77 protein-coding genes and 2 pseudogenes are annotated in these 88,728 nt (G+C 67.0%); 27 read left to right on the plus strand and 52 right to left on the minus strand.

From position 1 onward, the window contains the following. Window positions 1-630: 630 nt before the first annotated feature. The 13 genes from WT97_RS19045 to WT97_RS19105 form a co-directional block, all read right to left on the minus strand. A complete protein-coding gene (locus tag WT97_RS19045) occupies window positions 631-3,348 on the minus strand; it encodes a TonB-dependent siderophore receptor (protein ID WP_060354113.1) in 2,718 nt (905 codons plus the stop codon). 845 nt (window positions 3,349-4,193) lie between these two features. Beyond that, on the minus strand, window positions 4,194-7,355 hold the full coding sequence (locus WT97_RS19050) for a multidrug efflux RND transporter permease subunit (protein ID WP_060354114.1): 3,162 nt from the start codon (window positions 7,353-7,355) through the stop codon (window positions 4,194-4,196). A 46-nt stretch (window positions 7,356-7,401) separates the two neighbouring features. Then, window positions 7,402-9,045 (minus strand): ABC transporter ATP-binding protein, encoded by a 1,644-nt coding sequence (locus WT97_RS19055; protein ID WP_060354115.1) that lies wholly within the window; start codon window positions 9,043-9,045, stop codon window positions 7,402-7,404. After that, a complete protein-coding gene (locus WT97_RS19060) occupies window positions 9,042-10,157 on the minus strand; it encodes an ABC transporter permease (RefSeq protein WP_060036857.1) in 1,116 nt (371 codons plus the stop codon). The genes WT97_RS19055 and WT97_RS19060 overlap by 4 nt, the downstream gene beginning before the upstream one ends. Further along, on the minus strand, window positions 10,111-11,163 hold the full coding sequence (locus tag WT97_RS19065; protein ID WP_060354116.1) for a microcin C ABC transporter permease YejB: 1,053 nt from the start codon (window positions 11,161-11,163) through the stop codon (window positions 10,111-10,113). The genes WT97_RS19060 and WT97_RS19065 overlap by 47 nt, the downstream gene beginning before the upstream one ends. Before the next feature lie 12 nt (window positions 11,164-11,175). Further along, on the minus strand, window positions 11,176-13,044 hold the full coding sequence (locus WT97_RS19070; RefSeq protein WP_060354117.1) for an extracellular solute-binding protein: 1,869 nt from the start codon (window positions 13,042-13,044) through the stop codon (window positions 11,176-11,178). A 352-nt stretch (window positions 13,045-13,396) separates the two neighbouring features. Then, the gene (locus WT97_RS19075; RefSeq protein ID WP_059498880.1) at window positions 13,397-13,972 is read right to left on the minus strand and encodes a helix-turn-helix domain-containing protein; all 576 of its coding nucleotides are present in this window, start codon (window positions 13,970-13,972) and stop codon (window positions 13,397-13,399) included. Between the two features lie 310 nt (window positions 13,973-14,282). After that, complete coding sequence (locus WT97_RS19080; RefSeq protein WP_060354118.1) at window positions 14,283-15,473, minus strand: lipopolysaccharide assembly protein LapB; 1,191 nt, start codon at window positions 15,471-15,473, stop codon at window positions 14,283-14,285. Window positions 15,474-15,489: 16 nt separating this feature from the next. Further along, window positions 15,490-15,921, minus strand: coding sequence for a biopolymer transporter ExbD (locus WT97_RS19085; protein ID WP_059498878.1), 432 nt, complete (start codon window positions 15,919-15,921; stop codon window positions 15,490-15,492). 81 nt (window positions 15,922-16,002) lie between these two features. Then, window positions 16,003-16,425 carry a biopolymer transporter ExbD gene (locus tag WT97_RS19090; RefSeq protein ID WP_034207364.1) on the minus strand — a complete coding sequence of 141 codons (423 nt, stop codon included), beginning with the start codon at window positions 16,423-16,425 and terminating at the stop codon, window positions 16,003-16,005. A gap of 20 nt (window positions 16,426-16,445) precedes the next feature. Continuing rightward, window positions 16,446-17,351, minus strand: coding sequence for a MotA/TolQ/ExbB proton channel family protein (locus WT97_RS19095; protein WP_060354119.1), 906 nt, complete (start codon window positions 17,349-17,351; stop codon window positions 16,446-16,448). An 86-nt stretch (window positions 17,352-17,437) separates the two neighbouring features. Continuing rightward, window positions 17,438-18,142, minus strand: coding sequence for an energy transducer TonB (locus WT97_RS19100; RefSeq protein ID WP_059498876.1), 705 nt, complete (start codon window positions 18,140-18,142; stop codon window positions 17,438-17,440). An 851-nt stretch (window positions 18,143-18,993) separates the two neighbouring features. Then, a complete protein-coding gene (locus WT97_RS19105; protein WP_059498875.1) occupies window positions 18,994-19,482 on the minus strand; it encodes an aminoacyl-tRNA deacylase in 489 nt (162 codons plus the stop codon). 459 nt (window positions 19,483-19,941) lie between these two features. Between WT97_RS19105 and WT97_RS19110 the strand changes: the two genes are divergently transcribed. Beyond that, window positions 19,942-20,235, plus strand: coding sequence for a YciI-like protein (locus WT97_RS19110; RefSeq protein ID WP_059498874.1), 294 nt, complete (start codon window positions 19,942-19,944; stop codon window positions 20,233-20,235). A 7-nt stretch (window positions 20,236-20,242) separates the two neighbouring features. Here the strand turns inward: WT97_RS19110 and corA are convergent, their stop codons facing one another. Beyond that, window positions 20,243-21,220 carry a magnesium/cobalt transporter CorA gene (gene corA, locus WT97_RS19115; protein ID WP_059795567.1) on the minus strand — a complete coding sequence of 326 codons (978 nt, stop codon included), beginning with the start codon at window positions 21,218-21,220 and terminating at the stop codon, window positions 20,243-20,245. Window positions 21,221-21,421: 201 nt separating this feature from the next. Here corA and cydX point away from each other — a divergent pair, with 201 nt between their 5' ends. Then, window positions 21,422-21,568: a cytochrome bd-I oxidase subunit CydX gene (gene cydX / locus WT97_RS33120; protein WP_082742323.1), complete on the plus strand. Its 147-nt coding sequence runs from the start codon at window positions 21,422-21,424 to the stop codon at window positions 21,566-21,568. Then, window positions 21,565-22,182, plus strand: coding sequence for an ATP-binding protein (locus WT97_RS19120; protein ID WP_060354120.1), 618 nt, complete (start codon window positions 21,565-21,567; stop codon window positions 22,180-22,182). The genes cydX and WT97_RS19120 overlap by 4 nt, the downstream gene beginning before the upstream one ends. A 116-nt stretch (window positions 22,183-22,298) precedes the next feature. Here the strand turns inward: WT97_RS19120 and WT97_RS19125 are convergent, their stop codons facing one another. Both WT97_RS19125 and WT97_RS19130 read right to left on the minus strand, forming a co-directional pair. Continuing rightward, window positions 22,299-23,399 carry a saccharopine dehydrogenase family protein gene (locus tag WT97_RS19125; protein ID WP_006481527.1) on the minus strand — a complete coding sequence of 367 codons (1,101 nt, stop codon included), beginning with the start codon at window positions 23,397-23,399 and terminating at the stop codon, window positions 22,299-22,301. Between the two features lie 501 nt (window positions 23,400-23,900). After that, the gene (locus tag WT97_RS19130) at window positions 23,901-24,365 is read right to left on the minus strand and encodes an Lrp/AsnC family transcriptional regulator (protein WP_006481526.1); all 465 of its coding nucleotides are present in this window, start codon (window positions 24,363-24,365) and stop codon (window positions 23,901-23,903) included. A 249-nt stretch (window positions 24,366-24,614) separates the two neighbouring features. On the opposite strand from WT97_RS19130, the gene WT97_RS19135 reads away from it, so the two are divergent. Both WT97_RS19135 and WT97_RS19140 read left to right on the plus strand, forming a co-directional pair. Next, on the plus strand, window positions 24,615-25,166 hold the full coding sequence (locus WT97_RS19135) for a Spy/CpxP family protein refolding chaperone (RefSeq protein ID WP_060354121.1): 552 nt from the start codon (window positions 24,615-24,617) through the stop codon (window positions 25,164-25,166). A 135-nt stretch (window positions 25,167-25,301) separates the two neighbouring features. Continuing rightward, window positions 25,302-25,733, plus strand: coding sequence for a PGDYG domain-containing protein (locus WT97_RS19140; RefSeq protein ID WP_060354122.1), 432 nt, complete (start codon window positions 25,302-25,304; stop codon window positions 25,731-25,733). A 46-nt stretch (window positions 25,734-25,779) separates the two neighbouring features. Here the strand turns inward: WT97_RS19140 and WT97_RS19145 are convergent, their stop codons facing one another. From WT97_RS19145 to WT97_RS19180, 8 genes are all read right to left on the minus strand, one after another. Continuing rightward, window positions 25,780-26,142, minus strand: a complete 363-nt coding sequence (locus tag WT97_RS19145; RefSeq protein WP_059498869.1) for a DUF3022 domain-containing protein — start codon at window positions 26,140-26,142, stop codon at window positions 25,780-25,782. A 13-nt stretch (window positions 26,143-26,155) separates the two neighbouring features. After that, on the minus strand, window positions 26,156-26,944 hold the full coding sequence (locus WT97_RS19150; RefSeq protein ID WP_059498868.1) for a YhfC family intramembrane metalloprotease: 789 nt from the start codon (window positions 26,942-26,944) through the stop codon (window positions 26,156-26,158). Between the two features lie 55 nt (window positions 26,945-26,999). Then, window positions 27,000-28,043 carry a LacI family DNA-binding transcriptional regulator gene (locus tag WT97_RS19155; protein WP_059795573.1) on the minus strand — a complete coding sequence of 348 codons (1,044 nt, stop codon included), beginning with the start codon at window positions 28,041-28,043 and terminating at the stop codon, window positions 27,000-27,002. 332 nt (window positions 28,044-28,375) lie between these two features. Continuing rightward, entirely contained in the window at window positions 28,376-29,341 is a 966-nt protein-coding gene (locus tag WT97_RS19160) for a D-glycerate dehydrogenase (protein WP_060354148.1), read from the minus strand. 4 nt (window positions 29,342-29,345) lie between these two features. Beyond that, complete coding sequence (locus tag WT97_RS19165) at window positions 29,346-30,626, minus strand: MFS transporter (RefSeq protein ID WP_059795575.1); 1,281 nt, start codon at window positions 30,624-30,626, stop codon at window positions 29,346-29,348. Window positions 30,627-30,739: 113 nt separating this feature from the next. Next, a complete protein-coding gene (locus WT97_RS19170) occupies window positions 30,740-31,732 on the minus strand; it encodes a sugar kinase (RefSeq protein WP_059795576.1) in 993 nt (330 codons plus the stop codon). Between the two features lie 28 nt (window positions 31,733-31,760). After that, on the minus strand, window positions 31,761-32,525 hold the full coding sequence (locus tag WT97_RS19175) for a sugar phosphate isomerase/epimerase (protein WP_060354123.1): 765 nt from the start codon (window positions 32,523-32,525) through the stop codon (window positions 31,761-31,763). A gap of 162 nt (window positions 32,526-32,687) precedes the next feature. Continuing rightward, window positions 32,688-33,581 (minus strand): LysR family transcriptional regulator, encoded by an 894-nt coding sequence (locus tag WT97_RS19180; protein WP_060354124.1) that lies wholly within the window; start codon window positions 33,579-33,581, stop codon window positions 32,688-32,690. A gap of 112 nt (window positions 33,582-33,693) precedes the next feature. Between WT97_RS19180 and WT97_RS19185 the strand changes: the two genes are divergently transcribed. From WT97_RS19185 to WT97_RS19200, 4 genes are all read left to right on the plus strand, one after another. After that, window positions 33,694-34,770 carry a YeiH family protein gene (locus WT97_RS19185; protein ID WP_060354125.1) on the plus strand — a complete coding sequence of 359 codons (1,077 nt, stop codon included), beginning with the start codon at window positions 33,694-33,696 and terminating at the stop codon, window positions 34,768-34,770. A gap of 103 nt (window positions 34,771-34,873) precedes the next feature. Beyond that, entirely contained in the window at window positions 34,874-36,607 is a 1,734-nt protein-coding gene (locus WT97_RS19190; RefSeq protein WP_218919449.1) for a ClcB-like voltage-gated chloride channel protein, read from the plus strand. Window positions 36,608-36,864: 257 nt separating this feature from the next. Next, window positions 36,865-37,935, plus strand: a complete 1,071-nt coding sequence (locus WT97_RS19195; RefSeq protein WP_156440286.1) for an ACP S-malonyltransferase — start codon at window positions 36,865-36,867, stop codon at window positions 37,933-37,935. After that, window positions 37,932-39,851 carry an acyl-CoA dehydrogenase gene (locus tag WT97_RS19200; protein WP_082751438.1) on the plus strand — a complete coding sequence of 640 codons (1,920 nt, stop codon included), beginning with the start codon at window positions 37,932-37,934 and terminating at the stop codon, window positions 39,849-39,851. Before WT97_RS19195 ends, WT97_RS19200 begins: the two co-directional genes overlap by 4 nt. Window positions 39,852-39,884: 33 nt before the next feature. Here WT97_RS19200 and WT97_RS19205 read toward each other — a convergent pair whose 3' ends face one another. Then, window positions 39,885-40,505: a TetR/AcrR family transcriptional regulator gene (locus WT97_RS19205; protein ID WP_059498858.1), complete on the minus strand. Its 621-nt coding sequence runs from the start codon at window positions 40,503-40,505 to the stop codon at window positions 39,885-39,887. A 188-nt stretch (window positions 40,506-40,693) separates the two neighbouring features. Here WT97_RS19205 and WT97_RS19210 point away from each other — a divergent pair, with 188 nt between their 5' ends. From WT97_RS19210 to WT97_RS19225, 4 genes are all read left to right on the plus strand, one after another. Further along, a complete protein-coding gene (locus WT97_RS19210; RefSeq protein WP_059498857.1) occupies window positions 40,694-41,803 on the plus strand; it encodes an efflux RND transporter periplasmic adaptor subunit in 1,110 nt (369 codons plus the stop codon). After that, window positions 41,800-44,949, plus strand: coding sequence for an efflux RND transporter permease subunit (locus WT97_RS19215; protein ID WP_060354127.1), 3,150 nt, complete (start codon window positions 41,800-41,802; stop codon window positions 44,947-44,949). The genes WT97_RS19210 and WT97_RS19215 overlap by 4 nt, the downstream gene beginning before the upstream one ends. A gap of 2 nt (window positions 44,950-44,951) precedes the next feature. Further along, complete coding sequence (locus tag WT97_RS19220; RefSeq protein ID WP_060354128.1) at window positions 44,952-46,505, plus strand: efflux transporter outer membrane subunit; 1,554 nt, start codon at window positions 44,952-44,954, stop codon at window positions 46,503-46,505. 122 nt (window positions 46,506-46,627) lie between these two features. After that, window positions 46,628-47,656 carry a MerR family transcriptional regulator gene (locus WT97_RS19225; RefSeq protein WP_060354129.1) on the plus strand — a complete coding sequence of 343 codons (1,029 nt, stop codon included), beginning with the start codon at window positions 46,628-46,630 and terminating at the stop codon, window positions 47,654-47,656. Between the two features lie 153 nt (window positions 47,657-47,809). Here the strand turns inward: WT97_RS19225 and WT97_RS19230 are convergent, their stop codons facing one another. Continuing rightward, window positions 47,810-49,207, minus strand: a complete 1,398-nt coding sequence (locus WT97_RS19230; RefSeq protein WP_060354130.1) for a sigma-54-dependent Fis family transcriptional regulator — start codon at window positions 49,205-49,207, stop codon at window positions 47,810-47,812. A 253-nt stretch (window positions 49,208-49,460) separates the two neighbouring features. On the opposite strand from WT97_RS19230, the gene WT97_RS19235 reads away from it, so the two are divergent. The 3 genes and pseudogenes from WT97_RS19235 (at window position 49,461) to WT97_RS19245 (ending at window position 52,542) form a co-directional block, all read left to right on the plus strand. Next, window positions 49,461-50,345, plus strand: a complete 885-nt coding sequence (locus WT97_RS19235) for an MBL fold metallo-hydrolase (RefSeq protein WP_060354131.1) — start codon at window positions 49,461-49,463, stop codon at window positions 50,343-50,345. Between the two features lie 139 nt (window positions 50,346-50,484). Next, window positions 50,485-51,717, plus strand: a pseudogene (locus tag WT97_RS19240) (FAD/NAD(P)-binding oxidoreductase); the annotation flags it as partial. A gap of 18 nt (window positions 51,718-51,735) precedes the next feature. Then, window positions 51,736-52,542, plus strand: coding sequence for a sulfite exporter TauE/SafE family protein (locus WT97_RS19245; protein ID WP_060354132.1), 807 nt, complete (start codon window positions 51,736-51,738; stop codon window positions 52,540-52,542). Between the two features lie 103 nt (window positions 52,543-52,645). On the opposite strand, the gene WT97_RS19250 is transcribed toward WT97_RS19245, so the two are convergent. The 4 genes from WT97_RS19250 to WT97_RS19265 all read right to left on the minus strand — a co-directional run bounded on the left by WT97_RS19250 (window position 52,646) and on the right by WT97_RS19265 (window position 56,728). Then, window positions 52,646-53,467 carry an ABC transporter permease subunit gene (locus WT97_RS19250; RefSeq protein ID WP_059498849.1) on the minus strand — a complete coding sequence of 274 codons (822 nt, stop codon included), beginning with the start codon at window positions 53,465-53,467 and terminating at the stop codon, window positions 52,646-52,648. Continuing rightward, a complete protein-coding gene (locus tag WT97_RS19255; RefSeq protein ID WP_059498848.1) occupies window positions 53,464-54,390 on the minus strand; it encodes an ABC transporter permease subunit in 927 nt (308 codons plus the stop codon). The genes WT97_RS19250 and WT97_RS19255 overlap by 4 nt, the downstream gene beginning before the upstream one ends. Next, window positions 54,387-55,547, minus strand: a complete 1,161-nt coding sequence (locus WT97_RS19260; protein ID WP_059498847.1) for an ABC transporter ATP-binding protein — start codon at window positions 55,545-55,547, stop codon at window positions 54,387-54,389. Before WT97_RS19260 ends, WT97_RS19255 begins: the two co-directional genes overlap by 4 nt. An 86-nt stretch (window positions 55,548-55,633) precedes the next feature. After that, window positions 55,634-56,728 (minus strand): polyamine ABC transporter substrate-binding protein, encoded by a 1,095-nt coding sequence (locus WT97_RS19265; protein WP_059498846.1) that lies wholly within the window; start codon window positions 56,726-56,728, stop codon window positions 55,634-55,636. Between the two features lie 418 nt (window positions 56,729-57,146). Between WT97_RS19265 and WT97_RS19270 the strand changes: the two genes are divergently transcribed. Continuing rightward, window positions 57,147-57,350 carry a DUF1289 domain-containing protein gene (locus tag WT97_RS19270; protein ID WP_059498845.1) on the plus strand — a complete coding sequence of 68 codons (204 nt, stop codon included), beginning with the start codon at window positions 57,147-57,149 and terminating at the stop codon, window positions 57,348-57,350. Between the two features lie 73 nt (window positions 57,351-57,423). Here the strand turns inward: WT97_RS19270 and WT97_RS19275 are convergent, their stop codons facing one another. From WT97_RS19275 to WT97_RS19285, 3 genes are all read right to left on the minus strand, one after another. Continuing rightward, on the minus strand, window positions 57,424-58,065 hold the full coding sequence (locus WT97_RS19275; RefSeq protein WP_060354133.1) for an OmpW family protein: 642 nt from the start codon (window positions 58,063-58,065) through the stop codon (window positions 57,424-57,426). A gap of 65 nt (window positions 58,066-58,130) precedes the next feature. Further along, on the minus strand, window positions 58,131-59,321 hold the full coding sequence (locus WT97_RS19280; RefSeq protein WP_060354134.1) for a nitronate monooxygenase family protein: 1,191 nt from the start codon (window positions 59,319-59,321) through the stop codon (window positions 58,131-58,133). 122 nt (window positions 59,322-59,443) lie between these two features. Beyond that, window positions 59,444-60,880, minus strand: a complete 1,437-nt coding sequence (locus WT97_RS19285) for an aldehyde dehydrogenase family protein (protein WP_060354135.1) — start codon at window positions 60,878-60,880, stop codon at window positions 59,444-59,446. Window positions 60,881-61,184: 304 nt separating this feature from the next. Between WT97_RS19285 and WT97_RS19290 the strand changes: the two genes are divergently transcribed. Further along, on the plus strand, window positions 61,185-61,550 hold the full coding sequence (locus WT97_RS19290) for a hypothetical protein (protein WP_027784520.1): 366 nt from the start codon (window positions 61,185-61,187) through the stop codon (window positions 61,548-61,550). Window positions 61,551-61,701: 151 nt separating this feature from the next. Here WT97_RS19290 and WT97_RS19295 read toward each other — a convergent pair whose 3' ends face one another. Further along, on the minus strand, window positions 61,702-62,181 hold the full coding sequence (locus tag WT97_RS19295; protein ID WP_060036899.1) for a DUF2501 domain-containing protein: 480 nt from the start codon (window positions 62,179-62,181) through the stop codon (window positions 61,702-61,704). A gap of 284 nt (window positions 62,182-62,465) precedes the next feature. On the opposite strand from WT97_RS19295, the gene WT97_RS19300 reads away from it, so the two are divergent. Further along, the gene (locus WT97_RS19300) at window positions 62,466-63,011 is read left to right on the plus strand and encodes a hypothetical protein (RefSeq protein WP_179949792.1); all 546 of its coding nucleotides are present in this window, start codon (window positions 62,466-62,468) and stop codon (window positions 63,009-63,011) included. A 16-nt stretch (window positions 63,012-63,027) separates the two neighbouring features. Beyond that, complete coding sequence (locus WT97_RS19305; protein ID WP_060354136.1) at window positions 63,028-63,606, plus strand: polysaccharide deacetylase family protein; 579 nt, start codon at window positions 63,028-63,030, stop codon at window positions 63,604-63,606. Between the two features lie 12 nt (window positions 63,607-63,618). On the opposite strand, the gene WT97_RS19310 is transcribed toward WT97_RS19305, so the two are convergent. After that, complete coding sequence (locus WT97_RS19310; RefSeq protein ID WP_060354137.1) at window positions 63,619-64,584, minus strand: phosphotransferase enzyme family protein; 966 nt, start codon at window positions 64,582-64,584, stop codon at window positions 63,619-63,621. Window positions 64,585-64,609: 25 nt separating this feature from the next. Here WT97_RS19310 and WT97_RS19315 point away from each other — a divergent pair, with 25 nt between their 5' ends. Next, the gene (locus WT97_RS19315; protein WP_060354138.1) at window positions 64,610-65,299 is read left to right on the plus strand and encodes a cephalosporin hydroxylase family protein; all 690 of its coding nucleotides are present in this window, start codon (window positions 64,610-64,612) and stop codon (window positions 65,297-65,299) included. Here the strand turns inward: WT97_RS19315 and WT97_RS19320 are convergent. The 6 genes from WT97_RS19320 to WT97_RS19345 all read right to left on the minus strand — a co-directional run bounded on the left by WT97_RS19320 (window position 65,256) and on the right by WT97_RS19345 (window position 71,991). Next, entirely contained in the window at window positions 65,256-66,464 is a 1,209-nt protein-coding gene (locus WT97_RS19320; RefSeq protein ID WP_059795608.1) for a glycosyltransferase, read from the minus strand. The two genes, WT97_RS19315 and WT97_RS19320, sit on opposite strands and share 44 nt — an antisense overlap. A gap of 7 nt (window positions 66,465-66,471) precedes the next feature. Further along, window positions 66,472-67,539: an asparagine synthase-related protein gene (locus WT97_RS19325; RefSeq protein ID WP_060354139.1), complete on the minus strand. Its 1,068-nt coding sequence runs from the start codon at window positions 67,537-67,539 to the stop codon at window positions 66,472-66,474. Then, window positions 67,536-68,414 (minus strand): 4Fe-4S cluster-binding domain-containing protein, encoded by an 879-nt coding sequence (locus WT97_RS19330; RefSeq protein WP_060354140.1) that lies wholly within the window; start codon window positions 68,412-68,414, stop codon window positions 67,536-67,538. The genes WT97_RS19325 and WT97_RS19330 overlap by 4 nt, the downstream gene beginning before the upstream one ends. Before the next feature lies 1 nt (window position 68,415). Further along, a complete protein-coding gene (locus tag WT97_RS19335; protein ID WP_060354141.1) occupies window positions 68,416-69,414 on the minus strand; it encodes a phosphotransferase enzyme family protein in 999 nt (332 codons plus the stop codon). Beyond that, complete coding sequence (locus WT97_RS19340) at window positions 69,415-70,164, minus strand: FkbM family methyltransferase (RefSeq protein ID WP_059498833.1); 750 nt, start codon at window positions 70,162-70,164, stop codon at window positions 69,415-69,417. A 234-nt stretch (window positions 70,165-70,398) separates the two neighbouring features. Continuing rightward, a complete protein-coding gene (locus WT97_RS19345) occupies window positions 70,399-71,991 on the minus strand; it encodes an ABC-F family ATPase (RefSeq protein ID WP_059498832.1) in 1,593 nt (530 codons plus the stop codon). A gap of 170 nt (window positions 71,992-72,161) precedes the next feature. Between WT97_RS19345 and WT97_RS19350 the strand changes: the two genes are divergently transcribed. After that, the gene (locus WT97_RS19350; RefSeq protein ID WP_059498831.1) at window positions 72,162-72,614 is read left to right on the plus strand and encodes a lipocalin-like domain-containing protein; all 453 of its coding nucleotides are present in this window, start codon (window positions 72,162-72,164) and stop codon (window positions 72,612-72,614) included. A 6-nt stretch (window positions 72,615-72,620) separates the two neighbouring features. On the opposite strand, the gene WT97_RS19355 is transcribed toward WT97_RS19350, so the two are convergent. Next, window positions 72,621-74,918 carry an AsmA family protein gene (locus WT97_RS19355; RefSeq protein WP_060354142.1) on the minus strand — a complete coding sequence of 766 codons (2,298 nt, stop codon included), beginning with the start codon at window positions 74,916-74,918 and terminating at the stop codon, window positions 72,621-72,623. Window positions 74,919-75,070: 152 nt separating this feature from the next. Between WT97_RS19355 and WT97_RS19360 the strand changes: the two genes are divergently transcribed. After that, on the plus strand, window positions 75,071-75,772 hold the full coding sequence (locus WT97_RS19360) for an ATP-binding cassette domain-containing protein (RefSeq protein ID WP_059498829.1): 702 nt from the start codon (window positions 75,071-75,073) through the stop codon (window positions 75,770-75,772). Beyond that, window positions 75,769-76,572 (plus strand): iron export ABC transporter permease subunit FetB, encoded by an 804-nt coding sequence (gene fetB, locus WT97_RS19365; RefSeq protein ID WP_027784553.1) that lies wholly within the window; start codon window positions 75,769-75,771, stop codon window positions 76,570-76,572. The genes WT97_RS19360 and fetB overlap by 4 nt, the downstream gene beginning before the upstream one ends. A gap of 256 nt (window positions 76,573-76,828) precedes the next feature. On the opposite strand, the gene WT97_RS19370 is transcribed toward fetB, so the two are convergent. Then, window positions 76,829-77,380, minus strand: a complete 552-nt coding sequence (locus WT97_RS19370; protein WP_060354150.1) for a DUF6013 family protein — start codon at window positions 77,378-77,380, stop codon at window positions 76,829-76,831. Window positions 77,381-77,539: 159 nt separating this feature from the next. Continuing rightward, window positions 77,540-78,556: a zinc-binding alcohol dehydrogenase family protein gene (locus WT97_RS19375; RefSeq protein ID WP_059498828.1), complete on the minus strand. Its 1,017-nt coding sequence runs from the start codon at window positions 78,554-78,556 to the stop codon at window positions 77,540-77,542. Window positions 78,557-78,680: 124 nt separating this feature from the next. Here WT97_RS19375 and WT97_RS19380 point away from each other — a divergent pair, with 124 nt between their 5' ends. Together WT97_RS19380 and serB are read left to right on the plus strand one after the other, a co-directional pair. After that, window positions 78,681-79,622: a LysR family transcriptional regulator gene (locus tag WT97_RS19380; protein ID WP_060354143.1), complete on the plus strand. Its 942-nt coding sequence runs from the start codon at window positions 78,681-78,683 to the stop codon at window positions 79,620-79,622. 200 nt (window positions 79,623-79,822) lie between these two features. Further along, complete coding sequence (gene serB, locus WT97_RS19385; protein ID WP_059498826.1) at window positions 79,823-80,668, plus strand: phosphoserine phosphatase SerB; 846 nt, start codon at window positions 79,823-79,825, stop codon at window positions 80,666-80,668. An 87-nt stretch (window positions 80,669-80,755) separates the two neighbouring features. On the opposite strand, the gene WT97_RS19390 is transcribed toward serB, so the two are convergent. The 4 genes from WT97_RS19390 to rimO form a co-directional block, all read right to left on the minus strand. Beyond that, complete coding sequence (locus WT97_RS19390; RefSeq protein WP_060354144.1) at window positions 80,756-81,937, minus strand: cystathionine beta-lyase; 1,182 nt, start codon at window positions 81,935-81,937, stop codon at window positions 80,756-80,758. Between the two features lie 113 nt (window positions 81,938-82,050). Continuing rightward, the gene (locus tag WT97_RS19395) at window positions 82,051-82,593 is read right to left on the minus strand and encodes a hypothetical protein (RefSeq protein WP_059498824.1); all 543 of its coding nucleotides are present in this window, start codon (window positions 82,591-82,593) and stop codon (window positions 82,051-82,053) included. 122 nt (window positions 82,594-82,715) lie between these two features. Further along, a complete protein-coding gene (locus tag WT97_RS19400; protein ID WP_060354145.1) occupies window positions 82,716-83,642 on the minus strand; it encodes a sugar kinase in 927 nt (308 codons plus the stop codon). A gap of 3 nt (window positions 83,643-83,645) precedes the next feature. After that, window positions 83,646-85,007 carry a 30S ribosomal protein S12 methylthiotransferase RimO gene (gene rimO / locus WT97_RS19405; RefSeq protein ID WP_060354146.1) on the minus strand — a complete coding sequence of 454 codons (1,362 nt, stop codon included), beginning with the start codon at window positions 85,005-85,007 and terminating at the stop codon, window positions 83,646-83,648. Window positions 85,008-85,309: 302 nt separating this feature from the next. Between rimO and WT97_RS19410 the strand changes: the two genes are divergently transcribed. Then, window positions 85,310-85,564: a hypothetical protein gene (locus WT97_RS19410; protein WP_059498821.1), complete on the plus strand. Its 255-nt coding sequence runs from the start codon at window positions 85,310-85,312 to the stop codon at window positions 85,562-85,564. Window positions 85,565-85,686: 122 nt separating this feature from the next. Here WT97_RS19410 and WT97_RS19415 read toward each other — a convergent pair whose 3' ends face one another. From WT97_RS19415 to WT97_RS19430, 4 genes and pseudogenes are all read right to left on the minus strand, one after another. After that, a complete protein-coding gene (locus tag WT97_RS19415; protein WP_257128529.1) occupies window positions 85,687-86,778 on the minus strand; it encodes a lysozyme inhibitor LprI family protein in 1,092 nt (363 codons plus the stop codon). A gap of 163 nt (window positions 86,779-86,941) precedes the next feature. Beyond that, on the minus strand, window positions 86,942-87,508 hold the full coding sequence (gene phaR / locus WT97_RS19420; RefSeq protein ID WP_006485265.1) for a polyhydroxyalkanoate synthesis repressor PhaR: 567 nt from the start codon (window positions 87,506-87,508) through the stop codon (window positions 86,942-86,944). Window positions 87,509-87,626: 118 nt separating this feature from the next. After that, window positions 87,627-88,367, minus strand: coding sequence for a 3-ketoacyl-ACP reductase (locus WT97_RS19425; protein WP_034207422.1), 741 nt, complete (start codon window positions 88,365-88,367; stop codon window positions 87,627-87,629). Window positions 88,368-88,515: 148 nt separating this feature from the next. After that, window positions 88,516-88,728: pseudogene (locus tag WT97_RS19430) on the minus strand (acetyl-CoA C-acetyltransferase); the annotation flags it as partial.

Below are 88,728 nucleotides of genomic sequence, written 5' to 3' on the forward strand. Positions count from 1 at the left end.
GCCAGCATGCGCCGAAACCCTCGAACTACGACATTTCAACTTTGCCCAGATGCGACATTACAACTTTGCTCCTACACACAAACTATCGATAATGTTGATTATGTCAAATTGAAGATGCGGGAGAAGATGCTGCTGGCCACCGGTCTTTCGTGCGGGAATCCAGTATTCCCTGGGAAATGCTTCCGCACAAAATGCGGCTGTGATTCAGGCATGGGCTGCTGGCACAGGCTACACGATTGGCAGCACGCGGGCGTCTGGAATCGACGTCATCGGGAGGTGAAGCCCGCGCGACCGGCATTCGGTCGGCCAACGCCGCATGGTCCGGTCACACGTGCGTCGAATTGCGTTAGAAATACCACACGTTCGCTACCCTTCTCAGTCGCACTTCCGGGATCGCGCGTCCTCGCGTTCAGACCTTACACCACTGCACTTGACCTCGAGTGAGGCTGGTTGCCAATCCAGAAGGAATCTCACGAAGGCGCCTGCAAGGTGCGCCGCAAGAGCGGATCGAACGTGTATCTCTCCATCATACTTCTGCTCGATGCAGCCGATCCGGTCCGCGCGCATCCTTCATCGTCCCGGCGCGCGCCGCGCGCCGGGACCGGTTGCAGCCTGGCGGCCTCCTCGCCGTCAGAACCGGTACGTCGCCCCGACCTGGAAGAAGCGGCCGAGGTCCGTGTAGAGCGACTGGTCATAGCCCGTGATGTCGGGCACGGCTTGCCACTCGACGTCGAACGGCGGCTTCTTGTCGAAGAGGTTCGTGATGCCGCCGTAAATCGTCCAGTGCTTGAAGCCGCGGTAGTTGAACATCAGGTTGAACTGGCTGTACGACGCCACCGAGCCCGTGCCGCCGTCGCCGAATTCCGCGGCCACGGCGTTCGTATAGGGCCCCGTGTATTGCCAGGTCAGCGTGGTGGTCAGTTGCCGGTAGTCCCAGCTCAGGCTCGTATTGCCCTTCCAGCGCGGGTTGCTCGCGCCGAACGGCTGCAGCAGCGCAAGGTTGTTGCCGGCGAAGTCCTGCGGTGCGGTTCCGGGGCTGTGCAGCTTGAAGTGCCACACATAAGCCCAGTCGCCCGAGAGCGTGAACGTGCCGTACTTGGTGCGTAGCGCCTTGCGGAAGTTGAGATCGAAACCGTCGGTGTCGAGCGCGCCGAGGTTCACGAAATGCTGAACAAGGTAACGCACCGACCCGTCGGCGTTGCGCACGACGCGGGAAGGATCGTTGGCGACGAGCACCGCGTTCGGATCGTCGGTGCCGATGACTCCGTCGATGCGAACCTTGTAGAACGCCGCGCCGATATCGGTCATCGCGTCGGGCGAAAGCTGGAAGCCGATGTTGTAGTTCTTCGTGTGCTCGGGCTGAAGATTCGGATTGCCCGCGACTTGCTCCGTCGTGAAGTGCTTCGTCGGCACACCGCTCGGATCGTTCGGATCGACGAGGTTCTGGTGAGAGAGATAGACGGCCTGCGAGTTTTCGACGAGGGTCGGCGCGCGGAAGCCGCGACTATACGATGCATACGTCGTCAGCATTTGCACGGGCTGGAAACGCAGCGCAAAGCTCGGCGAAAACGCCCCGCCGAAGTCGCTGTAGTGATCGTAGCGGCCCGCCTGCGTGAACGTCAGGTTGCGCAGGATCGGAATGTCGACCTGGTAGAACGCGGCGGCGACGTTGCGCGAACCCTCCACCGTCTGCACGTTCGCGGGCGCTGATACGCCTTGCGACGCGAGCGTCTGCGGGTTGATCGTCGACGATTCGTGGCGGAACTCGGTGCCCAGGCCCAGGCCGACGGATCCCCCGGGCAGCGTGAACAGATTCGACGTGGAGGCCTTGGCCGTCACGCTGTCGACCTTCGAGATGGCCTGCTGATCGTCGTCCGTGAAAACACCCTTCAGGCCGTTCGGCGTGGAGGCCGGGTTCGAGAAGTTGTAGGTGCCGTTGGCGAGCATGTTCTCGAGGCCCGCGACGTTGATCCGGTTGCTGTACGTCGTATCGACCGTGCTCTGCGAGTGGCCGTAATCGGCCGACCAGTCCCACGCGCCGAACCTGCCCGCGTCGAACGCGCCTTTGACGCCCGTATTCGCCATCCAGAACGTCGATACCGTATCCGCCCCCACGACGTTGCCCGGGAAGGTCAGGTTGATCGCCGTCGGCACGCCGAACGGGTTATAGGGGTTGCTCACCGGTACCGTGCGCGGCAAAGGCGAAACGGATCCGGTCGAAGGGTTGTAGATGTTCGTCGTGCTCGAGATCGAGGCCGGCCCCTGCGACTGGACGGTTTCATCGCGGCTCACCCAGAAGCCCGCATAGGCCTGCGTGTTGTCGTCGATCTTGAACGTGGCCCGCACCTTCGCGTTCAGGCGTGTCGTGGACGGAACGAGCGATGTCGAGGCGGCCGGGTTGTACGTGCAATTGGTCGCGCTCGTCTTGCTGCCCGGCGGGCACGGCGAAAGCGGCACCTTCGAGCCGTCCGCCAGCGACCAGTACGACTGCTGGTTCGGCCCGAGCGGCGCGGCCAGCCCGCCGGGATATTGCGTGAAGTCTTGCGCCGACGTCATGTCGCGATCGCCGAGCGTCGAGCCCGAATCGCGGTAATAGCTGGCGGCCGCGGTGACGTTGAAGCGATCCGAATTCAGATCGCCGAAGCCGGCCAGTACGCTGAAGTTGCCTTGCCCGTCGCCCGGATGCTGCGCCTTGCCGAGTTGGCCGTCGATCTGCAGGCCCTGAAAGTTCTTCTTCGTAATGATGTTGACGACGCCCGCGATCGCGTCCGACCCGTAGACGGACACCGCGCCGGTCTTGACGATCTCGACGCGCTCCACCATGTTCAGCGGAATCGCGTTGACATCGAAGAACGTGTCGGTGAAGTTCACCGACTGCGCATAGTTCGCGACGCGCTGGCCATCGACGAGCACGAGCGTGTATTTCTCGCTGAGCCCTCGCAACGCCATGCCAGCGCCGCCGGGGGCCGAGCTGTTCATTGTCGTCTGGCCCCAGCTGCTGGCGGAATTGGCCGAGGTCGAACGCAGGAAATCGGCGACCGTCGTGTATCCGCTTTGCTGGATTTCCTTCGCGGTGATGACCTGCACTTCCGTGTGGCCGACCTTGTCGGATGTGCGGATCAGCGAACCCGTCACCTCGAACTTGTCGAGCTTTTTCACGGTCTGCCCGCCCGCGGCAGTGCCCGACGCCGGCGCGGGCGCGGCGGCGGTGCTGCCGGTTTGCTCGGTGGCGACGCCCCCGTCGACAGGCGTTGTCTGCGCGTAAGCGGAGGTACCCAAAGCCGCCGTCAACGCGACTTCAGCCCATGCGATGCTGCGTATTGCCGATCCCAAAGCCGTTGGTTTCATAACACCCCTTTGTCGTCGCAAGGCCTGACCTTTTTGTATGCACGGAGATTCGCCGGCCTTTAAATAGCGTTGCCCCGCATTCCTGATTCGCCATCTGGTGCTCACAACCATTCCGTCCGACCGCTTATTTCTTTCAACTTTATTTATTCTTCTTACAGGAATAACCAAGCTGAAATTCAAGAAATAAAATATCCAAAAAATTAGTAGCTCTAATTACATGGATCGATCTATCCATGTATCGAACGGCCCTGTGCAAGCCGTACTACCAACGGCACTTGGCACATTCGCGCCATGGCGCCTCGTCAACCAGAACGTACGCGCTACCAGGAAAGGCAGTCACCCGTTGAAGAGCTGCTTTACGTATTCACTTTGAAAGTCTTAATGCACGGAATCTTCATTACCGTTCACTACCAGGCTTTACGCTGGACGCGAACATATCAGGACAGAATCGACGCGTCAAAAAATATTTGATAGCACATAACTTTGTTTAGGTGCATTGAATGCACTCGGTTGGTGCCGAATGAAAATCGATATGGTTCATCAATCGCCACCGTTGCCTTTCTTCCTTGTTCGGCTGCTTTTTTCCCCGCTCGTGAATGCGCCGCAATGGAGCACACGGCAGGCATTCGCCGGTCCGAACTGTTTTGTTTAGCCGACACGGGTACCCCCTGGAACGGGATTTTTCGGTCGGGTCCGGATGGTGTTCCTCGAATATCGGATAGGATTCCTGATAGAGCGGCCCCTCGGGCATGTGCATGGCGTCGTGCACCGCCGAATTGACGGCTTTCGTGTGATATTCACACGTCGTCGCCCCTTGATCCCACCGCAACACCTCGTCGCGCACATCAATCGATCTCCAGATTCCCGGCCGTTTCCATGCGCTTCGTCACCGCCGCATGCCGCCCGCGTCGGCCTATGGACACGACTACCCGAAACGCCACCGGCGCGAACACCAGCCCGAACATCGTCGCCGCCAGCACGCCCCCGAACGCGCCGGTCCCGATCGAACGCCGGCTTTCCGCGCCCGCGCCGGTCGCCAGCACCAATGGCACGACGCCGAGCAGAAACGCCATCGACGTCATCACGATCGGCCGAAACCGTGCGGCCGCCGCATCCACCACCGCCTGCCGCAGCGGCACGCCGCGTGCGACGAGTTCGCGCGCGAACTGCACGATCAGAATCGCATTCTTCGCCGACAACCCGATCACCGTAATCATCCCGACCTTGAAGTACACGTCGTTCGGCATCCCGCGCGCGAGCGCCGCCGCCAACGCGCCCACGACGCCGAGCGGCACGATCGTCAGCACCGACAGCGGAATCGTCCAGCTCTCATACAGCGCGGCGAGCGCCATGAATACCGCGAGCACCGACAACCCGACCAGCAGCGGCGTCTGCCGCTCGGCGATCCGCTCCTCGCGCGCCGCGTTGACCCAGTCGTAACCGATCCCGGCCGGCAGCATGGCGGCCAGCCGCTCCATCTCCGCCATCGCCGCGCCCGAACTGGTGTGGGTCGCCGCCCGGCCGCTGACGTCGAGCGACGGGTAGCCGTCGTAGCGATTCAGCATCACGGGTCCGACCGTCCAGTGCGGCGCGGCAATAGCCGACAGCGGCACCATGTCCCCCGTCCGGTTCGGCACCGACAGCGCCATCAGTTGCGCGTCGGTCGCACGCGCGCCCGGATCGGCCTCGATGATCACGCGGCGCATCCGGCCCGACGCCGGAAAATCGTTGATGTAATTCGAGCCGAACGTGCCGCCTAGCAGCCCCGCGATGCGCTCGAACGGCACGCCAAGCGCATACGCCTTCGCGCGATCGACGTCGAGCTCGATGCGCGGCGCATCCGGCAAGTCCTCGAAATGCACGGACGCGAGCGCCGGGTCCGCCTTCGCGCGCACGGCCAGTTGCTCGCGAGCGGCCTTCAGCACGTCGAGCCCGACCCCGCCACGATCCTCGAGACGGAACGTGAAGCCGTCCGCGTGACCGAGGCCGGGCACCGATGGCGGCAGCGTTGCCTGTACGTCGCCGTCGAGAATCGCATCGAAACGCCGGTTGAGCCGATCGCGCAACGTCATCGCATCGACGTCGCGCTGCGACCAGTCCTTCAGCTCGACGAATGCCATCCCGACGTTCTGCCCGCTGCCCGCGAAACTCCAGCCGATCACGCTCGTCACGTTTGCGACGGCCGGCTCCGCCTGCAGGATCGCCTCGACACGCTGGACGACCGCGGCCGTGCGCGCCTGTGTGGCGCCAGCCGGCAACTGGATCATCACCTGCAGTTGCCCCTGGTCCTCGGTCGGCAGAAAACCGCCCGGCATCATCCAGGACAGCAGCCCGCACACGGCCACGAGTGCGACGTAGATGCCCGCGACCGCGCCCGTGCGGCGTACCGCCGTCACGGTCATGCGCCGATAGCCGGCCTCCGCGCGCGAGAATGCAACGCCGAAGCGGTCGGCCAGGCGCGCGCCGAGGCTGCGTCGCGGCACGCGGCCGCCACCGCCTTCGTGACCGCCGCCCGGTTTCAGCAGGTTCGCGCACAACGCCGGCGTGAGCGACAGTGCCATGAACGACGACACGAGCATCGACGCGATCATCGACACCGCGAACTGCCGGTAGATGCCGCCGACGCTGCCCGGGAAGAACGCCATCGGCACGAACACGGCGGTCAGCACCGCAGTCACGCCGACGATCGCCCCGCCGATCCGCTTCATCGCGCGGCGCGTCGCATCGCGCGGCGACACGCCCTCCTCCATCACGCGATGCACGCTCTCGACCACGACGATCGCATCGTCGACGAGGATGCCGATCGCCAGCACGAGGCCGAACATCGTGAACACGTTGATCGACAGCCCGAACGCCCACATCGCGACGAACGCGCCCATCAGCGTGACGGGAATCACCACCGTCGGCACGAGCGTGTAGCGCAGCTCGCGCAGGAACAGCCACATCACGCAGAACACCAGCACGACGGCCTCGGCGAGCGTCAGCACGACTTCGCGGATGGCGATCTTCACGAAATGCGCACCGTCGAACGGAATCTCGACCGCGACGCCCGGCGGCAGCGTCTTCGACAGCTCGGCAAGCCGCGCGCGAATCGCGTCTGACGTTTCGAGCGCGTTGCCGCGCGGGCCGAGCTGGATGCCGACGGTGGCCGCCGGACGGCCGTTCAGCCGCGAATAGAACGAATAGTCGTCGCGGCCGATTTCGACGCGGGCGACGTCGGCGACGCGCACCACCGAACCGTCAAGCTTCGACTTCAGCACGATCCGGCCGAACTCCTCCGGCGACGTCAACTGCCCCTTGACGACGATCGTCGCGGTGAGCTGCTGGCCGTGCACGAACGGCGCATCGCCGATCGCGCCGGCCGTCACCGTCGCGTTCTGCACGCCGATCGCCGCGATCACGTCGTCGGCGCCGAGGTCGTATTCGCGCAACTTGTTCGGATCGAGCCAGACCCGCAGCGCCTCGTCGGCGTCCCACAGCTCGGCCGCGCCGACGCCCGGCGCACGTTTCAGTTCGCGCAGCACGTAGCGGTTCAGATAGTCGCCGAGCTGCGCGGAGTCGCGCGTGCCGTCGGTCGACGTCAGCGTGACGAGCATCAGGAACGTGTTGGCGGCCTTGAACACGCCGATGCCCTGCTGCACGACCTGCTGCGGCAGCCGCGGCTCGACCTGCTTCAGCCGGTTGTTGACGTCGACGAGCGCGATGTCCGGATTGGTGCCGGGCGCGAACGTCACGTCGATCTCGAGGTTGCCGTGACCGTCGCTGCTCGTCTCGTAGTACTGCAGCCCGTCGGCGCCGTCGAGGCTCTCCTCGATGATGCTGCCGACGTCGCCGTCGACCGTCTCGGTCGACGCGCCCGGATAGGTCGCGGTGATCACGACGCGCGGCGGCGCAAGGCGCGGATACTGCGCAATCGGCAATTGCGGAATGGCGAGCACACCCGCGACGACGATCGCCAGCGCGACGATCCACGCAAACACCGGGCGGTCGATGAAGAACGACGGCATCGCGATGGGTCAGCGAACGGCACGGGCGCACCGCGCCCGGTTCACGTCAATCATCCGTGCCCCCTTCCTTCCGCAGCGGGCCCGGTTCCGGCGCGAGCATCGACGACGCGAGCAACGCCTGCGTATACGGGTGGGACGGCGCGTGCAACACGTCGAGCGTATCGCCCTCCTCGACCACGCGCCCCGCCTTCATCACGATGACCCGGTGAGCCATCGCGCGCATCACCGCGAGATCGTGCGTGATGAACAGGTAGCTCAGTGCGTACTTCTTTTGCAGATTCGTCAGCAGATTCAGGACCTGCTTCTGGATCGACACGTCGAGCGCACTCGTCGGCTCGTCCAGCACCAGCAGTTCCGGCTCGACCGCCAGCGCGCGCGCGATCGCGATGCGCTGGCGCTGGCCGCCGGAAAATTCATGCGGATAGCGCATCATAGCTTCGGCCGGCAGGCCGACCTCCTGCAGCAGGGCTGCAATCCGAGCGCGCCGCGCAGCGCCGGCCACCTGCGGCCGGTGCACGGCGAGCCCCTCGCCGACGATCTGCTCGACCGTCATGCGCGGCGACAGCGAGCCGAACGGATCCTGGAACACGACCTGCATGCGGCCGTACAGTGCGCGCCGGCCGCGGGTCGTGCGCAGCAACGCCAGCGGCATGCCGTCGATCTCGATGCCGCCCGACGCCGGCCGCTGCAGGCCGAGCACGGCCGCCGCCAGCGTCGATTTTCCCGATCCCGATTCGCCGACGATGCCGAGCGTCTCGCCGCGCCGCAGGCTCAGCTTCACGTCGTGCACGGCCCGGAACGCCGTCTTGCCGAACACCGCGCGCCAGCCCTTCGCAGCGATGCGGTAATCGACGGCGAGCTGCTGCACGTCGAGGATCGTCTGCGCGCCAGTCGCGACCGGCCGGACGGCGCGTTGCGGCGCGCTGTCCAGCAGCCGGCGCGTGTACGCGTGCTGCGGCGCGGCGAACAGCGCGGCGGTCGCGTTCGTCTCGACGAGCACACCCTGCTCCATCACGGCCACGCGCTGCGCGAAGCGCCGCACGAGATTCAGGTCGTGCGTGATCAGCAGCACGGCCATGCCGCGCGCGGCCGCCTCCTGCTCCTGCAGTTCGATCAGCAGGTCGACGATCTGCTGGCGCACCGTCACGTCGAGCGCCGTCGTCGGCTCGTCGGCGAGCAACAGCCGCGGCCGGCACGCGAGCGCCATCGCGATCATCGCGCGTTGCCGCTGCCCGCCGGACAACTGGTGCGGGAAACTGTCGATGCGCCGTTCCGGCTCGGGAATCCCGGTGCGCCGCAGCAGCGCGATGCCGCGCTCGCGCGCCTCGCCCGCTCGCAGGCCCTCGTGCAACCGCAGACTCTCGGCGATCTGCTTGCCGATCGTATACAGCGGATTGAGCGCCGTCATCGGCTCCTGGAACACCATCGCGATATCGGCGCCGCGGATGCCGCGCATCTGTTGCTCGGTCTTCGCGAGCAGATCCTCGCCGTCGAACAGCATCTGTCCCGACAGCGTCGCCTGCTGTGCGAGCCGCAGGATCGACAGTGCCGTCACGCTCTTGCCCGAGCCCGATTCGCCGACGAGCGCGACGCGCTCGCCGCGTCCGACCGAGAGGCTCAGATCCTGCACGGCGGCTTTCGCGCCGAAGTGCGCGGAGAACCGCCGGATGTCCAGCAAGGGCGTCGTCATCGTTGCTCCCCGCCGAAGGCCGAGCCGCGCGCGCGCATGTCGAGTGCGTTGCGCAGCGCGTCGCCCATGAACGTGAGCAGCAGCAGCGTGACGACCAGCGCCGAGAACGCGGAGATCGAGATCCACCACGCGTCGAGGTAGTTCTTGCCTTCCTGCAGCAGTTCGCCGAGGCTCGGCGTCGGTGGCTGCACGCCGAGGCCGAGGAAGTCGAGGCTCGTCAGCGACAGGATCGCCGCGCTCATCCGGAACGGCAGGAACGTGATCACCGGCGTCAGGCTGTTCGGCAGCACATGTCGCCACATGATCTGCCGGTTCGACAGCCCCATCGTGCGCGCGGCCTTCACGTAGTCGAGCGCACGGTTGCGCAGGAACTCCGCGCGCACGTAGTCGGACAGCACGATCCAGCCGAACATCGACAGCAGCACGAACAGCAGCCACAGCGACGGCTCGAAGATCGACGCGAAGATGATCAGCAGGTACAGGTCGGGCAGCGCGCTCCATACCTCGATCAGGCGCTGCCCGACGAGATCGGTGCGCCCGCCGTAGAAGCCCTGCAGCGCCCCCGTCAGCACGCCGAGCGCGACACCCGACACCGTCAGCGCCAACGCCATCAACACCGACAGCCGAAACCCGTACAGCAATCGCGCGAGCACGTCGCGGCCGAACTGGTCGGTGCCGAGCCAGTTGCTCGCGGACGGCGGCGCCGGATACGGCCGCGACGCGAAGTAGTCGATCGTGTCGTAACGGTAACGGTTCGGCGGATAGATCGCGAAGTTGCCGTGCGACTCGAGTTTCGCGCGGATGTACGGATCGAGATAGTTGGTCTTCGCCGGAAAATCGCCGCCGAACTGCGTCTCCGGATAATCCTTCAGGATCGGGAAATAATAGTGTCCGTCGTAGCGCACGAGCAGCGGCCGGTCGTTCGACAATCCGTCGGCCAGCAGGCTGAGCGCGAACAGCGTGGCAAAGATCACGAGGCTCCAGTAGCCAAGTCGCTGCGCGCGAAACCGCAGCCACGTGCGTCGCCACGGCGACGGCGACGCCGCGCACGCGACGGCGGCCGGATCAGTGGTCCAGGCGGCTGAACTGGATACGGGGGTCGACGAGGACATAGCAGATATCCGCGATAAGCTTGGTCAGCAGACCGATCAGGGTGAACAGGAACAGCGAGCCGAGCACGACCGGATAGTCGCGGCGGATCACCGAGTCGTACGACAGTTGCCCCATCCCGTCGAGCGAGAACAGCGTCTCGATCAACAGGTTGCCGTTCAGGAACGCGCCGACGAACGCGGCCGGCAACCCGGTGAGCAGCGGAATCGCCGCGTTGCGCAGCACGTGCTTCCACAGCACGTCGCGCTCCGGCGCGCCCTTCGCGCGCGCAGTCAGCACGTATTGCCGGCCGATTTCGTCGAGAAACGTGTTCTTCGTGAGGATCGTGACGATCGCGAAATTGCCGACCACCGAGGCCGTCACCGGCAACGCGACATGCCACAGATAGTCGAGGATCTTGCCGACCAGCGTCAGGTCGTCGAAGTTGTCCGACGTGAGCCCGCGCATCGGAAAGACCTGCCAGAACGTGCCGCCGCCGAACAGCATCAGCAGCAGCACGCCGAGCACGAAGCCCGGCACCGCGTAGCCGGTCAGCACCAGCACGCTCGTCACGGTGTCGAACCGCGAGCCGTTGCGCACCGCCTTCGCGATGCCGAGCGGCACCGACACCAGATACGTGAGGATCACCGTCCACAGCCCGAGCGTGATCGACACCGGCAGCTTGGAGCGGATGACCGTCCACACGCTGCGGTGCGCGAAGTAGGACTGGCCGAGGTCGAACGTCGCATAACTTTTCAGCATCAGCAGATAGCGCTCCAGTGGCGGCTTGTCGAAACCGAACTGCTTGCGGATCTGCTCGATCTGCTGCGGATCGACGCCCTGGCTGCCGTGGTAGCCGCCCCCGCCTCCGCCCGCCTCGCCTCCCCGCGTGCTGCCGTGGCGCAACTGCGCGAGCACCTGCTCCACCGGACCACCCGGCACGAACTGCGTGACCGCGAACGTGATCGTCACCACCCCGATCAGCGTCGGAATCATCAGCAGCAGCCGCCTCAATATGTATGCCAGCATCGTTGCTCCCCGTCAGGCCGCCGGAGCGGGTTGTGGCCGTGCGGCCGGCTTCTTCTCGTACCAGTAGTCGATGATCCAGTCCTCGTACTGATAGGAAGCCGGCACGACCGCCGGATGGCCGAGCGTCGTCTTGTACGCGATCCGCGCGTTCGGCATGTAGTACTGCGGGACCAGCACGTACAGGTTGATCAGCACGCGGTCGAGGGCGTGCGTGGCCGTCTCGAGATCCTCGAGCGTATTGGCCGCGAGCGCAGCGCGAATCAGTGCGTCGACGGCCTTCGACTTCACGCCCGGATAGTTCTCCGAGCCGGGCTGCGACGCGGCCGCGCTGCCGAAACGGCGTGTCAGCTCCGCGCCGGGGATCGTCACGGGCGAGTAGATATACGTCGTCATGTCGTACTCGAAATTGTCGAGCCGCTTCTGGTAGAGCGCGCTATCGATCTCGTGCAGGTACGCATGGATGCCGAGCGTCGCGAGCGCCTGCGTGTACGGCAGGATCAGCCGATCCATGCCGGGCTGGTCGTCGATGATCTCGATCGTCATCGGCGTGCCGTTCGCGTCGCGCAATGCGCCGTCGCGGTAGTGCCAGCCGGCCTGCGCGAGCAGGTCGCGCGCTTGCTTGAGGTTCGCGCGCAGCGAGCCCGGCGGCAGCGTCGACGGCTGCTTGCTCATCGGGCCGAACACCTCCGGCGGCAGCGTCGACCGGTACGGTTCGAGCAGCGCGAGCTCCTTCGCGCTCGGCATGCCGGACGCGGCGAACGGGCTCGCGTCCCAGAAGCTGTTGGTGCGGCGGTACTGCCCGTAGAACATCATCCGGCTCATCCAGTCGAAGTCGAATGCCAGCGCGAGCGCATGCCGCACGCGTACGTCCTGGAACATCGGCTTGCGCAGGTTCATCAGGAAACCCTGCATCTGCGCGGGGCCGTCCGGGAATTCGCCTTTCTTCAGCAGTCCGTTGCGAAAGTTCTTGCCGACGTACTTGCGCGCCCACTGCGTCGAGCTGTATTCCATCCGCGCGTCCACGTCGCCGGCCTTGAGCGCCTCGAGCGCCGTGTACTGGTCGAGGTACAGCTTGAACGACACGCGTGCGAAACGGAACATCCCGCGCCGCGACGGCAGGTTCGCGGCCCAGTAGCGCGGGTTGCGCACGTACACGATCTGCTTGTCGTTCCTGCGCTGCTCGATCAGGTACGCGCCGCTCGCGATCGGCGGCACGTTCGCGATCTGGTCGAACGGCGGTCGCGTACCGTCCGCGCGCTGCCCCCACTTCGGCGAGAACACCGGCAGGTCGCCTGCGATCAGCGGGGCGTCGCGCTCCGCATGCTTGAATTCGAAGCGGATCGTGTGACTGTCGACGACCACCGCGCGCCGGATGATCGAGAACTGCGCGTTGTACAGCGGCGACGCCTGCGGGCTCGTCAGCGTATCGAACGAATACTTGACGTCGGCCGCGGTGATCGCGTCGCCGTTCGAGAAGCGCGCGGCCGCGTTGATGTGGAACGTCGCCGACAGCCCGTCGGGCGCCACCTCGACGTCGTCGGCGATCAACGCGTATTCGGATGCGAGCTCGTCCCAACTGCGCTGCATCAGCGTGTCGAACATCAGGTTCTTGATGTCCGGCGCGGGCGAGCCACGCACGAGAAATGGGTTCAGCGAGTCGTAGCTCTGCGCTTCGTCGTAGTTTTCGAAATTGAGCGCGCCGGTGTCCGGCGCCTGCGGATCCGCATAGTCGAAATGCGTGAAGCCCGGCGGATATTTCGGCTGGTCGTATTGCGCGATGGCCGGCACCGCACGCGCGACCAGCGGCATGGCCGTGGCGTATGCAATCAGCGCCACGCATGCGATCAGCGCGGGCATCCGCCGCCATTTCAACAGTCTCATGTTCAGTCAACCCGGTTGCGTGCCGGCCCGATGCCCGCACGCGATCAATGTCTGTCGATTCATACGTCGTCGATGCCGGTCGGATCCGGCTGTACCGTCATCGCGCCTGGTTAAAAAAAAGGCCGCTCCTAATTTGGGGTAGTGGACGTGGAGCGGCCCGTCCAAGCTGGCCAGTCTTGCACGTGTCGCCGTCAGAACGTGTACGTCGCGCCGACTTGCGCGAAGCGGCCGATGTACGAATACACCGACGTGTCGTACCCGCTCTGGCTCAGCGTGCCGGGCACGCCGAAACTGATTACTTGCACTGAGCGCACTGCTTGCTTTCCGTTTCGAATAATGCTGGTCCGACGGGCTAGAACAGCCGCGGCGTACCAACCCAGACGATCACCGCCTCTTCGTCGGCCGTGTTGTGCCACGCATGCGGCATCGTCGACTCGTAGTGCGCGGTGTCGCCGGGGCTCAACACGAACGTGCAATCCTCCAGCGTGAGCGCGACCCTTCCGCGCATCACGTAGAGGAACTCCTCCCCTGCATGCGTCGTCACTTCCGACGGCGACTGGCCCGCCGGTATCCTGACGAGGATCGCGTCGAGCTTGCGACCGTCCACGAGATTCGTCAGCCTGGCAAATGAACTCGCCGAGTTCGTGAACTGGAAATACTGCAGTGCGTCGCCGCGGCACACCGAGCGCGCCTCGGTCGGCGTGTCGATGAAGTACTGCATCGTCACGCCGAGCGCCTTCGCAATCCGGACCAGCGACGTGATCGACGGCGTCGCGCGCCCACGCTCGACCTGCGACAGGAATGGCTTCGAGATCCCTGCCGTCGTGGCCGCTTCGTCGAGCGTGAGTTTCAGCCGCTGCCGAAGCGCGCGGATCTTGTTGCCGAGCGAAACCGCGACGAGCACCGATTCATCGGGAGGCAAGACCATGGAAGAACGGACCCTCTCAATCGCAATCGATTTGATGTCGGCAGGCCTTGCCCGATGCCATGAAGCTGCCGCCACGGTGCGAGGCTCCGCTGCCCGTCGCCGCCGCGCGCACGTCTCGCGCGAAGCGAAACGGGAGTCCCGCTTCGCCATCGCGCGATTCGCGCTCGTTTCATTCGGTTTACTAATTAACACGGCTGCCCCCTTTTTTCCTCGCCCAGTCAGACTTCTCCACCTTCAGGTGGCCGCAATGGCACATGCATGCGGTACGGTGCCCATCCCGCATTCGGCCGCTGCATCCCCCAGCGTCGCCTTACCGCGACGCGACGACCGTCCACAGCTTCGCCAGATCCCCCGATCCGTCGTTACCCTTCACCGTGCGCAGCACCTGGACCGCATGCGCCTTCTGGCCCGCCACGTAGTACGCCTCGCCGAGCCGCAGCCGCGCCGCATCGGGATGCTCGAGCCCGCCCTTCGCGATGACCTGCTCCATCATCGACAGCCCTTGCGCCGCATGGCCCGCGAACACCAGATTCATGCCTGCGTCGATCGGCGCCACCTGATCGGCAGTGTCCGCGCCCGACTGCGCGCGCCTTGCGGCCAGCGCCTGCAGCCGTTTCTCGCGGTCCGCCTGCGCATCCTTGCCGAGCACGCCGGACGCGAAACCCTGGTCGATCACCTGCCGGCCTTCGGCCGGCGTGCCCGCCACCAGCGCGAGCTGCGTCATCTCCATATAGGCGCCGGCCGTCGTCAGCGAGCCCGTCGCTCTGCGCAGCCGGTATATGTCGAGGTCGAGCGACGACAGGTAACCGGGGCTGCCGCGAATCGCCGAGATCATTTCCTCCCAGTACGCGGGGCTCGGATGATAAGCCACCAGCATGCCGAGCGCGCTGCGATACGCACCGGCATCCTTGCTCTTTTGCGCACAGTCCGCCAGCATCTGCAACTGCCCTTCGTCCGGCGCGTGGCCGGCCTTCACCTGTGCGTCCGCGCTTGCCTTCAGCTGGCTCACGACCTGGCCGCAATCGTTCGACAGGTAATACGACTGCGTGAGCAGCGTGCGCATTTCGGGATCCGTGCCCCCCGCCTTCAAGTAGCGCTGCGCGATGCGGATCGCCTGCGGATAGTTCTTCTGCTGGAAGTAGATCCCCGCGAGCGCCGCCGTCGTCCTCTGCTCGTCCTCGCCCGACAGGCGCCCCGAGTTCAGGACGGTTTCGTAGGCCTGCGCGGCCACACCGGTATCGCCGGCCGCCATCGCCGCCGCGCCGCGCGTCGCTTCCACCATGTAGGTTTCATACGGCGTGCGGTTGGGCACGGCGGCCGCCTGCGCGATCTTGCCGAGCGCGTCGCGATACCTGTGCGCGCGATACAGGTCCTGCGCGGCCGCCAGCGGCTTCGCCACATCGGGCCGCAACGCGTCGGCCGTCCACGCCGGCCCGCCGAGCACGCAGGCCGCACCGAGCGCCGTCAGCGCCATCATCCATTTCCATCGTCGCTGGCTCATCGGTTGGCCTGTCCCGTCATTGCATGAACTGCTCGTTGCCGATCAGGCCGATCTTCGTCGCGCCCACACGCTGCGCGGACGCCAGTACGGCCGCCACGTCCTTGTACGGCGCCAGCTTGTTCGCCCGCAGATGGATCTCCGCCTGCACGGGCTCGTGCGCGATCGCCGTCAGTTTCGCCTCGAGTGCCGCGCGATCCGGCACCCGCGCGCCGTTCCACGTCGTCGTACCGTCGAAGTCGATATCGATCTGCACGACCTCCGGCGGTGTGGCGGGCGGCGGTGGGTTGCCCACCGGCAGGTCCATCTTCACCGAATGCATCTGGATCGGGATCGTGATGATCAGCATGATCAACAGCACCAGCATCACGTCGATCAGCGGCGTGGTGTTGATGTCGACCATCACGTCCGGCTCGGCGCCGCCTCCGCCCGAAGGCACGTTCATTCCCATCGTCTGCTCCTGTCGATGCTTGCTCTGATCCCATGCGTCGCCGTCAATCGGAATCGACGCGCGTGCCGTCCCCGTGCAAGGCTAACCACCCCGCGCCGGCGGTTCCGTAATGAACGACACCTTCGCGATGCCTGCCCGCTCGCACATCGTGACGACCCGGCCGATGAACTCGTAGCGCGTGTTCTGGTCACCGCGCACGTGCACGCTCGGCTGCGGCTGCTGCTGCGACACGCCCTTCAGCTTCGCGAGCAACGTCGACGCATCCACCCGTTGTTCACCCCAGAAGAAATCGCCGTCGCGATTCACCGCGATCTCGACGCTCTTCGGCGTGGTCTGCAGCGGCTGCACGACCTCCTTCGGCAGCTGCAGCTGGATCGTGTGCGTGACGACCGGAATCGTGATCAGGAAGATGATCAGCAGCACCAACATCACGTCGACGAGCGGCGTCGTGTTGATGTTCGCGATCACCTCGTCGCTTTCGTCCTGCCCGACGTTCATGCCCATCGCGCGCCTCCGTCAGCCGGTCAGTTCACGAGCGACGCGGCAGGCGACGGCGCGCGAGCGGCACGCTTGCTGCCGGCCAGCAGCACGGTATGCAGCTGGGCGCCGAAGTTGCGGACCCGCTCCATCACCGACTTGTTGCGCCGGACGAGGAAGTTGTAGCCGAGTACGGCAGGCACCGCGACCGCCAGACCGATCGCCGTCATGATCAGTGCCTCGCCCACCGGGCCCGCGACCTTGTCGATCGACGCCTGGCCCGCGATCCCGATCGCCGTCAGCGCGTGATAGATTCCCCACACCGTGCCGAACAGCCCGACGAACGGCGCGGTCGAACCGACCGTCGCCAGGAACGCGAGTCCGTCCTGCATGCGGTTCGACACGTTCGTGATCGAGCGCTCGACGGACACGTCGATCCACGTGTTGCGGTCCACGGCTTCGAGCAATGCCTCGTCGTGATGCTCGCCCGCCTCGATCGCCGTTTCGGCGATGAAGCGGAACGGCGATGCCTCGTCGAGCAGCTTCGCGCCCTCGGCCAGCGACGGCGCGCTCCAGAGTTGCGCGTCCGCAAGCTTCGCGCGGCGGTTCGCCCGCAACTGCTCGACGAACTTCGTGACCATGATGTACCAGCTGCCCATCGACATGATCACGAGCAGGATCAGCACGAAGCGCGCGACGAAGTCGCCGTTCTTCCAGAGTGCCCCCAGCCCGTACGGATTCTCGACTGCTTCGGTCGCGGCCGGCGCCGGCGGCGGGGCCGGCTCGGCGGCGGACGGCGCGGGCGCAGGCGCCGCGGCTTGTGTCGACGCGTCGGGCGCCGCCGTGGATCCGCTCGCCTGCGCGTAAGCGAATTGCGGTGCTACGAGCCCGTCGATTGCAGCGACGGACATCAACAGGCTTGCCGCCAGTGCGGCCAGAGAACGCTTGGTCATACCCCACTCCAATTCTTTCGTTGAACTTACGATTAAGGTTCAAGCCGGTTTTCCCCGGCCCGGCTCTCGCCGGGCCGCCCACTGCATCAATTCAGGTTGAACGAGAACGGCACCTGCACCCTTACCGCCTGGCCTTGCGCCACGCATTTGAACCGCTTCACGGTGTTGTAGGCCGCACGATCGAGCACGGGGTCGGCCGACTGGGCCACGCGTTCGTTCGTGATGTTCCCGTCCGCATCCACGACGAACTCGATCGTCACGTCACCCGTGATGTTGTTTTCCTGCGCTTCCTTCGGATACTGCATCGATGCGCGAATCGTGTCCGAATTCGGGCAGACGACACCCACTTCGTGGCTGACCGGCTTCGCGGGCGCGGGCGCGGGCGGTGCGATGACGGGCGCCTGCACGGCCGGCGCGGACGGCACCGGTGCAGACTGGTGCGTGATCGTCGCCTGCGGCGGCGCCTGCACCGGCACTTCCGGCGGCGGCACGAACGGCGGCGGCGGGGGCGCGAACTTGGGCGGCGGAAGCTTGACGACCGGCATCGGCGGGGGTGGCGGGGGCTTCACCGGCTCGATGATGCGGGTTTCGATCGGATGCTGGATCACCTGCACGACTTTCGTCGCGAGGCCGTTGAGCAATGCGTAGATCAGCACTGCATGCAACAGGAGGACGACTGCGATGCCGCCGAAACGGCGCACCGGATTCTGCTGCTTCTTGCCGAATTCCCGCGGACGCCCTAGCGTGGCCAGTCCGCTGTTCGAAGCAACCAGATGCTCTTCGACTTTCATGCCCACTATCCATCCCCCAAGCGAATCGCCCAGTTTCGCGACGATGGCTGGCCCCGGAACCGGGTCGGTTCCGTCTCCGCCTCACCCCGAAATTTCACTTTCAATGCAATTAGCGATCCAAATCGAAAGAATCGATTTCGGATCCCGATTTACTCAATTTCAAGGAATCGTTTCAACCGCAACGGGATAGCCGCCCTATCCGGCGTCTATTCCGAACCAGCGCATTCAGGCAATTGTCAGCTGCTGCGTCGACACCGGCACTTTTCTCGCGTGACGACTGGATCTTCGTTACACACTGATGTCAGCCGGGCCGTTCGTCTTGGGTGCAGAAGATAGCAAGGAAAAAATTTGGGCGTCAAACTTTATTTGATACTCGAATACAAAGTTTGGAGGCCTTGCTCGAATAACGATTTAGTAAACATTTTCCATCGATTTGGTAATTACTTTGTATGGTTATCGCACCAATCAAGTGCCTCTAAAAAATAATCACCAATTTAGTGCGAAGCACCGAATCGGCGCGTCTGTAATGAGCTCGCCGGATGCGTTTCGCATGTCACATGCACGGATGGAAGCCGATTGGCCGTCGTCATGTGGGCCGGGGCTTGTTCACGCGATGTTCCGACGGGACACCCGTCGCTTATTTATAAGGATTCCAAATAAAAAGAAGGATGCTTTTTCCATCGATCTGATCTACACGATGCTCTGCACACCGAATCTGCTTTCCGATGCCGGAAACCGCTGCATCAGCGTGAATGCGTTGCCCGCCACTTTGCACGCACTGGCACATCCACTTCACCGAGCCCGATGAGACAATGCGCGTGCATGCTTCGTCGATGCACGACCGGCATCGCTCAGGACAGCATCATCCCCTGCATCCGGTGCGAGAAATGCGCCCGCTCGGCAGTCTCCATCAGCATCAGGAATTCGTCCTGCGTCATGTGAATCAGCGCTTCGTGATCGCCGGCCTCGAAATAGACTTCCGGCTGCTGCGCGAGGCGTTCCTCGAGGAACGTCTTCATCCCGTACGCCATGCAGACCGGCGGCAGCGCGCCCATGTCGCAATCCTTGAACAACTCGCGCAATTCGACCTCCCGGGCGAGCACGAGATGGCGTCCCGTCTTCACCCAGAGATCCGACAGGCGCACGGCGTGCGTCGTCGGCAATACGGCGGCGACGTAGCCCTCGGCGTCCTCGAGGAGCACCGTTTTCGCGAGCCGGTCGCCGGGAATATGCGCGGCGGCGGCCGTCTCCATGCTCGTATGACTATAGGGGTGGTACACGATTTCGTACCGCGATGACTTCTGGCGCAGGCAATCCTGCAGGGTGGCTGAGACCGGCATGGCACACCTCGTCTGGGTGAATCGGGCGAACGGCGTTCGCTCCGGATTCGTTCAGCATAGGTCGCATTCGGGCTCAATGGAAACGCCCTCGCGCGACGCCGGTCCCGATGCCCCGGCAACCCGTTCCCCGTCATTTTTCATCTGTGCGCCCGCCCTCGCCGGCATGCGAGATCGAGACCCGAAACGGGCCTGGAAAGCCCCTCGTCTCTGTAGACGAATTTTAGGTAGTGCTACGTACACGCGAACGAGTCGGCAATTTGCCGATGTCGGGAAACCGGACCGTTAGTTGCATTTTTACGAAAAACAACGGGATACCGCCGGGGATGCGCCGTTCAAAAAAGCGAACCCGCGAATGCCCGCCGTCACGCCGGCACGCCATGCCGCCAACAGCTTTCCCGGTGCCCTATACTGAGCCGGCCGCCCCCAATCTCCCGGCGGAAACCGACTCCTGGAGCCATCATGCATTACCAGTTGATCTACGAACTCGTCGACGATTACCTGTCGCGGCGCGACGCGTTCCGTGCGCAGCATCTCGCACTCGCGCAGGCCGCGACCGAGCGCGGCGAACTCGTGCTCGCGGGCGCGCTGGCGGACCCGGCCGACCAGGCCGTGCTCGTGTTCGAAGGCGATTCGCCGGAAGCGGCCGAATCGTTCGCGCGCGCCGATCCGTACGTGCAGAATGGCCTCGTGAAATCGTGGCGCGTGCGGCCGTGGCGCGTCGTGGTCGGCAAGCACGCGCCGCGTCCGGCGTGAAATCGGGCTACAGCCACCCTGCCCGCTTGAAGCGCCACCACAGCGCGAGGTCGGCGACGGCCATCACCGCGATACAGCCGTAGAACCCGTATTTCAGGTGCAGCTCGGGCATGTTCGCAAAGTTCATCCCGTAGATGCCGGCGATCATCGTCGGTATCGCGAACAGCGCGGCGAACGAGCCGAGCCGCTTGGTCACCTCGTTCTCCGCGAGCGAAATCATTCCGAGGTTGACCTGGATCGCGGTCACGACCATCTCGCGGCGCCCTTCGATCGTCTTCACGATCCGCTGCAGATGGTCGTACACGTCGCGGAAGTAGGCCGCCATCCCGCTGCAGACCTCCGGAATGCGCCCGCCGGTGAGCTTCGCGAGCGGCTCCATCAGCGGCGCCGTGTGCTGGTACAGCATCACGAGCCGGCGTTTCAGCGAATAGAGATCCTCGATGATCGCGCGCGAGGACGCGGGCGTCGCCTTCGCGAAGATGCGATCCTCGAGTTCCTCGAGCTCGGTTCCGAGCGTTTCGAGGATCGGGAAATACCGGTCGACGACCTGGTCCATCAACGCGTAGAACACGAACGCCGACCCCTCGCGCAGCAGATGCGGTTCGCGCTCGCAGCGCTTGCGCACGTCGCGAAAATCCTGCTCGGTATGGTTGCGGATCGACAGCACGTAATTCGGGCCGACGAACACGTTCAGCTCGCCGACCTTGAATTCGTCGTCCTCGTCGAGTTCGACCGTATGCAGCACCGCGAACAGCGAATCGCCGTATTCCTCGATCTTCGGCCGCTGATGACCCTTGCGGGCATCCTCCAGCGCCAGCTCGTGCAAGCCGAACTCCTCGCCCATCAGATCGATTTCCTCGGGCGTCGGATCCTTCAGCGCGACCCACACGAAGCATTCGGGCTTCGACACGTAATCGCTGATGGCGGCGATGTCGATATCGGCCAGCTTGCGGCCGTCCTGGTAAGCAGCACAGTTGATCAGCATGTTGTCCCACGATGTTGCAGTTTGCCCATCAGTTTACCGGTTTGCCGCACGGACGGCCCGGCTTGCGCGGCACGCCAATATTGGTCATGATCGTGCTGCGTGCGCCGCAGCACGCGCGTCGGGGCGCGTCGACAGGCCCGCCGGGCCTGCGTTGCGCGATGCACAACGGCCGTGCGGCCGCACCGTCAAGGAGACAGACCTATGTGGTATTTCTCGTGGATACTCGGCATCGGCGTGGCACTCGGCTTCGGCATCATCAACGCGATGTGGCTGGAAGCGGAAGTGTTCTCGCGCGGCGACGCGCGTGGCGACACGTCGCGCCGGAAAGCGGGGGGCCGGTATTCGTGACGCATCTCGTGTTCTTCTGCGGTCACGCCGGCACCGGCAAGACCACGCTCGCGAAGCGGCTCATCGGGCCGCTGATGCGCGCGACCGGCGAGGCATTCTGCCTGCTCGACAAGGACACGCTGTACGGCCGCTACAGCGCGGCCGCGATGGGCGCGCTCACGGACGATCCGAACGACCGCGACAGCCCGCTCTACCTCAAACATCTTCGCGATCCCGAATACCAGGGCCTGCTCGATACGGCCCGTGAAAATCTCGCACTCGGTATCGGCGTGCTCGTCGTCGGCCCGCTGTCGCGTGAAGTGCGCGACCGGCGCATCCTCGATCGCGCGTGGCTCGGCATCGCGCCCGACGTCGCGCTGACGGTCGTATGGGTTCACACGTCGGAAGACGTCGCGCACCAGCGGATCGTCGCGCGCGCCAACCCGAACGATGCGTACAAGCTCGCGCACTGGGACGAATACCGGCAACGCCGCTTCGTGCCGACCGGCCGTGAATGCGACGGCATCGTGATGTTCGACAACACCGCGCCGTCCGATGCGGACATCGACGCGCTGCTGTACCGCATCGTGCCGCCGCCGCAACCCGCGACGATCGTGCCGCCGCTGCCGGCCTGATCGCACGGCCAGGCGCCCTTCCCGATTCCTCAAAAAACAACGCCGGAAGCGCTGCTGCGCTTCCGGCGTCGTACGGCCCTCGTGCCAGAGACTGGCGAATGGTCCCGCAACCTCGGTCAGGCGACCGCGTGCACGCGCTCCATCGTGCCGCCGTCGTACAGCTTGCCGAAGCGGTTCGACAGGAACGCCTTCAGCGACACCTTTTCCTGCGGGATGAAACCGCTCTGCGGCAGCTTCTTTTCGCGGAACAGATCCAGCACCGCGCACATCGCGCCGGCCGTCGTGATCTGGATCGCGCTCATGTGCATCCCGCACACGTCCTTCGCGAAGATCTTGCGCGTGAACACGTCCTGCACCAGCTGGCCGTCCTTCACGCCCGTCACCGTGACGAATACGAGCACGACGTCCTGCTTCGTCGACGGCACCGCGCGACGCATGATCGACTTCAGCGTGTCGCGGTCGGTCGACAGGCGCAGGTCTTCCAGCAGGAACTGGACGAGCTCGCGGTGGCCCGGATAGCGCACCGACTTGTAGTCGAGCGTCTCGACCTTGCCCGACAGCGTTTCGCACAGCGTGCCGAGGCCGCCCGACGTGTTGAACGCTTCGTATTCGGTGCCGTCGAGCGAGAAGTGTTCGAGGCCTTCGAGCGGCTGCACCCATTGCTTGCGGCCGTCGCGGATCGCTTCGCACGGCTGGCAGTATTCGTTGATCAGGCCGTCGACGCTCCACGTGAGGTTGTACTTCAGCGCGTTGGTCGGATATTCGGGCAGCGCGCCGACGCGCATCTTCACGTCGCGCACTTCACTGAAGCCGTTCACGAGCTCGTGCGCGGCGATGCCGATGAAGCCCGGCGCAAGGCCGCACTGCGGCATGAACGCGCGATCGGAGCCGTCGGCCAGTTCGCGGATCGCGTGCGTGGCGCGCACGTCCTCGGTCAGGTCGAAGTAGTGAACGCCGGCAGCCTTCGCGGCGGCGGCCACGTTGACCGCGAGATAGTACGGCAGCGCGTTGACGAGCGCATCGAAACCCTTCACTGCTTCGCGAATCGCATTCGCGTCGGCCGAATCGACCCGCTGCGTCGCGATGCCTTCGCGCGACAGCTTCGCGAGCGCATCCGCGTCGCGGTCGAACGCGACGACTTCGTAGTCCCCCGTTTCACGCAGCATGTGAGCAATGGTGTGGCCGATCAGACCTGCGCCGACGATGGCGATTTTCATGCGCTTATCTCCTGATGATGGGTTTGGTGTTGTGGACGGCGTCGAGCCATGCACACAGTGTAGGGACGCTCAAAATCAGTTCCAAGACGAAGAATGATGCGAAACGACCGATAATTTCGACGTTATGACGATGTATTTCGCCGAAATGACATACTCATTCAAGAAGCGCCTAAAAAAGGCGTAGCGGTGCTGTCGCAAACCGGTCGTTAGCGGTTGCACGTTGCAACGACGAAGACGAGGACGCACGGCGTGGCACCGGACACACGAACAGCCCATGCGTCGGATGCGGCGCGCCGGTCGACGCGGAATGCGAAAGGAGATTCGGGAGAGATGCGCGAAGTGCGCGAAAGGATGATGGCGGAAACCCGTGCCGATCACGACGTACAGCAAAGGTCAAGACGAATGCGTGCGGGCATGCACCCGACGCCAGGCCGGGCGCCCGCGACGCCACCCAATCCGCACCACGCTCGCGCGGTCGTGCGCGGCGCGGCATGCGACCGGTCAGCCGCCGATCGTCCCGCGATCGATCTTGCGCGACAGGATGATCGACGTCGTCGTGCGCTCGACGCCTTCGAGCGTGCCGATCTGGTCGAGCAGATCGTTGAGCCGTTCGGGCGAATCGGCGCGCAGCCACGCGACATAGTCGTACTCGCCGCTCACCGCGCACAGCAGCTGGACTTCCGGCATCCGGTCGAGCTTGCGCAATACGTCCTTGCCGAACTTCGGCGTGAGGATGATGCCGACGTACGCATAGATGCTGGCGTCGAGCACGTCCTGCCCCAGTCGCACGCTGTACCCGGCGATCACGTTGGTGCGTTCGAGACGCGCGATCCGTGCGACGACCGTCGTGCGCGCCACGTCGAGCTGGCGCGCGAGATCCGCGACGCTGGCGCGCGCATCGGCTTGCAGCAGCGCGACGAGTTGCCGGTCGAGATCGTCGAGTTGGTCGAGGCGGGGTGGACGCATGACGCTGGGCCGGTACGCATGTGCCGGCAGAGTGGAAAGTGACGGGATGATAGCGCCGAACGCCGGCGCGCCCAACCGGCATGGCCCGGATTCGAACCTTTCGATTTCGATTCGTATCGGATGTAAGCAAGTGTCGCATTCGCTGCCGCACTGCATGCAACGTGCTACTAATAGCGGGCGACGCGAGATGCGCGCTGGCGGCGATGGCCGCCGCGCCCGCTCGCAAGACACCACCCCGGAGAGCCAACCATGAAGAAAATCTCGCTCACCCTCGCTACGCTCGTCGTTGCAGCCAGCGCGTTCGCGCAAACCCCGGCGCAGCCGCAAGCGCCCGCCCAGGTGCCGGCCATGACGGCCGCCGCGTCGGCCCCGAGCGCCGAACAGCGCGCGGCACGCCACGAAGCGCGCATCGAGCAGCGCATCAAGTACCTGCACGACCAGTTGAAGATCACGTCGGCGCAGGAGCCGCAATGGAAGACGTTCGCCGATACGATGCGCGACAACGGCGCAACGATGGGCCGCCTCTACGGCGAACGGATGGCCAAGCACGACGTGTCCGCGCTCGACGACATGAAGCAGTACGCGGAACTGTCGCAGGCGAACGCCGACGGTGCAAAGAAGCTCGCCGACGCCTTCGCGCCGCTCTACGAGAGCTTCCCGGCCGAACAGAAGGCGCTGGCCGACACGACCTTCCGCAACTGGCTGCACCACGGCGGCGAGCACCGCGGCAAGGGCAAGACGAAGGGCAAGGAAGGCAGCGCAGCCGCCGCGCCGGCCGCGAGCGCACCCGCGCAGCCCTGACGCCCTCCCCGTCGGCGCCGTGCCGGCTCGTCCGGGCCGAACGGCGCCGCGCCCCCGGCGGCATCGGCGCGTCACACGGCGCGCCGAATTCGGGATAAGCTCCCGGCTTTTCCCGCTTTCCCGCCCTTCCCCGCCATGCTCGAACTCAAGCAACTCGATCTGCGTACCGATCCGCAGGCCCGTCGCGTCGTCAAGGACGAAACCGTCGCCGTGTCCTTCGCGGAGGCCGACGGCGAACTGATGAGCCTCGAAGGCCCGAACCGTTATGGTGTGGGCGACGCGCTGATCACCGGCTCGACCGGCGACCGCTGGGTCGTGTCGCGCGCGCGCTTCGACGCCAAATACCTGCCCGCCGATCCGGCGCTCGCGCACGGCGCGCCGGGCGCTTACCGCAATCGGCCGACCGTCGTGCTCGCACGCCGGATGGACGAACCGTTTACGATCGCCCGCTCGGAGAACGGCGACACGCTGCGCGGCGTCGCGGGCGACTGGGTGATGCAATACGCGCCCGGCGACTACGGCGTCGTGCAGGCGCAGCGCTTCGCTCAGGTCTATCGCGACGCGTAATGCACCCGCGTAATGCACCGCACCGGCCCGGGGCCGGCGCCGCCGCTCACGCAAAGTCTTCGTCGAGTTCGAGTTCCGCCTCGCGTTCGACGGCCTCGCCGGCCGCGTGCCGCTCTTCGAGCGATCCGAGCATCGCTTCCGTATATGCATGCAGCACCGCATGGCTGCGCGCGCGCTGCATCGGCTTGAGCGCCAGGTAGCGCGCGAGCGCGGCCGGCACGATCCGGATGTCGAGCGTCATCCGCTTCGGCGTCGCGCCGAAACGCATCGCCAGCCAGTGCACGGACAGGAAGCGCCCGCGCGCGTCGCTGCTTTCGGCGAAGCGCGTCTGCTCCGGAAACAGATCGCAGATCACACGCGCGAGCGCGTCGAATTCCGCGCTCCGGCATTCGATCAGATAGTCGTCCACTCCGTCTCTCCCGTCAGGCCGCCGCACGCGACGGCCGGCACGCCTTCACCAGCACGATCGCCAGGATCGCGGCCAGCACGACATACGCGGCCTCGACCCACGCGGCCGGCAGCACGCGCACCTGGTACAGCAGCGCCGGCGTCGCCGCGAGCGCATGCAGCACGATCGCGAGCGGCAACACGGCCATTCGGCCTGCCCGCACGCCGCGCCATACCAGCACCGACAGCGCCAGTTGCACCGCGAACGCCGCGCAGCGTTCGAGCAGCAACAGCAGGATCGACTGGACCGACAGCGTCGCGAGCATCATGTGCAGCCGCACGACGGTGTCGACCGGCAGGTCGGACAATTGCGCCTCGAGCTGGCCGCGGCTCGCGAGCCACCCGAGATACGACCACTGGCCCCACACGAGCACGCCGACGAACCACGCTTCGGCGCCGCCGTGGCCGATCCCGTAGCCGATGCCGCGCCCATCGCCGTCCGATGCGCCATAGCGGCGGTTCAGGACACGCATCCCGAGATAGCGGCCGACTTCCTCGAACACGGCGGTCGCGAACACGCTGTACGCGACGAACGCGAGCGGCTGCGTGAGCCAGCCGTCCTCGGGCGTGTGGCTCAGCACGAGCCCATGGAACGCGCGCTCGAGGATCATGGCAAACAGCGTGAAGACGGCGACGCCGACGATCGTGTCGCGGCGATTGAGCGCAAGCGGCTTGCGCAGGATGCGGTAGAGGACGAGCGGCAGCAGCGCGATGATCAGCGTGGCGGCGATCAGCGCCGCCAGCGTGACGGGAGCGACAGTCATGTATTTCCTTGGTTCGAGGCAGCGCACCTGATGCGCCGCGTGCCCCGAATGATACTCAGCTTGCGGTCGACGCGCGCGCAATCAGCTCGCCGGGCAGCATCGCGACGCGCACGTCGCCCGCCGCGCCGTCGATCCGCTCGTGCACGAATTCGACGGCCTTGTAGCCGATTTCGTAGGTGGGCTGGCGGATCGTCGTGATGCCGATCAGCTCGGCCCACTCCGGATCGTCGATCGACAGCAGCGCCGCCTGCTGCTGCCACGCGGCGCCGAAGCGCGCGCGCAGGTGGCGCGCGATCGCCAGCGCGACCGGCGCATTCGCGGCGAACAGCGCCGCGCGCACGCCGCGCCGGGCCGCGTGATCGATGCGGGCATCGACGTCGGCGAGCGCCGCCGCAGCCGCGTCGGGGGCGTTCAGGTCGAGCACGACCGTCGACGGCACCGCCAGCCCGCGCGCCGCCAGCGCCGCGCGGAACGCGGCCTCGCGCACGCGCCGCGAGCTGACGCGCTCGAACGGCTGCACGACGAAATGGATCGCGTCGAAACCGCGTTCAACCAGATGCGCGAGCGCCGTCTCGATCGCGTCGTCGTTGTCGAGGCCGATCAGGTCGGCCTCGAAGCCCTCGACCGTGCGATCGACGAGCACGGCCGGAATGCCCGCGCCGCGCAACGGGCGCAGCACGTCTTCGTCGGCGCCGAGCGCGTTGACGATCAGCCCTTCGACGCGGTAGGTCGTGAGCAGTTGCAGGAAGCGGCGCTCCATCTCGACTTCGTTCGCCGCGTGACAGATGAGCGGCATGTAGCCGAGCGCATGGCACGCGGCCTCGACGCCCTGCAGCACTTCGACGGTGTAAGGATTGGTCAGGTCGGCCGCGAGCATGCCGAGCAGCCGGTTGCGGCCGCGCTTGAGCCCGCGCGCCATCTGGTTCGGCCGGTAGTTGAGCCGCGCGATGGCCGCTTCGATCCGCTGGCGCAGATCGACGGACAGCACATGCGTCTCGCCGTTCAGGTAGCGCGAAACGCTGGTCTTGCCCGTGCCGGCCTCGCGCGCGACGTCGCTGATCGTCGCCGGACGCGTCGTGGAAGGTTGCGAATCGGTCACTGTCGTGCCTCGCGACGTACGATCCGCGCCGCTTCGTGAGCAGACGGACCATTGTTGTTGGAAACGTAAGCCAACCGGCGGCCTCCCCTGTCCTGGCGCATCGGCGCCTGCGCCGGCCCGGTGCTTCGCGCTCGCGCAGCGCCCGCCAGTCGCGTGCTACGGCAGTCGGCCGCACCGGAGCCGGCGCGGATGCCCGTCGCCCGACGCCGCCGGCCGCACGGCCGGCCGTCGATGCGACGAGAGCGGGCGATCATAACGCAGCCGGCCCGCCGGCACCAAGACCATCGACTCTAACGGCGCCGGCGCCGCGCCAGCCGGTTGCCGGAGGCAGTTCAGGCGTGCGCCAGCGCATCCGGATTGACGAGATTCGTGCGCAGCGTGCCGGCCAGCGCGCCGACCAGGTTTTCCGCGGCGCAGCGCGCCATCGCATGGCGCGTCTCGTGCGTCGCCGAGCCGATATGCGGCAGCGCGACGACGTTCTTCATCTGCAGCAGCGGCGAATCCGTCGGCAGCGGCTCCTTCTCGAACACGTCGAGCCCCGCGCCGCGGATCGTCCCCGAACGCAGCGCGTCGATCAGCGCGGCTTCGTCGACGACGGACCCGCGCGACGCGTTGATCAGGATCGCACTGCGCTTCATCTTCGCGAATTCGGGCGCGCCGATCAGGTGGCGCGTGTCGGGCGACAGCGGCACCTGCAGACACACGAAATCCGACTGCGCGAGCAGCGCGTCGAGCGTCACGCGCCGGGCGCCGTACTGCGTCTCGGCCTCGGCATGCGCGGACCGGTTCGCGTACAGCACCTGCATCCGGAAGCCGAGCGCCGCGCGCCGCGCGACCGCGCCGCCGATCCGCCCGAGCCCGACGATGCCGAGCGTCTTGCCCTGCACGTCGGTGCCGTACAGGTCCGGGCCGATGCTGCGATGCCAGTGGCCGGCCTTCACCCATTCGGCCAGTTCGACCACGCGCCGTGCGGAGGCCAGGATCAGCGAAAACACCGTATCGGCCGTCGACTCGGTCAGCACGTCCGGCGTATGCGCGAGCACGATGCCTCGCCGCGTGAGATCGGCGACGTCGAAGTTGTCGTAGCCGACCGAGATCGTCGACCACGCCTTCAGCCGCGGCGCGCGGTCGAGCATTTGCGGCGTGACCTTCAGGCTCGCGCCGATCGCGCCGTCCGCGTCGCCGAGCGCAACGGCGAGCGCGTCGGCGCCGTCGGCCTGCACGACCTCCGCATGCTCGCGCAGGTACGCGAGAACGTCATCGGGCAGCGGCTTGTACGCGACGATACGGGGCTTCATCGTTTCATTTTCCTTGCAGCGGCGCGGCGAGCGGATGCGCATCGCGCGCCTGGGGTTTGACGGACAGCGTGAGGATCACCGCGGCGACGAGCGCGGCGCTCATGAACGCGTACGACGCGACGGGCGACCCGGTCGCACCGTTCAGGTAGCCGACGAAATACGAGCCGACGAACGAGCCGAGCGCGCCCATGCTGTTGATCAGCGCCATCGCGCCGCCGGCGACGTTCTTCGGCAGCAGTTCCGGCACGATCGCGAAAAACGGGCCGTACGGCGCATACATCGCGGCGCCCGCGACGACCAGCAGCGCATACGAGATCCAGAAATGCGACGAACCGAGCGCGTACGACGCGGCGAAGGCGGCCGCGCCGACCAGCAGGAACGGCCACACGAAGCCGCGGCGCGAACCGACCTTGTCGGACGCCCACGACGCGGCGAGCATCGCGACCGTCGCGGCCAGGTACGGCAGCGCGGACAGCCAGCCGGTCGCGACCATCCCGAGATCGGAACCGTTCTTCACGATCGACGGCAGCCACAGCACGAAACCGTACACGCCGATGCTCCAGCAGAAATACTGCGCGCACAGCTTGATCACGGCCGGCGAGCGGAACGCCTCGCCATAGTTGCGGACCGGCTTGATCGCGGCCTGCTCGGCTGCGAGCGCGGCGTCGAGGTCGCGCTTTTCCTGCGCGCTGAGCCACGGCGAATCGGCCGGCTTGTCCTGCACGAGGAGCCACCAGCACACGGCCCAGATGACGGCCGGGACGCCTTCGGCGATGAACATGTGGCGCCAGCCGAATTCATGCACGAGATAACCGGACACGATCGACATCCACAGCACGGTGACCGGATTGCCGAGGATCAGGAACGTATTCGCGCGCGAGCGCTCGTTCTTCGTGAACCAGTTGCTGATGTAGATCAGCATCGCCGGCATCACGGCCGCCTCGACGACGCCCAGCACGAAGCGGATCGCCATCAGCGACGGGATGTTGCTGACCACGCCGGTCAGGGCCGCGCAGCCGCCCCACAGCACGAGACTGACGAATACGAGCTTCTTCACGCTGCGGCGTTCCGCGTAGATCGCGCCGGGGATCTGGAAGAAGAAGTAGCCGAGGAAGAACAGTGCACCGATCAGCGACGACAGGCCCTTGCTGATCCCGAGATCCTGGTTGATGCCGGCCGCCGCCGCGAACCCGTAGTTCGCGCGATCGAGGTAAGCGAGGCTGTACGTGATGAAGACGATCGGCATGATCGTCCACCACCGACGGGCTGCGAGATTGGCTGCCATGAGAGTGTCTCCGTATATGGACCGCAGTGGGCGCCAGCGCCCGCCCGGCCTCGAACAAAACTACCGTGCGTCGCGCACGAAATGGATCCGCGGATTGTGCCGTGTCCGGCCTCTCATTGCGCGGTGACGGTTTCCTCTAAGCGATCGGCGCGATCGTCGACACTTTCGAGACGGTCGAGCGCGTCGCGCGTCGGCAACCCTTCCGAATCGCCGATCACCTGGATCGCGAGCGCACCGATCCGGTTGCCGCGCGCGACCGCCTGCTCGACGCTCCGGCCTTCGAGCAGCGCGCTGACCACGCCGACCGCGAAGCCGTCGCCGGCGCCGACCGTATCGACGACGCGCTCGACGCGCTCGCCGGCGATGGTGCCTTCGCGGCCGTCGGCCGTGCGGAAATACGCGCCTTGCTCGCCCAGCTTGATCACGACGCCGCGCGCGCCCTGGGCGAGATAGAAGCCTGCGATGTCGGCCGGCGTGTCGTGCCCGGTCAATTGCCGACCTTCGGCGAGGCCCGGCAGCACCCAGTCGGCGAGCGTCGCGAGGGCATTCAGCGTCTTCGCCATCACGTCGGCGGACGGCCACAGCGTCGGGCGCAGGTTCGGGTCGAACGAGATCGTCTTGCCGGCCGCACGCATCTCGCGCGCCAGCCGGAACGCAAGTTCGCACGACGTCGCCGAAATCGCCGGCGCGACGCCCGTCAGGTGCAGATGACGCGCGCCGAGCACGTAGTCGGCCACGTAGTCGTCGCACGACAGATGGCTCGCCGCCGAGCCCTTGCGGAAATATTCGACCGTCGGATCGCTGCCGTCGTCGTTGCGCGACTTCAGCTGGAAGCCGGTCGGGTAGCGCGGATCGACGGTCACGCACGACGCGTCGATTCCCTCGCGCGCCAGCGTGTCGAGCACGTAGCGGCCGAACGAATCGCGGCCGACCCGGCTCATCCAGCCAACCCGGAAGCCGAGCCGCGACAGGCCGATCGCGACGTTGAGATCGGCGCCCGCGATCCGCTTCGCGAATTGCCCGGCGTGCGCGAGATGGCCCGGCTCCGTCGCGACGAACATCGCCATCGCTTCGCCGTAGGTCACGACATCGAGTGCTGTTTTCATGACTGAACTCCTCAGGATCCTTCCGCCGTCACGCGGTCGCAAGCCACGCGACGCGCCGGCAGGCATCGCCGGCCAGGTCGGCCGCGTCGAACGGGAACTCGATGCCGCGCGGTGCGTGCTGCGGCAGCGCGGCGAGTACGCCGGTCACGAGCGGATCGTTCGGCGCAGGCGCGGCGGCGAACCGACGCGCGCCCTCGCCTTCGATGGTCTTGCAGTGAATGTATTCCACATGCGGCGCGAGCACCTGCGCGCAATCGAGCGGCGCTTCACCGCGCCACTGCCAGTTGCCGATGTCGAACGTCATGCCGAGCGCATCGGGCATGCCGGCGTCGGACAACGCGTCGAACAGCCCGCGGAACTGCGCGAACGCGCCGCCGACCTCGAGCTGGCCGTTCTCGACCACCACGCGGGCCCGCGCGCCGCGCGACAGCGCGACGATCTCGGCTGCCTGCGCGTCGCCGGCGAAGCCGCCGAGCTGGAATTTCACGAAGCGCGCGCCGAGCGCGTCGGCTTGCGCGAGCGCGTCGCGCAATGCGTTGGCATCGAGCGCCCCCGTTTCGGTGTACAGCGAGTCCGGGGTCGAATAGACCGACCATAGCCCGTGGCCGGCGATCTGCGCACCGAGCACGGCCAGCGCGCCGGGCGCCGTGTCGTCGTCCGACGCGAACAACTCGCGCCGCACCTCGAAACCGGCCGCCCCGGATGCCGCCACGGTGGCGATGAATGCACTGTGGCCCTCCTGGCGCACCCGGTCCATCCCGAATGCGCTCGCCACGATCACGATGTCTGCCATGTTGCCCTTTTTCAACCGGAATGGAACCGGTTCCATTTGCTTGAGACGGATGGTGCGCCTCGCGTCGGACCCACGCCATAGAGGAAATCCCTAAGGCCGTTTCGCCGCGCGAATGCGCGCGCAACCGTATGCAACGCGTGTTCCCGGCGCGACTGCGAGCGCCTACGCGAGGTCCTGCGCGAGACTCATTTCGAGGAATTGCGCGGCGACCCGCGACGGTGCGCCGCCATGCGGCACGAGGATGGAGAAATGCCGCGTGAGCGGCGCGGGCGCCAGCGAGCGCGGCACGAGCGCGGCGTCTTCGTGACGCAGCGACATCGCGGACACGAACCCGACGCCCATCCCTGCGCGCACGGCCTCCTTCACCGCCTCTACCCCCGCGATCTCGAACGCGACGCGCATCGGCGCGCCGCCATGCGCGAACGCGCGCTCGACGAGCTGCCGCACGGCGGAACCCGCCTCGCGCAGCACGAGCGGATGCGCGGCGAGCGCGTCGAGCGTCACGCCGGCGTCGTAGCCGGGCGCCGCGAGCGGATGGCCGGCCGGCACGATCGCGACGATCTCGTCCTCGTGCCACGCGTGCACGGCCGTGCCCGGCGGCAACGCCTCGCCGGGCGGCCCTTCGATCAGCGCGATGTCGAGCGACGGCAGCGCCGCGACCACGTCGGCCGTATTGCCGCTCATCGTCTGGATCGACACGCGCGGCGCGCGCGGCTGGAACGCCGCGATCAGATACGGCAGCAGGTAGCTCGCGGGCGTCGTGCTCGCGCCGATGCGCAGCGTGCCGGCCTCCAGCCCGCGTATCGCGTCTCGAAACGCACGCGCCTGCGCGAACGTGTCGCGCTGCGCCCTCGCGTATTGCGCGAGTTGCTCGCCGACCGGCGTCAGGCGGATGCCGCGGCCGTCGCGCTGGTACAGCGGCTCGCCGAACTCGTCCTGCAGCAGCCGCAACTGGCCCGACACGGCCGGCTGCGACAGATGCAGCGCCACGGCGGCGCGGCTGATGTTCAGATGCTCGGCGACGGCGGCGAACGTTATCAGTTGATCCGGGGTCATGAGGATGAATTATCGGCTTTCCGGATAGTTTACGTCACAAATCACAATTTTTCATATCGATATAACGAAATTAGGATTACACCATCGCCACACGCTCCATCACGGTGCCTCCATGTCCACTGCCCCGACTCCCCCTCTCAGCCATGCCGCGCCGTCGATGCGCGGCCAGTTGAACGGCGTGCTGTTCGTCGCGCTGTTCACCGCCGCCGTCACGAGCCTGTCCCAGCTTCCCGCGATCGAGGGGCTCGGCCTGTCGCCGCTGATCGTCGGCATCGTCGCCGGGGCGTTGTACGGCAACGGCCTGCGCGACGGCATGCCGGCCAGCTGGGCGGCCGGTGTCGATTTCTCCGCACGCAAGCTGCTGCGCATCGCGGTCGCGTTCTTCGGGTTGCGCGTGAGCCTGCAGGAAATCGCGCAGGTCGGGCTGCCGGGCCTCGCGGTGTCGGTGCTGATCGTCGTCAGCACGCTCGCGATCGGCACCTGGGTCGGCATGAAGCTGATGAAGCTCGATCGCGACGCCGCGCTGCTGACCGCCGCCGGCAGCGCGATCTGCGGCGCGGCCGCCGTGCTCGCGTTCGAGTCGACGCTGCAGTCGAAGCCGCACCAGAGCGCGATGGCCGTGGGCAGCGTCGTGCTGTTCGGCACGCTGTCGATGTTCCTGTACCCGGTCGCCTATCACGCCGGCTTGCTGAACCTCGATCCGGCCGGCCTCGGCCTGTTCTTCGGCGGCACGATCCACGAAGTCGCGCAGGTGGTCGGCGCGGCGAGCGACATCAGCCCGCAGGTCGCGCACGTCGCGACGATCGTGAAGATGACGCGCGTGATGCTGCTGGTGCCGGTGCTGCTCGCGCTCGGCTGGTGGCTCGCCCGTTCGGCGCGCTCGGCCCGCGGCGCGGCCGGCGGCGCGCAAGCCAGGCGCAAGGTGGCGGTTCCCTGGTTCGCGCTCGGCTTCCTCGGTTTCGTGATCGTCAATTCGCTGAACGTGCTGCCTGCGGACGTCACACATACGCTGAACGTGCTCGACACCTTCGCGCTGACGATGGCCATGACCGCACTCGGCATCGAAACGCGTGTCGCACAGATCCGCGCGGCCGGCCCGCGTGCGCTGATGACCGGCCTGATCCTGTACGTGTGGCTGATCGCCGGCGGCTACGGGATCACCTGGGCCGTGCAGCACTGGCTTGGCTGAGCCGCACGTCCGTGACGGTTCGCGCGCCGCGCCCGACGGGAAGGTCCCGCTGGCGCGGCGCAGTGCTATGCTTCGCGTCGTTTTCCATCGCCCCCTTTCAGCCGTGCTCTCGTTTCTGCTGAAGCTGCGCACTCGCGCCCAAACGCTGTTCCGCCTGTCGGACGCCCATACGATGCTGATCTGGTCGGCCATCGTCGGCGTCGGCGGCGCCTTTGCCACGATGGCGTTCCGCGAAGGCATCGACCTGATGCAGCACCTGATCTCGGGGCACAGCGGCAGCTTCGTGCAGATGGCGAAGCGCTTGCCGTGGTACGTGCGGTTCTGGATGCCGGCCGCGGGCGGCTTCCTTGCCGGCTGCGTGCTGCTGCTCGCGACGCGCGGCGACCGGCAGGCCGCCAAGACCGACTACATGGAATCGGTCGCGCTCGGCAACGGCGTCGTACCGGTGCGGCAGAGCCTGTGGCGCAGCCTGTCGTCGCTGCTGACGATCGGCAGCGGCGGCTCGATCGGCCGCGAAGGGCCGATGGTGCAGCTCGCGGCGCTCGCCGCGTCGCTCGTCGGCCGCTTCGCGCACTTCGACCCGCCGCGCCTGCGCCTGCTGGTCGCTTGCGGCGCGGCGGCCGGCATCACGTCCGCTTACAACGCACCGATCGCCGGCGCGTTCTTCGTGTCGGAAATCGTGCTCGGCACGATCGCGATGGAGAGCTTCGGGCCGATGGTCGTCGCGTCGGTCGTCGCGAACATCGTGATGCGAGAATTCGCCGGCTACCGGCCGCCGTACGAGATGCCGGTGTTTCCGGCCGTGACGGGCCCCGAGGTGCTGCTGTTCGTCGTGCTCGGCACGCTATGCGGCGTGCTGGCGCCGCAGTTCCTGCATCTGCTCGACGCGTCGAAAGCGCAGTTCAAGCGGCTGCCTGTACCGCTGCCCGTGCGGCTCGCGCTCGGCGGCCTCGTCGTCGGCGTGATCTCGGTGTGGATTCCGGACGTGTGGGGCAACGGCTACAGCGTCGTGAACCACATCCTCCATTCGCCGTGGACCTGGCAGGCGCTCGTCGCGGTACTCGTGTTCAAGGTGATCGCGACCGCCGCGACGGCCGGCTCGGGCGCGATCGGCGGCGTGTTCACGCCGACGCTGTTCGTCGGCGCCGTGTTCGGCTCGCTGTTCGGGCTCGCGATGGACGCGCTGTGGCCGGGCCATACGTCCGCGTATTTCGCGTACGCGATCGTCGGGATGGGCGCGTTCATGGCGGGCGCCACGCAGGCGCCGCTGATGGCGATCCTGATGATCTTCGAGATGACGCTGAGCTATCAGGTCGTGCTGCCGCTGCTGGTGTCGTGCGTGTTCGCGTATTTCGTCGCGCGCGCGACGGGCACGACGTCGATGTACGAGATCACGCTGCACCACTACCAGGACGCGCAGGAACGGCAGCGCCTGCGCACCACGCAGATGCGCGAGCTGATCCAGCCCGCGCAGACGGTCGTGCCGCTCACCGCGAGCGTCGCCGACATGACGCGCGTGTTTCTCGAATATCCGGTGAAGTACCTGTACGTGACCGACGACGCCGGGCGCTTTCGCGGCGCGGTCGCGCTGAAGGACATCACGTCGGACCTGCTCGACAAGCGCGACACGACCGACAAGACGGCCGCGCACTACGCGCATACGCCGTTTCCGCTGCTCACGCCCGACATGCCGCTCGCGACCGCGCTCGAGCGCTTCATGGCGTTCCAGGGCGAACGGCTGCCGGTGATCGAGAGCGAAGCCGAGCCGACGCTCGCGGGCGTCGTCTACAAGACGTCGCTGCTCGACGCGTACCGGCGGATGACCGGCGAGCGCTGACCGGCGGCCGTGCCGCCCCTCATCCCGCGCAACGCTTCCCGCCTCCTCCCGTCCGCTTCGGCCGGCGCGCGCCGACGTCGCGCCGCCTCTACCGCCGCACGTGTTTCAAAATATTTGCACGAGCGGAATTTCCGTTTTCTCGCCCGGAAAATCCTGCACGGAAAATCAACGCTCCATTGTTTCATTTCACCCGAATCAATAGAGTCGACTACCCAGAAAATAAAAAATAAATTACCTATCCTTCGTCGTTGCAGCGATTGAAAACCAGTCAGGCATTTAAAAATTACAAAAATCAAACTTCCGCTGCAAAACAATCGATTCAAAACCGTTACGAGGGAAAAATGGAAACCAGTTCCAGCTATTCAAGCACGCCCGCAATCTATGTGATTCCGGGCCAGGGAGATAGTCCGTCCGCCGCGTTGAAATCGCTTTACGAGCGAAGTCCGCCGGCCCGCGAATGCATCGACGAGACGCTCGACGACATCGAAGCCATACTGCGCGAGGAACCCTACGATCACGAGCCGCGGCTGCTGCGAAACGTGCTGCTTGGAAATGCCTCGGCCGCCGTTCCCGTCGGCATCCCGCAACTGTCGGCATTCGCCACCGCGGTCTGCGTGCACCGCTTCCTCGAACGGCAGCACGTGCGGCCTGTTGCGATCATCGGCCAGAGCCTCGGCGAAATCGGATCGCTCGTCTGCTCGGGCGTATGGTCCGTAGCCGACGGCGTGCGTGCCGTCCTCGCGCTCAACGACGCGTTCCGGCCGTTCGCGGGACGCGGCGGCATGACCGCGGTCGCGGCGTCGGAAACCGATACGCGGGCGCTCCTCGACGAAATTGCCCACGAGCGGCTGGTGCTCGCGTGCGTCAACGCGCCGCGACAGACGGTCGTCAGCGGCCCGCATACGGCGCTCGACACGTTGACCGCATTTGCGAGCCGCCGAGGTATCAAGCTGCACTCGCTGCCGATTCCGTATCCGGCTCACCATCCCGCGCTGTGGACGGCCGCGGATCGGTTCCACGATGCGATCGCGCGATTGCCGCGCAACCGCTTCCGTGTACCGGTCTATTCGGCCGTCGCGTGTCGGCGCTACACGGATACCGACGATATCGCCCGCGCGCTGGCGGACTGCTTCACCAAACCGTATTACATGCCGGCCGTGCTCGAGCACAGCCAGGTCGGGCGGGATTCGATCTATATCGACCTGAGCATGACCGGCATCATGAATCGCAGCATTAAAGCCGCGCTGCCGGATGCGCGAACTTATTCACCGACTCGCGAAACCGATTCATTCCCATTCAATTTAAATCATACGGGGGCCCTGCAATGAATGCATACCAACTGGAAAATGGCGGAATATCAGGATCACCGTCGGCCCGACCGACTATCGCACCCGAAATCGACGAAATCCGCGATACGCTTTCCGGTCTCACGACGCCAGACCATCGCCGTCTGCTGATCCAGTTGCTGTCGAGCGCGGACTTCGACAAGCCGCTCGATCGGCATTCGGTCGACCTGCATCGCTCGACCTACGATCGCCTCGTCAAGCTCGCCGGCAGGTTGCCGGCCGCGGCCGGCAACCTGTCCGACCCGTCGCTGCTGTCGGCGATCGCCGAATGGACGGCCGTCAACGATCCGTCGCTATGCATCGCCGCGCTGATCCACTACGGGCTCTGCATCGGTTCACTCGTCGAACTCGGCAAGGGCAACGCCCGTGCGCAGGAATACGCGAGCGAACTGGCGGCGGGCCGCAAGGTCGGCGCGTTCATGATCACCGAAATCGGCGGCGGCAACAGCCAGCTCGCCACCCGCGTCGAAGCGCGCTTCGACGCCGCCAGCCGGAGCTTCGTGCTGCACACGCCGGACGATGGCGCGCTGAAGTTCACCAACGTCGGCGTCAACGATCTCGACAAGCTCGGTATCGTCTGCGCACGCGTCATCGTCGACGAACGCGACTGCGGGGTTTTCGCGTTCGCGGTGGACTTGTCCACCCGCGAGGGCCCGCTGCCGGGTGTGCGCCTGTCCGCGCCCGCCGAAATCCCGCTGGTGCCGTTCGATTACGGCCTGGCCGGCTTCGACCGCGTGCGAGTCCCGTTCGATGCGTGGCTGGCCGACGGCGCGTCGATCGACACCGACGGACGGTTCCACGATCCGCTCGGTGACCCGAACGGCCGTCTCGTCCGCACGCTGACCGCGCCGGAAAACGTGTGGGCGATGGGCGCGATCGGGCTGGCCGCCGTATCGCGCACCTGCGTCGCCCAGGCGCTGCGTTACTCGACGCATCGCTCGAGCATGGCCCGCATCGCGCCCGAAACGTCTCTCATGCGCTACAGCACGCAGCAGCGTGCGCTGCTGCGCGCGCTCGCGACGTCGTACGTGATGACCTGCTTCGCGAACGAAGCCGCGCGCGAATGGGCGCTGGCGCTGCATGGTCGCGCGCAGCCGGATCGCACGGCTTCGTCGTTCATGATGTGGGCGCCGTGGAGTTCCACCAATCGCAAGCTCGCGCTCGTCAAGGCGCTGACCGCGTGGGCCGCCGAGGAAGTGGCCGCCGAATGCCGGCTGCGTTGCGGGGTGGCCGGCGATCTGCTCGTCAACCGGTATCTCGACTATCAGGGGCTCGGCCACGTGTTCAACGACGCGGGCGGCAACAACTTCCTGATTCTGCTCGACACGGCGCGCACGCTCGCGGCGGCGCCTGCCGCGTCGGCCGGATCGGATGAAGGCGGAAGCAACTGGCCCGAGGCAGCGCGTGATGCAATCGCCGCACTGCGGGCGCGCGAACGCCGACTGATCCGCTCGCTCGCCGATCAGGTCGACGACCGAACCGCAAGCGGCGTCGATTCGCTGGACGTCTGGAATCCGCTGTTGCCGCGTGCGCGCGATGCGGCGGAGGCCTACGGGCTGAATCTCGCGCTGGATGCCGCGCTGGCCGCGGTCGATGCGGTCGCGAGCGAGCCGGCGCGCGCATTGCTGCGGGATCTCGCCGCGCTGTTCGCGATCGATCGTGCGCAGCGGCACGGCGGCTGGCTGATCAGCGAAGGCGTGATGGACCCGTCAGGCTACCGGCAACTCGATGCGGCAACCGACGCGTTGTGCGCGCGCCTCGTTCCGCACGTCGACACCTTCGTCGAAGCATTCGGGCATCCGCACCCGGTCGTTCGGTCGCCGATCTCGGACCCGACGCACGACTATGCGGCGTCGCTGGCCCGCATGCTGCGTGTGCCGCCCGGCGCCCCGCACTGAACACCGCAGATCGCGACAGGCGTGCGCCGGCCGTCAGTCCGGCGCACGCCCCAGCACCACCCGCGCGAAGAATCCCGCGAGCACCGCTTCCGCCGCGTCGACCGACACGTGCTGCGGATCGGCCGTGTAGTACGACTGCACGCCGTCGCACAGGCACATCAGCCCGAACGCGAGCGTGTCGGCCGGCAGCAGCAGCGGCGTGCCCGACCGCTCGGCGAAGCGCTGGATGAATTCGGCCATCTGCACGCGCTTGCCGTGCAGGAACTGGTTGAAGCGCACGCGGAACTTCGCGTCGCGCGCGGCCTGCAGCTTCGCCTCGCCCCACAGCAGCGAGTATTCGTCGTCGCGAAACAGCGTCCGGTAATACGCGAGCGCCATCGATTCCATCTGCTCGCGCGTTCCGCCCCCTTCGAAAATCGCCTCGAAGTCGGCTTGCACCTCCGCGTGATTGCGCTCCAGCAATTCCAGCAACAGGTCGGACTTGCTGCGGAAATTCGAGTAGAACGCACCGCGCGTATAGCCGGCCGCCGCCGCGACGTCCTCGACGCTCGCGGCCACATAGCCTTTCTTCAGAAAAATTCGATGCGCGGCTTTCAGCAGACGTTCGCGCGTCTGGTCCCTGCTCTGCTCGCGAGTTAAGCGCTGTGGTTTCATGACGCGCAGTCTAGCATCCCCTCCCTTTCAGATTCATCTTTGCATTCAAATACAGGTGTGTATTAGAATTCGCCACAGTTTCCGAAGATGTCGTTCGTCTGTCCGCGTGCGCCGGTGCCGGCGCCGCTCGGGGCAAGCGCCCGCCGCGCTTGCCGGCTTCGTACCGCTCCACCTCACCTGGGGGTTTCGTGAATCGCTCCGGTTCCCGCGCCGCGCTGCTGATCGGCGCCGCGCTCGTCCTTGCCGCCTGTCATCCGAAAGAATCCGCACCGCCCGCCCCGCGCCCCGTCGTCGCGCTGCCCGCACGGGCCGACACGCTCGCGGCCGCGCGCACGCTGCCCGGCGACATCCAGCCGCGCTACGCCACCCCGCTGTCGTTCCGCATCGCCGGCAAGATCATCGAGCGCCGGGTCCGGCTCGGCGATACGGTGAAGGTCGGCCAGGTCGTTGCGCTGCTCGATCCGTCCGACGCCGAGAAGAATGCCGCGAGCGCGCAGGCGCAACTCGATGCCGCGACGCACACCCTCGCCTTCGCGAAGCAGCAGCTCGACCGCGATCGCGCGCAGGCCCGCGAAAACCTGATCGCGACCGCACAGCTCGAACAGACCCAGAACAGCTACGCGTCGGCGCTCGCGCAACGCGACCAGGCGCAGCAGCAGCTCGCGCTCGCGAAGAACCAGCTCCGCTACGCGACGCTCGTCGCCGATCATGCGGGCATCATCACCGCCGAACAGGCCGATACCGGACAGAACGTGTCGGCCGGCCAGCCGGTCTACCAGCTCGCGTGGTCGGGCGACGTCGACGTGGTCAGCGACGTGCCCGAAGCCGCGCTCGCCTCGCTCGCGCCCGGTCATACGGCCACCGTCACGCTGCCGTCGCTGCCGGGCCGCCGGTTCGCCGCGAAGGTGCGCGAAATCGCGCCGGCCGCCGATCCGCAAAGCCGCACCTATCGCGTGAAACTCACGCTCGGCGCGCCCGATCCGGCGATCCGGCTCGGGATGACCGCGGACGTCGCGTTCGACGGCGCGCCGGCCGCCGCCGATACGCAGCCGATCACGCTGCCCGCGACCGCGCTGTTCCACGACGGCGCGCAACCGGCCGTCTGGGTCGTGCGCACGAAGGACGACACGCTCGAACTGCGCCGCGTCGACGTCGCGCGCTTCAACGAGCGCACCGTCACCGTGTCGCACGGGCTGCAACCGGGCGAGCGCGTCGTGCTGCAGGGCGTGCATACGGTCAGCGCGGGCGAGAAGGTGCGCGCGATCGCGCCGCTGCACCCGGAGGACTTCGCATCGTGAGCGTCTCCCACGAAGAAGGCCGGTTCAACCTGTCCGCATGGGCGCTGCGCCACCAGGCGCTGGTCGTCTACCTGATCGCACTCGCGACGCTCGCCGGCATCCTCGCGTACACGCGGCTCGCGCAATCCGAAGACCCGCCGTTCACGTTCCGCGTGATGGTGATCCGCACTTTCTGGCCCGGCGCGAGCGCGCGGCAGGTACAGGAACAGGTGACCGACCGGATCGGCCGCAAGCTGCAGGAAACGCCAGCCATCGACTTCCTGCGCAGCTATTCGCGTCCCGGCGAATCGCTGATCTTCTTCACGATGAAGGATTCGGCGCCGGTGAAGGACGTGCCCGAGACCTGGTACCAGATCCGCAAGAAGGTAGGCGACATCGGCTATACGCTGCCGCCCGGCGTACAGGGCCCGTTCTTCAACGACGAATTCGGCGACGTCTACACCAACATCTGGACGCTCGAGGGCGACGGCTTCACGCCCGCGCAACTGCACGACTACGCGGACCAGTTGCGCACCGTGCTGCTGCGCGTGCCGGGCGTCGGCAAGGTCGACTATTTCGGCGACCCCGATCAGCGAATCTTCATCGAGGTCAACAACGCGCAGCTCACGCGCCTCGGCATCTCGCCGCAGCAGCTCGGGCAGGCGATCAACGCGCAGAACGACGTTTCTTCGGCCGGCGTGCTGACGACCGCCGACGATCGCGTGTTCGTGCGGCCGAGCGGCCAGTTCGACAACGTCGGCGCGATCGCCGATACGCTGCTTCGCATCAACGGCCGCACGTTCCGGCTCGGCGATCTCGCCACCGTCAGGCGCGGCTACGACGATCCGGCCGTCACGCAGATGCGCAGCAACGGCAAGGCCGTGCTCGGCATCGGCGTCACGATGCAGCCGGGCGGCGACGTGATCCGGCTCGGCAAGGCGCTCGACGCCGAATCGAAGGATCTGCAGGCGCAACTGCCGGCCGGCCTCAAGCTGACCGAGGTGTCGAGCATGCCGCACGCGGTCTCGCATTCGGTCGACGACTTCCTCGAAGCCGTCGCCGAAGCGGTCGCGATCGTGCTGGTCGTGAGCCTCGTGTCGCTCGGGCTGCGCACCGGGATGGTCGTCGTGATCTCGATCCCGGTCGTGCTCGCGGTGACGGCCCTCTTCATGTACCTGTTCGACATCGGGCTGCACAAGGTGTCGCTCGGCACGCTCGTACTCGCGCTCGGGCTGCTCGTCGACGACGCGATCATCGCGGTCGAGATGATGGCCGTGAAGCTCGAACAGGGCTACAGCCGCGCGCGCGCCGCCGCGTTCGCGTACACCAGCACCGCCTTCCCGATGCTGACGGGCACGCTCGTCACGGTATCGGGCTTCCTGCCGATCGCGCTCGCGAAATCGAGCACGGGCGAATACACGCGCTCGATCTTCGAGGTGTCGGCGATCGCGCTGATCGCGTCGTGGTTCGCGGCCGTCGTGCTGATCCCGCTGCTGGGCTTCCACATGCTGCCCGAGCGCAAGCGGCACGCGCACGAGGCGCACCTGCCCGACGATCACGAGCACGACATCTACGACACCCGCTTCTACCGGCGGCTGCGCGGCTGGATCGACTGGTGCATCGAGCGGCGCTTCGTCGTGCTGCTGATCACGGGCGGCCTCTTCGTCGTGGCGATGATGAGCTTCTCGCTGGTGCCGCAGCAGTTCTTCCCGAGCTCCGACCGGCCCGAGCTGCTGGTCGACCTGCGGCTGCCCGAAGGCGCGTCGTTCGCGGCGACGCTGCGCGAGACCGAGCGTCTCGAGAAAGTGCTCGACAAGCGCCCCGAGATCGATCATTCGGTGAACTTCGTCGGCAGCGGCGCGCCGCGCTTCTACCTGCCGCTCGACCAGCAGCTGCAACTGCCGAACTTCGCGCAGTTCGTGATCACCGCGAAATCGGTCGAGGATCGCGAGAAGCTCGCGACCTGGCTCGAAACCACGCTGCGCGACAGGTTTCCTGCGGTGCGCTGGCGGCTGTCGCGGCTCGAGAACGGGCCACCGGTCGGCTATCCGGTGCAGTTCCGCGTGAGCGGCGACAGCATCGCGACGGTCCGCTCGATCGCCGAGAAGGTCGCGGCGACGATGCGCGGCGATGCGCGCACGGTCAACGTGCAGTTCGACTGGGACGAGCCGGCCGAACGCTCGGTGCGCTTCGAGCTCGACCAGAAGAAGGCGCGCGAGCTGAACGTCACGTCGCAGGACGTGTCGAGCTTCCTCGCGATGACGCTGTCCGGCACGACCGTCACGCAGTATCGCGAGCGCGACAAGCTGATCGCCGTCGACCTGCGCGCGCCGCAGGCCGATCGCGTCGATCCGGCGAAACTCGCGGGCCTCGCGCTGCCGACGCCGAACGGCCCCGTGCCGCTCGGCTCGCTCGGCCGCTTCACGCCGACGCTCGAATACGGCGTCGTATGGGAGCGCGATCGCCAGCCGACCATCACCGTGCAGTCGGACGTGCGCGCCGGCGCACAGGGCATCGACGTCACGCATGCGGTCGACGCGAAGCTGAACGCACTGCGCGCGCAGTTGCCGGTCGGCTATCGGATCGACATCGGCGGTTCGGTCGAGGAAAGCGCGAAGGCGCAGACGTCGATCAACGCGCAGATGCCGCTGATGGCGATCGCCGTGTTCACGCTGCTGATGATCCAGCTGCAGAGCTTCTCGCGCGTGCTGATGGTCGTGCTGACCGCGCCGCTCGGGCTGATCGGCGTGGTCGCGACGCTGCTGCTGTTCGGCCAGCCGTTCGGCTTCGTCGCGATGCTCGGCGTGATCGCGATGTTCGGGATCATCATGCGCAACTCGGTGATCCTCGTCGATCAGATCGAGCAGGACATCGCGGTCGGTCACGGACGCGTCGACGCGATCATCGGCGCGACCGTGCGGCGCTTCCGGCCGATCACGCTGACGGCCGCGGCCGCCGTGCTCGCGCTGATCCCGCTGTTGCGCTCGAACTTCTTCGGGCCGATGGCGACTGCGCTGATGGGCGGCATCACGAGCGCGACCGTGCTGACGCTGTTCTACCTGCCTGCGCTGTACGCGACGTGGTTCCGCGTGAAGCGCGACGAACGCGACCCGCACGACGGCCCGCCGCCAGGCGGCAGCACGCCGGCCGCGCCGTCGGGAGCCTGACCATGGATCGATCGATGACCCTGAAAACCAAAGCCGTGCGGGCGCTCGCGATGGCGAGCATCGCCGGCCCGCTCGCGGGCTGCGCGTGGTTCGCGCCGAGCGGCGAGCCGCCCGCGATGCCGTCGCCCGCGCACTACGGCGCGGCGCCGCAAGTCGAGCAGACCGTGTCCGCGCTGGGTGTCGCGCAGCAGTTCGAGGTCGGCGCGCAGCCGGTGCCGGACTGGTGGAAGCAGTACCGTTCCGATGCGCTGAACGCGCTCGTCGACGAAGGGCTGCGCAACAGCCCGACGCTGAGTGCGGCGTCGCATTCGCTGGATGCCGCGCGCGAACAGTTGCGCGGGCAGATCGGCAGTTCGATGCTGCCGTCGATCGACGCGGTCGGCCAGGCCGCACGCCAGCGAGCGCTCGGCGTACCGATTCCCGCGCTCGGCGCGCAGACGCTGTTGTACGACACGTTCGTCGGGCAACTGCAGGCGAGCTACACGGTCGACCTGTTCGGCGTGTCGCGCTTCGCGAACCGCGCGCTCGCGAAGCGCGTCGACGTCAGCGCGTTCCAGCTCGAATCCGCGCGGCGCGCGCTGGCCGCGAACATCGTGACCGCGTCGATCACCGTGGCGGTGCTCGATGCGCAGATCGAGACGACCGAGCGGCTCGTCGCGCTCGCGAACGACCAGGCGCACGACGCCGAGCGCCGCCATGCGCTCGGTTCGGCTTCGCGCAGCGACGCGCTCAATGCCCGGCAAAGCGCCGACACGTTCGCGGCGAGCCTGCCCGCGCTGCGCCAGCAGCGCGACTCGGCGAGGCATGCGCTCGCGGTGTTGGTCGGCCGCACGCCCGACCGGCCGCCGGCCGATCTCGCGCTCGCCGATCTGCACCTGCCCGAACAGGTGCCCGTCGTCGTGCCGTCGGACCTGCTGCAAAGCCGCCCGGACATCCAGGCCGCCGACGCGGGGCTGAAGGCCGCCGCCGCCGAAGTGGGCCTCGCGACCGCGCAGATGTTTCCGCAACTGTCGCTGTCGGCGGCGATGGGCAAAGGCGGCTTCAGCTGGCCGACGATGCTGTCGGGCGCCGGCGCGATCTGGAACGTCGGCGCGTCGCTGAGCCAGCCGATCTTCCACGGCGGCGCGCTGCTCGCCCAGCGTCGCGCGGCGAAGGCGACCTACGAGGCCGCGGTCGACCAGTACAAGCAGGCGGTGCTCGGCGCGTTCCAGAACGTCGCCGATTCGCTCGCGGCGCTCGAGCACGACGCGCAGGCGCTCGATGCGTCGTCGCGCGCCGCGCTGTCCGCGCGTGGCGCCTACGACGACGCGGCCGCCCGCGTGTGGCTCGGCGCGCTGCCGCCGTCGGCCGCGCGTGCGAGCGAGTTGCAGTACCGCAACGCGCGGCTCGACGAGATTCGCGCGACCGGCGCACGGTTCGCGGATACTGCGCGGCTTTACCAGGCGATGGGCACGCCGCCGGCCGGCAACGGCGACGGATCCCGTAAAACCGCCGGCGCCGCCGGCAAGGACGCGCGCGCCGCCGCCACGCCCGAATCCGCCCCATCGGCGCAATAAGCCTCTTTCGATCGGACGGGCGTGCGGCGCCCCGCCGCGGCCGTCCGATCGCCGATCTTCCGCTTGACCCTCACGTAGCGTAACGTTCGAGACTCCAGTGTGCGCATAGAACGGAGGAACCAATGCGGCTGAAAGTGGGAGAACTGGCGAAACGCACCGGGCTGACCGTCCGCACGCTTCATCACTATCACGCAATCGGTCTGCTGACGCCTTCGGCGCGCGCCGACAACGGCTACCGGCTGTACGACCGCGACGACATCGCCCGGCTCCACCAGATCCAGGCCCTGCGTCGCTTCGGACTGTCGCTCGCCGAAATCGGCGATTACCTGAACCGGCCAGGCACCCCGCTCGTCGATCTCGTCGCAAAACAGATCGCGTCGCTCGACCGCCAGCTCGCGCAGACCGCGCAGCTGCGCGAGCGGCTCGCGAGCCTGCATGCGCAGCTCGCGGCGGGCGCCGAGCCGGAACTGGCCGATTGGCTCACCACACTGGAGTTGATGACCGTGTACGACAAATATTTCTCCGAGGAAGAACTCGCTCGCCTGCCGATGTACCAGAAGAGCCAGGCCGGCGACGCCGAATGGATCGCGCTCGTTGCCGAAGTGCGGGCGCTGCACGAAGCGGGCGTGCCCGCCGAGGACGAGCGCGTCCGTGCGCTCGCCGCGCGCTGGATGGCGCAGCTGGTACGCGACACGAACAACGATCCGCGCTTGCTCGCGAAGCTGAACCTGATGCACGAGCAAGAACCGTCGATGCAGTCGAAGATCGGCATTTCGACCGCGTTGCGCGACTACGTGCTGCGCGCTTCATCGGAAACGAAGATGCGGCTCTTCGAGAAGTACCTCGAGCCGGACGAGATTCGCTTCATGCGGGCGCACTACCGCGAACGCTCGATGGAATGGCCGCAACTGATGGCCGACGTGCGCGACGCGGTCGAATCGGGCGTGCAGCCCGATTCGCCGCAAGGCCGTGCGCTCGCGCAGCGCTGGCTCGAGCTGTTCTGCAGCTATGCGGGCCACGATCCGGCCACGCACGCGAAATTTCGTCAGGCGCTGGCGAACGAGCCGGCGCTGTCGAAGGATTCGTGGGCCGACGACACGCTGATCGGTTTCGTGCGCGAAGCGATGGCGCAGCTGGCGCCGGTGCGCTGATCGCATGATGCGCGGGCGGCAAGCGGGTTTCCTGCTTGTCGCCCGTTTCACCATCGGCAGCCGGTACCGCCAACGTACCCCGCGTGTCCGGAGACGAACGCGCCCTTGCCGGCAAAGCCGCGTGCCGCTGCGTGCCGCGCGCGACAGGCCCGCTCAGCGCTCGCGCGAGCCGAGGCCGAGCGCCTTCATCCGCCGGTACAGCGTCCGTTCGCTCAATCCGAGCTGCTCGGCGAGCGCCTTGCGCGTGCCGCCGAACGCGCGCGCGATACGGACCAGCTCCGCATCCGACACGCCACGCGCGTCCACCGCCTGCGCGTGCGGCGCCGCCGCTGCCGCGACGAGCTCGGCCGGCAGATGTTCGACGCGAATCGTCCCGTCGTCGGCGAACAGGCACGCGCGTTCGAGCACGTTGCGCAGCTCGCGGATGTTGCCGGGCCACGCATACGCGTCGAGGCACGCCCGCGCACGCTCGGTCAGCACGAATGGTCGGGCCGCGAATGGTCGCGCATTCGGGTCGCCCCCGTTGCCGCGCGCGTTCGCGATCCGCCGCAGGATCGATTCGGCCAGCAGCGCGATGTCGCCGCGCCGTTCGCGCAGCGCCGGCAGCGGAATCGGAAACGCGTTGATCCGGTAGTAGAGATCCTGCCGGAATCGGCCGTCTTCGATCATCTCGCGCAGCGGCTTGTGCGTGGCCGCGACGAGCCGGAAATCGGCGCGCAGCGCCTCGACGCCGCCGACGCGCCGGAACGTGCCCGATTCGATCAGCCGCAGCAGCTTCACCTGCATCGGCAGCGGCACGTCGCCGATCTCGTCGAGAAACAGCGTGCCGCCCTGCGCGGTTTCGACGAGGCCCGGCTTGCGCTGGTTCGCGCCCGTGAACGCGCCCTTCTCGTAGCCGAACAGTTCGCTCTCGAACAGCGTCTCGGCGATCCCCGAGCAATCGACGACGACGAACGGCCCCATCGCGCGATCGCTCGCCTCGTGCAGCGCGCGGGCGAACAGCTCCTTGCCGGTGCCCGATTCGCCGAGCAGCAGCACCGGCAGCGTCGACGGCGCGACGCGCTGCAGCGCGCCGAGCGCCGCGTTGAACGCGTCGGCGCCGCCGACGAGCCCTTCCGCGCTCGGCTGCGCGGACGCGCTGCGCACCGTCGTCAGCCGCTCGACGTACGCGATCACGTTGCCGTCCGCGTCGAAGATCGGCCGCAGCTCGACGTCGACATGCTCGGGGCCGCGCGGCGTGTGGTGGATGTGCAGCACGCGGTTCAGCCCGCGCGATTCGAGCGCCTGCTTCATCGGGCAATGCTCGCCGGCCTGGTCGCACGGCACGTCGTAGTGATGCGACACCTGGAAACAGTGCCGACCCACATGCTCGACGCCGGCCACGCCGAACTGGCGCCGGTACGCATCGTTCGCCGCGAGGATGCGGTAGGCGGGATCGACCACGATCGTTGGCTGCGGGTCCTGCTCGAGATACGCGACGAGCGCGCGGACATCCGGCATCGCGTCGCGGCGCTGGGCAGGAACGATCGGAATGGTGTCGTGCGGATTCATGCGGAGGCTCGCTCGGCGAAGAGGCGCCCGGACGGACTGCCAGGCTGACTGCCAATTCTGCCACGACACTGCCAGTAGTGGCAGTCCCAGTCCGCCACCGCATGTCGCCGCCGCCCGCGCGAGACCGCCGGCGCACCGAAAACCCGAGCCGAATCAAGTCCCTGTCGCATCGGCCGGTGCCGCGCCGCACGCTGGCACGCTTCTTGAAGTGAAGATCGCGATTGCAGATGCTGAACCCGATCGAGGACACCCCGTGAGCAACGCCCCCGCCCTGTCGGTCGAAGGCTTTTTCGACCCGGCGACCCACACCGTCAGCTATCTCCTGCTCGATACGGCGAGCCGCGCGTGCGCACTGATCGACAGCGTGCTCGACTACGACCCGAAATCCGGCCGCACCCGCACCGCCAGCGCCGACCGGCTGATCGCGCGCGTCGCCGAGCTCGGCGCGACCGTGCACTGGCTGCTGGAAACGCATGTGCACGCCGACCACCTGTCGGCCGCACCGTACCTGAAAACGCAGGTCGGCGGCCAGATCGCGATCGGCTCGCACGTGCGCCGCGTGCAGCACGTGTTCGGCACGCTGTTCAACGCGGGCCCCGGCTTCGCGGAAGACGGCCGTCAGTTCGACCGGCTCGTCGACGACGGCGACACGCTCGCGCTCGGCGTATTGACGATCCGCGCGCTGCACACGCCGGGCCACACGCCCGCGTGCATGACCTACTGCGTGGACGACGCGACGCAGCGCGCGGCGTTCGTCGGCGACACGCTGTTCATGCCCGACTACGGCACGGCCCGCTGCGACTTCCCGGGCGGCGACGCGCGCACGCTGTACCGCTCGATCGCGCGTGTACTCGCGCTGCCGCCCGACACGCGCCTGTACCTGTGCCACGACTACCAGCCGGGCGGCCGCGACGTGCAGTTCGTGACGACCGTCGCCGAGCAGCGCCGCGCGAACGTGCACGTGAAGGACGGCGTGACCGAGGACAATTTCGTCGCGATGCGCACCGCGCGCGACGCGACGCTCGACATGCCCGTGCTGATGCTGCCGTCCGTGCAGGTCAATATGCGCGCCGGCCATCTGCCCGAGCCCGAAAACAACGGCGTGCGCTACCTGAAGATCCCGCTCGACGCGATCTGAGCCGCGCGCCCCGCCCCCTCCGGAGAACCCCGACATGACCATTCGCAAGCTGACCGACGCGCAGTCGGTCGCGCCGCAGATCGCGGCGGCCGACGTGCCCGCGCTTCACGCGGCGGGCATCAGCAAGCCGGCGCCGGCCGTGGATGCGCGGCACGACATCGTGATCGTCGGCGCCGGTGCGGCCGGCATCGCGGTCGCGTCGAGCCTGCTCGCGCGCGCCGCGTCGCTCGACATCGCGGCGATCGATCCCGCCGACGTTCACTATTACCAGCCCGGCTGGACGATGGTCGGCGCAGGCGTGTTCCAGCCCGGCACCACCGCGCGGCCGATGACCGACGTGCTGCCGCGCGGCGTGCAGCGAATCCGGGCCGCGGTCGTGGGCTTCGAGCCCGATGCGCACGCGGTCGTGCTCGACGGCGGCCGACGCATCGGTTATCGCAGGCTCGTCGTGTGCCCGGGGCTCAAGCTCGACTGGCACGCCATCGACGGCCTCGCCGACACGCTCGGCCGCAACGGCGTCACGTCGAACTACCGCTACGATCTCGCGCCGTACACGTGGGAGCTCGTGCGCGCGTTCCGCGGCGGCAATGCGCTGTTCACGCAGCCACCGATGCCGATCAAGTGTGCGGGCGCACCGCAAAAGGCGATGTACCTGTCGTGCGACCACTGGCGACGCACCGGGCGCCTCGACGCCGCGAACGTCGAATTCCTGAATGCGGGCGGCGCGCTGTTCGGCGTCGCCGATTACGTGCCCGCGCTGATGGAATACGTGAAAAGCTACGACATCGCGCTGTCGTTCGGTCACGACCTCGTCGCGATCGACGGGCCCGCGCGCCGGGCGACGTTCTCGCGCGCGCTGCCGGACGGCGGCAAGGAAACCGTCGAGCGTTCGTTCGACATGATCCACGTCGTGCCGCCGCAGAAGGCGCCAGACTTCGTGCGCGCGAGCCTGCTCGCCGACGCGGCCGGCTGGATCGACGTCGATCCGGCGACGCTGCGGCACAAACGGTTTCCGGACATCTACGCGCTCGGCGACGTCACCAACACGACCAACGCGAAAACGGCCGCGGCCGCCCGCAAGCAGGCGCCCGTCGTCGCGCACAACCTGCTCGCATCGCTCGGCCTCGCACGGGGCGACGCCGCATACGACGGCTACGGCTCGTGCCCGCTCACCGTCGAGCGCGGCAAGATCGTGCTCGCCGAATTCCTGTACGGCGGCAAGGTCGCCCCGACCTTCCCCGCATGGCTGATCGACGGCAAGCGGCCGTCGCGGCTCGCGTGGCTGCTCAAGGAACGCGTGCTGCCGCCGCTCTACTGGAAGGCGATGCTCAAGGGCCGCGAATGGCTCGCGAAGCCCGCGATCGCACGTTGACCGGAGCGCGATGACGTCATGCTGATTTCCCTCGTACTGGGCGGCTTCGTCGGCGCCGTGCTCGGCCTGACCGGCGCCGGCGGCGGCATTCTCGCGGTGCCCGCGCTCGTCGTCGGGATGAGCTGGCCGATGCAGCAGGCCACCCCCGTCGCACTCGTCGCGGTCGCGGGCAGTGCCGCACTCGGCACGCTCGAAGGCTTCCGCCGCGGGCTCGTGCGCTATCGCGCGGCGCTGCTGATGGCCGTGGCCGGCGTGCCGCTGACCACGCTCGGCGTCCGGCTCGCTCACGTGCTGCCACAGCGCCTGCTGCTCACGCTGTTCGCGCTGACCATGCTCGTCGTCGCCGGCCGCCTGCTGCGACAGGCGCTGCGGCGGCAGGCGACCGATGCCGACGCGTCGCCGCTGTGCGTCGGCCGCGTGAATCCCGATACGGGCCGGCTCGTGTGGTCGTGGCCCGTGGGCATCGCGCTGGCGTCGACCGGCGCGGTCACGGGCTTGATGACCGGGTTGCTCGGCGTCGGCGGCGGCTTCGTGATCGTGCCGATGCTGCGCAAGTTCACGAACGTGTCGATGCATGGGGTGGTCGCGACGTCGCTGATGGTGATCGCGCTGGTCGGCACCGGCGGCGTGCTCGCGACGCTCGCATCGGGCACGCGCGCGCCGCTCGACGTGACGCTGTGGTTCACCGTCGCGACCGCGCTCGGCATGGCCGCCGGCCGCGGCGCGTCGCGCCGCCTCGCCGCGCGGCACGTGCAGGCCGGCTTCGCGGCCGTGCTCGTGTGCGTCGCGCTGGGGTTGCTGGCCAAGGCGGCCTTCGGCGCGTGAACGCCGACGACGGGCCGGCGATCGTCACGCGCCGCCAAACGAAACGCCCGGCCCGACGCGTCGTCGGCACCGGGCGTTTTTCACGGCGGCAGCCGCCGGCCCGTCAGGCCGCGAACCCCGCCATCCGCTTGCGTTCCTGACGCAGCATCACGAAGTTCGCGATCACGACGCCGGCCGTCACCGCGATGATGAACAGCGTCGCGAGCGCGTTCATCTCCGGGTTCAGGCCGAGGCGTACGCGCGAGAACACGACGAGCGGCAGCGTCGTCGAGCCGGGGCCCGACAGGAACGCCGACAGCACGAGGTCGTCGATCGACAGCGTGAACGACAGCAGCCAGCCCGCGATCAGCGCCTGCGAGATCAGCGGCAGCGTGATCGTGAAGAACACCTTCAGCGGCGTCGCGCCGAGATCGAGCGCGGCTTCTTCCAGCGACGGATTCAGCTCGCGCACGCGCGACTGCACGATGATCGCGACGTACGAAATGCACAGCATCACGTGGCCGAGCCAGATCGTGAACACGCCGCGCTCGGCCGGCCAGCCGATCCACTTCGCGAGCTCGATGAACAGCAGCAGCAGCGAGATCCCCTGGATCACCTCGGGAATCACGAGCGGCGCGTTGATCATCCCGCTGAACAGCGCGAAGCCGCGAAAACGCCCCATCCGCGCGAGCACGAAGCCGGCCCACGTGCCGATGAACACCGACGCGAACGCGGTCAGCACGCCGATCTTCAGCGACAGCCATGCGGCCGCCAGCAGCTCGTCGTCCTCGACGAGTGCCGCATACCAGCGGAACGAGAAGCCCGACCACACGGTGACGAGCTTCGACTCGTTGAACGAATAGACGATCAGGCTGATGATCGGGATGTACAGGAACGCGAAGCCGACGAACAGCGCCGCGAACTGCAGATAGCGATTCGGTTTCATCGACGGCCTCCCTGTTCCTTCGCCTGGAAGTGCTGGAACATCGCCATCGGCACGAGCAGCAGCAACACCATCGCGCAGGTCACGGCCGACGCCATCGGCCAGTCCGCGTTGTTGAAGAACTCGTTCCACATCACGCGGCCGATCATCAGCGTATTCGCGCCGCCGAGCAGCTCCGGAATCACGTACTCGCCGACCGCCGGGATGAACACCAGCAGGCAGCCCGCGATGATCCCGTTCTTCGACAGCGGCAGCGTGATCTGCACGAACGCTTTCCACGGCTTCGCGCCGAGGTCGTACGCGGCTTCGAGCAGGCGCAGGTCCATCTTCACGAGGTGCGCGTAGAGCGGCATCACGAGGAACGGCAGGTACGAATACACCATCCCGATGTACACCGCGTAGTTCGTGCGGTACAGCTCGATCGGCGTATGGGTGAGCCCGATCCACATCAGGAAGTTGTTCAGGAGCCCGTTGTTCTTCAGGATCCCGATCCATGCGTACACGCGGATCAGGAACGACGTCCAGAACGGCAGCATCACGCCCATCATCAGCAGGTTGCGGGTAGCCGGGTTCGAGCGCGCGATGTAGTACGCCATCGGATAGCCGAGCAGCAGGCACAGCAGCGTCGTGATCGCGGCGACCCACACCGAATTCACGTAGGTCGCGAAATACAGGCTGTCCGTGAGCAGGAACGCGTAGTGCGACAGGTTCAGCGCGATGTGCACGACGCCGTCCGCGTACGACGCGAGCTCCGTATACGGCGGGATGCCGAGCTGCAGTTCCGCGAAGCTGATCTTCACGACCAGCACGAACGGCACGAGGAAGAACAGCACGAGCCACGTGAACGGCCCGGCGACGACCGCCGTGGCGCCCGTCAGGTTGAAGCGCCGCACCGGCCACTCGAGCAGGGACTTGAACGCGTTCATGACGTCAGCACCACGCCGGCGGTCGCGCTCCAGCGCACGTAGATCTCGTCGCCGAGCGCCGGCGTGTCGAGTTCGGAAATCGCGAGGCTCGACACGTTCGCGATCACCGTCTTGCCCGCGTCGAGCTTCACGTGATACAGCGAATAGCCGCCCATGTACGCGACGTTGCCGATCCGGCCGCGCGCCCAGTTGAACGCGCCTTCGGGCGGCTTGCGCGTGAGCGCGATCCGCTCGGGACGCACCGACACCGTGACCGGCATGCCGAGCGGGCCCGAGATCCCGTGACTCACGTACAGCCGGCTCGGCAGTTCCGGCGATTCGATGTACACGTGATCGGGTTCGTCCTCGACCGTCACGCCGTCGAACAGGTTCGTCGAGCCGATGAATTCGGCCGAGAAGCGGCTGTTCGGATATTCGTACACTTCGTTCGGCGAGCCGATCTGCACGATCTGGCCTTCGCTCATCACGGCGATGCGGTTCGCCATCGTCATCGCCTCTTCCTGGTCGTGCGTGACCATGATGCAGGTGACGCCGACCTTGTTCAGGATGTTGACGAGCTCGATCTGCGTGCGCTGGCGGATCTGCTTGTCGAGCGCCGACATCGGCTCGTCGAGCAGCAGCAGTTTCGGACGCTTGACGAGCGAACGCGCGAGCGCGACGCGCTGCTGCTGGCCGCCGGACAACTGGTGCGGCTTGCGCTTCGCATACTTGCCCATCTGCACGAGCTCGAGCGCGGAAGCGACGCGCGCCTTCAGCTCGGCCTTCGGCGTGCCTTCCTGCTTCAGCCCGAACGCGACGTTCGACTCGACCGACATGTGCGGGAACAGCGCATACGACTGGAACATCATGTTCACGGGCCGCTTGTACGGCGGCATCTGCGCGAGGTCCTCGCCGTCGATCAGGATCTTGCCCGACGTGACCGTCTCGAGGCCCGCGAGCATCCGCAGCAACGTCGACTTGCCGCAGCCCGAGCTGCCGAGCAGCGCGAACAGCTCGCCCTGGCGCACGGTCAGGTTGACGCTGCGCACGGCTTCGGTGTCGCCGAATTTCTTGACGACGTCGACGATCTGGACAAAGTTCTCGGCGCGCGCATCGGCGCCGGAGGAAGGAACGGAGAACGGCGCGCCCGCGACCGGCGCGCCCGACTGGCTATTCATGATGTGCTGCTTCTCTCCTGCGTTAGACGAACAAAGCCCCCGGGGGCACCAGGGGCTTCATGACTGCGGGTTCACTTCGGCTCGCGTCAGCGGCCCGACTTCAGCTCGGTCCACAGACGCGTCTGCAGACGCTGGATTTCAGGCGGCAGCGGCTTGAGCAGGAACAACGTCTTCACGACGTCGGCCGGCGGGTAGACCGCCGGGTCGTTCGCGACGTCGGGGCGCACGTACTTGCGTGCCTCCGCGTTGGCGCTCGGGTAGTACACCGCGTTGGTGATCGCCGCGTGCACCTTCGGATCCTCGATGTAGTTGATCCACTGCAGCGCGGCTTCCTTGTTCTTCGCATCCTTCGGGATCGCCATCACGTCGAACCACACCGGCGCACCGCCCTTCGGAATGTAGTACTCGATCTTGTACGGCTTCTTCGCCTCGATCGCGCGATGCTTCGCGATCACGACGTCGCCCGACCAGCCGAACGCGAAGCAGATGTCGCCGCCGACCAGGTCGTTGATGTAGCCCGACGAGTTGAATTGCGTGATGTACGGACGGATCTTCTTCAGCACGTCCATCGCGGCCTTGTAGTCGGCCGGGTTCGTGCTCATCGGATCCTTGCCGATGTAGTGCAGCGCCGCCGCGAACATCTGGTCGGGCGCGTCGAGCACCGACACGCCGCAGGTCTTCAGTTTCGAGAGGTTTTCCGGCTTGAACAGGATGTCCCAGTTGTCGAGCGGCACCTTGCCGAGCGCCTGCTGCGCCTTCGTCAGGTTGTACGCGAGACCGGTCGTGCCGTATGCCCAGGGCACCGAGTACTTGTTGCCCGGATCCGCGCCGGCGACGAGCGCCATCAGTTGCGGATCGAGGTACTTGAGGTTCGGCAGCTTCGACTTGTCGAGCGGCGCGAAGATGCCGGCGGCGATCTGCTTGCCCGCGTAGTTGCTGGTCGGCACGACGATGTCGTAGCCCGAGCTGCCCGTCAGCAGCTTCGCCTGCAGCGTGTCGTCGCTGTCGTAGTTGTCGTAGCGGACCTTGACGCCCGCCTGCTTCTCGAAGTTCGGGATCGTGTCCTTCGCAATGTAGTCCGACCAGTTATAGATATTGAGCTGCGTATCCTTCGCCGCTGCCGCCGATGCACCCACGCACAGCGCGAGCGCCGCGAACCGGCCCACTACCTTTGCTTTCATCCCGTTCTCCCTTCGGCCGGACGCGTTGCCCGGCTGCCGTCTGCCTCGTCATGGCGGCGCATTCTGGCGCGCCGCCCCTCGAAAACCCCGAAAACTACCATCATTCGCGCCCCGTCACAAAAAAATCATGCCGGTGTCGCGCAAACGGAACAGATTCCCGCTGCCGGCCGATCGGACTGCCCGTGCGGCGGGGCGTTCCGGGGGAATTCTATCGGGTAATCGGCGGCTGTCCACCGGGAAAGACGCACGGCGACGAACCTGCGCTCGCATGGCGGGTACGCCCGCCGGCGAACACGGCCGGCGCCCGGCCGGCCCGTCCCGCCGCCGCGCCGGGGCGACCCGCCAGCGTCGGCGGCCGGCCGGGCCGCCGCGATGCATTAAAATGGCGGCTGACGACTCAACTGCGCGCCCCCTCCCGATGGCATCCAATCTTCACGACCTCCCCGACAGCCCCTGCATCGGCGTGTGCTCGACGCTCTTCGACGAAGTCTGCAAGGGCTGCGGCCGCACGGCCGCCGAAGTCTCGAACTGGGTGTTCCTGAGCGACGACGAAAAGCGCGCGGTATGGGAGCGCATCGCGCGCGAAGGCACCGCGATGCGCTTCCAGTACGACAAGCTGTAAATCCGTCGCGCAAAAAAAGAGCGGCATGCCGACCGCCATGCCGCCAACCCCAACTCTGTTCTTTCCGTCGCGTCTAGAACTTCATCCCGACGCCCACGCCGACGATCAGCGGATCGATGTGCAGCGTGCCGATGCCCTTGTCGCCGAGCGTCGCATCGGTGCTCATCCAGATCTTCTTCACGTCGACGTTCATGAACACCTTCTTCGTCAGCTGCACGTCCACGCCGAACTGCAGCGCGGGGCCGAAGCTGCTTTTGTTGATCGATACGCCCTCTCCGCCGACGTTGAGCCCGTTGTTGTAGAAGTACGTGTAGTTCAACCCGGCGCCGACGTACGGCCGCACCTTGCCCGCATGGTTGAAGTGATACTGCAGCAGCAGCGTCGGCGGCAGCACGCCCACGCCGCCGAGATTGCCGAGGCTCGACGTCAGTTGATGCCGCGACGTGCCGAGGATCAGCTCGACGCCGAGGTAGTCGCGGATCATGTACGTGAAGTCGAGCTCGGGCACGATTGCGTTGTTCACGCCCGTGTTGATTGCGCCGAGCGTATCGCTCGCGCGCTCGTTCGGCTGGATGCTGATCGCGCGCAGCCGGACCAGTACGTCGCCCTGGTTGATGCCGTCGCCCGGCGACGCCGCGTGCGACAGCGACGGCATCGCGACGATGCCTGCCAAGATGGCGGCTGCGGTGACACAAGTTCGAATCGTTTTATGCATGGTACGGACCCCCAAAGAATGGTTACCATTCTCCCAATAGGGTCTTTTCGCCATCTTGATATTGGTCAAGCCAGCGTAAACGTGGGACGGTTTGCCGCAGGCTCGGTCGCACTGCCCGTCAGCAGCAGCTCGAGCAGATCGCGCACGCTGCGGATCGCACGGCCGAACGGCAACGCTTCGCGGCCGCGGAAGAACAGTCCGTTCGCGACGTCGCCGCGCAGTGCGGCCGCGAGCCGCGTATCGATGCAGAAGTGGCCGAATTTCTCGATGCCGTCGCGCAGTCCGCATACGCTCAGGCATTCGAGCGCGGTCGGACAGCGCTGCTTCAGCGCGCCGAGCTTGTCGCGAATGCGCGTCTCGTTGCGCAGGTAACGATCGAGCCACGGCGTCTTCACCGCGCGTGCCGGCAGCCCCGTCACGCTGACGAATTCGACGATGTCGTCGGGCGTCGCATCGGCGAGCACGCGCTTGAATTGCGGATGCGCATCGCCCTCTTCCGTCACCGCGAACGGCGTCCCGACCTGCACGCCGTTCGCGCCGGCCGCGAACGCCGCGCGCACCGTGTCGTGACTGTTGATCCCGCCGGCCACGATCAGCGGGATCGTGTCGCGGGCGAGACCGAGCGACGCCATCACCTGTGCGGTTTCGTCGAGCACGCGCGCGAAATCGAAACGGCCGTCATGCATGTCGTCGATCTGCGTGACGCCGAGGTGCCCGCCCGCGTGCGCCGGATGCTCGATCACGATCGCATCGGGCAGGCGCCTCTTCTTCATCCATTTCTTCAGCACCAGCGCGATCCCGCGGCTGTCCGACAGGATCGGAATCAGCGCGATGTCGCACCCTTGCGTGAGGTCGGGCAGATCGAGCGGCAAGCCCGCGCCCATCACGATCGCGTCCGCGCCCTCGTCGCACGCGACCCGCACGTAGTCCGCATGCGCGCTCACCGCCTTCATCACGTTGACCGCGATCATCCCGCGCCCTTCGCCGTAGGTCTTCGCGAGACGGATCTCGCGCGCGAGCGCGTCGAGGTTCGCCGCTTCGAGCGTCGCGCGATCGGGCTGCGCGCGGCAACGCGCGAGCAGATCCGCATGATGGTGCCGCAGGTCGATGCTCGCGATCGTGCCGACCGCGCCTTCGCGCGCGACGCTGCCCGCCAGCCGGTGCGCGGAGATGCCGACGCCCATGCCGCCTTGCACGACGGGCAGCAAGGTGCGGCCGCGAATCGTCAGCGGCGGAAAGGAAGTGCGTACGGTCATCTGAAACCTCGTCGGAACATCGGAATCGCGATGATCGACGATCCACCGCCGCGCACCTTGACGGCCGTCAATAAAAAACGGCACGCGAACGTGCCGTTTCCGGTTCGGGCCGCGAGCGGCGCTCAGGCCGGCTTCGCCGGCTTCAGTTGCATCGACTTGTATTCGAGATACTCTTCGAGCCCGTACACGCCGTTCTCGCGGCCGTGCCCCGACTGCTTGAAGCCGCCGAACGGCGCGGCGCCGTTCCACGTACCGCCGTTGATGTCCACCTGCCCCGTGCGGATGCGGCGCGCGACGCGCATCGCGCGTTCGTCGCTGCCGGCCCACACCGCGCCGCCGAGCCCGTACGGCGAATCGTTCGCGATCCGCACGGCCTCGTCTTCATCGCGATACGTGATGATCGACAGCACCGGCCCGAAGATCTCTTCCTGCGCGATCGTCGATTTCGGATCGACGCGGCCGAACACGGTCGGCTTCACGAAGAAGCCTTTCGCGAGCCCTTCCGGCAAACCGGTGCCGCCCGTCACGAGTTCCGCGCCTTCGTCGATCCCGCGCTGGATGTACGCCTGCACGCGCTGCTGCTGCGCGGCCGACGCCAGCGCGCCGAGGCGCGTCGTCTCCTGCCGCGGGTCGCCCGCGACGTACGCTTCGGCCACGGCCTTCGCGATCTCGCGCGCTTCGTCGTAGCGGGCTTCCGGCACCAGCATCCGCGTATGCGCCGAGCAGGTCTGGCCGGCGTTCAGGTAGCACGCGTTGACCGTGCCCTTCACCGCCGTCGCGAAATCGGCATCGTCGAGGATCACCGACGCCGACTTGCCGCCCAGCTCCAGCGCGACGCGCTTGACGCCCGCGGCCGCCAGCTCGGCCACGCGCTTGCCCGCGCGCGTCGAGCCGGTGAACGACACCATGTCGACGTCCGGATCGGTCGCCAGCACCTCGCCGACGACCGGGCCGTACCCGCACACGAGGTTGAACACGCCGGCCGGCAGCCCGGCCGCGTGGATCGCTTCGGCGAGCATGAACGCGTTGAGCGGCGCGACTTCGGATGGCTTCAGCACGACCGTGCAGCCGGCCGCGAGTGCCGGCGCGACCTTCAGCGTGATCTGGTTGAGCGGGTAGTTCCACGGCGTGATCGCCGCGACGACGCCGACCGGCTCGCGCACCACCAGCGAATTGCCGACCTGCGCCTCGAATTCGAACGATTCGGCGAGCTTCGCGTACGCCTTCCAGTTGTAGATCGGGCCGCCGACCTGGATCGCGCGCGACAGCTTGATCGGCATGCCGACTTCGCCGGTGATCGACTGCGCGAGTTCCTCGCTGCGCGCCTGCAGATGCTCGACGATCTTGCGCAGGTAACCCGCGCGCGTCGCGGCCGGCGTGGCCGCCCATGCGTCGAAGGCCGCGCGCGCCGCGCGGATCGCGTCCTGCGCGTCGGACGCGACGCCCTCGGGAATCCGGCCGATCACGGCTTCGGTGCCCGAATCGATCACGTCGATCGTGCCGGTGCCGGCCGGTTTGCGCCATGCGCCGTCGATGTAGAACTGGTCGTAGATTTTCATCGTGTTCCGCCTCCAGGGAAGCCGACATTCTAGCGAGCGTTCCGGTGACTGGTGTGACGAATGACAGCCGTTCGAAAGGACCGGGCGCCGTCGCGTCGGAGCGCCGTCACGCCGGTGCTCCGCTGTCCGCTGTCCGCTGTCCGCCGCTCGCCGCGCGTGGCCGGCAACGCATTCGTCGGGTCGCCGCCACGTCGGCATCCGCCAGGGTGCGCGGCCGGGCCTGCATCGTGCTATGTTTTTATTATCGGCATCGGCCCGTTGCGGCCGGCGCCGCCCGGAATCGACGCACTTCGTGAGCGCTGCCATGTCCGACGCATCCCATACCCTCGGCTCGCAAGACCGCCTGGAGCTGCTTTGCTGGCTCACCTGCGGCAACCTCGGCGCGTTTTACCTCAACGAATCATGGCCGGACGCCGCGTTCCAGGTCCAGGCCGCGCACCGCTGGCTCGACCGTCATCACCGCCAGGCCGACTGGCTCGCGGTCGCCCGGCTCGCAGCGCTCGCGCAGGACATCGCGAAGCGGCATGCGGGATTCGTCGACGCGTCGTGGGCGCGCGACGCGGTCGAGGAAATCGTCGATACCGACGATCTCGACTATCGGGCCAAACTCGTGCAATGGGTGTACGAGGACTGCTGCAAGGCGCTCGCGGACAAGCGGCTGGCCGATTGAGCCGCACGAGGGCCGCCCGTGCGACGGGGCGCGGCATCGCCGAGCGCGACGCGCTTTTCGCCGCGACGAACGTCACGGCCGGAATGATCGCCGGGGTTCGGTGCGTGCGCACCGCCCCCGGCGCCGGCACGCGCGATGCGTGCCGATGCGTTTACAGCAGCGACTTGGCCTGCGTCAGCACCTTGTCGCAAACCTGCTTGGTCACCTGCTGCTTCAGGCCGCCGCCGCTCAGGTCGAGCTTGCTGCCGTTGCCTGCGTCGAGGATCCCGCTCGCGCCGCTCGTATAGCCGCTGTCGGACGACGCGTTGCCGCCGAGCTTGCCCATCAGCGCGTCCTTCACCGACGCCGCGCCGCCTGTTGCGCCGCCGAGATAGTTGTTCTGGATGCAGAACTGCAGCAGGCCCGCGACGTTGCCGGTGCTGCCCGGCATCAGCGACGCACCGCCGCCGCCCGTCAGCGCGCCACCGAGTCCGCCGAGGTTGCCCAGCGCCCCGCCCGCGCTGCCGCCCGAATCGCCGCCACCGCCGACCTGCTTCAGGACGTCGCCCAGTTGCGCATGCGCGACCGAAAACGGCGCGAGCAATCCGATCAGCGCGCCGGCAACGGTCGCGCGGTAAAGACGTGCATTCATGTAAAGCCTCCCGGGTTGTGACTGCGTGAGTACCGCGATTCGCATCCAAGGATACTCAATCGACCGCGGCATGACAGCCTCCGGAGCCGCATGAAACGTCAGGCATCGTGATATCGCGGCGATTTGACAATGCTTGACGCGCGATTGCGCGCGGCCTCGCCGGCTCGACAGGCGTGCGACCGCCATTCCGTCTCGCCGGCCCGCGCGAAGCGTCATAGAATCGTCGTCGCCGACCGTTCGGCCGCTGCGACCCGACATCAACCTCGCACATGAAGGACACTCGCGTGGCGCTTGCCCATCGACTTCTGCCGATCGCCGGCGCATCGAGCGCGCTGATGGCCGGCGCCGGTACCGCATCCGCAGCCACGGCGGCCGCGGCCTGCGCGTCGCCTTCGTTCGACCGCTATCCGGCACCGGCCGCCGCCCGCGCGCCGCGCAAACCGGCCGCGTCGCCCCGGTTCACCTGCGACGAAGCGCACCTGTATCGCACCGTCATCCGTGACGAATTCGCGCAACCGGCCAATTTTGCCGGTCACGATCGCATCGCGATCCGGGATTGCGGAACGGATTGCCGAAATGTCGCGATCGTCGACGAGGACACTAGCGCGACGTACACGACGCCCGGCGTGAAGGCCGTCTCGGGCGTGATGGGCAACGACGAGGAGCGCGTCGACTTCCGTGCCGGCAGCAGGCCGTTGATCGTCGCCGGTTGCTTCGACGACGATTGCGGCGACGGCAACGCGAACGCGGCCCGGTTCTTCCATGAATGGACCGGCACCCGGCTGCGTCCGGTCGGCACGTGCCCGCTGGCCATCGACCCGGTTCAGTGAGCGGCCCCGCCAACCCATGACCTCCATTCACCTCAGTTTCGACGACGGCCCCGGCCCGTCTACGCCCGCGTTGCTCGACGTGCTGCGCGATGCATCGTGCGCGGCGACCTTCTTCGTGCTCGGCAAGCATCTGGCGGGCGCGCTCGACGTCGCGACGAGAATCGCGCGCGAAGGCCATCGGCTCGGCAATCACACCCATTCGCATGCGCGGCCGGGAGCGCTCGCGGACGTCGCACTGATCGACGAAATCCACACGACCGATGGGCTGATTCGCGACGTCTACCGCCGCGCCGGCCTCGCCGCGCCGGACGCGATCCCGCTGCGTCTTCCGTACGGATTGCTGCCGCAGGACGAGCGCGCCGCCGTGCTCGCGCGCCTGCAACGCGAACACACCGGCTGGACCGCGATACTGGACGACTGGCAGCGGCCGGCGCCATCGCCGCAGGCGCTGTTCGACGCGATGTGCGCGCACGTCGACGCCTGCGTGGCGCAGCATCGCGACGTGCTGTTCTGCCTGCACGACGGATCGCGGCACGGCGACGCGCGGCCCAACACGGTCGAAGCCGTACGGCTGTTCCTGAACCGGCAGCGCTGACGCGACGGCCGGCTAATCCGCGGGCCGCGCCCCGTCGAGCAACTGACGCCAGCCGCCGAGGAATCCGATGCCCGGCCCCGGCATCCATAGGCCGCGCTGCGCGGCTTCGAGATGGATCAGCGTCTGGTCCGCGCAGAACAGCGCCATCAACGGCTCGCGGTTGTCGCGCAGCCATTCGGGCGCCGCCTCGGCCCGCGTCGCCGCATAAACCTGCAGGCAGGCAGCCCATCGCGCACGGTCGAATACGAAGCAGTCGTCCCGGCCCGCATCGCGCGACAGCGCGAACGACGCAAAGGCCGCCTCGAGCCATTGCGCCCCCTGCCCCACATCGTCGAAATCCAGCACGCCGTTCACCGCATTGCCGACATACAGCAGGTTGCCCGCGTGATAGTCGCCGTGCAGCCAATGCACCCGCCCCGCGAGCCACGACGACGCTGCGTCGAGATGCGCGCCGATCCGCCGGATCACCGTGTCGTAAGCGTCGCGCAGGTCGCTCGGCAGCGACGGCATCGCGCGCGCCGCGACGCGCGCATGACGTGCGGACAACCACGCCAGCGGCGCCGCTTCGCTCGCGGGGATCGCGGCCAGTGCCGTATGCAGATGCGCGAGCGTGCGCATCGCATCGGTCGCCCCAGCGTGCGGGTCGTCCGGCAAGCCGGGACGGCCGTCGATATGCTCGAACAGATGCAGCCAGCTTCCGTCGCACGTCCGCACGCCTGTTTGCGCATCGACGGTCGGCCGTAGTCGAGGCAGCGCGGGTAGCTTCGACGCCATGCGCGCATCGGCGAGACGGCCGAGTATCGACGCCTCGCGCCGTAACTGCCCGACCGGCTTGCCGGCCCACGACACGCGCAGCACCGTGCGCCCCGCAGCGCATTCGACGAGATACGTTTTGTTAGTATGGCCCGACGCCAGCGCCCGCAGGCGCGCCGGCCCGATGTTCCAGTACCGCTGTAGCCACGGTTCCAGCGTTTTCACGTCACTCCTACTCGTTGCATTGACCATGTCAGAGCGTCCTTCGGCCCGCATGCGGGACATCAATGTCGAATGGCTGACGCGCGCCGCCGAATTCGGCCATCTGTTCCAGACCCGCTGGCTCGGCGAGCGCTTCTTCCATCTGCCCGGCGACATGCTCGCGCTGCAGGAACTGATCTGGCGCGAGCGCCCCGACTGCATCGTCCAGACTGGCATCGCCGCGGGCGGCGGCGTGGTGTTCACCGCGTCGATGCTCGAGCTGGCGGGCAACCCGGGCCGCGTCGTCGCGATCGAACCGCGCCTGCGCGACGAGGTCAGGCAGCGCCTGCACGCGCACCGGCTCGCCCACCGCATGGTGCTGATCGAAGGCGAATCGTGCGCGACCGAGACGCTCGCCTCGGTGCGCGCGCAGATCGGCGACGGCGCACGCGTGATGGCGATCCTCGATCTCACGCATACGCATGCGCACGTGCTGCGCGAACTCGAATGCTATGCGCCGTTCGTGACGCCCGGCAGCTACGCGATCGTGATGGACACCATCATGGAATACCTGCCCGAGTCGATGTTCGACGGCAAGCCGTACGGCCGGGGCAACAACCCGGCCACGGCCACACGCGAATTTCTGGCCCGCGACGACCGGTTCGACGTCGATCACGACATCGAGGACCGCGTACTCATGACGCTGTCGCCAGGCGGCTTCCTGAAGCGAGTGCGCTGATCAGGCGGGCGGCCTGCGCGGAGCCGTCGCGCGCGGCATAGCTGTCGCGGATCCGCGCCGCCTGCTCGCGCAACGATCCCGGGCGCAACAGACGCTCGAGCGCGTCGACGATTTCCACGACGCCGGCCTGCTGCAGATCGAGCACGCAGCCCGCGCCGGCCCGCTCGACGAAGTGCGCCGAATGGAACTGGTCGTTGCAGAACGGCGACAGCAGCATCGGCACGCCGCACGCGAGCGACTCCATCACCGAATTCGCGCCGCCGTGGCTGACGAACGCGTGCGTGCGTCGCAGCAGCGCCAGTTGCGGCGCGTAACGTACCGCGATCACGCGTTCGTCGCCGGCCGGCAGCAGATCCGAATCGGCCAGCTCGCCGACCGACAGCACCAGTTGCGCGGACGTCGCGCGCGTCGCCTCGATCACCTTCGCAAACAGCGCCGGATGGTAGTAAAGCTGGCTGCCGAGCGACATATAGACGAGCGGGCGATCCGCATCGACGCGTTCCCACGGGAACGCCGTCTCGTCGCCGCGCGGGCCCGACGGCATCGCGGGGCCGACCAGTTCGACGCCGGGCGGCGGCGCGCCGACCAGCGCGTCGGTCGTGAACGCGAGCGTAAGGTGCGGCGACAGCACGTCGCAACCGCGAAAGCGCGCGTCGAGGCCGTAGCGCGCGAACAGCCGCGTGCGTTCCGGTTCCAGCCATCGCACCGTGCGCAGCAGTTCCGAATCCAGATCGTCCGGCAGCACCGGATTCAGCGAATTGGACATCGAGACCCACGGCAGCCCTTCCTGTTCGGCGGCAATCGCCGCGGCATAGAGCAGCGGATCGATCACGACCACGTCGGGCTGCCATTCGCGCAGCACCGCGCGGATGCCGTCCACCTGCGCGGGCGCGAGGTCGATCAGCAGTGTGCGGATCCAGTGCCGCAGCCAGTCGGCGTCGCGAATGTTCGCGGCAAAACTCGCGCCGCGCGACAGGTCGTGGCGCTCGGGCGTCTCGCGCGGCCCGACGAACGCGAAGTCGCCGGCGCCGTCGAGTTGTTCGCTGATGTCGGCCGGCGCATAGAACGCGACGTCGCAACCGGCGGCGCGCAGATGCTGGGCCGGGCCGATGCAGGGATTGACGTGGCCCTTCTCGGGCACCACGCAGAACAGGATGCGTTTCATGAGCGGCTCAGGTCGGGCGATGCGCAGCATCGGGATGAAGGCGATCGAGATGATCGAGAATCAGTGTCAGCGTCGTCCACAACACGCGCTCGGTATCCGTCTGCAAAGCGGGCACGGCCAAGCCGAGCGTGTCGGCCAACGCGTGCGTGCGGTCGCGATCGAGCAGCGTCGCGAGATCCATTGCCGGCGCGAGCCGTCCGCGCTTGGGGCCGTGCACGAGACGGTCCGGCAGGTTCAGGCGCGCACCGAGATCGCGCAGGCACTGCTTGTTCGGATCAGGCGCGACGCTCGTCAAATGCGCGACGACGGCGGGGTCGACGAACGGCGGATGCAGGTCGACCGACGCGGCGTCGAACAACGCGTGGCACAGCGGCAGATAGTTGGCCGACAGGTCGCGGCGCAATACCTGATCCGCGCCGTCGCCGGTAATCGCCACCTCGACGCCATCCGCCGCCATCGCATCGGCCAGCAGCAGCTTCGCGACCGGATGCAGGTTGAACATCGGCTCCTCGACCGCATGGGTCGTTCTCGGCAGCGCCGCGACGAAATCGGCCTCGTTCGCGCGTACGACCTTCACGTTCGCCTGCATCAGCGCGGCCAGTTCGAGCGCCGCATCGCGTTCGCAGTAATCGGGCATGTCGGTCGCGAGGATGTAGGCCGTCACGCGCCCCAACGCGCCGAGTTCGCGCAGCAATGCGAGCAGCAGCGCCGAATCGAGCCCGCCGCTCAGCGCCAGTGCGACGCGCTTGCCGCTGTCGAGCGCGCGCTGCAGCGACGCGCGCAGCACGGTGTCGAGGTCGGCATGCTGCGGCCGCTCGGGCGCCGGCTGCACCGTCAGCCCTTGCGGCGACCGGATCAGTGCATGACCGGGCGGCACCGCGCGCACGTCGCGCAGCACGGTGCGGCCGACGAGGCGCTCGCCGCTCAGGTAGCCCGCGATGGCGGCCGCATCCGGCGCGCCGGCCGGTTGACCCGACGCCCGCAATACGGCGCGGATGCCGGACGCCGACACGCCGCTGCGCGGATGGTAGTGCAGACGATCGAAACCGAACGGGTCGCGCGTGCCGACGATCATGGATAACGAGCCTTCAAGGTGTTCACTTCAATGCGTTTGAGGATGCGATGCGGCGCCACCGGCGCGCTGCCGCCCTGACAATGCAGGCAGGCTTCGAGCGGCGTCTCGCGTTGCAGATAGGCCAGCATCGCGTCGAGCATGCCCGCATCGTCGCGCAACGGCAGGCCGTCGGCCTGGAAATCCTTCTCGCCCTTGTACAGCGTATGGAAATGCGCGGGACGCGTGCACGTGTAGAACATGCCGTCGCGAATCATATGGCAGCGCTCGCGGATCCAGCAATCGCGATAAAGGCGTCCAGCTTCGTCGCGATCCGTGCCGGGCTGGGCGCGGTTCATCGTCGTGAACACATCCTGCACCTTCCAGTTCAGGCGCACGTCGAAGCGCGCGGCCTGGTGCTCGACGTGCGCGACCAGATCGGCGGAGAGCGCCGGCTTCGGATAGCGCGAGATCGTCAGCGCATCCACCGCTCGCCAGAACGCGTCGGGCATCTCGCCGAGCTTCAGGCCGTTCGTCGTGACCGAGATCACGGGCGCGATGCCGGTGCCGCGCACGCGTTCGACGAGTTCAACGAGCCCCGGATGCAGCAACGGTTCGCCGCCGACCAGCTTGAACATCCGCGGGCGCAGCACCTTCGCGGCCTTGCGCAGATCGGCCTCGATCGATTCGGGGCGTGCATACCATTCGGGCAAAAGCGGCGACAGCGAACAGCATTCCGCGCAGGTCAGGTTGCAGTGATCGACTATATGCGCTTCCAGCGAGCGCGTCTGGACGCGCCCGTCCTCGACGCGGTAATCGCGATCCAGCGGCGGTGGAAACACGTGCTGTCGCTCGCCGGCGTGCGGCGGATTCGGGATCTTGTTCGGATTCGCACTCACATCAGCTTCCTGCTTCCACGCAACGGGAAAAGAAATCGATCAGATGGCCACGCGCGTCCACCATCGCCGACGCCATCGTCACCGCACCGTTCAGGTGCGACGCGAAGCGCGACGGATCGTCGAGCCAGCCTTGCACGATCCACAGCTTGAGCGCGTGCTGTAGGCAAGCGGCATCGACCGCCCATGCGATGTGTGCCAGGTTCGGCGGCCGCACGCGCCGGTAGGCGCGCACGAACGCTTCCGCGAGGTGCGGCGCTTCCAGCGGCAAATGATTCAGGCATCGCACCAGCTCGTATTCGCGAGGCGCGCCGATCGACGCCTCCCAGTCGAGGATCAGCGGCGGCAGCGTGCCGGTGAACAGATAGTTGAACTGGTTGTAGTCGTTGTGGATCGGGTGCTGCGGATCGTCGGCCGGAAACGCATCGATGCTGCCCGGATAGTAGCGATCGAGCATGCGCAGCGCGAGATCGACATAGCGGCGCAGGTTCGCGGCGGCGGTGGCGTTCGCATCCGCTCGATCGAGTGCATCCAGCAGATTGCGGCGCACCGCGTCCGCATCGATCGAGGTCAACCGCGCGCGGATCGTATCGCGCGACGGCAGATGCAGTGATTCGAGGCTCAGGTGCAACGCGGCTAGACTCGCGCCGAGTGCGTCCCATTCGGTCGGCGAGAACGTATCGTAGGTTTTGAATTGCCCGGCTTCCCAGCGCGTCAGCATCGCGTGCGAATGCTGCCCCGACCACAGCAATGCGCCGGACGTCGTGCGCTCGAGCGTCTGCACCTGGAAACGCGCATCGCCATGCGCTTGCAGATGCGCGAGGACAGCGGCTTCCTTGACCGCACGCGCATGGTGTTCGCATGCATAAAGCTTGACTGCCACGCCCGCGCCGCCGTTGGTCGGCAGGTGCCATACCCGTTCGCTGACCTGCGTCGGCTCCCCGCCGCGACCGAGCCCATAGGCATCGCGAATCTCGTCGAAGGTGACGGCGAGCGAATCCATTCAGATGTGCTCGGCCGGCCCGTGCCGATACGGATGACCGGTAAGAAACGTGTTGTGTCCGACGTAGCGCAGCTTGTACATCGCCGGCCGGAACAACACCGACGGATCGTTGTTCTCGATGCCGAGCAGCGGATACAGGTCGTGCCGCACGAAGAACGCGTTGTTGCCCATGTCGTCGCAGCAGACGAGTTCATAGCCCTTCTGCCTGCCGAGACGAACGAGCGATTCGAGGCTCGCGCCGTAATAGGTCGAACCGTCCCATTCGTGGTCGGGATTGAAGCACATGACCCAGCGCTCGGGCGGCGTGTAGTACGGGTTGTATTCGATCACGACGATGCGCGGCCGGAACGATTGCAGGCCGCGCCACACCCAGTAATCGTTGCCGTCGATGTCGATCGACAGCAGATCGAAGTCGGTCGGTACGTTCGCATCGGCGAGCAGTGGGTCAACCGTGTCGGGCTGCACGCGATCGTGATGCAGACGAACGCGCTCCACGCCCGCGTAGTGCGCGGCAAGCTTGCCGAACCGGTATGCGCTGCCTTCCACGAGTACGCCGGACCAATCCTGCTCGCGCAGCAAGCGCGCGGTATTGCTGTTGCGCAGGCCGTCGCTCGCGCCGATATCGACGCAGAAGCGGTTGGTCGGCGCAATCCGCTCCATCAGACGCGACAGGATGCCCTCCTCGGTGCCCTGCGCGTAGAGGCTGGGCGCAAGGCCGGACAGGTCGAGCGGGAGAGGATGGTCCTGCATCGAGAGCGGCTCCGGGGCGAAATGGGGAATGATGGGCGGTGTTGGGTGGGTAATTTACCTGAAGTCGATTGAGCAGAGGAAACGGGAATGCGCGGCGTAGCAGGTTTTGCCGCAGCGGATATGAAAAAGCCCGCATCGACATTGCTGTCGATGCGGGCCTGTCGCGCTTCTGGCGGTTCGCCGGGTGCAGTGACTCCTGACCTGGACCCACGGCCGGACGAAACCTCAGGACACTTACTCCTGCCCCTGACTCGTCAGGAACTCCTCGTAATTCCCGCCGAAGTCGAACAGCGTGCCGTCCGTACGCACTTCGATGATCCGGTTCGCCAGCCCGCTCACGAATTCGCGGTCGTGCGACACGAAAATCAGCGTGCCTTCGAACTGCTCGAGCGCGATCTGCAGCGACTCGATCGATTCCATGTCCATGTGGTTGGTCGGCTCGTCCATCAGCAGCACGTTGTGGCGGCCGAGCATCAGCTTGCCCCAGATCATGCGGCCCTTCTCGCCGCCCGACAGCACCTTCACCGACTTCTTGATGTCGTCCGACGAGAACAGCAGACGGCCCAGCGTGCCGCGCACCATCGTTTCGTCGTCGCCGTCCTTGCGGTACTGGTCGATCCAGTCCATCAGCGTGATGTCGTCCGGAAATTCCTCGTACGTGTCCTGCGGCATGTAGCCGACGTTCGCGTTCTCGGACCACTTCACCGTGCCGTGATCGAGCGGCAGCGCGCCGAGCAGCGAGCGCAGCAGCGTCGTCTTGCCCGCGCCGTTCTCGCCGATGATCGCGATGCGCTCGCCCGGCTGCACCGACAGGTTGAAGTTCTGGAAGATCGTGCGCTCGTACTTCTTCGTGATCTCTTCGGCGACCACCGCGACGTTGTGCAGCTTCTTCTCGAACTCGAAGCGGATGAACGGGTTCTGCCGCGACGACGGCTTGAATTCCTCGATCTTGATCTTGTCGATTTGCTTCGCGCGACTGGTGGCCTGGCGCGCCTTCGACTTGTTCGCCGAGAAGCGGCGCACGAAATCCTGCAGTTCGGCCACGCGCTCCTTCGCACGTGCGTTCGCCGCGGCCTGGCGCTCGCGCGCCTGCGCCGATGCGAGCATGTAGTCGTCGTAGTTGCCCGGCCAGACCTTCAGCGTGCCGTAGTCCATGTCGGCCATGTGCGTGCACACCGAGTTCAGGAAGTGACGATCGTGCGAGATGATGATCATCGTCGAGTTGTACTCGTTGAGCGTGTGCTCGAGCCAACGGATCGAGTTGATGTCGAGGTTGTTGGTCGGTTCGTCGAGCAGCAGCACGTCCGGCTTCGAGAACAGCGCCTGCGCGAGCAGCACGCGCAGCTTCCAGCCCGGCGCGACGTCGGCCATCGTGCCGTTGTGGAACTTCTCCTCGATGCCGATGCCGAGCAGCAGCGCGCCCGCGCGCGCCTCGGCGTCGTAGCCGCCGTATTCGGCGAACTTGCCTTCGAGCTCGGCCGCGTGCATGTAGTCGTCGTCGGTCGCTTCCGGGTTCGCGTAGATCGCGTCGCGCTCGGTCATCGCGGCCCACATCTCGGTGTGGCCCATCATCACGACGTCGAGCACGCGCACGTCTTCGTACGCGAACTGGTCCTGGCGCAGCTTGCCCAGGCGGACGTTCGGCTCCAGCGCGACGTTGCCGGCGCTCGGCTCGAGGTCGCCGCCGAGGATCTTCATGAAGGTCGACTTGCCACAGCCGTTCGCGCCGATCAGACCGTAGCGGTTGCCCTCGCCGAATTTGACCGAGATATTCTCGAACAAGGGCTTCGGCCCGAATTGCATCGTGATGTTGGCAGTAGAAAGCACGGCAGGTCCCGTTAAGAGAGAAATCGACGGAAAACCGTGTATTTTAGCAGGTGTCGGCGAAACTGCCGACCGCACCGCCCCGGCGGCCCTTTCCAGGCCCTCCGCCTCGCCGCCCGGCGGCCCATCCACACGACGGCACGCGCCTCACCGCCGTCTCACCGGAATCCCGCATGCTCGCCAGCCAGCTTCGCGAACGACTCGTAGGCGCATGGCGCCTCGTGTCCTACGAAATCCGCCCGTGCGACGGCAGCCCGTCCGCTTATCCGCTCGGCCGCGACGTGCGCGGCTGGATCCTCTATACGCCGGACGGCTACATGTCGGCCCAGCTCATGGCCGCCGGCCGGCCGCGCTACACAAACGGCGATCTTCAGGGCGGCACCGACGACGAATGCGCGGCCGCCGCGCGCGGCTATATCGCCTACTCCGGCCCCTTTCAGGTCGCCGACGACGGCACGCTGACCCACGCAATGGACGTCAGCCTGTTCCCGAACTGGATCGGCGACGTCCAGCAGCGGGCCGTCATGCTCGACGGCGATCGTCTGCAGCTCGGCACCGTCGCGCCGGTGCGGATCGACGGCCGCGAGGTCGACGCCGTGTTGCTGTGGGCGCGCGCGGGCCGCTGACGCGCGTCACTTGCCGGCCTTGCTGGCCGCCTTCTGCGCCGCCTGCGCCTTCATCTGCCCGAACAGTTCCGAGCACGGCACGTCGCGGTTGTTGCTCGGCGCGATCAGCGGGATCAGCGCCGCGAACGGGTTGATCAGCCCGAGCCCGACCATCGCGCCGGCGCGCAGCGCGAGCGCGCCCGCATCGACGCCGACCTTCGGGTTCTTGAACGTGCCCTTCGCATACAACGGCGAGCGCAGCGAGAAGATCCGGAAGCCCTTCGTGTGCGGATGGACCTTCAGGTCGAGCGATTCGTCGCGCAGGTTGATCGGGCCGTCGACGTTGATCAGCGCATCGTCGGTATCGAGCGCGAAGACCTTCGGGTCGAGCATGCCGTCGGTCGCCACGAAATCGATCGCCGCGCAATTGATGTTGACGTCGCGGTTGCCGAACAGCTTCTCGTAGACGACGTTCGCGACGTTCAACCCCGCCGCCTCCATCAGCAAGCGGCTGATGCGGCCGTTGGTGATCAGCGCCTTCACTTCGCCGGTCGACGTCGCCGCGAGCGCGGCCGGCGAATTGCCGGTTGCCGACAGCGACGCGTCGCCGTTGATTTCGCCGAACGCCGTCTGCATCACCTTCTGCGTCGGGAACAGCTGCTTGAGCTTCAGATGCCGTGCGACCAGCTTGAAGCGGCCCTTGAGCGGCGTGCGACTGCCGTCGAGATGCGCGTTCGTCGCGAGTGTGCCGCCCGCGACGCCGAACTGCAGCGGCTCGAACGACAGCACGCCGTCCTGCATCAGGATGTGCGTGTACAGGTTGGTGATCGGCAACTGCGGGCTCTTGATCAGCTTGCGGCCGGTGAACTTCACGTCCGCATCGATCGCGCTCCAGCGTTCGGTGCGGAACGTCTCCACCGGCAGCACGCGATCGGGCGGCTGGCGCGTCGTGTCGCCGCGCTTCGCCTTGCTCGCGGCCGTATCCGCACCGATCACCGGCGCGAGATCGGAGAACTGCAGCAGGTTCGACACGAGTTCGCCCGACAGCTTCGGCCGCGGCGCGCGCTGCGCCCAGACGAGCGTGCCGCCGAGGTCGCTGCCGCCGACGCGGCCGTTGAAGTTCTCGTAGCGGAAGGTGCTCGCATGCGGCTTGAAGTTGCCGATCAAGCGCCCTTCGGTCGCATAAGGCGGCGTATCGGGCAGCGTGATGCCGGTGAGCTGATAAAGATGCGACATCGACGTGCCCTGCAGCCACAGCCGCAGGTCGAGCGCCGCGAGATGCATCGGATCGGTCAGTGTGCCGACGATCGCGAGCCGCGTATCGCCGGCCTTCACGTCGGCCTGCAGCGGGAACGGCCGCGACGCATCCTGGATCGCGAGCACGCCGCCGACCTTGCCGGTGCCGCTGATCGGCACGCTCTTGTAACGGCCGTCGACCTTCAGCCCGAAGGCATAGGTCGGGCCGGACGACTTCGCGGGCGCCGTCGCGCCGCTGGCGCCGGACGCGGCAGCGGCCGCCGAAGCGGAAGGCGTGGCAGGCGCGGACGCAGCGGGCAACCCCGACGAACCGGAAGCGGCCGACGCAACGACACGCGCGGCCGACGCGCCCGAGGCCGCGGCCGCGCTCGCCCCCGACGCGGCTTGCGCATCGGCCTTCGCGCCCAGTTGCGCCGCGCCATGCTTGCCCACGCGCTGCGCCGACGCCGCACGCGACGTCTGCTCCTGTTCCTTCAGCACGTCGCCGAGCGGGATCGGCTGGCCGAGCGTATCGATCGCGACGGTCAGATCGGCCTTCGTGATCGCGTCGCGATACGTGACGGTGCCCTTCGCGAATCCGAAGCTGTCGAGCCGCACCTTCCACCGCGAAGGCTGCGACGATTGCTTGAACTGGAAGGTCCACGTATTGCTGCCGTCCGCGCGCCGCTCGAGATCGACGGCGGGATTCACGACGTCGATCGACGGGATGACGATTTCATGCGCAAGCAGCGGCAGGATCGCGAGATCGAAGTGCGCGGCATCGAGCGTGACGAACTTGGGCGCCTTCGCCCAGTCGGGATTACCGATCTCGAGTTGCGTGGCGGAGAAGCTCGGCCAGGGCACCCATGCGCGCCAGCCGGTTTCGCCATCGGGGCGACGCCAGCCGACCTTGAGGTCGCCGTTGATCGCGAACGGGCGGCCGAGTGCGGCACTCACCTGTTCGTTGACCCACGGTTTCGCGCGGTTCCAGTCGAACGTGAAAAGAAAGACGCCGGCCGCCGCGATGAGCACCGCGACGATACCGACGACCCATGCAGCCGATTTGCCGATGGCTCGGGTTAGCGTCATGGCGGTTCCGTTGTTGTTCTGAAGTGTTGCCACACCATGCCGGGCCGCTTGCGTGGACGAACGGCGCACGACAGCTGCGGCTTTTCGATCGGTATTATGACGCACGACATGGTGGCCTTTCGGCGCCATTAACGCTTTTTTTCATTTGTGACATGACCTCCCCCACCGGCCTCATCGACGCGCAGCACATCACGCGGCGCGACGCCAGCAGCGGCAAGACGCTGCTCGCCCCCACCGATCTCAGCCTCGCCGCGGGATCGCGAATTGCTGTCACCGGCCCCTCCGGATCGGGCAAGAGCGTGTTGCTGCGCGCCCTCGCGCTACTCGATCCGCTCGACGGCGGCCACCTCCTGTGGCGTGGCCGCCGGATCCGGCGCAGCGCGATTCCGCGCTACCGGCGCAGCGTCGCCTATGTCCGCCAGCGCCCCGCGCAAATGGACGGCACCGTCGAGTCGCAGTTGCGCTACCCGTACTCGCTCGCGATCTATCGCGACGTCGCGTTCGATCGCGCGCGCGCCGAAGCGCTCGCCGCGCAGGCCGGCCGCGGCGCCGGCTTTCTCGACAAGCGCGCGAGCGACCTGTCCGGCGGCGAGGCGCAGATCGCCGCGCTGTTGCGCGTGCTGCAGCTCGATCCCGACGTGCTGCTGCTCGACGAGCCGACCTCCGCGCTCGATCCCGAATCGGCACGCGCGATCGAAGCGCTCGTCGGCGCGTGGTTCGACGCGGCGCCCGACGCACGCGCATACATGTGGATCTCGCACGATCCGGCCCAAGCCGCGCGGATCGGCACGACACGGCTCGTGATGCAGGCCGGCGTATTGCACGCGGCCAACCCGACGGAGATCGCGCGATGAGCCCCGCCCTTCAGGACCTGAGTCTGGTGGACGTCGGCATCGCCGCCGCGCTCGTCGCCGTCAACGGCGCGATCTCGGCGGCGCTGTCGCTCGGCCTCGGCCGCAAGCTCGCGCTCGCGGCGGTGCGCACCGTCGTGCAGTTGCTCGCGATCGGCTACGTGCTCGGCTGGGTGTTCGGCCATCCGCACTGGTACGTCGTGCTGCCGCTCACCGCGCTGATGACGCTGATCGCCGGTTTCGCCGGCGCGGGGCGCGGCAAGCGCACGTACCGCGGCCAACGCATCGACAGCATCGCGTCGATCTGGTTCAGCAGCTGGTTCGTCGCGGCGGTCGGCCTGTTCGTCGTGATCCGCATCCATCCGTGGTTCGCGCCGCAATACGCGATCCCGATCCTCGGGATGATTCTCGGCAATACGCTGACGGGCGTCTCGCTCGGCGTCGAGCGGATGATGGAGGAACTCACCGCGCGCCGCGATCGTGTCGAAACCGCGCTCGCGCTGGGCGCGACGCGCTGGGAAGCGGCGCAGGACGCCGCCCGCCAGGCCGTGCGCGCGGGCATGCTGCCGACGCTGAACCAGATGGCGGTGGTCGGCGTCGTGAGCCTGCCGGGCATGATGACGGGCCAGGTGCTGGCCGGCCAGTCGCCGCTGCAGGCCGTGCGCTACCAGATCGTGATCATGTTCCTGATCGCCGCGGCGTCCGCGCTCGGCACCGTCGGCGCGGTGCTGATGACCTATCGCCGGCTGTTCTCGGCCGATCACCGCTTTCTCGCGTCGCGGCTCGAAGAGCGCACGCACTGACGCGCGGCGGCAGCGCGCGCATGCGAAGTTTTCACCGGGATGTCATGACCGGACGGACAGGATGCGCGCGAGCATGACATGACATCCGCATGACGCCACGCGTCGCCGTTGCACGGTCGCGGCGCCGCGCCTCGGAGCCGGCAGCGGATGCATTGCAACGGCGGCACGGCGGAGCTGCTCGCGTGCCGCCCTGCTCGTTCCGCCCGTCGAACCGGTTGCGCGCGCACCGGACGAAACGCCGGCCCGCGCGCGCCGCTCAATGCTTGATCGACACCGTCACCTTGGTGCCGTCGCTCATCGTCACGGACTTCGACCCGCCATTGGTCGGAATCGACACCCACTTCACCTGGCTCACCGACGCGACGTCCGGGCACTGCAGCGACTTGCCGCCGGCCGTCACGCTGCGCGTGCCCTTCGGCGCGGCCGCCTGGAAGCTCAACTGCACGTTGGCGACACCCTTTGCGTCGACCGACGGCGCGAGCCGCACCTGGGTCTGCCGCACCATCGCGCCGTTCGCGTCGCGCGGCAGGTTGTCGGCGTTCGGGCAGCCGTCCGGCATCGCAACGGCACCGCTCGGCGGCACCGACTTCCAGTTGAAATCGTCCGTCTCGCCCGAGCGGATCTTGCGGGTCTCCTGCGTATTGCCGAAGGTCTTCGAGTCGACCTTGACGGTGTATTCGAGCTGTCCCGTACCGCCGCCCTTCAGGCTGCCCTTGACCGGCGGCGCCGCGAATACGCTCGCGCTGACGCACGCCGCCGCGAACACGACCGACCACGATGCGGCAAACGACAAGCTGCGTTGGCTCATGCTGACCTCCTTGTAATGCGGCGGCACGCGCGTGCCGCGCGGTTTTCGATGCATGATGCGCTGCCAGTCTACCGCCAAGCGGGATGCAATGCGCCGCAAACGCATCGGGTGTTACCCCGCTTGCGTTCGCGGCGCCGCAACCTTACGCGTACCGCCGGCTCAGAACCCGCTCAATACGAGCTTGCCGATCGCGCGCCCGCCCTCGAGCATCCGGTGCGCGCGCCGCACGTTCTCGGCATTGATCGTGCCGAGCTGTTCGCCGAGCGTCGTGCGCAGCGTGCCGCCGTCGACGAGCCGCGCCACCTCGCTCAGGATCTTGTGCTGCTCGATCATGTCCGGCGTCTCGAACATCGCACGCGTGAACATGAATTCCCAGTGAAACGCGGCGCTCTTCGCCTTCAGCAATTCGACCGGCACCGGCTTCGCGTTCTCGACGATCGTGCAAATGCCGCCCTGCGGCCGGATGACTTCCGCGGCGGCCGGGAAATGATGGTCGGTGTCGTTGAAGATCAGCACGTAGTCGACGCTCGGATGGCCGACCTCGCGCAATTGCGCCGGCAGATCGCCGAAATGGTCGACCACCGCGTCCGCGCCCAGCGCGCGCACCCATTCGGCCGACGCCGGCCGCGAAGCGGTCGCGATCACGTGCAGCTTGCCGAGCGTCTTCGCGAGCTGGATCGCAATCGAGCCCACACCGCCCGCGCCGCCGATGATCAGCACCGACTTGCCCGCGTCCGCGCCCTGCGGCGACACGCGCAACCGGTCGAACAGCGCTTCCCACGCGGTCAGCGCGGTGAGCGGCAGCGCGGCCGCCGCCGCGAAGTCGAGCGTGCGCGGCTTCAGCGCGGCGATCCGTTCGTCGACCGCGTGAAATTCGCTGTTCGCGCCGGGCCGCGTGATGCTGCCCGCGTAGAACACTTCATCGCCGGGCCGGAACAGCGTGACGTCGGCGCCGACCGCGACGACCGTGCCGGCCGCATCCCAGCCGAGCACGCGCGGCGTCTCCTCGATCTGCGGCTTCGGCGCACGCACCTTGGTGTCGACCGGGTTCACGGAAATCGCCTCGACCTTCACGAGCAGATCGCGCGGGCCCGGCACGGGCTGCGGCAGTTCGACGTCGAGCAACGCTTGCGGGTCGTCGATCGGCAGATAACGGGTCAATCCAACGGCTTTCATCTCGATACTCCTTTCAGGGAATCCGGCAGGCTGCGGCGCAACCTCCATGCGTGCCATCGTAGGCAACCCGATCATTCGAGAAAACCGCTATATTTCCTGAAACATTTTCAGGAATTCCAGAATAATGACGTCTGCTCCCATTTCGGCGCCCGACAAGCCGCTCGACCTGCTCGACGTCGCGCTGTTCGTGCGCGCGGCACTGCTCGCGAACGTCAGCGCGGCCGGGCGCGAATTCGGCGTGTCGGCCGCGGTCGCGAGCGCACGCATCGCGCAGCTCGAACGCCAGCTCGGCGCGCGGCTGCTGCACCGCACCACGCGCCGCATCAGCCTCACGCAGGACGGCGAAGTCTTCATGGCGCGCGCCGACGCGCTGCTCGCGGCCGCCGATGCCGCGCGTGCGTCGGTCGGCCACGGCCGCAGCGAGCCGTACGGGCGGCTGAAGGTGTCGATGTCGTCGTCGTTCGGCCGCCAGCACGTCGCGCCGGTGATTCCGGCGTTCCTGCGCCGCTATCCGTCCGTGTCGCTCGATCTGCGGCTGTCCGACGAGATCGTCGATCTGGTCGACGACGGCTACGACGTCGCGGTCCGCCTCGGCGCGCTGAAAGATTCGACGCTCGTCGCCCGCAAGCTCGCCGCCAACCGCCGCGTGCTGTGCTGCTCGCCCGCCTATCTCGCCGAACGCGGCACGCCGCGCCACCCGACCGACCTGACGCAGCACGAATGCGTGATCCTCGGCGACCAGCGCGACTGGTCGTTCGCGACGCCGCAAGGTCCGCTCACGGTGCGGGTCGGCGGCCGGCTCGCCGCGAGCAACGGCGAAGCGATCCGCGAAGCGCTCGTCGACGGCTTCGGGATCGCGATCAAGTCGACCTGGGACGTCGGCCCGCTGCTCGCGAACGGCGTGCTCGTCACCGTGCTCGACGATTACCCGTTCGCGGAAGACGTCGCGATCTGGGCCGTCTATCCGAGCCGCGCACACGTGCCGCTGAAAACGCTCGCGTTCATCGCATTCCTGGCCGAGCATTTCGGCGATCCGCCGTACTGGGATCGCGCGAGCGGACGATAGTCGGCGGCGTTCGGTTCGCGCTGCGGGCGTGCCGGTTCGAGTCCGGCCTCAGGATTCGTCCCTCCCGCGATCGCCCGTCCCGGCCAACCGGCTACAATGGCGCGTTCGCGACGCAACGGCCTGCAGCCGCACGGGGCCGCGTTCGCAGGCGGCCGCCCGCGGGCCGCGCACGTCATTCATTCGTCTTCCAACCACTCGTCATGACCCACAATCTCGTCATCCAGAGTCTTGCGCCGCTGTCGGACGCCCACCACAAACCGCTGCTCGCGCTGTCGCGCGGCACCCGCATCGTGCAGACCGACGATCACGCGTTGCGCGTCGAAAACGCGAGCCCGGCGCAGCGCCTCGACATCGACGCGTACTGCGGCACGCATGCGCTCGACTTCGGGTTCGTCGAGGCCGGCCTCACGCTCGGCGATTTCGGGCTCGCGGTGATGGACATGGATTCGACGCTGATCACGATCGAATGCATCGACGAGATCGCCGATTTCTGCGGGCTGAAAACGCAGGTCGCGGAGATCACCGAAGCGTCGATGCGCGGCGAGATCCGCGATTTCAACGAAAGCCTCACGCGCCGCGTTGCGCTGCTGGCCGGGCTCGATGCGCACGCGCTCGAGCGCGTGTACGAAGAACGGCTGCAACTGTCGCCGGGCGCCGAGACGATGCTGGCCGGCGTGAAGGCCGCCGGCATGAAGACGCTGCTCGTGTCGGGCGGCTTCACGTTCTTCACCGAGCGGCTGAAGGCGCGCCTCGGCATCGACTACGCGCATGCGAACACGCTTGAGATCGTCGACGGCAAGCTCACCGGCAAGGTGCTCGGCGAGATCGTCAACGCCGACGTGAAGGCGCGCCTGCTGCGCGAGACGTGCGCGTCGCTCGGCCTCGAGCCGCGCCGCGCGATCGCGATGGGCGACGGCTCGAACGATCTGAAGATGATGGCCGAAGCCGGGTTGTCGGTCGCGTTCCACGCGAAGCCCGTCGTGCGCGATGCGGCGACGGTCGCGTTCGACCATGTCGGCCTCGACGGGCTGCTGCGACTGTTCTGATCCGGCCGCACCGTCAATGAAAAACGCCGGCGCGACAAGACACCGCGCCGGCGTTTCGTTTTTGCGCCGGACGTTGCCGGCCGGCAATCAGCCGAGTGCGGCCTGCATCGCGCGCTCGATGTCCGCACGCAAATCGGCTTCGTCTTCCAGACCGACGTAGAAACGCACCAGCGTGCCGCGATGCGGCCAGTCCGGACGCATCGACGCAACGTCGTAAGGCATCGCGAGGCTGCACGCGCCGCCCCAGCTCCAGCCGATCGCGAACAGCTCGAGCGACTCGACGAAACGGTCGACCTGCTCCGCGCTGTAGCGTGCGTCGAACACCACCGAGAACAGCCCGCCCGCGCCGGTGAAATCGCGCATGAACGACGCGTGCCCCGGGCAGTCGGCGATCTGCGGATGCAGCACCGCCGCAATCTCCGGCCGCGCCTTCAGCCATTGCGCGAGTGCGAGCGCGCTCTTGCCGTGCGCGTCGAAGCGCACCTGCATGCTCGGCAGGCTGCGCAGCACGAGCGAGCAATCGTCGACCGACACGCCGATCCCGCAGCGCATCCGCGCGAGCTTCAGCTTTGCGTGCAGTTCCGCGTTCGCGGTGATCGTCGCGCCCATCAGCACGTCGCTGCCGCCCGACTGGTACTTGGTCAGCGCCTGCACCGAAATGTCGACGCCGTGCTCGAACGGCTTGAACGCAAGGCCCGCGGAAAAGGTGTTGTCGATCGCGGTGACGATGCCGCGCGCCTTCGCGGCCGCCGTGATCGCCTGCACGTCGGGCACTTCCATCGTCACCGAGCCCGGCGCCTCGATCCAGATCAGCCGCGTGTTCGGCTGGATCAGCTCGGCGATGCCGGCGCCGATCAACGGATCGTAAAAACGTGCGGTGATGCCGAAGTCGTTCGCCAGCCACTTGCCGAAATCGGCGTTCGGGCCGTACACGTTGTGCGGAATCAGCACATCGTCGCCCGCTTTCACGATCCCGAAATAGACGTTCATGATCGCCGCGAGGCCCGACGGCTGCAGCAGCGCGTGCGTGCCGCCCTCGATCTCGGCGAGCCGCTGCGCGAGCGCGAGCGACGTCGGCGTCGCGTGCAGCCCGTAGCGCCACTGGTTGTCGTCGTGCCAGACCAGCGCGCGCATCGTCGCGAGATCGGGGAACACGACCGTCGACGCGCGCGCGACCGGCGGCACGAACGAACGAAAGCCTTCCGGAATGACGTCGTCGGGTTGAACGATGCGGGTTTGCAGCGCGCGCTTGGGAGTGGATGCGGTCATGACTGGAGGCCGGGCACGAGGCCGTTCGGTTGCGGAATATGTCGCTAGAGTAGCCAAAATCGGCGCGCTTGGCCCGGTACAGTGCGCGCCGCGCACACCAAGCCAGCGTGCGCTCAGTCGTCGGTGCGCAGATTGACGATGCCGCCCACCGTCTCGATTTCGTGCACGCGGCCGTCGCGCACCTGCAGCGCCGCGCGCTTGCCCGGCGCCAGACGCAGCACGACCGGTTGCGGATCCGATTCGTCCGAATTCATCCGGTCGGCCTTCAGGTCGCCCGTCGCGTCGAAACGGCCGATCCACACGCCGGTGATGTTCGTGCCGTCGTTCGACTCCTCGATCTCGAGCGTATCGCCGTCGCGGTCGCCCGCGAGCAGCACGACCTCGCCCGTGTCGGCGAACTGGTATTCGCCGTGCACGCCTTCCTCGTCCGTCTTGGGGCCGAGATGCACGACGATCGGCCGGTCGCCGAGCGTGCCTTCGTAGCGCGGCAGGCGGGCGAACTCGGGATTCGGCTTCAGCGGCCGCGCCGGCGCCGGTTCATCCTGCTGCACGCCGGGTGCAACCCCCTGCGCTTCGACCGCCGCCGGCATCGCGATGCCCGCTAACAGCGCACCCGCGACGACGAGCGCCCGTTGCCATTCCGAATATCGACCCACCTTGTGTTGCTCCTTGCTTCAGATTCGCCCGACCATCGCGGACCGTGCCAGGTCGCAACCCGGCTCTTGCGTCGCCGCGCAAGCCTGCGCTGCGACTGCGTCGTCGGCGTACGCGTTTCGCGTCAGCCCTGCATCAGGCTTTCCACCGCAGCGCGGTGCGGAATCGGCGCGACCGCGCCGTAACCGGTCGTCGACAGCGCCGCCGCCGCGTTCGCATAACGCGCGGCCGCGAACGGATCGTCGCCGGCGACGATCCGCGCGACGAACGCGCCGCCGAAACAGTCACCGGCGCCGGTCGCGTCGACGGCATCGACCGCGAAGCCCGGCACGACGCGCCGCTCATGCGGCGTCGCGACATACGCGCCTTCCTTGCCGAGCTTCAGCGCGACGACCTGCGGCCCGTGCTCGAGCATCGCGTCGACGATCGCGTCGCGATCGTTCGCGCCCGTGAGCGCCGTGACGTCGTCCCAGCTCGGCAGACAGATGTCCGTCTGGCGCAGCGCCTCGCGCATCACCGCGCGGGCACGCGGCAGCGGCCACAGCTTCAGGCGCAGGTTCGTGTCGAAGCTGACCTTCGCGCCGTGGCGACGCGCGTGGTCGATCGCCGCGAATGCCGCGTCGCACGGGGCCGTGCCGATCGCAAGACTGATGCCCGACAAGTGCACGGCCTTCGCGGCCGCGAGCGCGTCGAGCGGCAGGTCGCCCACCGCATAGCGGCTCGCAGCCGAGCCCGCACGCAAATAGTCGAACTGGTGGCCATCGAGGCCGTGCGTGACGAAATACACGCCGGTCGGCGCCGTGCGGTCGATGCGTACGTACGTCGTGTCGACCTGCTCCGCCGCCCACATGTCGGCCAGCAGGCGGCCGAACGGATCGTCGCCGATCGCCGACACGAAGCCGGTCGACGCGCCCTGGCGCGCCGCCGCGATGCAGAAGTTCGACGTGTCGCCGCCGAAGCCCTGCAGGAATTCAGGGCGCCCCGGCTGCGACTGGTTGAATTCGATCATCGCCTCGCCGAGCGCGAGGATCTCCGGAAATGCAGCGGCCATCGCTTACACCTCGCCCCACAGATCGTGGCCGTCGGCGCCCGTGATCTTCACGGACACGAAATCGCCGACCTTGTAGCGCTTCGATGCCTTCGCCGCCGGCTCGACATAGACGACACCGTCGATCTCCGGCGCATCGGCTGCCGTACGGCCGATGCCGCCTTCTTCGCCGACTTCGTCGATCAGCACCTTGAGCGTCTTGCCGATCTTGCGCTGCATGCGGTTCGCCGATACTTCCTCGGCCACTTCCATGAAGCGCGCGCGACGTTCCTCGCGGACCTCGTCCGGCAACGCGCCGTCCAGGTCGTTCGCGGTCGCGCCTTCGACCGGCGAATACGCGAAACAGCCGACGCGATCGAGTTCCGCTTCGCGGACGAACTCGAGCAGCGTCTCGAACTGCGCTTCTGTCTCGCCGGGGAAGCCCGCGATGAACGTGCTGCGGATCGTCAGGTCCGGGCAGATCTCGCGCCACTTCTGCACGCGCTCGAGCACCTTCTCGGCGTTCGCCGGACGCTTCATGCGCTTCAGCACTTCCGGGTGCGCGTGCTGGAACGGCACGTCGAGATACGGCAGCACGTGGCCCTTGAACGGACCTTCGGCCATCAGCGGAATCACTTCGTCGACGCTCGGATACGGATACACGTAGTGCAGCCGCACCCACGCGTCGTACTGCGCGGCGAGTTCGCCGAGCGCGGCGACCAGGTCGGTCATGCGCGTCTTGATCGGCTTGCCGTTCCAGAAGCCCGTGCGGTACTTCACGTCGACGCCGTAAGCGCTCGTGTCCTGCGAGATCACGAGCAGTTCCTTCACGCCCGACTTGAACAGGTTCTCGGCTTCCAGCATCACTTCGGCGACCGGGCGCGACACGAGGTCGCCGCGCATCGACGGGATGATGCAGAACGTGCAACGGTGGTTGCAGCCTTCGGAGATCTTCAGGTATGCGTAGTGACGCGGCGTGAGCTTGATGCCGGCCGCGGGCACGAGGTCGACGAACGGGTCGTGCGGCTTCGGCAGATGCGAATGCACGGCCTGCATCACTTCGCCCACCGCGTGCGGGCCGGTGACGGCGAGCACCTTCGGGTGGACTTCCTCGATCAGGTTCGAGCCGCTGGCACTCGACTTCGCGCCGAGGCAGCCGGTGACGATCACCTTGCCGTTCTCGGTCAGCGCTTCGCCGATCGCGTCGAGGCTTTCCTGCACCGCTTCGTCGATGAAGCCGCAGGTGTTCACGACGACGAGGTCGGCGCCGTCGTAGGTGCCGGAGATTTCATAACCTTCGGCGCGCAGTTGCGTGATGATTTGTTCGGAATCGACGAGCGCTTTCGGGCACCCGAGGGATACGAACCCTACTTTGGGGGATTGGGACATCTGGAATGTGGGGGCGTGGCAGCAAAAGCGTGAGTTTACAGCGATTTAGGGGAGGCGAGCCAAAATGAGCGACCGGCGGGCAACGTCGATCGGGAGTTCGAGCATGCGGCGCGATGGACAGCCGACAAAGACGGGGCGCTTGATGCGTCCCTTTCACTCCGGGCCGACCGGTCGTCTGCTTACCATCGGCGGCACGTCGGATAGGGGCGCGCGCGCAGTCCTACAAGAATCGCCCCGAATTAGCGCAGCCGCTATGCGAAAATGCGGCATCCGCTCTCTCCAATCGACCCAACGGGCCTCGCATGACCACCCACATCACAATCGAATTCACCGAGCACGCCGCAGAAGCCATCGGCGAGCAGACCAGCACCAGCTTTTCCTACGATCAAGGCGCACACGTGCCGCAACCTGGCGATTTCGTCGAACTCGATAACTCGCGCCAGACATTTCTCGTGATCGGTCGCGTGTTTTCACTTAAAGCGAACTACAGTGCCGTCAAGCTCGTGCTCGACCTTCCTCCGTCGGACGACGATCAGGATTTCGGTTCGGCACACTGAGCAACGACGGAACGCGTCGCGGTCACCCGCACCGATGACCCTGCGGCGCCAGTCCCCGGCGCCGCAGCACCCAGCCCGTCGATTCGGATAGCAGGTCGTACCCCAACTCGAAACGCCGCGCGTCAGTGCGCATCCACATCCGGAAACACCGGCGCCTTCAGACACCGATCGAACCACGCGGCATCGCCGCCCTCTCCGAGCGGCCACAATTCGGCGTCGAGCTGCGGCAGGCCCGCCACCGGCGCCGGCGTACGGTTCTCGCCACCGGACGCCGCAGCGCGCACCCATCCCGCCTGCGCGCTGCCGCTGTCGCATGCATGCGTGCCTTGCGCTTCGCAGAACGCCACCGGATGCACCTTCCCGCCGTCGGCCGCGCTCACCAGGCGGTACTGATAGACCGCGCCGGTCGCCCAGTCCTCGCTTTGGCTGCACACCCGCGCATGATGTTGCACATGAATCGCGCCGAAACACGCATAAGAAACATGCGCGCCGCTCGCATCGTCGGGAATGAAATCGCAGTTGGCATCGAAGCCGGCCAGCGGGCCGCCGCTGTATTTCGCGAGCCACTGCCGCTCGGCCAGTGCGCGCGCGATCAGCCCTTCATCCGATCGGTCGGCCAACACGGCGGTGCGCCGATCGAAGGCCTTGCGCACTTCGTCGACGGCCAGCCGATGGCCGTCGTAATCGGTATCGAGTCGTTTGTTGCGCGCGGCGAGCCAGCGGCGCTGGCTGCGCACCAGCATGTCGCGGACGGCGGCGTCCGGCGCGGCCTGTAGCACGCCCGCATAGGCCGCATTCATCCGCGCATCGGCCGCGCGCAGCGCCGGGCTCGCGCAAATGCGCTTCTCGATCGGCTGGACGGCTTTCGAGCAATCCATCGCAAAGCCCGGCACGGCCAGGCCGACACCCATCATGAACATCGCAGCAAGACCGGCCAGCCTGCCAGTCGATGCCGTTCGAATCCCTCGCATGCTCTCTCTCAGTCGGTTTGTTTTTCTCGGCCGCCCGCATCGATGCGGCATCGGACCTCTCGCCATGCGCGGGAACCGCCAGCGCATTTCGCGCATCGCCGTGCAGCGCCGCTTATGGTACGCCAGGCAAGCGTCCGCGCGGGCACGAACGCGCACCGTCACGCGCGGTGCGACCTGGCTTTCATTCGTATGGACGGGATCTCGAGCGACTGGACGACGACGATGTCCGTGCCTGCCCGGCACGGGCATTCGGTGCCGACGATCCCGGACGACCGTCGGCCATCTTTTCCGGCAAGCGGCAGCCACGCTTCGTCCTGGCCGAATGCACGATAGCGACCGGCCGCCCGCTTCGCGGCGCCGACGCCCCGACGGCTCGCGCCGCCCCGGCCGGCCTGCCGCGATTCCGTTACTTCTTTTCGGGCTCCGATGCGCCGGGCTGCTTGAACGGGAACGTGCTGAACATCGACTTCGCCTGGTTCTGCATCTGCTCCTGCATCTGCACGAACATGTTCTTCGACTGCTCGATGTAGCTCGTCATCATCCCTTGCATCATCGGCGCCTGCATGTTCATGAACTGCGACCAGACTTCCGGATTCATCGCGTTGCCTTCGTAGAGGTTCTTCGATTGATCCGCGAGCTTGTTCTGGATGTCGATGAATGCCTGGATGTTCTTTTCCAGGTACGTGCCCATCATGCCCTGCATCGCATGACCGTAGAAACGGATGATCTGCGACAGCATCGACGACGAGAACATCGGCACGCCACCGCTCTCCTCCTCGAGGATGATCTGCAGGAGGATGCTGCGCGTCAGGTCTTCGTTGGATTTCGCGTCGACGACCTTGAAATCCTCCTGCTCGAGCACGAGCTGCTTCACGTCGGTGAGCGTAATGTACGTGCTTGTCTCGGTATCGTAGAGCCGGCGGTTCGGGTACTTCTTGATGAGCCGTTCGGCCGTCTTCTTTGTAGTAGTCATGTAACGCCTTTGAGTGCAGCGTAGCGCAAGTGACGAATCCCCGCCTCCCGGGTCCGGGAGGCGGGGGCCTTCGGAAAACGCCCGGCTGCGCGGCATCCGGCCCGCGCAGCCCGGGCGCTCAGCCCATGTGCAGGCCGCCGTTCAGCGAGAAGTCGGCGCCCGTCGCGAAGCCCGAATCGTTCGATGCGAGCCACGCGACGATCGAGCCGATTTCCTCCGGCGCGCCGAGACGCCGCACCGGAATCGTCGCGACGATCTTCTCGAGCACGTCCGGACGGATCGCCTTCACCATGTCCGTGCCGATGTAGCCGGGCGACACGGTATTGACCGTCACGCCCTTCGTCGCGACTTCCTGCGCGAGCGCCATCGTGAAGCCGTGAATGCCGGCCTTCGCGGTCGAATAGTTGGTCTGGCCGAACTGCCCCTTCTGGCCGTTCACCGACGAAATGTTGATGATGCGGCCCCAGCCACGTTCGACCATTCCGTCGATCACCTGCTTCGTCACGTTGAACAGGCTCGTCAGGTTGGTGTCGATCACGGCGGTCCAGTCTTCATGCGTCATCTTGCGGAACACGACGTCGCGCGTGATGCCCGCGTTGTTGACCAGCACGTCGATCTCGCCGACTTCCGCCTTGACCTTGTCGAACGCTTCCTTGGTCGAGTCCCAGTCGCCGACGTTGCCTTCCGACGCGATGAAGTCGTACCCGAGCGCCTTCTGGTCCTCGAGCCATTTCACCCGGCGCGGCGAGTTCGGGCCACACCCTGCGACCACCTTGAAGCCGTCTTTCGACAGGCGCTGGCAGATGCTGGTGCCGATGCCGCCCATCCCGCCCGTTACGTACGCAATTCGCTGAGACATAAATCTCACTCCATTTTTGGTTTCGAGAGCTGCCGAAGGCCCCCTCTGACTTCACGTGACGCCGACCGAAGCTGCAATCGGCCGGCGCACGGATCCGGTTCGCCTGTGGCGAACGGCCGGTTACGAACCGCCGATCACGGTTGGCCGATCACGGACGCTCGACCGCGAGCGCAACGCCCATCCCGCCGCCGATGCACAGCGACGCCAGCCCACGCTTCGCATCGCGCTTGACCATCTCGTGCAGCAGCGTCACCAGGATCCGGCAGCCCGACGCGCCGATCGGGTGACCGATCGCGATCGCCCCGCCGTTCACGTTCACCTTCGACGTGTCCCAGCCCATCTGCTTGTGCACCGCCAGCGC

The sequence above is a fragment of the Burkholderia sp. MSMB1459WGS genome (genome assembly GCF_001534535.1).
Lineage (GTDB): Bacteria > Pseudomonadota > Gammaproteobacteria > Burkholderiales > Burkholderiaceae > Burkholderia.

Bases quoted from the DNA above. Each gene is read 5' to 3' on its own strand.
- WT97_RS19045 (WP_060354113.1), bottom strand. From the start codon at position 3,348: ATGAAACCAACGGCTTTGGGATCGGCAATACGCAGCATCGCATGGGCT.
- WT97_RS19050 (WP_060354114.1), bottom strand. From the start codon at position 7,355: ATGCCGTCGTTCTTCATCGACCGCCCGGTGTTTGCGTGGATCGTCGCG.
- WT97_RS19055 (WP_060354115.1), bottom strand. From the start codon at position 9,045: ATGACGACGCCCTTGCTGGACATCCGGCGGTTCTCCGCGCACTTCGGC.
- WT97_RS19060 (WP_060036857.1), bottom strand. From the start codon at position 10,157: ATGTCCTCGTCGACCCCCGTATCCAGTTCAGCCGCCTGGACCACTGAT.
- WT97_RS19065 (WP_060354116.1), bottom strand. From the start codon at position 11,163: ATGCTGGCATACATATTGAGGCGGCTGCTGCTGATGATTCCGACGCTG.
- WT97_RS19070 (WP_060354117.1), bottom strand. From the start codon at position 13,044: ATGAGACTGTTGAAATGGCGGCGGATGCCCGCGCTGATCGCATGCGTG.
- WT97_RS19075 (WP_059498880.1), bottom strand. From the start codon at position 13,972: ATGGTCTTGCCTCCCGATGAATCGGTGCTCGTCGCGGTTTCGCTCGGC.
- WT97_RS19080 (WP_060354118.1), bottom strand. From the start codon at position 15,473: ATGAGCCAGCGACGATGGAAATGGATGATGGCGCTGACGGCGCTCGGT.
- WT97_RS19085 (WP_059498878.1), bottom strand. From the start codon at position 15,921: ATGGGAATGAACGTGCCTTCGGGCGGAGGCGGCGCCGAGCCGGACGTG.
- WT97_RS19090 (WP_034207364.1), bottom strand. From the start codon at position 16,425: ATGGGCATGAACGTCGGGCAGGACGAAAGCGACGAGGTGATCGCGAAC.
- WT97_RS19095 (WP_060354119.1), bottom strand. From the start codon at position 17,351: ATGACCAAGCGTTCTCTGGCCGCACTGGCGGCAAGCCTGTTGATGTCC.
- WT97_RS19100 (WP_059498876.1), bottom strand. From the start codon at position 18,142: ATGAAAGTCGAAGAGCATCTGGTTGCTTCGAACAGCGGACTGGCCACG.
- WT97_RS19105 (WP_059498875.1), bottom strand. From the start codon at position 19,482: ATGCCGGTCTCAGCCACCCTGCAGGATTGCCTGCGCCAGAAGTCATCG.
- WT97_RS19110 (WP_059498874.1), top strand. From the start codon at position 19,942: ATGCATTACCAGTTGATCTACGAACTCGTCGACGATTACCTGTCGCGG.
- corA (WP_059795567.1), bottom strand. From the start codon at position 21,220: ATGCTGATCAACTGTGCTGCTTACCAGGACGGCCGCAAGCTGGCCGAT.
- cydX (WP_082742323.1), top strand. From the start codon at position 21,422: ATGTGGTATTTCTCGTGGATACTCGGCATCGGCGTGGCACTCGGCTTC.
- WT97_RS19125 (WP_006481527.1), bottom strand. From the start codon at position 23,399: ATGAAAATCGCCATCGTCGGCGCAGGTCTGATCGGCCACACCATTGCT.
- WT97_RS19130 (WP_006481526.1), bottom strand. From the start codon at position 24,365: ATGCGTCCACCCCGCCTCGACCAACTCGACGATCTCGACCGGCAACTC.
- WT97_RS19135 (WP_060354121.1), top strand. From the start codon at position 24,615: ATGAAGAAAATCTCGCTCACCCTCGCTACGCTCGTCGTTGCAGCCAGC.
- WT97_RS19140 (WP_060354122.1), top strand. From the start codon at position 25,302: ATGCTCGAACTCAAGCAACTCGATCTGCGTACCGATCCGCAGGCCCGT.
- WT97_RS19150 (WP_059498868.1), bottom strand. From the start codon at position 26,944: ATGACTGTCGCTCCCGTCACGCTGGCGGCGCTGATCGCCGCCACGCTG.
- WT97_RS19160 (WP_060354148.1), bottom strand. From the start codon at position 29,341: ATGAAGCCCCGTATCGTCGCGTACAAGCCGCTGCCCGATGACGTTCTC.
- WT97_RS19165 (WP_059795575.1), bottom strand. From the start codon at position 30,626: ATGGCAGCCAATCTCGCAGCCCGTCGGTGGTGGACGATCATGCCGATC.
- WT97_RS19170 (WP_059795576.1), bottom strand. From the start codon at position 31,732: ATGAAAACAGCACTCGATGTCGTGACCTACGGCGAAGCGATGGCGATG.
- WT97_RS19175 (WP_060354123.1), bottom strand. From the start codon at position 32,525: ATGGCAGACATCGTGATCGTGGCGAGCGCATTCGGGATGGACCGGGTG.
- WT97_RS19180 (WP_060354124.1), bottom strand. From the start codon at position 33,581: ATGACCCCGGATCAACTGATAACGTTCGCCGCCGTCGCCGAGCATCTG.
- WT97_RS19185 (WP_060354125.1), top strand. From the start codon at position 33,694: ATGTCCACTGCCCCGACTCCCCCTCTCAGCCATGCCGCGCCGTCGATG.
- WT97_RS19200 (WP_082751438.1), top strand. From the start codon at position 37,932: ATGAATGCATACCAACTGGAAAATGGCGGAATATCAGGATCACCGTCG.
- WT97_RS19205 (WP_059498858.1), bottom strand. From the start codon at position 40,505: ATGAAACCACAGCGCTTAACTCGCGAGCAGAGCAGGGACCAGACGCGC.
- WT97_RS19220 (WP_060354128.1), top strand. From the start codon at position 44,952: ATGGATCGATCGATGACCCTGAAAACCAAAGCCGTGCGGGCGCTCGCG.
- WT97_RS19225 (WP_060354129.1), top strand. From the start codon at position 46,628: ATGCGGCTGAAAGTGGGAGAACTGGCGAAACGCACCGGGCTGACCGTC.
- WT97_RS19230 (WP_060354130.1), bottom strand. From the start codon at position 49,207: ATGAATCCGCACGACACCATTCCGATCGTTCCTGCCCAGCGCCGCGAC.
- WT97_RS19245 (WP_060354132.1), top strand. From the start codon at position 51,736: ATGCTGATTTCCCTCGTACTGGGCGGCTTCGTCGGCGCCGTGCTCGGC.
- WT97_RS19250 (WP_059498849.1), bottom strand. From the start codon at position 53,467: ATGAAACCGAATCGCTATCTGCAGTTCGCGGCGCTGTTCGTCGGCTTC.
- WT97_RS19255 (WP_059498848.1), bottom strand. From the start codon at position 54,390: ATGAACGCGTTCAAGTCCCTGCTCGAGTGGCCGGTGCGGCGCTTCAAC.
- WT97_RS19260 (WP_059498847.1), bottom strand. From the start codon at position 55,547: ATGAATAGCCAGTCGGGCGCGCCGGTCGCGGGCGCGCCGTTCTCCGTT.
- WT97_RS19265 (WP_059498846.1), bottom strand. From the start codon at position 56,728: ATGAAAGCAAAGGTAGTGGGCCGGTTCGCGGCGCTCGCGCTGTGCGTG.
- WT97_RS19270 (WP_059498845.1), top strand. From the start codon at position 57,147: ATGGCATCCAATCTTCACGACCTCCCCGACAGCCCCTGCATCGGCGTG.
- WT97_RS19275 (WP_060354133.1), bottom strand. From the start codon at position 58,065: ATGCATAAAACGATTCGAACTTGTGTCACCGCAGCCGCCATCTTGGCA.
- WT97_RS19280 (WP_060354134.1), bottom strand. From the start codon at position 59,321: ATGACCGTACGCACTTCCTTTCCGCCGCTGACGATTCGCGGCCGCACC.
- WT97_RS19285 (WP_060354135.1), bottom strand. From the start codon at position 60,880: ATGAAAATCTACGACCAGTTCTACATCGACGGCGCATGGCGCAAACCG.
- WT97_RS19290 (WP_027784520.1), top strand. From the start codon at position 61,185: ATGTCCGACGCATCCCATACCCTCGGCTCGCAAGACCGCCTGGAGCTG.
- WT97_RS19295 (WP_060036899.1), bottom strand. From the start codon at position 62,181: ATGAATGCACGTCTTTACCGCGCGACCGTTGCCGGCGCGCTGATCGGA.
- WT97_RS19305 (WP_060354136.1), top strand. From the start codon at position 63,028: ATGACCTCCATTCACCTCAGTTTCGACGACGGCCCCGGCCCGTCTACG.
- WT97_RS19315 (WP_060354138.1), top strand. From the start codon at position 64,610: ATGTCAGAGCGTCCTTCGGCCCGCATGCGGGACATCAATGTCGAATGG.
- WT97_RS19320 (WP_059795608.1), bottom strand. From the start codon at position 66,464: ATGAAACGCATCCTGTTCTGCGTGGTGCCCGAGAAGGGCCACGTCAAT.
- WT97_RS19325 (WP_060354139.1), bottom strand. From the start codon at position 67,539: ATGATCGTCGGCACGCGCGACCCGTTCGGTTTCGATCGTCTGCACTAC.
- WT97_RS19335 (WP_060354141.1), bottom strand. From the start codon at position 69,414: ATGGATTCGCTCGCCGTCACCTTCGACGAGATTCGCGATGCCTATGGG.
- WT97_RS19340 (WP_059498833.1), bottom strand. From the start codon at position 70,164: ATGCAGGACCATCCTCTCCCGCTCGACCTGTCCGGCCTTGCGCCCAGC.
- WT97_RS19350 (WP_059498831.1), top strand. From the start codon at position 72,162: ATGCTCGCCAGCCAGCTTCGCGAACGACTCGTAGGCGCATGGCGCCTC.
- WT97_RS19355 (WP_060354142.1), bottom strand. From the start codon at position 74,918: ATGACGCTAACCCGAGCCATCGGCAAATCGGCTGCATGGGTCGTCGGT.
- WT97_RS19360 (WP_059498829.1), top strand. From the start codon at position 75,071: ATGACCTCCCCCACCGGCCTCATCGACGCGCAGCACATCACGCGGCGC.
- fetB (WP_027784553.1), top strand. From the start codon at position 75,769: ATGAGCCCCGCCCTTCAGGACCTGAGTCTGGTGGACGTCGGCATCGCC.
- WT97_RS19370 (WP_060354150.1), bottom strand. From the start codon at position 77,380: ATGAGCCAACGCAGCTTGTCGTTTGCCGCATCGTGGTCGGTCGTGTTC.
- WT97_RS19375 (WP_059498828.1), bottom strand. From the start codon at position 78,556: ATGAAAGCCGTTGGATTGACCCGTTATCTGCCGATCGACGACCCGCAA.
- WT97_RS19380 (WP_060354143.1), top strand. From the start codon at position 78,681: ATGACGTCTGCTCCCATTTCGGCGCCCGACAAGCCGCTCGACCTGCTC.
- serB (WP_059498826.1), top strand. From the start codon at position 79,823: ATGACCCACAATCTCGTCATCCAGAGTCTTGCGCCGCTGTCGGACGCC.
- WT97_RS19390 (WP_060354144.1), bottom strand. From the start codon at position 81,937: ATGACCGCATCCACTCCCAAGCGCGCGCTGCAAACCCGCATCGTTCAA.
- WT97_RS19400 (WP_060354145.1), bottom strand. From the start codon at position 83,642: ATGGCCGCTGCATTTCCGGAGATCCTCGCGCTCGGCGAGGCGATGATC.
- rimO (WP_060354146.1), bottom strand. From the start codon at position 85,007: ATGTCCCAATCCCCCAAAGTAGGGTTCGTATCCCTCGGGTGCCCGAAA.
- WT97_RS19410 (WP_059498821.1), top strand. From the start codon at position 85,310: ATGACCACCCACATCACAATCGAATTCACCGAGCACGCCGCAGAAGCC.
- phaR (WP_006485265.1), bottom strand. From the start codon at position 87,508: ATGACTACTACAAAGAAGACGGCCGAACGGCTCATCAAGAAGTACCCG.
- WT97_RS19425 (WP_034207422.1), bottom strand. From the start codon at position 88,367: ATGTCTCAGCGAATTGCGTACGTAACGGGCGGGATGGGCGGCATCGGC.